This window comes from Pantoea sp. NSTU24, assembly GCF_050157905.1.
Taxonomy (GTDB): Bacteria; Pseudomonadota; Gammaproteobacteria; order Enterobacterales; family Enterobacteriaceae; genus Pantoea.
This window is the reverse complement of record NZ_JBKIWZ010000001.1, coordinates 451,211-564,509: the sequence shown is the minus strand read 5'-3', so window position 1 is coordinate 564,509 and position 113,299 is coordinate 451,211. Positions and strand designations below refer to the sequence as shown.

The 113,299-nt window shown below is 54.5% G+C and carries 114 protein-coding genes, 7 tRNA genes and 4 pseudogenes (2 of these 125 cut by a window edge); 54 read left to right on the top strand and 71 right to left on the bottom strand.

Features of this window, described 5'->3' with window-relative positions; all coding sequences use genetic code 11:
- The 3 genes from phrB to ACLHDD_RS02830 all read right to left on the bottom strand — a co-directional run.
- Positions 1-1,015, bottom strand: partial view of a deoxyribodipyrimidine photo-lyase gene (gene phrB / locus ACLHDD_RS02840; protein ID WP_427102850.1) — the 5' portion only. 410 nt of this gene lie to the left of the window's left edge; only the first 1,015 of its 1,425 coding nucleotides appear in the window; it begins with the start codon at positions 1,013-1,015; the stop codon falls past the left edge of the window.
- A gap of 12 nt (positions 1,016-1,027) precedes the next feature.
- Positions 1,028-1,984 carry a YbgA family protein gene (locus ACLHDD_RS02835; protein ID WP_427102849.1) on the bottom strand — a complete coding sequence of 319 codons (957 nt, stop codon included), beginning with the start codon at positions 1,982-1,984 and terminating at the stop codon, positions 1,028-1,030.
- Positions 1,985-2,144: 160 nt separating this feature from the next.
- The gene (locus ACLHDD_RS02830) at positions 2,145-2,345 is read right to left on the bottom strand and encodes a YbfA family protein (protein ID WP_427102848.1); all 201 of its coding nucleotides are present in this window, start codon (positions 2,343-2,345) and stop codon (positions 2,145-2,147) included.
- A gap of 257 nt (positions 2,346-2,602) precedes the next feature.
- Here ACLHDD_RS02830 and kdpE point away from each other — a divergent pair, with 257 nt between their 5' ends.
- Entirely contained in the window at positions 2,603-3,277 is a 675-nt protein-coding gene (gene kdpE / locus ACLHDD_RS02825) for a two-component system response regulator KdpE (protein ID WP_427102847.1), read from the top strand.
- Positions 3,278-3,314: 37 nt separating this feature from the next.
- Here the strand turns inward: kdpE and pgm are convergent, their stop codons facing one another.
- Together pgm and seqA are read right to left on the bottom strand one after the other, a co-directional pair.
- Positions 3,315-4,955 (bottom strand): phosphoglucomutase (alpha-D-glucose-1,6-bisphosphate-dependent), encoded by a 1,641-nt coding sequence (gene pgm / locus ACLHDD_RS02820; protein WP_128085777.1) that lies wholly within the window; start codon positions 4,953-4,955, stop codon positions 3,315-3,317.
- 27 nt (positions 4,956-4,982) lie between these two features.
- Complete coding sequence (gene seqA, locus ACLHDD_RS02815) at positions 4,983-5,531, bottom strand: replication initiation negative regulator SeqA (protein WP_427102846.1); 549 nt, start codon at positions 5,529-5,531, stop codon at positions 4,983-4,985.
- 250 nt (positions 5,532-5,781) lie between these two features.
- Between seqA and ybfF the strand changes: the two genes are divergently transcribed.
- From ybfF to fur, 4 genes are all read left to right on the top strand, one after another.
- The gene (gene ybfF, locus ACLHDD_RS02810; protein ID WP_427102845.1) at positions 5,782-6,546 is read left to right on the top strand and encodes an esterase; all 765 of its coding nucleotides are present in this window, start codon (positions 5,782-5,784) and stop codon (positions 6,544-6,546) included.
- A gap of 168 nt (positions 6,547-6,714) precedes the next feature.
- Positions 6,715-6,990: a LexA regulated protein gene (ybfE, locus tag ACLHDD_RS02805; RefSeq protein WP_003852811.1), complete on the top strand. Its 276-nt coding sequence runs from the start codon at positions 6,715-6,717 to the stop codon at positions 6,988-6,990.
- A gap of 132 nt (positions 6,991-7,122) precedes the next feature.
- The gene (fldA, locus tag ACLHDD_RS02800; RefSeq protein WP_111141029.1) at positions 7,123-7,653 is read left to right on the top strand and encodes a flavodoxin FldA; all 531 of its coding nucleotides are present in this window, start codon (positions 7,123-7,125) and stop codon (positions 7,651-7,653) included.
- A 346-nt stretch (positions 7,654-7,999) separates the two neighbouring features.
- Entirely contained in the window at positions 8,000-8,443 is a 444-nt protein-coding gene (gene fur, locus ACLHDD_RS02795) for a ferric iron uptake transcriptional regulator (RefSeq protein WP_128085774.1), read from the top strand.
- Positions 8,444-8,517: 74 nt separating this feature from the next.
- Here fur and ACLHDD_RS02790 read toward each other — a convergent pair whose 3' ends face one another.
- The 3 genes from ACLHDD_RS02790 to nagE all read right to left on the bottom strand — a co-directional run bounded on the left by ACLHDD_RS02790 (position 8,518) and on the right by nagE (position 12,996).
- On the bottom strand, positions 8,518-8,913 hold the full coding sequence (locus ACLHDD_RS02790) for a hypothetical protein (protein ID WP_427102844.1): 396 nt from the start codon (positions 8,911-8,913) through the stop codon (positions 8,518-8,520).
- Positions 8,914-9,148: 235 nt separating this feature from the next.
- A complete protein-coding gene (glnS, locus tag ACLHDD_RS02785) occupies positions 9,149-10,816 on the bottom strand; it encodes a glutamine--tRNA ligase (RefSeq protein WP_427102843.1) in 1,668 nt (555 codons plus the stop codon).
- A 152-nt stretch (positions 10,817-10,968) separates the two neighbouring features.
- Positions 10,969-12,996: an N-acetylglucosamine-specific PTS transporter subunit IIBC gene (gene nagE / locus ACLHDD_RS02780; protein WP_427102842.1), complete on the bottom strand. Its 2,028-nt coding sequence runs from the start codon at positions 12,994-12,996 to the stop codon at positions 10,969-10,971.
- Between the two features lie 327 nt (positions 12,997-13,323).
- Here nagE and nagB point away from each other — a divergent pair, with 327 nt between their 5' ends.
- The 12 genes from nagB to ACLHDD_RS02720 all read left to right on the top strand — a co-directional run bounded on the left by nagB (position 13,324) and on the right by ACLHDD_RS02720 (position 20,209).
- Positions 13,324-14,124 (top strand): glucosamine-6-phosphate deaminase, encoded by an 801-nt coding sequence (gene nagB / locus ACLHDD_RS02775; protein ID WP_427102841.1) that lies wholly within the window; start codon positions 13,324-13,326, stop codon positions 14,122-14,124.
- 62 nt (positions 14,125-14,186) lie between these two features.
- Positions 14,187-15,335 carry an N-acetylglucosamine-6-phosphate deacetylase gene (nagA, locus tag ACLHDD_RS02770; protein ID WP_427102840.1) on the top strand — a complete coding sequence of 383 codons (1,149 nt, stop codon included), beginning with the start codon at positions 14,187-14,189 and terminating at the stop codon, positions 15,333-15,335.
- A gap of 7 nt (positions 15,336-15,342) precedes the next feature.
- Positions 15,343-16,563: a DNA-binding transcriptional regulator NagC gene (gene nagC / locus ACLHDD_RS02765; protein ID WP_427102839.1), complete on the top strand. Its 1,221-nt coding sequence runs from the start codon at positions 15,343-15,345 to the stop codon at positions 16,561-16,563.
- 39 nt (positions 16,564-16,602) lie between these two features.
- On the top strand, positions 16,603-17,355 hold the full coding sequence (locus ACLHDD_RS02760) for an HAD-IIA family hydrolase (protein ID WP_111141045.1): 753 nt from the start codon (positions 16,603-16,605) through the stop codon (positions 17,353-17,355).
- 307 nt (positions 17,356-17,662) lie between these two features.
- Entirely contained in the window at positions 17,663-19,330 is a 1,668-nt protein-coding gene (gene asnB / locus ACLHDD_RS02755) for an asparagine synthase B (protein ID WP_313654599.1), read from the top strand.
- 219 nt (positions 19,331-19,549) lie between these two features.
- Positions 19,550-19,626 (top strand) — tRNA-Met (locus ACLHDD_RS02750).
- Positions 19,627-19,636: 10 nt separating this feature from the next.
- Positions 19,637-19,721 (top strand) — tRNA-Leu (locus ACLHDD_RS02745).
- Positions 19,722-19,743: 22 nt separating this feature from the next.
- Positions 19,744-19,818 (top strand) — tRNA-Gln (locus ACLHDD_RS02740).
- Between the two features lie 34 nt (positions 19,819-19,852).
- Positions 19,853-19,927: transfer RNA gene (locus tag ACLHDD_RS02735), tRNA-Gln, on the top strand.
- Positions 19,928-19,949: 22 nt separating this feature from the next.
- A tRNA-Met gene (locus ACLHDD_RS02730) sits at positions 19,950-20,026 on the top strand.
- Positions 20,027-20,032: 6 nt separating this feature from the next.
- Positions 20,033-20,107: transfer RNA gene (locus tag ACLHDD_RS02725), tRNA-Gln, on the top strand.
- Positions 20,108-20,134: 27 nt separating this feature from the next.
- Positions 20,135-20,209, top strand: a tRNA-Gln gene (locus ACLHDD_RS02720).
- Positions 20,210-20,314: 105 nt separating this feature from the next.
- Here the strand turns inward: ACLHDD_RS02720 and ubiF are convergent.
- Positions 20,315-21,487 (bottom strand): 3-demethoxyubiquinol 3-hydroxylase, encoded by a 1,173-nt coding sequence (gene ubiF / locus ACLHDD_RS02715; protein ID WP_427102838.1) that lies wholly within the window; start codon positions 21,485-21,487, stop codon positions 20,315-20,317.
- Positions 21,488-21,659: 172 nt separating this feature from the next.
- Between ubiF and miaB the strand changes: the two genes are divergently transcribed.
- The 10 genes from miaB (at position 21,660) to ACLHDD_RS02665 (ending at position 31,300) form a co-directional block, all read left to right on the top strand.
- A complete protein-coding gene (gene miaB, locus ACLHDD_RS02710; RefSeq protein ID WP_427102837.1) occupies positions 21,660-23,084 on the top strand; it encodes a tRNA (N6-isopentenyl adenosine(37)-C2)-methylthiotransferase MiaB in 1,425 nt (474 codons plus the stop codon).
- A gap of 209 nt (positions 23,085-23,293) precedes the next feature.
- Positions 23,294-24,355 (top strand): PhoH family protein, encoded by a 1,062-nt coding sequence (locus ACLHDD_RS02705; protein ID WP_427102836.1) that lies wholly within the window; start codon positions 23,294-23,296, stop codon positions 24,353-24,355.
- Positions 24,352-24,825 (top strand): rRNA maturation RNase YbeY, encoded by a 474-nt coding sequence (gene ybeY / locus ACLHDD_RS02700; RefSeq protein WP_427102835.1) that lies wholly within the window; start codon positions 24,352-24,354, stop codon positions 24,823-24,825. Before ACLHDD_RS02705 ends, ybeY begins: the two co-directional genes overlap by 4 nt.
- Positions 24,826-24,907: 82 nt before the next feature.
- Positions 24,908-25,789 (top strand): CNNM family magnesium/cobalt transport protein CorC, encoded by an 882-nt coding sequence (corC, locus tag ACLHDD_RS02695; protein WP_427102834.1) that lies wholly within the window; start codon positions 24,908-24,910, stop codon positions 25,787-25,789.
- A 4-nt stretch (positions 25,790-25,793) separates the two neighbouring features.
- Positions 25,794-27,317, top strand: coding sequence for an apolipoprotein N-acyltransferase (gene lnt / locus ACLHDD_RS02690; RefSeq protein WP_427102833.1), 1,524 nt, complete (start codon positions 25,794-25,796; stop codon positions 27,315-27,317).
- A gap of 361 nt (positions 27,318-27,678) precedes the next feature.
- Positions 27,679-27,906 (top strand): hypothetical protein, encoded by a 228-nt coding sequence (locus ACLHDD_RS02685; RefSeq protein ID WP_427102832.1) that lies wholly within the window; start codon positions 27,679-27,681, stop codon positions 27,904-27,906.
- Positions 27,907-27,988: 82 nt separating this feature from the next.
- A complete protein-coding gene (locus tag ACLHDD_RS02680) occupies positions 27,989-28,885 on the top strand; it encodes an amino acid ABC transporter substrate-binding protein (protein WP_427102831.1) in 897 nt (298 codons plus the stop codon).
- A 271-nt stretch (positions 28,886-29,156) separates the two neighbouring features.
- Positions 29,157-29,897, top strand: a complete 741-nt coding sequence (locus tag ACLHDD_RS02675; protein ID WP_427102830.1) for an amino acid ABC transporter permease — start codon at positions 29,157-29,159, stop codon at positions 29,895-29,897.
- Positions 29,897-30,574, top strand: coding sequence for a glutamate/aspartate ABC transporter permease GltK (gene gltK / locus ACLHDD_RS02670; protein ID WP_313654589.1), 678 nt, complete (start codon positions 29,897-29,899; stop codon positions 30,572-30,574). The genes ACLHDD_RS02675 and gltK overlap by 1 nt, the downstream gene beginning before the upstream one ends.
- On the top strand, positions 30,575-31,300 hold the full coding sequence (locus ACLHDD_RS02665) for an amino acid ABC transporter ATP-binding protein (protein WP_427102829.1): 726 nt from the start codon (positions 30,575-30,577) through the stop codon (positions 31,298-31,300).
- A gap of 59 nt (positions 31,301-31,359) precedes the next feature.
- Here ACLHDD_RS02665 and ACLHDD_RS02660 read toward each other — a convergent pair whose 3' ends face one another.
- Positions 31,360-31,842: a zinc ribbon-containing protein gene (locus ACLHDD_RS02660; protein WP_427102828.1), complete on the bottom strand. Its 483-nt coding sequence runs from the start codon at positions 31,840-31,842 to the stop codon at positions 31,360-31,362.
- Positions 31,843-32,064: 222 nt separating this feature from the next.
- On the opposite strand from ACLHDD_RS02660, the gene leuS reads away from it, so the two are divergent.
- From leuS to lipA, 13 genes are all read left to right on the top strand, one after another.
- Entirely contained in the window at positions 32,065-34,647 is a 2,583-nt protein-coding gene (gene leuS / locus ACLHDD_RS02655; RefSeq protein WP_427102827.1) for a leucine--tRNA ligase, read from the top strand.
- 14 nt (positions 34,648-34,661) lie between these two features.
- Positions 34,662-35,261: an LPS assembly lipoprotein LptE gene (lptE, locus tag ACLHDD_RS02650; RefSeq protein WP_427102826.1), complete on the top strand. Its 600-nt coding sequence runs from the start codon at positions 34,662-34,664 to the stop codon at positions 35,259-35,261.
- Complete coding sequence (gene holA, locus ACLHDD_RS02645; protein WP_427102825.1) at positions 35,258-36,289, top strand: DNA polymerase III subunit delta; 1,032 nt, start codon at positions 35,258-35,260, stop codon at positions 36,287-36,289. Before lptE ends, holA begins: the two co-directional genes overlap by 4 nt.
- The gene (gene nadD, locus ACLHDD_RS02640; protein ID WP_427102824.1) at positions 36,282-36,926 is read left to right on the top strand and encodes a nicotinate-nucleotide adenylyltransferase; all 645 of its coding nucleotides are present in this window, start codon (positions 36,282-36,284) and stop codon (positions 36,924-36,926) included. Before holA ends, nadD begins: the two co-directional genes overlap by 8 nt.
- 92 nt (positions 36,927-37,018) lie before the next feature.
- Positions 37,019-37,336 (top strand): ribosome silencing factor, encoded by a 318-nt coding sequence (gene rsfS / locus ACLHDD_RS02635; protein WP_111139027.1) that lies wholly within the window; start codon positions 37,019-37,021, stop codon positions 37,334-37,336.
- Between the two features lie 3 nt (positions 37,337-37,339).
- A complete protein-coding gene (gene rlmH, locus ACLHDD_RS02630; RefSeq protein ID WP_427102823.1) occupies positions 37,340-37,810 on the top strand; it encodes a 23S rRNA (pseudouridine(1915)-N(3))-methyltransferase RlmH in 471 nt (156 codons plus the stop codon).
- Between the two features lie 34 nt (positions 37,811-37,844).
- Positions 37,845-39,749, top strand: a complete 1,905-nt coding sequence (gene mrdA, locus ACLHDD_RS02625) for a peptidoglycan DD-transpeptidase MrdA (protein ID WP_427102822.1) — start codon at positions 37,845-37,847, stop codon at positions 39,747-39,749.
- A gap of 8 nt (positions 39,750-39,757) precedes the next feature.
- The gene (mrdB, locus tag ACLHDD_RS02620) at positions 39,758-40,870 is read left to right on the top strand and encodes a peptidoglycan glycosyltransferase MrdB (RefSeq protein WP_033736585.1); all 1,113 of its coding nucleotides are present in this window, start codon (positions 39,758-39,760) and stop codon (positions 40,868-40,870) included.
- Positions 40,871-40,880: 10 nt separating this feature from the next.
- Positions 40,881-41,975, top strand: a complete 1,095-nt coding sequence (rlpA, locus tag ACLHDD_RS02615) for an endolytic peptidoglycan transglycosylase RlpA (RefSeq protein WP_427102821.1) — start codon at positions 40,881-40,883, stop codon at positions 41,973-41,975.
- Positions 41,976-42,106: 131 nt separating this feature from the next.
- Positions 42,107-43,318 (top strand): D-alanyl-D-alanine carboxypeptidase DacA, encoded by a 1,212-nt coding sequence (gene dacA / locus ACLHDD_RS02610; protein ID WP_427102820.1) that lies wholly within the window; start codon positions 42,107-42,109, stop codon positions 43,316-43,318.
- 101 nt (positions 43,319-43,419) lie between these two features.
- A complete protein-coding gene (gene ybeD / locus ACLHDD_RS02605; protein ID WP_427102819.1) occupies positions 43,420-43,683 on the top strand; it encodes a DUF493 family protein YbeD in 264 nt (87 codons plus the stop codon).
- A gap of 79 nt (positions 43,684-43,762) precedes the next feature.
- On the top strand, positions 43,763-44,422 hold the full coding sequence (gene lipB / locus ACLHDD_RS02600) for a lipoyl(octanoyl) transferase LipB (protein ID WP_427102818.1): 660 nt from the start codon (positions 43,763-43,765) through the stop codon (positions 44,420-44,422).
- 169 nt (positions 44,423-44,591) lie between these two features.
- The gene (gene lipA / locus ACLHDD_RS02595; RefSeq protein ID WP_427102817.1) at positions 44,592-45,557 is read left to right on the top strand and encodes a lipoyl synthase; all 966 of its coding nucleotides are present in this window, start codon (positions 44,592-44,594) and stop codon (positions 45,555-45,557) included.
- Between the two features lie 104 nt (positions 45,558-45,661).
- Here lipA and tatE read toward each other — a convergent pair whose 3' ends face one another.
- From tatE to ACLHDD_RS02570, 5 genes are all read right to left on the bottom strand, one after another.
- Complete coding sequence (gene tatE / locus ACLHDD_RS02590; protein WP_003854033.1) at positions 45,662-45,865, bottom strand: twin-arginine translocase subunit TatE; 204 nt, start codon at positions 45,863-45,865, stop codon at positions 45,662-45,664.
- Between the two features lie 212 nt (positions 45,866-46,077).
- Positions 46,078-46,875 carry a deaminated glutathione amidase gene (locus ACLHDD_RS02585; RefSeq protein ID WP_427102816.1) on the bottom strand — a complete coding sequence of 266 codons (798 nt, stop codon included), beginning with the start codon at positions 46,873-46,875 and terminating at the stop codon, positions 46,078-46,080.
- Between the two features lie 342 nt (positions 46,876-47,217).
- Positions 47,218-47,643 (bottom strand): N-acetyltransferase family protein, encoded by a 426-nt coding sequence (locus tag ACLHDD_RS02580; protein ID WP_427102815.1) that lies wholly within the window; start codon positions 47,641-47,643, stop codon positions 47,218-47,220.
- A 234-nt stretch (positions 47,644-47,877) separates the two neighbouring features.
- Positions 47,878-48,087 (bottom strand): transcription antiterminator/RNA stability regulator CspE, encoded by a 210-nt coding sequence (cspE, locus tag ACLHDD_RS02575; protein ID WP_006118399.1) that lies wholly within the window; start codon positions 48,085-48,087, stop codon positions 47,878-47,880.
- A 29-nt stretch (positions 48,088-48,116) separates the two neighbouring features.
- A complete protein-coding gene (locus tag ACLHDD_RS02570; RefSeq protein WP_427102814.1) occupies positions 48,117-48,620 on the bottom strand; it encodes a hypothetical protein in 504 nt (167 codons plus the stop codon).
- A gap of 759 nt (positions 48,621-49,379) precedes the next feature.
- Between ACLHDD_RS02570 and ACLHDD_RS02565 the strand changes: the two genes are divergently transcribed.
- Positions 49,380-49,625 (top strand): hypothetical protein, encoded by a 246-nt coding sequence (locus ACLHDD_RS02565; RefSeq protein WP_128084117.1) that lies wholly within the window; start codon positions 49,380-49,382, stop codon positions 49,623-49,625.
- Between the two features lie 123 nt (positions 49,626-49,748).
- Here the strand turns inward: ACLHDD_RS02565 and gntT are convergent, their stop codons facing one another.
- On the bottom strand, positions 49,749-51,065 hold the full coding sequence (gene gntT, locus ACLHDD_RS02560) for a gluconate transporter (RefSeq protein ID WP_111139015.1): 1,317 nt from the start codon (positions 51,063-51,065) through the stop codon (positions 49,749-49,751).
- Between the two features lie 290 nt (positions 51,066-51,355).
- Between gntT and ACLHDD_RS02555 the strand changes: the two genes are divergently transcribed.
- Positions 51,356-52,504, top strand: a complete 1,149-nt coding sequence (locus tag ACLHDD_RS02555) for an iron-containing alcohol dehydrogenase (RefSeq protein WP_427102813.1) — start codon at positions 51,356-51,358, stop codon at positions 52,502-52,504.
- 43 nt (positions 52,505-52,547) lie between these two features.
- Here the strand turns inward: ACLHDD_RS02555 and ACLHDD_RS02550 are convergent, their stop codons facing one another.
- The 4 genes from ACLHDD_RS02550 to ACLHDD_RS02535 all read right to left on the bottom strand — a co-directional run bounded on the left by ACLHDD_RS02550 (position 52,548) and on the right by ACLHDD_RS02535 (position 56,783).
- Positions 52,548-53,384 carry a Cof-type HAD-IIB family hydrolase gene (locus tag ACLHDD_RS02550; protein WP_427102812.1) on the bottom strand — a complete coding sequence of 279 codons (837 nt, stop codon included), beginning with the start codon at positions 53,382-53,384 and terminating at the stop codon, positions 52,548-52,550.
- Positions 53,385-53,486: 102 nt separating this feature from the next.
- Positions 53,487-53,960 (bottom strand): RcnB family protein, encoded by a 474-nt coding sequence (locus ACLHDD_RS02545; protein WP_427102811.1) that lies wholly within the window; start codon positions 53,958-53,960, stop codon positions 53,487-53,489.
- A 237-nt stretch (positions 53,961-54,197) separates the two neighbouring features.
- Positions 54,198-55,295: an ABC transporter substrate-binding protein gene (locus ACLHDD_RS02540; protein ID WP_427102810.1), complete on the bottom strand. Its 1,098-nt coding sequence runs from the start codon at positions 55,293-55,295 to the stop codon at positions 54,198-54,200.
- Between the two features lie 201 nt (positions 55,296-55,496).
- Positions 55,497-56,783, bottom strand: coding sequence for an HAAAP family serine/threonine permease (locus tag ACLHDD_RS02535; protein WP_427102809.1), 1,287 nt, complete (start codon positions 56,781-56,783; stop codon positions 55,497-55,499).
- A gap of 359 nt (positions 56,784-57,142) precedes the next feature.
- Here ACLHDD_RS02535 and ACLHDD_RS02530 point away from each other — a divergent pair, with 359 nt between their 5' ends.
- Both ACLHDD_RS02530 and ACLHDD_RS02525 read left to right on the top strand, forming a co-directional pair.
- The gene (locus ACLHDD_RS02530) at positions 57,143-57,733 is read left to right on the top strand and encodes a hypothetical protein (RefSeq protein ID WP_427102808.1); all 591 of its coding nucleotides are present in this window, start codon (positions 57,143-57,145) and stop codon (positions 57,731-57,733) included.
- Between the two features lie 149 nt (positions 57,734-57,882).
- Positions 57,883-59,076 carry a zinc-dependent alcohol dehydrogenase gene (locus tag ACLHDD_RS02525; RefSeq protein WP_427102807.1) on the top strand — a complete coding sequence of 398 codons (1,194 nt, stop codon included), beginning with the start codon at positions 57,883-57,885 and terminating at the stop codon, positions 59,074-59,076.
- Positions 59,077-59,144: 68 nt separating this feature from the next.
- On the opposite strand, the gene ACLHDD_RS02520 is transcribed toward ACLHDD_RS02525, so the two are convergent.
- Positions 59,145-59,351, bottom strand: coding sequence for a hypothetical protein (locus ACLHDD_RS02520; RefSeq protein WP_427102806.1), 207 nt, complete (start codon positions 59,349-59,351; stop codon positions 59,145-59,147).
- A 187-nt stretch (positions 59,352-59,538) separates the two neighbouring features.
- Here ACLHDD_RS02520 and ACLHDD_RS02515 point away from each other — a divergent pair, with 187 nt between their 5' ends.
- Positions 59,539-60,258 carry a GNAT family N-acetyltransferase gene (locus ACLHDD_RS02515; protein WP_427102805.1) on the top strand — a complete coding sequence of 240 codons (720 nt, stop codon included), beginning with the start codon at positions 59,539-59,541 and terminating at the stop codon, positions 60,256-60,258.
- A gap of 19 nt (positions 60,259-60,277) precedes the next feature.
- Here ACLHDD_RS02515 and ACLHDD_RS02510 read toward each other — a convergent pair whose 3' ends face one another.
- Positions 60,278-60,970 (bottom strand): YetF domain-containing protein, encoded by a 693-nt coding sequence (locus ACLHDD_RS02510; RefSeq protein ID WP_427102804.1) that lies wholly within the window; start codon positions 60,968-60,970, stop codon positions 60,278-60,280.
- A gap of 566 nt (positions 60,971-61,536) precedes the next feature.
- Here ACLHDD_RS02510 and ACLHDD_RS02505 point away from each other — a divergent pair.
- Positions 61,537-65,298: an NAD(P)-binding protein gene (locus tag ACLHDD_RS02505; protein WP_427102803.1), complete on the top strand. Its 3,762-nt coding sequence runs from the start codon at positions 61,537-61,539 to the stop codon at positions 65,296-65,298.
- 14 nt (positions 65,299-65,312) lie between these two features.
- Here the strand turns inward: ACLHDD_RS02505 and ACLHDD_RS02500 are convergent, their stop codons facing one another.
- Positions 65,313-65,639, bottom strand: a complete 327-nt coding sequence (locus ACLHDD_RS02500; protein ID WP_427102802.1) for a hypothetical protein — start codon at positions 65,637-65,639, stop codon at positions 65,313-65,315.
- A 246-nt stretch (positions 65,640-65,885) separates the two neighbouring features.
- Positions 65,886-66,014 carry a hypothetical protein gene (locus tag ACLHDD_RS02495; RefSeq protein WP_427102801.1) on the bottom strand — a complete coding sequence of 43 codons (129 nt, stop codon included), beginning with the start codon at positions 66,012-66,014 and terminating at the stop codon, positions 65,886-65,888.
- On the opposite strand from ACLHDD_RS02495, the gene ACLHDD_RS02490 reads away from it, so the two are divergent.
- Positions 65,992-67,230, top strand: coding sequence for an AI-2E family transporter (locus ACLHDD_RS02490; RefSeq protein WP_427102800.1), 1,239 nt, complete (start codon positions 65,992-65,994; stop codon positions 67,228-67,230). The genes ACLHDD_RS02495 and ACLHDD_RS02490 overlap by 23 nt on opposite strands.
- Positions 67,231-67,293: 63 nt before the next feature.
- On the opposite strand, the gene ACLHDD_RS02485 is transcribed toward ACLHDD_RS02490, so the two are convergent.
- From ACLHDD_RS02485 to ACLHDD_RS02450, 8 genes are all read right to left on the bottom strand, one after another.
- Positions 67,294-67,611 carry a hypothetical protein gene (locus ACLHDD_RS02485; protein ID WP_427102799.1) on the bottom strand — a complete coding sequence of 106 codons (318 nt, stop codon included), beginning with the start codon at positions 67,609-67,611 and terminating at the stop codon, positions 67,294-67,296.
- 147 nt (positions 67,612-67,758) lie between these two features.
- On the bottom strand, positions 67,759-68,184 hold the full coding sequence (locus tag ACLHDD_RS02480; protein ID WP_427102798.1) for a DUF4186 domain-containing protein: 426 nt from the start codon (positions 68,182-68,184) through the stop codon (positions 67,759-67,761).
- Positions 68,185-68,196: 12 nt separating this feature from the next.
- Entirely contained in the window at positions 68,197-68,469 is a 273-nt protein-coding gene (locus ACLHDD_RS02475) for a cupin domain-containing protein (protein WP_427102797.1), read from the bottom strand.
- A 349-nt stretch (positions 68,470-68,818) separates the two neighbouring features.
- Positions 68,819-69,061, bottom strand: coding sequence for a hypothetical protein (locus ACLHDD_RS02470; RefSeq protein ID WP_427102796.1), 243 nt, complete (start codon positions 69,059-69,061; stop codon positions 68,819-68,821).
- 171 nt (positions 69,062-69,232) lie between these two features.
- Positions 69,233-69,640, bottom strand: a complete 408-nt coding sequence (locus ACLHDD_RS02465) for a DUF421 domain-containing protein (protein ID WP_427102795.1) — start codon at positions 69,638-69,640, stop codon at positions 69,233-69,235.
- Between the two features lie 48 nt (positions 69,641-69,688).
- Positions 69,689-70,171 (bottom strand): hypothetical protein, encoded by a 483-nt coding sequence (locus tag ACLHDD_RS02460; protein ID WP_427102794.1) that lies wholly within the window; start codon positions 70,169-70,171, stop codon positions 69,689-69,691.
- Between the two features lie 340 nt (positions 70,172-70,511).
- Positions 70,512-71,477: a magnesium and cobalt transport protein CorA gene (locus tag ACLHDD_RS02455; protein ID WP_427105158.1), complete on the bottom strand. Its 966-nt coding sequence runs from the start codon at positions 71,475-71,477 to the stop codon at positions 70,512-70,514.
- 107 nt (positions 71,478-71,584) lie between these two features.
- Positions 71,585-72,178 carry a DUF1349 domain-containing protein gene (locus tag ACLHDD_RS02450; RefSeq protein ID WP_427102793.1) on the bottom strand — a complete coding sequence of 198 codons (594 nt, stop codon included), beginning with the start codon at positions 72,176-72,178 and terminating at the stop codon, positions 71,585-71,587.
- 343 nt (positions 72,179-72,521) lie between these two features.
- Between ACLHDD_RS02450 and ACLHDD_RS02445 the strand changes: the two genes are divergently transcribed.
- On the top strand, positions 72,522-72,758 hold the full coding sequence (locus ACLHDD_RS02445) for a DUF2171 domain-containing protein (RefSeq protein WP_003854080.1): 237 nt from the start codon (positions 72,522-72,524) through the stop codon (positions 72,756-72,758).
- 143 nt (positions 72,759-72,901) lie between these two features.
- Here ACLHDD_RS02445 and ddpX read toward each other — a convergent pair whose 3' ends face one another.
- Positions 72,902-73,483: a D-alanyl-D-alanine dipeptidase gene (gene ddpX / locus ACLHDD_RS02440; protein ID WP_427102792.1), complete on the bottom strand. Its 582-nt coding sequence runs from the start codon at positions 73,481-73,483 to the stop codon at positions 72,902-72,904.
- Between the two features lie 127 nt (positions 73,484-73,610).
- Positions 73,611-73,850, bottom strand: a pseudogene (locus ACLHDD_RS02435) (hemagglutinin repeat-containing protein); the annotation flags it as partial.
- Here ACLHDD_RS02435 and ACLHDD_RS02430 point away from each other — a divergent pair.
- A pseudogene (locus tag ACLHDD_RS02430) lies at positions 73,840-73,956 on the top strand (SymE family type I addiction module toxin); the annotation flags it as partial. The pseudogenes ACLHDD_RS02435 and ACLHDD_RS02430 overlap by 11 nt on opposite strands.
- Before the next feature lie 151 nt (positions 73,957-74,107).
- Here the strand turns inward: ACLHDD_RS02430 and ACLHDD_RS02425 are convergent.
- The 7 genes and pseudogenes from ACLHDD_RS02425 to ACLHDD_RS02395 all read right to left on the bottom strand — a co-directional run.
- Positions 74,108-74,335: a hypothetical protein gene (locus ACLHDD_RS02425; protein ID WP_427102791.1), complete on the bottom strand. Its 228-nt coding sequence runs from the start codon at positions 74,333-74,335 to the stop codon at positions 74,108-74,110.
- Entirely contained in the window at positions 74,335-74,505 is a 171-nt protein-coding gene (locus ACLHDD_RS02420; RefSeq protein WP_427102790.1) for a DNA/RNA non-specific endonuclease, read from the bottom strand. The genes ACLHDD_RS02425 and ACLHDD_RS02420 overlap by 1 nt, the downstream gene beginning before the upstream one ends.
- A 287-nt stretch (positions 74,506-74,792) precedes the next feature.
- The gene (locus tag ACLHDD_RS02415; RefSeq protein WP_427102789.1) at positions 74,793-75,326 is read right to left on the bottom strand and encodes a DUF4258 domain-containing protein; all 534 of its coding nucleotides are present in this window, start codon (positions 75,324-75,326) and stop codon (positions 74,793-74,795) included.
- A 137-nt stretch (positions 75,327-75,463) separates the two neighbouring features.
- On the bottom strand, positions 75,464-75,682 hold the full coding sequence (locus tag ACLHDD_RS02410) for a hypothetical protein (RefSeq protein ID WP_427102788.1): 219 nt from the start codon (positions 75,680-75,682) through the stop codon (positions 75,464-75,466).
- On the bottom strand, positions 75,679-76,056 hold the full coding sequence (locus tag ACLHDD_RS02405) for an adhesin (protein WP_427102787.1): 378 nt from the start codon (positions 76,054-76,056) through the stop codon (positions 75,679-75,681). The genes ACLHDD_RS02410 and ACLHDD_RS02405 overlap by 4 nt, the downstream gene beginning before the upstream one ends.
- Positions 76,057-76,163: 107 nt before the next feature.
- Positions 76,164-76,382 carry a hypothetical protein gene (locus tag ACLHDD_RS02400; protein WP_427102786.1) on the bottom strand — a complete coding sequence of 73 codons (219 nt, stop codon included), beginning with the start codon at positions 76,380-76,382 and terminating at the stop codon, positions 76,164-76,166.
- Positions 76,383-77,287: 905 nt separating this feature from the next.
- Positions 77,288-77,500 (bottom strand): annotated as a pseudogene (locus ACLHDD_RS02395) (VENN motif pre-toxin domain-containing protein); the annotation flags it as partial.
- Positions 77,501-77,529: 29 nt separating this feature from the next.
- Here ACLHDD_RS02395 and ACLHDD_RS02390 point away from each other — a divergent pair.
- Positions 77,530-77,733 (top strand): SymE family type I addiction module toxin, encoded by a 204-nt coding sequence (locus ACLHDD_RS02390; protein WP_427102785.1) that lies wholly within the window; start codon positions 77,530-77,532, stop codon positions 77,731-77,733.
- Positions 77,734-77,781: 48 nt separating this feature from the next.
- On the opposite strand, the gene ACLHDD_RS02385 is transcribed toward ACLHDD_RS02390, so the two are convergent.
- The 9 genes and pseudogenes from ACLHDD_RS02385 to ACLHDD_RS02345 form a co-directional block, all read right to left on the bottom strand.
- Complete coding sequence (locus ACLHDD_RS02385) at positions 77,782-78,129, bottom strand: immunity 8 family protein (RefSeq protein ID WP_427102784.1); 348 nt, start codon at positions 78,127-78,129, stop codon at positions 77,782-77,784.
- Positions 78,130-78,983: 854 nt separating this feature from the next.
- Positions 78,984-79,803 (bottom strand): annotated as a pseudogene (locus tag ACLHDD_RS02380) (VENN motif pre-toxin domain-containing protein); the annotation flags it as partial.
- Between the two features lie 120 nt (positions 79,804-79,923).
- Entirely contained in the window at positions 79,924-80,172 is a 249-nt protein-coding gene (locus ACLHDD_RS02375; RefSeq protein ID WP_427102783.1) for a hypothetical protein, read from the bottom strand.
- Positions 80,159-89,719: a hemagglutinin repeat-containing protein gene (locus ACLHDD_RS02370; protein WP_427102782.1), complete on the bottom strand. Its 9,561-nt coding sequence runs from the start codon at positions 89,717-89,719 to the stop codon at positions 80,159-80,161. Before ACLHDD_RS02370 ends, ACLHDD_RS02375 begins: the two co-directional genes overlap by 14 nt.
- A 12-nt stretch (positions 89,720-89,731) precedes the next feature.
- Entirely contained in the window at positions 89,732-90,259 is a 528-nt protein-coding gene (locus tag ACLHDD_RS02365) for a toxin-activating lysine-acyltransferase (protein ID WP_427102781.1), read from the bottom strand.
- A 2-nt stretch (positions 90,260-90,261) separates the two neighbouring features.
- Positions 90,262-91,956, bottom strand: coding sequence for a ShlB/FhaC/HecB family hemolysin secretion/activation protein (locus ACLHDD_RS02360; protein WP_427102780.1), 1,695 nt, complete (start codon positions 91,954-91,956; stop codon positions 90,262-90,264).
- 630 nt (positions 91,957-92,586) lie between these two features.
- Entirely contained in the window at positions 92,587-93,114 is a 528-nt protein-coding gene (locus tag ACLHDD_RS02355) for a hypothetical protein (protein ID WP_427102779.1), read from the bottom strand.
- 657 nt (positions 93,115-93,771) lie between these two features.
- Positions 93,772-94,095: a phage repressor protein gene (locus ACLHDD_RS02350; protein ID WP_427102778.1), complete on the bottom strand. Its 324-nt coding sequence runs from the start codon at positions 94,093-94,095 to the stop codon at positions 93,772-93,774.
- 2 nt (positions 94,096-94,097) lie between these two features.
- Positions 94,098-94,337, bottom strand: a complete 240-nt coding sequence (locus tag ACLHDD_RS02345; RefSeq protein ID WP_427102777.1) for a hypothetical protein — start codon at positions 94,335-94,337, stop codon at positions 94,098-94,100.
- Between the two features lie 302 nt (positions 94,338-94,639).
- Here ACLHDD_RS02345 and ACLHDD_RS02340 point away from each other — a divergent pair, with 302 nt between their 5' ends.
- Genes ACLHDD_RS02340 through ACLHDD_RS02330 form a run of 3 tightly spaced genes read left to right on the top strand, consistent with a single transcriptional unit; the run spans position 94,640 to position 96,736 of the window.
- A complete protein-coding gene (locus ACLHDD_RS02340) occupies positions 94,640-95,008 on the top strand; it encodes a GtrA family protein (RefSeq protein ID WP_427102776.1) in 369 nt (122 codons plus the stop codon).
- Between the two features lie 46 nt (positions 95,009-95,054).
- Positions 95,055-95,498 carry a hypothetical protein gene (locus ACLHDD_RS02335; RefSeq protein WP_427102775.1) on the top strand — a complete coding sequence of 148 codons (444 nt, stop codon included), beginning with the start codon at positions 95,055-95,057 and terminating at the stop codon, positions 95,496-95,498.
- Between the two features lie 11 nt (positions 95,499-95,509).
- Positions 95,510-96,736, top strand: coding sequence for a hypothetical protein (locus ACLHDD_RS02330; RefSeq protein ID WP_427102774.1), 1,227 nt, complete (start codon positions 95,510-95,512; stop codon positions 96,734-96,736).
- 35 nt (positions 96,737-96,771) lie between these two features.
- On the opposite strand, the gene ACLHDD_RS02325 is transcribed toward ACLHDD_RS02330, so the two are convergent.
- From ACLHDD_RS02325 to ACLHDD_RS02305, 5 genes are read right to left on the bottom strand one after another with little or no spacing between them, the layout of a single operon-like run.
- Positions 96,772-97,200 (bottom strand): tail fiber assembly protein, encoded by a 429-nt coding sequence (locus tag ACLHDD_RS02325; RefSeq protein ID WP_427102773.1) that lies wholly within the window; start codon positions 97,198-97,200, stop codon positions 96,772-96,774.
- Positions 97,200-98,528 carry a hypothetical protein gene (locus ACLHDD_RS02320; RefSeq protein WP_427102772.1) on the bottom strand — a complete coding sequence of 443 codons (1,329 nt, stop codon included), beginning with the start codon at positions 98,526-98,528 and terminating at the stop codon, positions 97,200-97,202. The genes ACLHDD_RS02325 and ACLHDD_RS02320 overlap by 1 nt, the downstream gene beginning before the upstream one ends.
- Positions 98,506-99,192, bottom strand: a complete 687-nt coding sequence (locus tag ACLHDD_RS02315; protein WP_427102771.1) for a DUF2612 domain-containing protein — start codon at positions 99,190-99,192, stop codon at positions 98,506-98,508. Before ACLHDD_RS02315 ends, ACLHDD_RS02320 begins: the two co-directional genes overlap by 23 nt.
- Positions 99,189-100,427, bottom strand: coding sequence for a baseplate J/gp47 family protein (locus ACLHDD_RS02310; RefSeq protein WP_427102770.1), 1,239 nt, complete (start codon positions 100,425-100,427; stop codon positions 99,189-99,191). The genes ACLHDD_RS02315 and ACLHDD_RS02310 overlap by 4 nt, the downstream gene beginning before the upstream one ends.
- Positions 100,428-100,434: 7 nt before the next feature.
- On the bottom strand, positions 100,435-100,794 hold the full coding sequence (locus ACLHDD_RS02305) for a hypothetical protein (RefSeq protein ID WP_427102769.1): 360 nt from the start codon (positions 100,792-100,794) through the stop codon (positions 100,435-100,437).
- A gap of 79 nt (positions 100,795-100,873) precedes the next feature.
- Between ACLHDD_RS02305 and ACLHDD_RS02300 the strand changes: the two genes are divergently transcribed.
- Positions 100,874-101,368, top strand: coding sequence for a hypothetical protein (locus ACLHDD_RS02300; RefSeq protein ID WP_427102768.1), 495 nt, complete (start codon positions 100,874-100,876; stop codon positions 101,366-101,368).
- Here the strand turns inward: ACLHDD_RS02300 and ACLHDD_RS02295 are convergent.
- The 16 genes from ACLHDD_RS02295 to ACLHDD_RS02220 form a co-directional block, all read right to left on the bottom strand.
- Positions 101,358-102,062, bottom strand: a complete 705-nt coding sequence (locus ACLHDD_RS02295; protein ID WP_427102767.1) for a Gp138 family membrane-puncturing spike protein — start codon at positions 102,060-102,062, stop codon at positions 101,358-101,360. The two genes, ACLHDD_RS02300 and ACLHDD_RS02295, sit on opposite strands and share 11 nt — an antisense overlap.
- A 1-nt stretch (position 102,063) precedes the next feature.
- Positions 102,064-102,921 (bottom strand): hypothetical protein, encoded by an 858-nt coding sequence (locus tag ACLHDD_RS02290; protein WP_427102766.1) that lies wholly within the window; start codon positions 102,919-102,921, stop codon positions 102,064-102,066.
- On the bottom strand, positions 102,918-103,229 hold the full coding sequence (locus ACLHDD_RS02285) for a phage baseplate plug family protein (protein ID WP_427102765.1): 312 nt from the start codon (positions 103,227-103,229) through the stop codon (positions 102,918-102,920). The genes ACLHDD_RS02290 and ACLHDD_RS02285 overlap by 4 nt, the downstream gene beginning before the upstream one ends.
- The gene (locus ACLHDD_RS02280) at positions 103,229-104,035 is read right to left on the bottom strand and encodes a hypothetical protein (protein WP_427102764.1); all 807 of its coding nucleotides are present in this window, start codon (positions 104,033-104,035) and stop codon (positions 103,229-103,231) included. Before ACLHDD_RS02280 ends, ACLHDD_RS02285 begins: the two co-directional genes overlap by 1 nt.
- 2 nt (positions 104,036-104,037) lie before the next feature.
- Positions 104,038-105,915, bottom strand: a complete 1,878-nt coding sequence (locus tag ACLHDD_RS02275; RefSeq protein ID WP_427102763.1) for a lytic transglycosylase domain-containing protein — start codon at positions 105,913-105,915, stop codon at positions 104,038-104,040.
- 211 nt (positions 105,916-106,126) lie between these two features.
- Positions 106,127-106,528: a hypothetical protein gene (locus ACLHDD_RS02270; RefSeq protein WP_427102762.1), complete on the bottom strand. Its 402-nt coding sequence runs from the start codon at positions 106,526-106,528 to the stop codon at positions 106,127-106,129.
- Between the two features lie 8 nt (positions 106,529-106,536).
- Positions 106,537-106,977, bottom strand: a complete 441-nt coding sequence (locus ACLHDD_RS02265; protein ID WP_427102761.1) for a phage tail fiber protein — start codon at positions 106,975-106,977, stop codon at positions 106,537-106,539.
- An 11-nt stretch (positions 106,978-106,988) separates the two neighbouring features.
- On the bottom strand, positions 106,989-108,467 hold the full coding sequence (locus tag ACLHDD_RS02260; protein WP_427102760.1) for a DUF3383 domain-containing protein: 1,479 nt from the start codon (positions 108,465-108,467) through the stop codon (positions 106,989-106,991).
- A complete protein-coding gene (locus ACLHDD_RS02255) occupies positions 108,468-109,007 on the bottom strand; it encodes a phage neck terminator protein (protein ID WP_427102759.1) in 540 nt (179 codons plus the stop codon).
- Positions 109,004-109,381: a hypothetical protein gene (locus ACLHDD_RS02250; RefSeq protein WP_427102758.1), complete on the bottom strand. Its 378-nt coding sequence runs from the start codon at positions 109,379-109,381 to the stop codon at positions 109,004-109,006. The genes ACLHDD_RS02255 and ACLHDD_RS02250 overlap by 4 nt, the downstream gene beginning before the upstream one ends.
- Positions 109,378-109,830, bottom strand: coding sequence for a hypothetical protein (locus tag ACLHDD_RS02245; protein WP_427102757.1), 453 nt, complete (start codon positions 109,828-109,830; stop codon positions 109,378-109,380). Before ACLHDD_RS02245 ends, ACLHDD_RS02250 begins: the two co-directional genes overlap by 4 nt.
- A gap of 2 nt (positions 109,831-109,832) precedes the next feature.
- Entirely contained in the window at positions 109,833-110,276 is a 444-nt protein-coding gene (locus ACLHDD_RS02240) for a DUF4054 domain-containing protein (RefSeq protein WP_427102756.1), read from the bottom strand.
- Between the two features lie 2 nt (positions 110,277-110,278).
- A complete protein-coding gene (locus ACLHDD_RS02235) occupies positions 110,279-110,608 on the bottom strand; it encodes a hypothetical protein (RefSeq protein WP_427102755.1) in 330 nt (109 codons plus the stop codon).
- Between the two features lie 3 nt (positions 110,609-110,611).
- Positions 110,612-111,646: a DUF2184 domain-containing protein gene (locus ACLHDD_RS02230; protein WP_427102754.1), complete on the bottom strand. Its 1,035-nt coding sequence runs from the start codon at positions 111,644-111,646 to the stop codon at positions 110,612-110,614.
- Entirely contained in the window at positions 111,646-112,128 is a 483-nt protein-coding gene (locus ACLHDD_RS02225; RefSeq protein ID WP_427102753.1) for a structural cement protein Gp24, read from the bottom strand. The genes ACLHDD_RS02230 and ACLHDD_RS02225 overlap by 1 nt, the downstream gene beginning before the upstream one ends.
- 1 nt (position 112,129) lies before the next feature.
- Positions 112,130-113,299, bottom strand: the 3' portion of a protein-coding gene (locus tag ACLHDD_RS02220) for a DUF2213 domain-containing protein (protein ID WP_427102752.1). The gene runs 147 nt beyond the window's last position; the window shows 1,170 of its 1,317 coding nt (coding positions 148-1,317); the start codon falls outside the window, past its right edge; its stop codon occupies positions 112,130-112,132.

The window sequence follows — 113,299 nt, the reverse complement described above, 5'->3', positions numbered from 1 at the left end:
GCTGGTTCATCTGACGCATAGCCGCATCCACAATTGGAAAACCGGTTTTACCTGCTTTCCAGGCGTCAAAGTGAGCCTTGTTTTTCTGCCACTCAACATGGCGTGTCCAGTCAACAAACGGCTGATGGCGGCAGAGCGATGGATAGGCGACCAGCAGATGGCGGTAAAACTCACGCCAGATCAGCTCGTTCAGCCAGGTAAACGCTTTGCCGTTCTCCAGTGCATCAGGATGCTCGTGCAGGACACGATGCAGACACTGACGAGGTGACAGTACGCCTGTCGACAGATAAACAGAGAGACGGCTGGTCGCGTCCAGCGCGGGCTGATCGCGCTTTGCCGGATAGTCGATCACCGGCTTGCCCGCGAAATGGCGCAGCTTTTTCAGTGCGGCCTCTTCGCCAGGCGGAAACAGTTTTTCATCGAATGCTTCACTGGGGCACTTAAAGGCCGGAATCCGGGTGGTTTTCAGCGGCGCGCCCTCGCGCGCTTTCGGTGCAGGCACGCACTCCGGCAATCCCTGCTGCAGACGGCGGACGAAAGCTTTGCTGAACGGCGTAAAGACTTTGTACATCGAGCGATCGCCGCTCTGCACACTGCCTGGCGGCAGCAGCAGGCTGTCGTCGAAGCCCTGACAGGTGACACCGGCCTCATTGAGCCGCTTTTCGGCCTCCGCGTCGCGCTCACGCTCGTTTACTTCATACTGATAGTTGTAAAAGAGCTGGTCGACCTTGTGCTGGTCACAAAACTTTAACAGCGCATCGACGCTGTCGCTAAAGGCTTTGCACGCCCTGTAATGCAGTTCAATGCCGCGTTCGGCCAGAGCGCCCTGCACCGCCGTCAGGCTGGCATGAATAAATGCCGCCTGCTTTGGCGACATGTCATGCTGCTGCCACTGCTCAGGGGTCGCAAGGAAAAGCGCAATCACTGTTGCCTTGCTGTCACGGCAGGCGGCATGCAGCGCAAGGTTATCATTAATGCGTAAATCATTACGCAGCCAGACCAGATGGGTGGTCATACGCCTCCTGAATTACTGTCCATAGCGTAAGCGCAAGGCTTCGGGATAAGGGTCAAAGTAGCGTTGCTGAGCCAGCCAGGGATGCGGAAACTCGGCCATGTAGTGCTTGAGAATCGTGATCGGCACAAGCAGAGGCTGCGTCCCCTGACGATAGCGGTCAATCAGCGTCGCCAGCTCCTGACGCTGGGGTGAACTGAGCTGACGGCGGAAGTAGCCCTGCACATGCATCAGCACGTTAGTATGGTTACGACGTGAAGCCGGTCGCGACATCAGTGCCATCATGCGGTTGCGATATTCAAAGGCGAAAGCATCCAGTGATTCCCACTGGCTCATTGAGGCGACAAATGGCCCCAGCTCACGATATTTTTCCTGGGAGTGGGCCAGCATCATCAGCTTATAGCGGCTGTGGAAGGCAATCAGTTTGTGACGGGTCAGGCCGCTTTCCCACATCTCGTTGAACTCATGCAGCGCGCAGATGCGACCAATAAAGTTTTCGCGCAGTGCGGGATCATGCAGACGGCCATCCTCTTCCAGCGGCAGCCAGGGCATCTCACGCTGAAGGAATTCGGCAAAAATGCCCATGCCGACTTTACGATTATTGTTGTTGTCAGGCTCATAAACCCGTACCCGCTCCATGCCACAGCTGGGGGATTTGGCGCACAGGATATAGCCTGAGAGATGATGCAGCGATTTCACCCGTTCGGCAGACCAGGCACGCATCTCTTTCGTTACTTCTTCACCGCCATCTTTGCTGAAACAGAGATGCAGTTCGTCATCATCCTGTTTTACCAGACGTAACGCCGGGCGCGGTGTAGGCAAACCGATCGCCATTTCCGGGCAGATCGGTTCAAAGCGGACAAATGGGGTAAGATCCTGAGTCGCAAAAGTAAGACGTTTATGACCGCCATCAAACCTGACGCTGTCGCCAAGCAGACACGCACTGATTCCAACGGGGATTTTTTTGCCCATACTTGTACAACCTCCAAAATCTTGTAGAGGTTTAAGTGTAGCGCAAAAGTGACAGGAATAAAGCCCGATTGCGCAGATCCGTATCGCTTATTCTCAGGAAAAACGCAAAAAAAAACCCGGTCAGCAGACCAGGCTTTTCTCGCACTTGCAGACAGGCAGATTACCAGAACGCGCCACCGCCAGCTTCAGATTGTGCCAGCCAGACCGGTTTGGCACTGGTTTTGCACCAGATGCGGTGCAGATAACTGTAAAAACGTGCTCTGTCCTGACGAAATATCATCACAGGCAGAGCGGATACGCCAAAAAGAATGACCAGCGTACGCCGTGCGATAATTTTATAGCGTGGATAGGCCTGATACATGGTTTCTCCTCCCGGCAATACTAAGTCTGTGAATGTGATCTGTGTCTGATTTTACGCCAGACTGTGCAATTCTTCTACACCTCTGACCACTTCTTTTAAGCGCTTTTTGCCTGTCAGTACTGCGCATCGTGTTAAACAAGAAATAAGTTATTGACGGGTTACAGCCGGGTTTAAAAACGTCGGCTGCTAAGCACGCGGACGACAGCCTGAAATATTGGTAGAGTAACGCTTCGCTCCCCACCTAAGGCAGGTAATGCGTGGCTACGGTTTTAATCGTTGAAGATGAGAAAGAGATCCGCCGCTTTGTCCGGCTGGCACTGGAAAATGAAGATCTGAGAGTGGCAGATGCCGACACGCTGCAGCGCGGGCTGATCGAAGCGGCGACCCGTAAGCCCGATTTAGTGATCCTCGATCTTGGCCTGCCGGATGGCGATGGAACCGATTTTATTCGCGACCTGCGCCAGTGGAGCGCGATACCTGTCATCGTACTGTCGGCGCGCACTGACGAGCAGGACAAAATCGCTGCGCTGGATGCGGGAGCAGATGACTATCTGACCAAACCTTTTGGCATTGGTGAACTGCTGGCGCGTGTCCGGGTCGCGCTACGCCGCCACAGCCGCCCGCAGCCGGATGCCAGAATCCATTTTGCTGACGTCAGCGTCGATCTCGCAGCACGCCGGGTACAGCGCGGCGACAGCGAGATCCATCTCACGCCAATCGAATTTCGTTTGTTGAGCATTCTGCTTAACAACGCCGGCAAGGTGCTGACACAACGGCAGCTGCTGAGCCAGGTCTGGGGACCCAATGCGGTGGAACATAGCCACTATCTGCGGATTTATATGGGACATCTGCGGCAGAAGCTGGAAGCAAACCCCACCCAGCCCGCCCATCTGCTGACTGAAACCGGCATTGGCTATCGCTTTATGCCATAAAAAAAGGCGCCAGCGGCGCCTTTTTCTGCCTGATCGATCAGGCGTTTTTCAGCACTTCGCTGACAATTTCTACCGCTTCTTTCTCGATCTGCGCGCGATGTTCCGCGCCAAGGAAACTTTCACAGTAGATCTTATAAGCGTCTTCGGTACCTGACGGACGGGCAGCAAACCAGCCATTTTCCGTCATCACTTTCAGGCCGCCAATCGATGCACCATTACCCGGTGCCGCAGTCAGACGCGCGGTGATAGGATCGCCCGCCAGGGTATCCGCGCTCACCATCTCCGGAGACAGCTTCGACAGCGCGGCTTTCTGCGCAGAGGTGGCTGACGCCTGCAGACGATTGTAGCTCGGTGCGCCAAAGCGTGCGGCCAGTTCGTCGTAATGCTCCTGCGGATTCTTACCCGTAACCGCCGTAATTTCCGCCGCCAGCAGACACATGATGATGCCATCTTTGTCAGTTGACCATGGCGTGCCGTCGAAGCGCAGGAAGGAAGCGCCTGCACTCTCTTCGCCACCGAAACCGAAGCTGCCGTCATACAGACCATCAACGAACCACTTGAAGCCAACCGGGACTTCGACCAGCTTGCGGCCGATGTCGTTGACCACACGGTCAATCATGGCGCTGGACACCAGCGTTTTGCCGACAGCAACATCCTGGCCCCACTGTGGACGGTGCTGGAACAGGTAGTTGATCGCTACAGCCAGATAGTGGTTTGGATTCATCAGACCCGCCGGGGTCACAATGCCGTGGCGGTCATAATCGGGATCGTTACCGAACGCCAGATCGAACTTGTCACGGTATGCCAGCAGGCCGGCCATGGCGCTCTCGGAGGAGCAGTCCATGCGCACGACGCCATCTTTATCCAGGTGCATAAAGCGGAAGGTCTGATCGACCGCATCATTCACCAGCGTCAGATCCAGCTTGTAGTGCTCAGCAATACGCTGCCAGTAAGCAATACCCGAACCACCGAGGGGATCAACGCCCAGCTTCAGACCAGCTTTCTGAATCGCCGGGAAGTCGATGATCTCCGCCAGACCTTCAACATAAGGCTGGATCAGATCTTTCTCGACCACATGACCGCTGGCCAGCGCCTGCTCCAGAGGCAGACGTTTCACCTCCTGCAGGCCCGCTTTCATCAGCTGATTCGCACGATCTTCTACAACTTTCGTGACGTTGGTATCAGCCGGGCCGCCGTTCGGTGGGTTGTACTTGATGCCGCCATCTTCCGGTGGGTTGTGTGACGGCGTAATGACGATACCGTCAGCCAGCGCGCCACCCGCTTTATTGTGCTCAAGAATCGCATTTGAGATCGCAGGGGTTGGCGTGTAGCCGTTGTCCTGCTGCACAATCACATCGACGCCGTTTGCCGCCAGCACTTCCAGCACCGACAGCATCGCCGGTTCTGACAGTGCATGGGTGTCTTTACCGACGTAGCAGGGTCCGGTAATGCCGTTCTTTTTGCGCTCTTCGGCAATAGCCTGCGCGATCGCCAGAATGTGCATCTCATTGAAGCTCTGACGCCCTGCGCTGCCGCGATGGCCAGAGGTGCCAAACTTCACCGCATGTTCCGGGTTCGCCACATCGGGCTTCAGGACATAATATTGTGACGTTAACTGTGCAACATTAATCAAATCGCTCTGCTGGGCGGGTTGCCCGGCACGTGGGTGATTGGCCATTGGCGCTGCTCCCTGACGCTTATGTTTTTAGAGGGTGCCGCAAACTTTCTCGGTCAGTTCCGCAGGGAACTGCATCGAGAGCATGATGTGTTCGATCATGCTGCATTTACGACCCGTGTTGGTATTGGTGATGACCCAGTACGGTGTGCCGGGCACATGCTTCGGCTTAGTATGGGTGCCATTCTGTAACAGCGTATGCTCGTCACCGGCAAAGTAGACGCGGGTGCGGCCCTGCAGAGAGGCAGTGGCTTCAGCAAAGGCTGTGGTGTCGAGACGATAGAGCGTTGACAGGACAAGCATAAAGCGATTCACCGCCCGCTTCTGCTCCGCATATTCATCGGAGAGCAGCAGCTCACGCATCGCGCGAACACGATCCTGCGGGCGCGAACCCACAGACACAGGCTGAGACTCTTTCGCTGCCTCTTTTGAAACGGCCTGCGCAGGCGATGCACTGACCGTCTGACCGGCTGTAAACTTCAGCATGCGGCGCAGAATGTCGGATGCGCTTTCACCAATATGCTGCGTGTGGCTGGCGATATACCGGTAGAGCTCTTCGTCAACTTCGATCGTTTTCATCTTATTCCGTACGGTTCTTTCTCATGACAGAACCACCTGTTTCCTGAAAAGCCCTGAGTATAGCCAGGCGATTCAAAGGATGTGTGGGTTCTAACATCAGGATTATAAAGTTAAATTCAGGCGGGTTGTTAGTAATCAAACGGTTTACGGGCAAAAGTCAGAATATGTCCTAATGCCGCCGGAACCGGCGCGCCTGAAAAGGTGAAACCATGATAACCTAAGCTCAGGTCTCAAACTTAAGAACTTTGCTATGATTTTGAACGCCCGTCTGCAAACTGAACAATCTTCTGCTGATTCCCTGCCAATCCTGCTTATTCACGGTCTGTTTGGCAGTCTGGATAACCTTGGCGTGCTGGCGCGCGGGCTGAAAGATGCCGGCCCGCTGCTGCAGGCAGATGTCCGTAACCATGGCCTTTCCCTCCGTTCCGACGAGATGAACTACGCTGTAATGGCACAGGATATGGTTGACACACTGGATGCTCATGGCATTGACCGCGTCGCCGTCATCGGTCACTCAATGGGTGGCAAAATCGCCATGACCATGAGCGCATTAATACCAGACCGCATCGAGCGACTTGTGATGATTGACATCGCACCGGTGGATTATCAGACCCGCCGCCACGACGACATCTTTGCTGCTATTCGTGCTGTGACGGCTGCGGGCGTCACACTGCGCAGCGAGGCGGCGCGGATCATGCGTACGCTGATTGACGAAGAGGGCATCATCCAGTTCCTGCTGAAGTCGTTTCACGAGGGCGAATGGCGCTTTAACGTGCCGGTACTGTGGGACAACTACGCCACGATTTCTGGCTGGCAGCCGGTGCCCGCCTGGCCGCATCCGGCGCTGTTCATTCGCGGCGGAGACTCCAGCTATCTGGACAATCGCTATCGCGATGCCCTGCTTCAGCAGTTTCCGGCTGCGCAGGCGCACGTCATCGGTGGCGCTGGCCACTGGGTTCATGCGGAAAAACCTGATGCTGTTCTGCGCACGGTTCGCCGATTTTTTGCGCTTTAAAAGCAAATAGATGGCGGTAAAGGTTTAGGATTGGCGTCGGGCGTAAGCGTGAAGTATGATGTCGCGCTAAAATTTTGCCGCAGGTCAGTTTTTCTGCGGCAGCGGCCAATAATTTATAATCTGCGCGGTGAGTATCTGACACCCGCACCCATTCAGTTTTACTAAGCCATGGCAAAAGAACAGACTGACCGTACGACGCTCGATCTCTTTGCTGATGAGCGTCGCCCGGGTCGACCCAAAACCAGTCCGCTTTCGCGTGATGAACAGTTGCGCATCAACAAGCGTAATCAGCTGAAACGCGATAAAGGGCGCGGGCTTCGTCGTGTCGAGCTGAAAATGAACAGTGAAGCCGTCGATGCACTCAATACGCTGGCAGAACAGCGCAACCTCAGCCGCAGCGAACTGATCGAACAGATGCTGCTGGCCCAGCTCAAACTGGATTAACGCGGGCGAATCGCACGCAGGAGCAAATGTCGAGGCTTTAACCGTTCCGCGGGTTTGTCTCGTCTGCTATTATTTGCTGAATTGTGCTGCGGCACACATCTCATCATCAGGATTTAAGAGGTTATTTTACTCATGGCACTCGTAGGCATCTTCTTTGGCAGCGATACCGGCAACACCGAAAACATTGCAAAAATGATCCAGAAACAGCTGGGTAAAGACGTTGCAGAAGTGCATGACATCGCGAAAAGTACAAAAGAAGATCTGGAAGCGTTTGATATCCTGCTGCTGGGTATTCCGACCTGGTATTACGGTGAAGCACAGTGTGACTGGGACGACTTCTTCCCGACGCTGGAAGAGATTGATTTCAATGGTAAACTGGTTGCGCTGTTCGGCTGCGGCGACCAGGAAGATTATGCAGAGTATTTCTGTGACGCGATGGGCACCATCCGCGACATCATCGAGCCTCATGGTGCGGTAATTGTTGGCCACTGGCCGACCGAAGGCTACCATTTTGAAGCATCAAAAGGTCTGGCTGATGATAAACACTTCCTGGGACTGGCCATCGACGAAGATCGCCAGCCGGAACTGACCAGCCAGCGCGTTGAGCAGTGGGTTAAGCAGATTTTTGATGAACTGCAGCTGAAAGAGATTCTGGAAGCCTGATCCTGCATGCCTCAATGTGAGCGCCAGCTCACATTGAGGCAATGGAAATTCCTATAGAAATAATAGCCACATTTTTTTAACTTTCTCCGTTTAATCTGTAGAATACCCGCATCGATCTTCCGCGTATTTTATCAGGCGTGATGATGAAGCGATGGTCAAACAGACTCTGCCAGAATCCTCCCCGGCCCGGTGACGAATCCCCTTTAGCCCATGACGATTCAGGCACGCCCTCTGGTTTTCATTTCATCGCTTCAGCTCTATAATGAGACGCAAATGAGAATAAGCACAGATCGACATTCAAGGCGACACGCCACAAAAGTGATATTAGTAACAGGACAAAATCCGCATGACTGACAACAACACCGCATTAAAGAAGGCTGGCCTGAAAGTGACACTGCCCAGACTAAAAATTCTGGAAGTGCTTCAGGAACCTGAGTGCCATCACGTCAGTGCGGAAGATTTGTACAAACGCCTGATCGACATCGGTGAAGAAATTGGCCTGGCTACCGTTTACCGCGTTCTGAATCAGTTCGATGATGCAGGTATTGTCACGCGCCATAACTTTGAAGGTGGCAAATCTGTCTTTGAACTGACGCAGCAGCATCACCATGATCACCTGATCTGCCTGGATTGCGGCAAAGTTATCGAGTTCAGCGATGAATCAATCGAAACGCGTCAGCGCGAAATTGCGACCCGTCATGGCATCAAGCTGACCAACCACAGCCTCTATCTTTATGGCCACTGCACCGTGGGCGACTGCCGGGAAAACGAAAATCTGCACGACCAGTAATTCCTGGGTGATGTGAAATATAAAAACCGGTGAATGCACCGGTTTTTTTTTCGTACGTCCGTTCTGCTGCGATATCAGGCGACCAGTGTCTCCTGCAGATAACGCCAGCGCGGGATCGTACTGCTGCAGTCCAGAATGGCCAGAGCGATACGGCTCTGATTATTGCCGTTCAGCATCTGCATCTCGCGATACTGCACGGTAATCTCTTTTTCATGATGCGAAAGGATCACGTGTTCGCAGGTGGCGATGCGCATCCCTTCCCGCTGGCCCTGTAGCTGTCGGAAAAGATCCTCAACGTCGTTGAGGTTATACTCTTTTCCCTTTGGCGTCACCATGCGAAATTCGGGATGGAAATAGGACATCAGCAGCTCAAAACTGTCATCCGATCCGGCTGCCTGATTAAAAATACGTTCAATGAGCTGATGTAAAACGACCACACTGTGTCTGGCTTCCTGAGCGAGAGCGTTCATTTTTTTTCCTTCTTTAACCCGCTTTGCGGCCTCTGAAAGCGCATAGCCTACCTGAAAGCCACTAATTCACACCCTGAAATTGATTAATTTTTTTAAACTCGGATAACTCTCACGGCGGGTGCTGATGCAATTTTCTTCAGCAAAGAATAAACGTCGGTTATGTTGAAAATCGGAGACATAAAAAAGGGCGATAAATCGCCCTTTTACCATTTTATGGGGTCGGTTCCGGAACGTTTTATTCGCCGGTTTTCGCCCAGGTATCGCGAAGACCTACGGTGCGGTTAAACACCAGCTGCGACGGTTTTGAATAAACACTGTCGGCGCAGAAATACCCTTCGCGTTCAAACTGGTACGGCGCGTCAGGTTCTGCATTGCGCAGCCCCGGTTCGACGAAGCCATTTTTGATAGTCAGCGATTCAGGGTTAATGACCGCCAGGAAGTCCTCTGCCGCGCCCGGGTTTGGCACGCTAAACAGCCGATCATACAGACGGAATTCCGCAGGCTGCGCATGATCCGCAGACACCCAATGAATGACCCCTTTCACCTTGCGACCATCAGCCGGATCTTTACTCAGCGTATCAACATCGCTGGTGCAGTAGATGCAGGTAATATTACCCGCTTCATCTTTGGCAACACGCTCAGCACGAATCACATAGGCGTTGCGCAGTCGGACCTCTTTGCCCAGCACCAGACGCTTGTACTGCTTGTTCGCCTCTTCACGGAAATCTGCCCGATCAATCCAGATTTCACGGCTGAACGGTACCTCACGCGTGCCCATCTCCGGCTTACCGGGGTGATTTGGCATGGTGATGTTTTCGTTGTAACCCGCTGGCAGATTCTCAATGACGATTTTAAGCGGATCCAGCACGGCCATAGCACGGGGTGCATTCTCATTGAGATCGTCGCGGATGCATGACTCCAGCGACGCCATCTCCACGATGTTATCCTGTTTAGTCACGCCAATACGACGGCAGAACTCACGGATGGAGGCTGCGGTGTAACCCCGGCGACGCAGACCTGAGACGGTCAGCATACGCGGGTCATCCCAGCCTTCAACATGCTTCTCGGTCACCAGCTGAGTAAGTTTGCGTTTCGACATCACCGCATACTCAAGATTCAGGCGTGAGAACTCATACTGACGCGGATGGACCGGAATAGTAATGTTATCCAGCACCCAGTCGTAGAGACGACGGTTGTCCTGAAACTCCAGCGTGCAGAGAGAATGAGTAATGCCTTCCAGCGCATCGGAGATGCAATGGGTAAAGTCATACATCGGGTAGATACACCACTTATTACCCGTCTGGTGGTGTTCCGCGAATTTGATACGGTAGAGCACCGGATCGCGCATCACAATGAAGTTTGAAGCCATATCAATTCTGGCGCGCAGGCAGGCAGTGCCTTCAGCGAACTCACCGTTACGCATCTTTTCGAACAGCGCCAGATTCTCTTCCACGCTGCGATCGCGATAAGGGCTGTTTTTGCCAGGCTCTTTCAGGGTGCCACGATATTCACGGATCTGGTCCGGACTCAGTTCATCGACGTAAGCGAGCCCTTTGGAAATCAGCTCAACCGCGTAGTGATAAAGCTGATCAAAATAGTCTGATGAGTAACGGACTTCACCACTCCACTCAAAACCCAGCCACTGGACGTCACGCTTAATGGATTCAACGAACTCGATATCCTCTTTGACCGGATTGGTATCGTCAAAACGCAGGTTGCATTGCCCCTGATAATCCTGGGCAATGCCAAAATTCAGACAGATTGATTTCGCATGACCAATATGCAGATAGCCATTGGGCTCTGGCGGAAAACGGGTATGCACGCTGTTGTGCTTACCGCTCGCCAAATCTTCGTCGATGATCTGACGAATAAAGTTAGTTGGGCGGGCTTCAGCCTCACTCATCTCAAAAATCCTCAATACGAATAACGGGTGATTTGTACCACGAAGTAACGGAGTATGATCCACAAAGCGTCTGAGGGAAACAACCGTTTGTTAAGCCTTTAAAACAAAAAAGGCAGGAATCGCTTCCTGCCTGTGGCGTTCTGTTGCGGGGATTAGCGTTTCACTTCGTAGAGCGGGGTGACGCCCGCCACCACCTGCCCCTGAGCCAGCAGCGTCAGACCGGCAAAATCATCGCTGTTACTGACCACAACCGGACTCACCATCGAGCGGGCGTTAGCGTTGAGGAAATCAAGATCCATCTCCAGCACAGGCTGACCGGCGACCACACTGGCCCCCTCTTCCACCAGACGGGTAAAGCCTTTGCCGTCCAGCGCCACGGTATCCAGCCCCATGTGCACCACAATCTCCACGCCACTGTCCGTTTCCAGGCAGAAAGCGTGATTGGTGTTGAAGATTTTCACTACCGTGCCCGCAATCGGTGCCACCACCCGCTTGTCGCTGGGTTTGATCGCCAGACCCTCACCGACCGCTTTGCTGGCAAAGGCTTCATCCGGCACGGACTCCAGCGCCACGACTTCGCCGGAGACCGGCGCCAGCAGGGTGGCGATAACCCGCTTCTCTCTGTCCGGTACCGCCTGATGTTTAACGTCTGGCTCGGCTGGCGCACTGCCGGCCGCAGCAGCCGCAACCGGCCCTTTAGTCAGGACTTTTTTCATGGCAGACGCAATGCTTTCTGCCTGGGTGCCGACGATGATCTGCACGTTCTGTTTATTAAGACGGATTACGCCAGATGCCCCGAGGCGCTTCGCTACACCCTCATTCACCTGGGCGGAATCGTTCACGTTGAGACGCAGACGGGTAATACAGGCGTCGATACCGGTTAAATTCGTCGAGCCCCCCACCGCACCAATGTAGCGGCGCGCCAGCGATTCGGTCGCCGTCTCATCGTTACCGGTTTTGTCCACGTTGACATCATAGCCATCACTTTCATCACCTGCGACCGCCAGCTCACGGCCCGGCGTCATCAGGTTGAATTTTTTGATGGTGAAGCGGAAAACCAGATAGTAGATGGCGAAGAAGACCAGACCCTGCGGGATCAGCATGTACCAGTGGGTCGCCAGCGGGTTACGGGTCGACAGCACCATATCCACCAGCCCGGCGCTGAAACCAAATCCGGCGATCCAGTGCATGCTGGCGGCGATGAAGACGGAGATTCCGGTCAGCACCGCATGGATCAGATAAAGCACCGGCGCCACAAACATAAAGGAGAATTCCAGCGGTTCGGTGATACCGGTAAAGAAAGCGGCAAAGGCCGCGGCCAGCATGATACTGCCCACTTTGACGCGGTTCTCAGGACGTGCGCAGTGGTAAATCGCCAGCGCGGCGCCTGGCAGGCCAAACATCATAATCGGGAAGAAGCCCGCCTGATAACGGCCGGTGATGCCGACTGTTGCCGAGCCGTTAGCCAGTGACTGCGCACCGCCCAGGAATTTAGGGATGTCATTAATTCCCGCCACATCAAACCAGAACACCGAGTTCAGGGCGTGATGCAAACCCACCGGAATCAGCAGACGGTTAAAGAAGGCGTAGATACCTGCCCCGGCAGAGCCGAGCTTCTGGATATGTTCGCCAAAGCCGACCAGGCCATTAAAGATAACGGGCCAGATGTACATCAGGATAAAAGCGACCAGGATCATCAAAAACGAGACCAGGATCGGCACCAGCCGGCGTCCGCTGAAGAAAGAAAGCGCTTTTGGCAGTTCGACATGGCTGAAGCGGTTATAAACCTCTGCTGACAAAATCCCGACCAGAATGCCGACAAACTGGTTATCGATTTTGTTGAAGGCAGCGGGAACCTGATCTAAAGGCATTTTCTGGATCATCGACACCGCTGCGGGTGAGCAGAGTGTAGTGACAACCAGAAAGCCCACAAAGCCAGTCAGTGCAGCGGCACCATCTTTGTCTTTCGACATGCCATAGGCAATACCGATCGCAAACAGTACTGACATGTGGTCAATAATTGCCGAACCGGATTTGATCAGCAACGCGGCCAGTGCATTACCTGCACCCCAGCTGTCAGGGTCAATCCAGTAACCGACCCCCATTAAAATTGCTGCTGCTGGCAGGGTTGCCACCGGCACCATCAGTGCCCGCCCCACCTTCTGTAGATAACCTAGCATAACCCCTTCCCCCTATGGACCTGACTTGTCGCTTTGCGCCGCTTAATGTTGTTATGTCAGCTGCAAAGATCGTTTATGCACTTCATATCACGCTGCGAAGTGTAATGATAAATTAATTCGCCTCGCAAATTAAAACCCCGGTAAATGTGATTTTTATCACTAAAAAACATTACACAGCACGGCAACCTGTGGCTATGTTCCCGAACTTATTTTATCATTCGAAATATTGAATTCTGCGCGAGCCGTCGCGAGAATAAGCCTCAGGTTCAGGCTGATGAATAACGCAACGGCTTTGCACTCCCCTTTCTGTTTTCAATGAGGTGAAACATGAGACTGATTCCTTTAGCGACCCCGACTCAGGTAGGCAAATGGGCTGCCCGACACATTGTTAACCGCATCAACGCGTTTAACCCGACGGCGGACAGGCCGTTCGTCCTGGGACTGCCGACCGGCGGTACGCCCCTGGAGGCGTACAGGCACCTGATCGATATGCACAAAGCGGGCCAGGTCAGTTTTAAACATGTCGTCACGTTCAATATGGATGAGTACGTTGGCTTGCCAAAAGAGCATCCTGAAAGTTATCACAGCTTTATGTATCGAAACTTCTTCGATCATGTTGATATTCAACCAGAAAACATCAACCTCCTGAATGGTAATGCACCCGATATTGACGCAGAATGTCGCCAGTACGAAGAGAAAATTCGTGCGCTGGGTAAAATTCATCTGTTTATGGGCGGTGTCGGCAATGACGGCCATATCGCCTTTAACGAACCAGCGTCGTCACTGGCTTCCCGTACCCGTATTAAAACGCTGACCCATGACACGCGCGTGGCGAACTCTCGCTTCTTTAACGGCGACGTTGATCAGGTGCCTAAATATGCACTGACGGTCGGCGTCGGCACGCTGCTGGATGCCGAAGAGGTAATGATTCTGGTGACCGGCCATGTGAAAGCGCAGGCCCTGCAGGCGGCGGTTGAAGGCAACGTCAACCACATGTGGACGATCAGCTGCCTGCAGCTGCACGCGAAATCGGTGGTGGTATGTGATGAACCCGCCACTATGGAACTGAAAGTAAAAACCGTAAAATATTTCCGCGAAATGGAAGCGGAAAATATGAAAGGCGTGTAACAGAACATTGTCATGCCCTGCTGTTACGCTGAGTGACAGCAGGCCAGGACGGGAGAAAAGAGATGTACGCATTAGTAAACGGCCGAATCTATAGTGGCCACGAGGTTCTGGATAATCATGCGGTCGTCATTGCTGACGGAAAGATTGCGCGCGTCTGTCCGCGTGATGCACTCCCGGCCACGATTGAGCAGCGGGACATGGCGGGCGCGATAATTGCACCCGGCTTTATCGATCTCCAGCTTAATGGCTGCGGCGGTGTGCAGTTCAATGACAGCCTTGAGGCGCTGAGCGTGGAAACGCTGGAAACAATGCAGCGCGCGAATGAGAAGTCCGGCTGCACCAGCTTTTTGCCAACGCTCATCACCAGCAGCGACGCCCTGATGAAACGGGCAATTGAAACCATGCGGGTCTATCTGCAAAAACATCAGCATCAGGCGCTGGGCCTGCATCTGGAAGGTCCCTGGCTCAGCAAGGTGAAAAAAGGCACCCACGATCCGGCGCTGATTCGCCTGCCCGACGCAGAGATGGTGGATTATCTCTGTGCCAATGCGGACGTCATTACCAAAGTGACCCTTGCCCCCGAGAATGCCGGCAGCGACGTGATTCGTCAGCTGACAGACGCCGGGATCATCGTCTCAGCCGGTCACTCAAATGCAACTTATGAAGAGGCGAAAGCGGGTTTTTCTGCGGGGATTCGGTTTGCCACGCATCTCTACAATGCCATGCCCGCCTTTGCCGGACGCGAACCGGGCCTAATCGGTGCGCTGTTTGATGCGCCTGATGTATACTGCGGCATCATTGCAGATGGTTTACATGTACATTACGCTAACGTGCGCAATGCAAAACGCATTAAGGGTGACAAACTGGTGCTGGTAACCGATGCCACCGCACCGGCAGGCGCCGCCATCAGCGAGTTTATTTTTGCAGGCAAAACAATCTACTATCGTGACGGGCTCTGTGTTGACGAAAACGGCACACTGAGCGGTTCTGCCCTGACGATGATTGAAGCTGTACAGAATAGTGTTGAGCATGTGGGTATCGCACTGGACGAAGCGTTACGCATGGCAACACTCTATCCGGCACGGGCGATGGGCGTGGAAAGGCAGTTGGGCTCGATCGAAGCAGGAAAAATCGCGAACCTGACTGTGTTTACGCGCGACTTTAAAATCATTAAGACGTTTGTCAACGGAGACGACGTCCTGAGCGAGTAAGCACTGAATGACCACTGGCGGCCAGTCACAAATAGGAAATGTCGATCTTGTTAAGCAACTTAATAGCGCAGCGGTTTATCGGCTGATTGACCAGCAGGGGCCGATATCGCGCATTCAGATTGCCGAATTCAGCCAGCTCGCGCCCGCCAGCGTCACCAAAATTACCCGTCAGTTAATCGAGCGCGGCCTGATCAAAGAGGTAGACCAGCAGGCATCTACCGGCGGTCGCCGCGCCATCTCAATCATTACTGAAACCCGCCATTTTCATACCATCGGCGTCCGGCTCGGACGCTACGATGCGACCCTGACCCTGTTCGATCTGAGCGGTAAATCGCTGGCGCAGGAAGATTATGCCCTGCCGGAACGTACCCAGGAGACGCTGGAACATGCGTTGTTCAACGCCATCGCCAGCTTTACTGAGCAGCACCAGCGGAAAATCCGTGAATTAATCGCGATTTCGGTCATTCTGCCCGGCCTGGTCGATCCGGTGAATGGCGTGATCCGCTACATGCCGCATATTTCTGTCAGCCACTGGCCGCTCGTCGCCAGTCTGCAGAAACGGTTTAACGTTACCAGCTTTGTCGGCCATGATATCCGCAGCCTGGCGCTGGCCGAGCACTACTTCGGTGCAAGCCGCGACTGTGCGGACTCGATTCTGGTGCGCTTACACCGCGGCACCGGCGCAGGCATTATTGCCAATGGCCATATTTTTCTCGGTAGCAACGGTAACGTGGGCGAGATCGGCCATATTCAGGTCGATCCCCTTGGCGAGCGTTGTCACTGTGGCAATTTTGGCTGTCTTGAAACGATTGCGGCGAATGGTGCCATTGAAAATCGGGTACGACATCTGCTGAATCAGGGCTATCCCAGCGTGCTGACGCTGGAGGCGTGCCAGATGGCCCACATCTGCAAAGCGGCCAATCAGGGCGATGCACTGGCCTGCGAAGTGGTTGAGCAGGTTGGCCGCTATCTTGGTAAAGCGATTGCAATCGCCATCAATCTGTTCAATCCGCAAAAAGTGGTGCTGGCCGGTGAGATCACCGAGGCTGAAAAAGTGCTGCTGCCCGCCATTGAGGGCTGCATCAACACCCAGGCTCTGGCGGCGTTCCGAAAGAATCTGCCCGTCGTGCGTTCCACCCTGGATCATCGCTCGGCGATTGGCGCGTTTGCGCTGGCTAAACGTGCCATGCTTAACGGCATTCTGCTGCAACATCTTCTGGAAGACTAAGCTAACCCGCTGCTGTGGCGGGCCACATCGGATCTGACTATGACCATTAAAAGCGTAATTTGTGATATCGATGGCGTGCTGATGCACGACAATACGGCCGTTCCCGGCGCACAGGAATTTTTACAGCGTATTCTGGCCAAAGAGATGCCGCTGGTGGTGCTGACGAACTACCCCTCGCAAACCGAGCAGGATTTAGCGAATCGCTTTGCCTCGGCGGGTGTCGAAGTGCCGGAGTCCGTTTTCTACACCTCCGCCATGGCTACTGCCGACTTCCTGCGCCGTCAGGAGGGCAAAAAGGCGTATGTGATTGGTGAAGGCGCGTTGATCCATGAACTCTACAAAGCCGGCTTTACCATTACCGATGTGAATCCCGACTTTGTGATTGTCGGCGAAACGCGTTCGTTCAACTGGGACATGATGCATAAAGCGGCCTTTTTTGTGGCCAGCGGTGCGCGCTTTATCGCTACCAATCCGGACACCCATGCGCGTGGGTTTATCCCCGCCTGTGGCGCGCTCTGTGCGGGTATCGAAAAAATATCGGGCCGCAGCCCGTTCGTGGTTGGCAAACCCAGCCCCTACATCATGCGCGCTGCACTGAACAAAATGCAGGCCCATTCCGAAGAGACAGTCATCGTCGGGGACAATCTGCGCACGGATATTCTCGCCGGGTTCCAGGCCGGTCTGGAGACGGTGCTGGTGCTGTCAGGCGTCTCAACGCTAAGCGATATTGACGCCATGCCGTTCCGGCCGGACTGGATCTACCCTTCTGTCGCCGATATTGACCTGTTCTGATTCCTTTTACTTATGGCGCATCCGGTTATGTTGTGATGCGTCTCCCTTTTCCGCTTTTCTGAACCCACCTCCCCGCCTGTTTTTTGCGCAAAAATGCCATCACACTACCGATCCGATAATAAAAAAGGCATTTAATTGTCATTTATTCAATTTTATCGCCATGTGAACAATATTTTTATCAGTAAATCACGATTCCTCTTGCATTGATCACACCAAATAGCGCATTTTCTTATATATCACGCAGCGTCAGGCTGCCGGACAAACGGTAAAAGATAACATCGCCGTAAGGTGAGATCAGGAGTCAGTTATGTGTTCAATTTTTGGTGTGCTGGATCTGAAAAGCGATCCTGTTGAGCTGCGCAAGAAAGCGCTGGAATGTTCACGCTTAATGCGTCATCGCGGCCCGGACTGGTCAGGCGTTTACGCTGATGACCATGCTATTCTGGCGCATGAACGTCTCTCAATTGTTGACGTTAACAACGGCGCACAGCCGCTCTATAACGCTGACCACACCCACGTACTGGCGGTTAACGGTGAGATCTATAACCATCAGGCACTGCGCGCAGAACTCAGCGATCGCTACGCGTTCCAGACCGGTTCTGACTGTGAAGTGATCCTGGCGCTTTATCAGGAAAAAGGTGTCGATTTCCTCGACGAACTGGAAGGGATGTTCGCCTTTATCCTCTATGACAGCGTGAAACAGACCTATCTGATTGGTCGCGACCATATCGGCATCATTCCGCTCTATATGGGCAACGATGAGCACGGCAACCTTTATGTCGCGTCAGAGATGAAAGCGCTGGTGCCGGTCTGCCGTTCCATCAAAGAGTTCCCGCCGGGAAGCTACCTCTCCAGCACCGATGGCGAGATCCGTCGTTACTGGCAGCGTGACTGGATGGAGTACAAAAACGTTGAGCACAACACCACCGACGCCGCTGGTCTGAAACATGCGCTGGAAGAGTCGGTGAAGAGCCACCTGATGTCCGACGTACCTTACGGCGTGCTGCTGTCGGGCGGTCTGGACTCCTCGATCATTTCCGCTGTGACCAAGCGTTTCGCCGCTAAGCGCGTTGAAGATCAGGATAAAAGTGATGCGTGGTGGCCTCAGCTGCACTCTTTCGCGGTCGGACTGGAAGGTTCACCCGATCTGAAAGCGGCGAAATCTGTGGCGGAACATCTGGGCACCGTTCACCATGAAATTCATTTCACCGTTCAGGAAGGTCTGGATGCGATTCGCGATGTGATTTATCACATCGAAACCTATGACGTTACCACCATCCGTGCATCGACACCGATGTACCTGATGTCGCGCAAGATCAAGGCAATGGGCATCAAGATGGTGCTGTCGGGCGAAGGCGCAGACGAAGTGTTCGGCGGCTACCTCTACTTCCATAAAGCCCCGAATGCCAAAGAGTTCCACGAAGAAAACGTGCGCAAACTGCAGGCGCTGCACATGTTCGACTGCGCCCGTGCTAACAAGGCCATGTCCGCCTGGGGCGTGGAAGCGCGTGTGCCGTTCCTGGATAAAAAATTCCTGGATGTGGCGATGCGTATCAACCCGGCCGATAAGATGTGCGGCAGCAACGGCAAAATGGAGAAGCACATCCTGCGTGAATGTTTCTCTTCTTACCTGCCAGAGAGCGTAGCGTGGCGTCAGAAAGAGCAGTTCTCAGATGGCGTGGGCTACAGCTGGATCGACTCACTGAAAGAAGTGGCCGCGAAGCAAATCAGCGACCAGCAGCTGGCAACCGCCCATTTCCGTTTCCCGTTCAACACGCCGGGTTCGAAAGAAGCGTATCTCTACCGTGAGATCTTCGAAGAGCTGTTCCCGTTAGCCAGTGCGGCAGAGTGTGTACCGGGCGGTCCATCGGTGGCCTGTTCGTCTGCGAAAGCGATTGAATGGGACGAAGCGTTTAAAAACATGGATGACCCATCAGGCCGTGCGGTCGGTGTGCATCAGTCCGCCTATAAATAAGCAAACAGAAAGGCGTCAGAATGGGCCCGCTGCGGCCCATTTTTTTGACGATCGGCGTTGTATTCACTGAAAAATTGCCGAATAAATACCCAGGCTGGTTATAAGCCAGTCAAACAGCAATTATCTGGCAAAATTCGGTAAAAAAATGGTTGACGCTGTCAGGTCAACTCCGCATAATGCGCCCCGCAACGCCGATGAAGGTAACGCGAAAAAAAAGATGGCTACGTAGCTCAGCTGGTTAGAGCACAGCACTCATAATGCTGGGGTCACAGGTTCGATTCCCGTCGTAGCCACCATCTTTTTTTTGCGGGAGTGGCGAAATTGGTAGACGCACCAGATTTAGGTTCTGGCGCCGCAAGGTGTGCGAGTTCAAGTCTCGCCTCCCGCACCATTTCATTATTCGGCAGCGTGGATGGGATATCGCCAAGCGGTAAGGCACCGGTTTTTGATACCGGCATTCCCTGGTTCGAATCCAGGTATCCCAGCCAATTTTGATGATTCTCGATGCTGAGAACGGACAAATGGGATATCGCCAAGCGGTAAGGCACCGGTTTTTGATACCGGCATTCCCTGGTTCGAATCCAGGTATCCCAGCCATCATTAAAATGCAGTACAATTTGGCTACGTAGCTCAGCTGGTTAGAGCACAGCACTCATAATGCTGGGGTCACAGGTTCGATTCCCGTCGTAGCCACCATATAATTGGGGTGTCGCCAAGCGGTAAGGCACTGGTTTCTGATACCAGCATTCCGGGGTTCGAATCCCTGCACCCCAGCCATACAAAGACAATTTGATTAACACCTATTGGGGTGTCGCCAAGCGGTAAGGCACTGGTTTCTGATACCAGCATTCCGGGGTTCGAATCCCTGCACCCCAGCCAAATTGCACAACATAGCCCGCTTTTGCGGGCTTTGTTGTTTTTGTCTCTTTGCTGACATATTTCTGACCCAGACCCGCCCTTCGGCGAGCCTGAGCCTGTATGTGACTAAAGTCCCAGTGCGTAACGCAACACCTGTCGCTTCAGCACGCCGGAATGTTCTGCCGCAATCAGCCCGAGGTTACGCGCAAACCGCAGCGGCGCAAGCTGATTACTGAAAGCAAAGTAAAACAGATCCATTCCTCCCTGCATCAGCATATTGTCTTTACGTCGCTGGCGGTGATAGCGCTGCAGCACCCGCTCGGCTGCCCAATCCTCCGCCCCACTGCGTGCGCTGACCAGCACATCAATCAGGGCATCAACGTCACGGTAGCCCAGATTCACGCCCTGTCCGGCCAGCGGGTTGATCGTATGGGCTGCATCCCCGACCAGCGCCAGGCCTGGCAGAACATACTGCGAAGCATGGCGCCGTACCAGTGGAAAGCCCCCCGCCGCATGCGCTTTGAAGCGCCCCAGCCGCGCCGGGAAGTGACTGGCAATCTCTTTTTCCAGCTGGGCCAGCGGTATCGCCTGCAGCTGACGGACTTTGGCAGGCGCGTCATACCAGACCAGCGAGGCCCGGTTGTCATACAGCGGTAAAAAGGCGCGCGGCCCCTGAGGCGTAAAGTGCTGCCAGGTGGCGTCGCCCGCCGGGTGTTCGCAGGTCACACTGATCAGCAAGCAGGACTGCGCGTAGCTCCAGCCATGAATACCGATGCCGGCCATCTGGCGCACCTGGGAGTTTGCTCCATCGGCGCCCACCACCAGCCGGGTATGCAGAACCACGTTATCGCTGAGGTTCAGCCGCCAGCCGCCATTTTCGGGCTGCAGGTTTTCCAGCGTAGTCGGGCAATAGCAGGTTACGCCCAGCGACTGCATTTCTTCCCATAGCGCCCGCTGGAGCACACTGTTCTCGACCATAAAGCCCAGCTCGGGCAATCCCAGCGAGGCTGCATCAAAACTCACCTGCGCCGTCTGCCACTCCCAGGTCTCCAGTTTGCGATAGGGCGCACTGCGCATCGCCTCAACCCGGGACCAGATGTTGAGTTGCTTCAGCAACGCCACCGAAGCCGTTCCAATCGCCGAAATCCGCAGATCGGGATCGCTATCCGGATCGAAAGGGGTGGGTTCGGCCCGTTCAACCACCGCCACGCGAAAATGTTGCTGTGTCAGCCCACAGGCCAGCGCGGCACCGACCATGCCACCACCAACAATCACCACATCAAACTGATTATCCTGCATTGCTAATGTCCCTCTCTTAAGCCCGACTGCCAGCGCAGCACGGGTCTGAATAAAGCAAAGTGTACCGGAAAACCCGATTGCTGGCAGAAAAGCCCTCGGGCTGGTCACCACAGCATCAAAGCATTACAATGTGCGCCCCGCACTTCACTGCACTGAATCAATGGCTAGCGCGATGACAAAAAAACTGCATATCAAAACCTGGGGATGTCAGATGAATGAATATGATTCATCCAAGATGTCTGATCTGCTGAACAGTACGCACGGCTATACGCTGACCGAGGTCCCTGAAGAGGCGGATATTCTGCTGCTCAACACGTGCTCTATTCGCGAGAAAGCGCAGGAAAAAGTGTTCCACCTGCTGGGACGCTGGCGAAAACTGAAAGAGCGTAACCCGGATGTGATTATCGGCGTGGGCGGCTGCGTTGCCTCACAGGAGGGCGACCATATTCGTCAGCGTGCGCCCTGCGTGGATATTGTATTTGGCCCGCAGACTCTCCACCGCCTGCCGGAAATGATCAACACCGTCCGTGGCAGCAAAAGTCCGGTGGTGGATATCAGCTTCCCGGAAATCGAAAAATTTGACCGTCTGCCGGAACCGCGGGCAGAAGGTCCGACCGCCTTTGTGTCAATCATGGAAGGCTGCAACAAATATTGTACGTTCTGCGTGGTGCCCTACACCCGTGGCGAAGAGGTGAGCCGTCCCAGCGACGACATTCTGCTGGAGATTGCACAGCTGGCGGCACAGGGTGTACGCGAAGTTAACCTGTTAGGCCAGAACGTCAACGCGTATCGCGGTGCCACCTTTGATGGTGAAATCTGTACCTTCGCTGAACTGCTGCGTCTGGTTGCCGCCATTGACGGTATCGACCGTATTCGTTTCACCACCAGCCACCCGATTGAGTTCACCGATGACATTATCGATGTTTATCGTGATACGCCGGAGCTGGTAAGCTTCCTGCATCTGCCGGTGCAAAGTGGTTCAGACCGCATTCTGACGCTGATGAAACGTGCACATACCGCGCTGGAGTACAAGGCGATTATCCGCAAGCTGCGCGCGGCGCGTCCGGATATTGAGATCAGCTCCGACTTCATCATTGGCTTCCCGGGTGAAACCCAGCAGGATTTTGAGCAGACCATGAAGCTCATCGGCGAGATTCATTTTGACGTCAGCTTCAGCTTTGTTTACTCGGCCCGTCCCGGCACGCCAGCCGCTGACCTGCCGGATGATGTCAGCGAAGAAGAGAAAAAGCAGCGTCTGTGGATCCTGCAGGAACGGATCAATCAGCAGGCGCAGGCGATCAGTCGCCGCATGCTCGGCACCGTGCAGCGTATTCTGGTGGAAGGCATCTCCCGCAAGAACGTCATGGAAGTCTCCGGTCGCACCGAAAACAACCGCGTAGTCAACTTCGAAGGCTCGCCAGAGATGATCGGTCGCTTCGTGGATGTAGAGATTGTCGATGTCTACACCAACTCGCTGCGCGGCAGACTGGTCAGAACCGAAGAAGAGATGGGACTGCGCATGGCACAGAGTCCTGCCTCGGTGATTGCCCGTACCCGCAAAGAAAACGACATCGGTGTTGCCCTCTTCCAGCCGTGATGTCGGCTTTACTGTGCGGCAGCGCGCATCGCGTTGCCGCCAGTTTCACTCTGCACCACTTGGTTTCCGGACGAATTGCCCAAATATCTCTCCTTAGGCTTGCGCCCCGGCGTTACGGCATAAATAATTTCGTTATGGTGCATCCGGTTAAGTTCTGCGATGCGTCAGACACATCCCCTAACTGGCCCTGAGGGACCCAAAGGATTCGTTTGAATATCGAAACTCGTGAAATCGCCCTTGAACCGGCTGATAACCGTCGTCTGATGAGCCTGTGTGGGCCGTTTGACGATAATGTGAAACAGCTTGAGCGTCGGCTGGGTATTGAGATCAATCGTCGCGACAACGTCTTTAAGCTGGTGGGACGTGTGCTCAGCGTCAATGCCGCAGCCGATATTCTGAAAACTCTGTATGTCGACACCGCCCCTGTGCGGGGTGAGATCCCGGATATCGAGCCTGATCAGATCCATCTGGCGATCAAAGAGAGTCGTGTGCTGGAGCAGACCGCCGAGAGCGTGCCGGAGTACGGTAAAGCGGTCAATATCAAGACCAAGCGCGGCGTGATCAAACCCCGTACGCCGAATCAGGCGCAGTACATCGCAAATGTGCTCGACCACGACATCACCTTCGGCGTTGGCCCGGCGGGGACCGGTAAAACCTATCTGGCCGTTGCAGCGGCCGTGGATGCGCTGGAACGCCAGGAGATCCGTCGTATTCTGCTGACCCGTCCTGCGGTAGAAGCGGGCGAAAAGCTCGGCTTCCTGCCGGGCGATCTGAGTCAGAAGGTCGACCCCTATCTGCGTCCACTCTACGATGCGCTGTTCGAAATGCTGGGCTTCGAGCGGGTCGAGAAGCTGATGGAGCGCAACGTTATTGAGGTTGCACCGCTGGCCTATATGCGTGGCCGCACGCTGAACGACGCGTTCATCATTCTCGATGAGAGCCAGAACACCACCATCGAACAGATGAAGATGTTCCTGACGCGTATTGGCTTTAATTCCAAAGCAGTTATTACTGGCGACGTCACCCAGATTGACCTGCCGCGTCACGTTAAATCGGGGCTGCGTCACGCCATTGAGGTGCTGGCAGACGTGGAAGAGATCAGCTTCAACTTCTTCCACAGTGAAGATGTGGTGCGTCACCCGGTGGTTGCCCGCATAGTCAACGCCTATGAAGCCTGGGAAGCGGCCGATCAGACCCGCCGTGACCATCAGGCCGAAGAACGTAAACGCGAAGCGCTGGCGGCACAGAGCGCCCCGCAGGAGAGCAAATGAGCGAGGTCATTCTCGACCTGCAGGTCGCCTGTGAAAACAGCGCTGGCCTGCCAGATGAAAGCCAGTTTCACCGCTGGCTGACCGCAGCTGTCACCCCTTTTCAGCCCGACAGTGAAGTGACCGTGCGTCTGGTCGATGAAGCGGAGAGTCATGAACTGAACCTGACTTACCGTGGCAAAGATAAACCGACCAACGTCCTCTCTTTCCCGTTTGAAGCACCGCCCGGGATAGAGCTGCCCCTGCTGGGCGATCTGATCATCTGCCGGCAGGTGGTTGAGCAGGAGGCTGCCGAGCAGGGTAAGGGCATCGAAGCCCACTGGGCGCACATGGTGGTCCACGGCACCCTGCACCTGCTGGGTTACGACCATATCGACGACGACGAAGCCGACGAGATGGAAGGCCTGGAGACCGAGATAATGCTTGCTCTCGGTTATCCTGATCCGTACATTTCGGAGAAAGACGACACCTGAGTGCTGAACCCAGGCTATCCGGCTGTCGGTCCCGGTGACTGACAGCCCCCTTTCCTCACCAGAGAGATCTTTAAAAACCGCCATGAGCGACGACCATTCTCAAAACAGCGATGCACCCAGTAGTAAAAAGGGATTTTTTTCCCTGTTAATCAACCAGCTTTTTCACGGTGAACCCAAAAACCGTGATGAGCTACTGGAGCTGATCCGCGACTCAAATCATAAAGAGCTGATTGACCAGGACACCCGCGACATGCTCGAAGGGGTACTGGATATTGCGGAGCAGCGTGTGCGTGACATCATGATCCCGCGCTCGCAGATGATTACCCTGAAACGCAATCAGAATCTCGAAGAGTGCCTGGATGTCATTATCGACTCCGCCCACTCCCGCTTCCCGGTGATCAGCGAAGATAAAGATCATGTGGAAGGCATTCTGATGGCGAAAGATCTGCTGCCGTTTATGAGCAGCGAGTCTGAACCTTTCAGCATCGAAAAAGTCCTGCGTCCTGCCGTCGTGGTGCCGGAAAGTAAGCGTGTTGATCGGATGCTGAAAGAGTTTCGTTCACAGCGTTACCACATGGCGATCGTAATCGATGAGTTTGGCGGTGTCTCCGGTCTGGTAACGATTGAAGATATTCTGGAGCTGATTGTTGGCGAGATCGAAGATGAGTATGACGATGAAGAAGATCGCGATATCCGCCAGCTCAACCGCCATACCTTCACAGTGCGCGCCCTGACCGCCATTGAAGATTTCAATGAGGTGTTCGGCACGCAGTTCAGTGATGATGAGGTCGACACCATTGGTGGTCTGGTTATGCAGGGCTTCGGCCATCTGCCCGCTCGCGGTGAAAACATCGAGATTGCGGGTTACCAGTTCAAGGTGGCGATGGCGGACAGCCGCCGTATCATCCAGGTGCACGTGACTATTCCGGAAAATTCGCCACAACCTCAACTGGAAGACGAATAAGTCTATGGCTCTAGCCTCACTTTACCCGCGCCAGCGGGTTCGCCTGCTGCTGGCTTTATTAACGGGTGCCGCAGGCACCCTTGCCTTCTCTCCCTATGATTTCTGGCCCGCCGCCCTGCTTTCGCTGTGCGGGTTGCAGCTGCTGACCCTGAACCGATCCAGCCCGCAGGCCACCGCCATTGGCTTTTTCTGGGGCGTGGGATTGTTCGGCACCGGCATCAACTGGGTCTATGTCAGTGTTGCCACCTTTGGCGGCATGCCCGGGCCGGTCAACGTCTTTATCGTGGCGCTGCTGGCAGCCTATCTGGCCCTCTACCCGGCGCTGTTTGCTGGCATCCTGAACCGCCTGTGGCCGCGCACGACGCTGTGGCGTCTGGCGCTGGCAGCACCGGCCCTGTGGCAAATCACCGAGTTCCTGCGCGGCTGGGTGCTGACCGGCTTTCCGTGGCTGCAGTTTGGTTACAGTCAGATCGATGGTCCGTTAAAAGGCCTCGCGCCGCTGGCCGGTGTTGAAACCCTGACGTTTCTGCTGATGGTGATCGCGGGCCTGCTGGCGTACTCCCTGCAGCAGCGCAACCTCAGAAGTCTGGTCGCCGCGCTGCTGCTGCTGGCGCTGCCGTGGCCGTTACGCTACATCCAGTGGGTTAAGCCGATACCCGGGCGTGCCGTCGAGGTGGCACTGGTGCAGGGCAACATCCCGCAATCGATGAAGTGGGATCCGCAGCAACTGCTTAATACTCTGCGGATTTATACGGGTCTGAGCCAGCCACTGATTGGCAAAGCGCCAATGATCATCTGGCCAGAATCGGCGATTACCGATCTGGAAAGCAATCAGCAGCCGTTTCTGCGTTCGCTGGATGACGAACTGCGCGCGGGCGGCAGTTCGCTGGTCACGGGTATTGTCGATTCCCGGCTGGAGCAGAACCGTTATCATGATTACAACACCGTTATCGTGCTGGGCGGTAAGACGCCTTATAACTACTTCAGCGACAACCGTTACCAGAAGAACCATCTGGTGCCGTTTGGCGAATTTGTGCCGCTGAGCGATCTGCTGCGTCCGCTGGCCCCGTTCTTTGATTTGCCGATGTCGGCCTTCAGCCGGGGTAACTACCTTCAGCCACAGCTTCGCGTCGCAGGCTATAACCTGACCAGCGCCATCTGTTATGAGATCGTACTGGGTGAACAGGTCCGGGCTAACTTCCGGCCTGACACCAGCTTCCTGCTGACCGTCTCAAACGATGCCTGGTTTGGCCATTCGATCGGTCCCTGGCAGCACTACCAGATGGCGAGAATGCGGGCGCTGGAACTGGGTCGCCCGCTGTTGCGCAGCACCAACAACGGCGTAACGGCGGTTGCGAACGCACAGGGCGATACCGAGGCGATGCTGCCCCAGTTCACCCGTGGTGTGCTGACCCACAAGGTCACGCCAACCGAGGGCGTAACCCCTTATTCGCGCGCAGGCCTCTGGCCGGTATGGTCACTGACGCTGCTGGCGGCGCTGGTTGCCCTGCTGCGCAGGCGTCGCTAACGGGTCAGATTCGAAGCCGGCTGTACGATGCAGCCGGCTAAGCCCGTTTCCTCAGCGTTGAAGAAGGCAAAAACGGCTATTGCTGGCCTGCTCGTCCCGCATGATAACGCGCCTTGCCCCAGAGGTGCGCCCGCTATCGGGCCAGTGCAGTGCATCGTTCAAAGAGCTCTCTGCGTTTTTGTTCATAGCGCGGAACGCCTTCCCCCTCCCCCCTGCGCGTTTACCCGCGGCGCTGCAGCCAGATTCAACCCGTACCGGCCTTACCTGTTTGTGAGGCACCGCTTTTTTACTTCCCGATATATCCTGCTTTTCCAGCCGCAGACTCTGCTGTCTTTTCCGGTCTGCACCGCTTTCTGGCACGATGATTGCTAAATATTTCTCTGTTTTTCGCTATACGGCGGATGGCAGGCGCTCACGCCTGACCGGTTGCACCAATAAAGTTATATCTGCTGCACCTTTAGCGGGCAGTAAGAAAAAAATGCCTTTTTTTGGTGCGTATGACCTCGCAAAAAAGAAACTTTTTTGTTTCATTGCGTTAACAATCCGTTATGTTAATACCTCATCTGCGGCGATTAAAACCGCACTATGAGCAGAAGCGCAGCAAAACAGACACAACATCATAATCAGCGCAGGTTATAACCTGTGCCTTTTCCATACTAAGGAGTTGGAACATGCAACTACGCAAAGTGGCATTATCTCTTCTGCTGATCGGCGCAGCGGCGGGAGCGGCCCAGGCGGAAGATCTCAGCGGCACTCTGAAGAAGATCAATGACAATGGCGTCATTGTGGTCGGGCATCGCGAATCATCAGTTCCCTTCTCTTATTATGACAACCAGCAGAAAGTCGTCGGCTATTCGCAGGCTTACTCCAACGCGATCGTGGACGCCATCAAAGCGAAGCTGAATAAGCCTGACCTGCAGGTCAAAATGATCCCGATTACCTCGCAAAACCGTATTCCGCTGCTGCAAAACGGCACCTACGATTTCGAGTGCGGCTCAACCACCAATAACCTTGAGCGCCAGAAACAGGCCGCCTTCTCTGACACCATCTTTGTCATCGGCACCCGCCTGCTGGTGAAAAAAGGTGGCCCGATCAAAGATTTCGCCGACCTGAAGGGCAAAACCGTGGTCGTGACGTCCGGCACCACATCTGAAGTGTTGCTGCACAAACTGAACGATGAGCAGAAAATGGATATGCGCATTATCAGCGCAAAAGATCACGGTGACTCATTCCGTACGCTGGAAACCGGTCGTGCCGTGGCCTTTATGATGGATGATGCCCTGCTGGCCGGCGAACGCGCCAAAGCCAAAAAGCCGGACAACTGGGAGATTCTGGGTACGCCACAGTCGAAAGAAGCTTACGGCTGCATGTTGCGTAAAGACGATTCACAGTTCAAAACGCTGGTGGATGACACCATCGCTAAAGCGCAGACCTCCGGTCAGGCTGAAAAGTGGTTTGATACCTGGTTTAAGCAGCCGATTCCGCCTAAGAACCTGAACATGAACTTTGAACTGTCTGACGACATGAAAGCCCTGTTCAAGACGCCAAATGACAAGGCACTGAATTAACAAAAAAATACCCAGCGGATTTCAGACCGGCTTCAGGCAGGCGCATAAATCCCGACGCGTGACGCAGGTCAGCGCTGCGGATGAGTGAACCCGGCCAGACGCAGTCTGGAAGACAATGGGTATAACAAGGGTGGCCTGGCTGCCCTCTCGATTGCTGAAACCGCGGCATGGACAGACAGACTGATTCGGGTCGTTCCCCTGAATCAGGCAATAAAACGCCGTTCATCAATCTTCAGGGTAGCTTAGCTACCCTTTTTTTCCGGAGCTCGTTATGGGTATCGATTGGAACTGGGGCATTTTCCTCGAACAGGCCCCGTTCGGTAACACGACCTACCTTGGCTGGCTGTGGTCCGGTTTTCAGGTGACGATTGCGGTCTCCTGCTGCGCCTGGATTATTGCCTTCTGTGTAGGTTCATTTTTTGGCATTCTGCGCACGGTGCCGAATCGCCTGCTTTCCACCCTTGGCACCTGCTATGTGGAACTGTTTCGTAACATCCCGCTGATTGTCCAGTTCTTCTTCTGGTATCTGGTCGCGCCCGAACTGGTGGGCGAAAAGCTGGGCATGTGGTTTAAGTCTGAGCTGGACCCCAATATTCAGTTCTTCCTCTCCTCGATGATTTGTCTGGGTCTGTTTACCGCCGCCCGCGTCTGCGAGCAGGTGCGCGCAGCCATTCAGTCACTGCCTGCGGGTCAGAAGAATGCGGGTCTGGCGATGGGCTTAACCCTGCCACAGACCTATCGCTATGTGCTGCTGCCGAATGCCTATCGCGTGATTGTGCCGCCGATGACGTCGGAGATGCTCAACCTGGTAAAGAACTCCGCGATCGCTTCCACCATTGGTCTGGTCGATATGGCGGCGCAGGCGGGCAAACTGCTCGACTACTCTGCTCATGCTTATGAGTCCTTCACAGCCATAACCCTGGCCTATATCGCCATCAACCTGGTGATTATGTTCTTAATGAGTCTGGTCGAACGCAAAGTCCGGCTGCCTGGCAATGCGGGAGGCAAGTGATGTACGAATTTGACTGGAGTTCCATTGCACCCAGCATGCCCTATCTGCTCAACGGCCTGGTGATCACGTTTAAAATTACCCTGACTGCCGTGGTATTTGGCATCCTGTGGGGCACCCTGCTGGCGGTGATGCGTCTGTCGAGCATCAAGCCCGTCAGCTGGTTCGCCAAAATTTATGTCAACCTGTTCCGCTCGGTGCCGCTGGTGATGGTGCTGCTGTGGTTCTATCTGGTGGTGCCGAGCTTTCTGCAGCAGGTACTGGGCCTGTCGCCAAAAACCGATATCCGCCTGATTTCCGCGATGGTCGCTTTCTCGCTGTTTGAAGCCGCCTACTACTCGGAAATTATCCGTGCGGGCATCATCAGTATTTCGCGTGGACAGGGTAACGCGGCGCTGGCGCTGGGCATGACGCCATGGCAGTCGATGCGGCTGATCATTCTGCCGCAGGCGTTCCGCGCCATGGTTCCGCTGTTACTGACTCAGGGTATCGTGCTGTTCCAGGATACCTCACTGGTCTATGTCTTAAGCCTGGCCGACTTCTTCCGCACCGCGTCGACGATCGGTGAGCGCGACGGAACCCAGGTTGAAATGGTTCTGTTTGCCGGTCTGGTCTACTTCGTTATCAGCCTGAGTGCCTCGTTGCTGGTCAGCTATCTTAAAAGAAAAAGGACGGTTTAAATGATTAGCCTGAAAAACGTTTCTAAGTGGTATGGTCACTTTCAGGTGCTGACCGACTGCTCAACCGATGTCAAAACCGGTGAAGTGGTGGTGGTGTGCGGACCGTCTGGTTCCGGTAAGTCAACGCTGATTAAGACGGTGAACGGCCTTGAGCCGATCCAGCAGGGTGTGATTGCCGTTAACGGTATCGAAGTGAACAACAAAAAAACCAATCTGGCGCAGCTTCGCAGTCAGGTTGGGATGGTGTTCCAGCACTTCGAGCTGTTCCCGCATCTGAGCATTATCAATAATCTGGTGCTGGCACAGGTAAAAGTGCTGAAGCGCGATAAAGCGGCTGCGCGTGACAAAGGGCTGAAATTGCTGAAGCGCGTGGGCCTGGCAGCGCATGCAGAGAAGTTTCCAGGCCAACTTTCAGGCGGCCAGCAGCAGCGTGTGGCGATTGCACGTGCGCTCTGTATGGATCCCATTGCGATGCTGTTCGATGAGCCGACGTCTGCACTGGATCCGGAGATGATCAATGAAGTGCTGGATGTGATGGTTGAGCTGGCACAGGAAGGCATGACAATGATGGTGGTGACGCATGAGATGGGCTTCGCCCGCAAAGTGGCTAACCGCGTCATTTTCATGGATGAGGGGAAAATTATCGAAGACACCAACAAGGATGACTTCTTTAATAACCCACAGTCTGATCGCGCGAAAGATTTCCTCGCTAAAATCCTGCATTAATCATGTGTTACAGGCGGGTCACACAGCGTGACTCGCCTCCTTTCGTTCACACATTTCTGTCAGGGTTCAAACGGCTGACGCTGGAACTGGTCATGCCCGCACTCCGGACAGCGTGTCAGGGTTTCTGGCGTGTAGATAGCCCGGGTAAACTGGCATTTTTCGCAGACCAGATTGCCCAGCCCGACCACCTCGCCACTCTGATAAACGCCGTGGTGATGCAAATCCTGAAAAACCTCACGCCACTCCAGCTGACTTTTATCGGTGATATCTGCCAGCTCTTTCCAGACGCTCTCGCGGATGATACGCATAAAAAGCGAATCCGCCAGCGGCTCTTCGGCATGGGTATAACTGCGTGCAAACTCCCCCAGGTCACGGCGTACGGAATGCAGCGCCTGATCAATCTCCTCTTCCGTCAGCGTTTCGCGCGCCAGCAGCTGGCGTCGCCGTTCGGCAATCAGCTCATCAAGGTTACGATTGCCCTCACGAAGACGTTCGGTCAATACGGCCAACGACTCGCGATATTCCTGAGCCACGTTATTCATTTTATTCTCCTTTATGCGGACCCTCGCTGAAGTAAGTTTAGTCGCAATGTGGCGCTTGCCGTGTCGTCTGTACAGTGAATTACAAAAGAGTGAGAGCGCTGACGCTTTCCGCAGAAATCGTCTCAGCCAAAGTGGGAAGTGTTGTTGAGATGCGGCCTTATGGGTATGCTATGCGGATCTTAGAGCCAGAAAAATGTTATTCACAAAGGACCACAGGCAGCCATGCAAGAGCAATACCGCCCGGAAGAAATTGAATCCCGTGTGCAGCAGCACTGGGATGAAAACGAAACGTTTAAAGTGACTGAGCAGGAAGGGAAAGAGAAGTATTACTGCCTCTCCATGCTGCCCTATCCTTCTGGCCGCCTGCACATGGGTCACGTTCGTAACTACACCATCGGCGACGTAATCGCGCGTTACCAGCGCATGCTCGGCAAAAACGTACTTCAGCCTATTGGCTGGGATGCTTTCGGCCTGCCTGCAGAGGGCGCGGCGGTTAAAAACAACACTGCGCCGGCACCGTGGACTTATGACAACATCGCTTACATGAAAAACCAGCTCAAGTTGCTGGGTTTTGGCTATGACTGGAGCCGTGAACTGGCCACCTGTCAGCCAGAATATTACCGCTGGGAGCAGTGGTTCTTTGCACGATTGTATGAAAAAGGCCTGGTTTATAAAAAGACCTCTGCCGTGAACTGGTGCCCGAACGATCAGACGGTGCTGGCGAACGAACAGGTTATCGATGGCTGCTGCTGGCGCTGTGACAGCAAAGTTGAACGCAAAGAGATCCCGCAGTGGTTTATTAAAATCACCGATTATGCGGAAGAGCTGCTGAACGACCTGGATACGCTGGAAGAGTGGCCTGAACAGGTTAAAACCATGCAGCGTAACTGGATCGGCCGCTCTGAAGGCGTCGAGATCACCTTTGACGTGGCCAACAGTGAAGAGCAGGTCACCGTCTACACCACCCGTCCGGACACCTTTATCGGAGCGACCTATGTGGCCGTCGCTGCCGGTCACCCGCTGGCGACCCAGGCGTCGGTGAACAATCCTGCGCTGGCTGATTTCATCGCTGAATGCCGTAACACCAAAGTGGCCGAAGCGGATATGGCCACCATGGAGAAGAAAGGCATGGCGACCGGCATGGCGGTAACGCACCCGCTGACCGGCGAACAGCTCCCGGTCTGGGTGGCCAACTTTGTGCTGATGGAGTATGGCACCGGTGCCGTGATGGCCGTTCCGGCACATGACCAGCGCGACTGGGAATTTGCCACCAAATATGACCTGCCGATTAAGCCAGTTATCCTTAATCTCGATGGCTCCATTCCTGACGTCAGCACCGCGGCGATGACCGACAAAGGTGCCCTGTTCAACTCAGGTGAGTTCAACGGACTGGACCACGCGGCAGGTTTCAACGCTATCGCCGATTGTCTGGCCGCTAAAGGCGTGGGCGTGCGCAAAGTTAACTATCGCCTGCGCGACTGGGGCGTCTCCCGTCAGCGTTACTGGGGTGCGCCTATCCCGATGGTGACGCTGGAAGATGGCACCGTGATGCCAGCGCCGGACGATCAGCTGCCGGTGATCCTGCCGGAAGATGTGGTGATGGATGGCATTACCAGCCCGATTAAAGCCGATCCGGAGTGGGCGAAGACCACGGTCAACGGTCAGCCTGCCCTGCGTGAAACCGACACCTTCGACACCTTTATGGAGTCCTCCTGGTATTATGCGCGCTATACCTGCGCCAGCTACAAGGAGGGCATGCTGGATCCGGCTGCGGCCAACTACTGGCTGCCAGTCGATCAGTATGTCGGTGGAATCGAACACGCCATCATGCACCTGATGTACTTCCGCTTCTTCCACAAACTGCTGCGTGATGCAGGCCTGGTGAACTCTGACGAGCCAGCTAAGCGCCTGCTGTGTCAGGGCATGGTACTGGCTGATGCCTTCTACTACGCTGGCGCTAACGGCGAACGCAACTGGGTTTCACCGGTTGACGTGGAGGTTGAGCGTGACGAGAAAGGCCGTATTGTAAAAGCGACGGACAACCAGGGCCGCGAAGTGATTTACGCAGGCATGAGCAAAATGTCGAAGTCGAAAAACAACGGCATCGACCCGCAGCTGATGGTTGAGCGTTACGGCGCAGACACTGTGCGTCTGTTTATGATGTTTGCGTCACCGGCAGATATGACGCTGGAGTGGCAGGAGTCGGGGGTTGAAGGGGCTAACCGCTTCCTGAAACGTGTGTGGAAGCTGATTTACGAACACACCCAGCAGGGTGCGACCGTGGCGCTGGATATCAGCAGCCTGAACGACGAGCAGAAATCGCTGCGTCGCGATCTGCACAAAACCATCGCTAAAGTTGCGGATGACATTGGCCGTCGTCAGACCTTCAACACCGCGATTGCGGCGATTATGGAGCTGATGAACAAGCTGACCCGTGCCCCGCAGGAGAGCGAGCAGGATCGCGCCCTGATGCAGGAAGCGCTGCTGGCCGTCGTGCGTCTGCTCTATCCGTTTACCCCGCATGCCAGCTATGTGCTGTGGCAGACGCTGGGCGGTGAAGGCACCATCGACGACGCGAGCTGGCCGGTTGCGGATGAAGCCGCTATGGTTGAAGATTCACTGCTGGTCGTGGTGCAGGTTAACGGTAAAGTGCGCGGCAAGATTACCGTACCGGCCGATGCCACTCAGGAACAGGTTCAGGCACGCGCTGCGCAGGAGCATCTGGTGGCGAAGTATCTGGACGGCGTGACTATCCGTAAAGTCATTTATGTACCGGGCAAACTGCTTAACCTTGTCGTAGGTTAAGTTCAGGAGGAACTGTGCGACATCCGATTATCAGGCTGTTTGTCATGCTGGCGGTGGTGATCACCGCTGGCTGTGGTTTTCATCCGCGCGGCACCACGCAGGTGCCCAGCGAACTGAAAACGCTGATTGTTTCATCCGGCGATCCCTATGGCCCGCTGGCGCGCACGGTGCGTCAGCAGCTGCGTATCAACAATGTCACCATTGTTGAGGACAGTAAGCAGAATCGCATCGATATTCCGACGCTGCGTCTGGGCCCTGAAGCGCAGGGGCGTAACACGGCCTCGGTCTTTATCAGCGGCACCTCTGCTGAATATCAGATGGTTATGACGCTGACGGCGCAGGTTCTGCTGCCGGGTAAAGGCCTCTACCCTATCAGCACTACGGTCTATCGTTCATTCTTCGATAACCCGAATGCGGCACTGGCAAAAGATGCCGAGCAGGAGCTGATTACGCAGGAGATGCGTCAGCGCGCTGCTGAGCAGCTGGTGCGTAAGCTTCTGACCGTGCATGCTGCGCAGATGAACAGCAAAGCGACCTTACCGGCAACCGTGATTCCGGTGCCCGGTCAGCGCTCGCAGGAAGCGTCTTCGTCCTCAGCTACCAGCCTGCAATGATCAGGATTTATCCTGAGCAACTCAGCGCGCAGCTCCGTGAGGGGCTGCGCGCCTGTTATTTGTTAGCGGGCAATGAACCGCTGCTGTTGCAGGAAAGTTCAGATGCCATCCGCAGCGCCGCTACCGCGCAGGGATTCGAAGAGCATTTCAGCTTTACTCTGGACGCCCAGACCGACTGGGAGAGCCTGTTCGTCAGCTGCCAGTCGCTGAGTCTGTTTGCCCAGCGCCAGACCCTGACGCTGCAGTTTCCCGATAATGGCCCCAGCGCCGCGATGGCAGAGCAACTGGTTAAACTCGCTCAGTTGCTGCACGCCGATATCCTGCTTATCTGCCGGATGCCGAAACTCACCAAAGCGCAGGAGAACAGCGCCTGGTTTAAAGCGTTATCTGCCTCCGCTGTGCTGGTGCCCTGCCAGACACCGGAACAGGCGCAGCTACCTCGCTGGGTCGCTCATCGGGCTAAGGCGCAGAAACTCTCGGTCGATGACGCGGCTATTCAGCTGCTGTGTTACTGCTATGAAGGTAATCTGCTGGCCCTGGCCCAGGCGCTGGAGCGCCTCTCGCTGCAATGGCCCGATGGCAAACTGACCCTCCCCCGGGTTGAAGAGGCGGTCAGCGATGCGGCACACTTCACACCGTTTCACTGGGTTGATGCGTTGCTGGCCGGCAAAAGTCGTCGCGCGCTGCATATCCTGCATCAGCTGGAGAAAGAGGAAAGCGAAGTGGTCATTCTGCTGCGCACGCTGCAGCGCGATCTGCTGACGCTGCTGCATCTGCAACGGCATCGGCATGAGCAGCCGCTGCGAACGCTGATGGATCAGCAGCGTATCTGGCAGAACCGCCGCACACTGTTTACGGAAGCCCTGCAACGCCTGGATAGTGCGCGTCTGCAACGGGCTATCCACCTGCTGAGTCAGATTGAAATTACCCTGAAGCAGGATTACGGTCAGTCGGTGTGGCCGCAGCTCCAGACGCTGACGCTACTGCTCAGCAGCCGGGCTTTTCCGACGAGCTTTGCCCATGTCTGAGTTACACGCGCTGTTTGGCGGCACCTTCGATCCCATCCATTTTGGTCATCTGCGCCCGGTCGAGGCGCTGGCTCAGCAGACCGGCTTGCAGCATGTGACGCTACTGCCCAACAATGTGCCGCCGCATCGTCCGCAGCCGGAAGCGACAGCGGCTCAGCGAGTGGCAATGCTGCGCTGCGCTATCCGCGATTTACCCCTGTTTGACGTCGACACCCGTGAGCTGCAACGCGACACGCCCTCCTGGACGGTGACAACGTTGGAGAGCTGGCGCGCGGAGCGCGGTGCCCTGCAGCCATTAGCGTTTATCATCGGTCAGGATTCACTGCTGAGCCTGGCCAAATGGCATCGCTGGCAGGATCTGCTGTCGCTCTGCCATCTGCTCGTCTGCCAGCGTCCCGGCTACCCGACCCGGTTCGACACGCCTGAAATGCAGCACTGGCTCGAACGCCATGTCACCCAGGATATCCGGCAGCTGCATCAGCACCCTGCTGGTCACATCTGGCTGGCAGAGACGCCCCTCTATAACATTTCGGCGACCGAAATTCGCCGTCGCCGTCATCAGAACCAGCCCTGCGGCGATCTACTGCCAGCATCGGTTATCGATTATATCGACCGCGAAGGCTTATATCGCGACTGATCCAGGCATGCTATACTGCGCCGCTTAATTTTTTGGCTGCACTCTCCGGGCTTACAGCCGGCTCGTTACTACCAGATTTCAAGGGGAACCTTTTGCAAGGTAAAGCACTCCAAGAGTTCGTTATTGATAAGATTGATGATCTCAAAGGCCAGGACATTGTCACCATCGACGTTCAGGGCAAATCCAGCATCACCGACTTCATGATCATCTGCACCGGGACCTCAACGCGTCACGTGACCTCTATCGCAGAACACGTTGAACAGGAATCCCGTTTAGCGGGCCTGATGCCACTGGGCATCGAAGGCAAAAGCGCAGCAGACTGGGTCGTGGTTGATCTCGGTGATGTGATCGTGCATGTGATGCAGGAAGAGAGTCGCCAGCTGTATGAGCTGGAAAAACTCTGGAGCTAATCGGTGAAACTCCAACTTGTTGCCGTCGGCACTAAAATGCCTGACTGGGTGCAGACTGGTTTCATGGAGTATCTGCGCCGCTTCCCGAAAGATATGCCGCTTGAGCTGACCGAAGTGACCGCAGGTAAACGCGGCAAAAATGCCGACATCAGACGCATTCTGGAAAAAGAAGGCGATGCGATGTTAGCGGCGGTCGGCAAAGGCAATCGCATCGTGACGCTGGATATTCCCGGACAGCCGTGGGAAACCCCGCAGCTGGCGCAGCAGCTTGAACGCTGGAAACTGGACGGTCGCGATGTCAGTCTGCTGATTGGCGGGCCTGAAGGCCTGGCCCCTGCCTGTAAAGCAGCAGCAGAACAGAGCTGGTCACTGTCAGCATTGACGTTGCCCCATCCGCTGGTGCGCGTGCTGGTAGCGGAAAGTCTCTATCGCGCCTGGAGTGTCACGACAAATCATCCTTATCATCGTGAATGACCGATCAGCCCACTTCAGACATGACAAGTAGCGGATGAAATTACAAAGCAACGCCTTTCGCGATTACAGTGCCGAACAGAAACTCTTTGTCCGTCGGGCATTTATCGCCTTCGTCGGCATCTTACTGCTCTCATCAATCCTGGTTGTTAACCTCTACCATCTGCAGATCCTTCGCTTTGAGGATTACAGCACCCGTTCCAATCAGAACCGTATCAAACTGGTGCCAGTCGCCCCCAGTCGCGGCATTATTTTCGATCGTACCGGCACGCCGCTGGCGCTGAACCGCACCATTTATCGGGCCGAGCTGGTGCCGCAGAAAGTCGATAATCTGCAGGAGACGCTGGAAAAGCTGCGGCCGATTCTGGAGCTGACAGATGAAGACCTTGAGAATTTCCAGAAAGAGCGCAAGCGTGCGCCCCGCTTTACGTCAATTCCGATAAAGTCGGGACTGAATGAGGTTCAGGTGGCGCGCTTTGCGGTCAATCAGTACCGTTTTCCCGGCGTGGAAGTCAGAGGCTATCAACGTCGCTACTACCCTTACGGCGCGACGCTGACCCACGTGGTGGGCTACGTCTCCAAGATCAACGATCGCGATGTGGCCCGCCTCGACAAAGAGGGCAAGTTAGCCAACTATGCCGACACCCATGACATCGGCAAGCTCGGGATTGAAGCCTATTACGAGGATTTGCTGCACGGCAAAACTGGTTTTGAAGAGGTAGAGGTTAATAACCGTGGGCGCGTGATTCGTCAGCTGCATGAAGAGTCGCCGCAGGCCGGCCGCGACATCTATCTGACGATCGACCTGAAACTGCAGCAATATATCGAAACGCTGCTCGCTGGCAGTCGCGCGGCCGTGGTTGTCAGCGATCCGCGCACCGGTGAAATCCTCGCGATGGTTTCCACGCCCAGCTACGATGCTAATTTATTTGTTGATGGCATCTCCAGTAAGGATTACCGCGGCCTGCTGGAAGATGAAAATCGCCCGCTCTATAACCGCGCAATTCAGGCCGCCTATCCACCCGCCTCGACGGTAAAACCCTATGTCGCCGTCTCCGCCATGAGCGCAGGCGTCATTAACCGTAATACCAGTCTGTTCGATCCCGGCTGGTGGCAGTTGCCGGGGTCCGAAAAACGGTTCCGCGACTGGAAAAAATGGGGCCACGGCCGTCTGAACGTGACCAAGGCACTCGAAGAGTCTGCTGATACCTTCTTTTATCAGGTCGCCTATGACATGGGCATCGACCGTCTGTCGGAGTGGATGAATAAATTCGGTTACGGCAGCCGGACCGGCATCGATTTGCCACAGGAGAGCGCCGGTAACATGCCGACACGCGACTGGAAGATGAGACGTTTCAAAAAACCCTGGTACCAGGGTGACACCATTCCGGTGGGCATCGGCCAGGGTTACTGGACCGCCACACCGCTGCAGATGAACAAAGCGATGATGATCCTGATCAACGACGGCGTGGTCAAAGTGCCGCACATGCTGCGGGCGACCCGCGAAGGCCGCACCCTGGTGCCCTATCGCCAGCCGCCTGAAGCCCCAATCGGCGACATCCACTCCGGCTTCTGGGAAATCGCCAAAGATGGCATGTATGGCGTGGCAAACCGGCCCAACGGAACCGCGCATAAAAGTTTTGCGGACGCACCCTATAAAATCGCCGCTAAATCCGGTACGGCGCAGGTCTTTGGCCTGAAAGAGAACGAAACTTATAACGCGCACAGGATTGCTGAACGATTACGCGACCATAAACTGATGACCGCGTTTGCGCCTTTTGATAAACCTCGGGTCGCAGTGACCATTATCCTGGAAAACGGGGGCGCCGGTCCGGCCGTCGGCACCGTGATGCGCCAGATTCTGGATCACATCATGCTGGGTGATAACAATACAGTCCTGCCGGACGCCGCACCCGTGCCGCCCGGTTATGAAGGTGAATAAACATGTCGATGCAAGATAGTCCGCAGAAACGATCGATCTGGATGCGTATCCACATCGATCCGCTGTTTATGCTGATCATTCTCGGCCTGCTGACCTACAGCGCCGTGGTGATCTGGAGTGCCAGTGGCCAGGATCCTGGCATGATGGAGCGCAAGCTGGGTCAGATCGCGATGGGTCTGGTGATTATGATTGTGCTGGCGCAGGTGCCACCGCGCGTTTATGAAGGCTGGGCACCCTATCTTTATATTGTCTGCGTTATTCTGCTGGTGGCGGTCGATGCCTTTGGGCAGATCAGTAAAGGCGCACAGCGCTGGCTCGATCTCGGCTTTGTCCGTTTCCAGCCTTCGGAGATTGCCAAAATTGCCGTGCCGCTGATGGTGGCGCGCTTTATCAACCGTGATGTCTGTCCGCCGACCCTGAAAAACACCGGTATTGCCCTGGTGCTGATCTTTGTCCCTACCCTGCTGGTGGCGGCGCAACCCGATCTCGGCACGTCGATACTGATTGCTGCTTCAGGCCTTTTTGTCCTGTTTCTCTCCGGCATGAGCTGGAAACTGATTGGCGTGGCGGTTCTGCTTGTGGCGGCCTTTATTCCGATTCTGTGGTTCTTCCTGATGCACGATTATCAGCGTGACCGTGTGATGATGCTGCTCGATCCGGAAACGGACCCGCTGGGAGCCGGTTACCACATTATTCAGTCAAAAATTGCCATCGGCTCAGGGGGGCTGCGCGGCAAAGGCTGGCTGCAGGGCACCCAGTCTCAGCTGGAGTTCTTACCGGAACGTCACACCGACTTTATCTTTGCGGTTCTGGCCGAGGAGTTAGGGCTGGTGGGTGTCCTGCTACTGCTGACCCTTTATCTGCTGCTGATTATGCGCGGATTAGTGGTGGCTGCCCGGGCGCAGACCACCTTTGGCCGGGTCATGGCAGGCGGTTTGATGCTGATTTTATTCGTTTATGTTTTCGTTAACATTGGCATGGTTAGTGGTATCTTACCGGTGGTTGGCGTACCGCTGCCGCTGGTCAGTTATGGCGGCTCCGCGCTGATCGTGCTTATGGCAGGATTTGGCATTGTGATGTCGATCCACACTCACCGAAAAATGTTATCTAAAAGTGTCTAAGAGGTTGCAGATGCGTAAGGAATGGCTTGGCGTTGCACTGGCATCACTGGTTCTGGCGGCCTGTACCACGCCAGAACCCCAAAATACGGCACCGCCGCAACCGGCTTATAATGGACCGGTGGTGGAGATTCCAGGCGTTGAGCCACGCTATGAACCGGTTAATCCGGCGACCAGCCAGGATTACAGCGTTAACGGCAAAAATTATCGCATCATTAAAGATCCCTCGAACTATAGCGAAATCGGCATCGCGGCCTGGTATGGCGAAGAGGCGCAGGGCAACCGCACCGCCACCGGTGAAAGCTACGATCCCGATGCGCTGACTGCCGCTCACCCTACGCTGCCGCTGCCGAGCTATGTGCGGGTGACGAACATGGCAAATGGCCGTCAGATTGTGGTACGCGTAAACGATCGCGGGCCCTATACGCCTGGCCGCATTATCGACCTGTCGCGGGCGGCGGGTGACCGCCTGAACATTTCCAACAATTCCCGGGTCCGGGTCGACTATATTAAGGTCGCGCCTGACGGCACGCTCTCCGGCCCTGGCACCATTGGCACCGTGGTTGCTAAGCAGAGCTACGCGCTGCCGTCTCGTCCGGATCTGAGCGGGGGTAACGTGATGAACGGCGGCAGCGCGGCCAACGCTGAGCCGCCTGCCCAGAATGTCGATGCCATCAGCAACAGCACACTGCAGAGCAGCGACAACATGGGGGCGCCGGTTCAGAGCAGCGGCTTCCTTGGCGCGCCTCAGCCCTTAGCGAATGGCGTACTGGAAGGCAGCGAGCCCCCTGCGGCGTCCCCAGCCGCTGTGGCTGCCCCCGCGGCAGTTGCGGCCCCTGCGGCGGTGGCGGCCCCCGCTGCCAGCAGCGGTGAAGCTGCAGGCTATGTGGTACAGGTGGGTGCGCTGAACGATCCCGCACGTGCGCGTCAGATGATGAAAAGCCTGAGCCAGCGTTACGGTGTGCCAGGCAAAGTTGAAGCGGCTGGCAACAATGTCTATCGCGTTCAGCTTGGCGGCTATGCCTCCCGCGCGGAAGCGGCTGCGCTGCAACAGCGTCTGAGCAGTGAGGGGCAGACCGCCTCATTTATTACGAATACGCGTCGCTGAGTCGTTAATCAGACCGCTGCACGTTACATCTGCTAACGACCCAATCATCACGCCCGGTGTCAGATGATCTGGCATTGGGTATGATGAGTGACATTTTTAACCTTAAACTCACGGATGTTGTAGTCCTACACATGAACACGCTGAAATCATCTCGTTTGCTGAAACGCCTGACAGTGGGATCACTGATCGCCTTCTCTCTCAGCCATGCTGCTATTGCTGATGACGTCAATCTCAAGACCATGATTCCGGGCGTACCGGATATTGATGCCGAAGCGTATGTCCTTATCGACTACAACTCGGGCAAAGTGCTGGCTGAGAAAAACGCCGATGCACGCCGCGATCCTGCCAGTCTGACCAAAATGATGACCAGCTATGTCATTGGTCAGGCCGTAAAAGCGGGAAAAATTCATCAGGACGATATGGTCACCATAGGCCCGGATGCCTGGGCGACCGGCAACCCGGTGTTTAAAGGCTCTTCACTGATGTTCCTGAAGCCAGGCGACCGTGTGCCGGTTTCTCAGCTGACGCGTGGGATCGTGCTGCAGTCCGGTAACGATGCCTGTGTTGCCATGGCTGACTATGTCGCCGGCAGTCAGGATGCGTTCGTTAACCTGATGAACAATTACGTCAAAGCAATTGGCCTGCAGAATACGCACTTCGGCACCGTACATGGTCTGGATGCTGAAGGTCAGTACAGCTCCGCGCGCGACATGGCGCTGATTGGTCAGGCGCTAATCCGCGACGTGCCGGATGAGTACGCCATCTATAAAGAGAAAGAATTTACCTTTAACAACATCCGTCAGATGAACCGTAATGGTCTGCTGTGGGACACCAGCCTGAACGTGGATGGCATTAAGACCGGTCATACTAACTCTGCGGGGTTTAACCTGGTAGCATCTGCGACCGAAGGCCAGATGCGCCTGATTTCTGCCGTCATGGGCGGCCATACCTTTAAAGGCCGTGAAACCGAGAGTAAGAAACTGCTTACCTGGGGCTTCCGTTTCTTCGAAACCGTCGCGCCACTGAAAGCAGGCAAAGAGTTTGCCTCTGAGCCGGTCTGGTTTGGCGATAGCGACCGTGTACAGCTGGGTGTGGAAAAAGATGCATACCTGACCATTCCCCGTGGCCGGATGAAAGATCTGAAAGCCAGCTATGTGCTGACCAATACAGAACTGCATGCACCGCTGAAGAAAAACCAGGTTGTTGGCAGCATCAACTTCCAGCTGGATGGCAAGACTATCGAGCAGCGTCCGCTGGTGGTGCTGAACGAAGTTTCAGAAGGCGGTTTCTTTGGCCGTATCGTGGATTACATCAAACTGATGTTCCATCACTGGTTCGGTTAAGCGTGGCGGGTGATTGAAAAATCACCCCTTCGCCCCCATTACCAGCTATTATGATGCTCCCGCTCAGGCGGGAGCCTGTTTTTTTATGCACCGGAGTAAATATGAAAACCAAACTGAATGAACTGCTCGAATTTCCTACCCCTTTTACCTATAAAGTGATGGGTCTGGCGCAACCGGAGCTGGTTGATCAAGTGGTTGAAGTGGTGCAACGTCATGCGCCCGGCGACTACAGTCCTGAAGTCAAGCCGAGCAGCAAAGGCAACTATCACTCCGTCAACATTACTATCACGGCTACTCATATCGAACAGGTTGAACGCCTGTATGAAGACCTGGGCAAAATTGATATCGTGCGGATGGTTCTGTAAATGACGGGTCGGCAGGACGCCTCTTCCTGACGGTTTGCCGACATTCTTCTTAGCGTATTCCTTTTAACGGACGCCTGTTTTGTTATCTGAAACTCTTCTTGTCCGCCAGTCAGGTCTGTGCGACTGGCAATCTGCCTCCGACGCCATGCACCACTACACTGACCAGCGCGACGACCAGAGTCGTGATGAAATCTGGCTGGTCGAACATCCCCCGGTCTTTACCCAGGGTCAGGCAGGAAAAGCAGAGCATCTGCTGATGCCGGGCGACATTCCGGTGGTGCAGAGTGACCGCGGCGGACAGGTCACCTATCACGGCCCTGGCCAGCAGGTCATGTACGTATTGATCGACGTCAAACGCCGTAAGCTCGGTGTGCGCCAGCTGGTCACTATTCTGGAAGAGACGGTCATTGCTACGCTGGCGGATTTTGGCGTCAGCGCCCGGGCGCGGGCCGACGCACCCGGCGTCTATGTCGGTGAAGAGAAGATCTGCTCTCTGGGCTTGCGCATTCGCAAAGGCTGTTCGTTTCACGGACTGGCGCTGAATGTGGCGATGGATCTCTCGCCCTTCCTGCGCATTAATCCCTGCGGCTATGCCGGAATGAGCATGACCCAGCTGAAACATTTTCAGCCTGACGTGACCACAGCTCAGGTACAGACACCGCTGGTCAGCGCGTTTGCACGACTGGCAGGTTATGAAACTGTTGAATGGGTGGCTGGCGATCTGCCTGTTAAGGCTTAACGCAGCGTGCGGATTTACAAATATGTAACTTATCTGCGCTGAGGGTGGCTGCTTCGCAGACGATGAGATGATATAATTTTTGCACTTTTCTCAAATAAAGTTGAAAGCCTCCTTCCCGGTTTGAGTGGGAAAGCTTTCAAATCGCAATCCGACCGGAACCCGCTGATTTATGAGTAAACCAATTCAGATGGAACGCGGCGTCAAATATCGTGACGCAGACAAAATGGCGCTGATCCCGGTGAAAACCGTGGCTGTTGAACGGCAGGAGATGTTGCGTAAGCCGGAATGGATGAAAATCAAGCTGCCCGCTGACTCCAGTCGTATTCAGGGCATCAAAGCCGCAATGCGTAAAAACGGGCTGCACTCAGTTTGTGAAGAGGCATCCTGCCCTAACCTCGCAGAATGCTTCAACCATGGCACCGCAACGTTTATGATCCTTGGCGCAATCTGTACCCGCCGCTGCCCGTTCTGCGATGTAGCGCACGGTCGTCCTAACGCGCCGGATGCCAATGAACCTATTAAGCTGGCGCAGACCATCGCTGATATGGGCCTGCGTTACGTAGTGATTACCTCTGTTGACCGCGACGATCTGCGAGACGGGGGTGCACAGCACTTTGCCGACTGCATCAGCGCAATCCGCGAAAAGAACCCCACCATTAAAATCGAAACGCTGGTACCGGACTTCCGTGGCCGCATGGATCGTGCACTGGAAATCCTCACTGCCACCCCACCGGATGTGTTTAACCACAATCTGGAAAACGTTCCGCGCGTTTATCGTCAGGTGCGTCCAGGTGCAAACTATGAGTGGTCACTGAAGCTGCTCGAGCGTTTTAAAGAAGCGCATCCGGATGTTCCGACTAAATCGGGTCTGATGGTGGGTCTGGGCGAAACGAACGCCGAAATTATCGAGGTAATGCGAGATCTGCGTCGTCACGGCGTCACCATGCTGACGCTGGGACAGTATCTGCAGCCCAGCCGTCATCACCTGCCGGTTCAGCGCTATGTCAGCCCGGCAGAGTTCGATGAGATGAAAGAAGAGGCGATGGCAATGGGCTTTACCCATGCCGCATGCGGTCCGTTTGTCCGCTCCTCCTATCATGCAGACATGCAGGCGAAAGGCGAAGAAGTAAAATAATTCCGCCCTTCATGACGCCCAAAAACAAAAAACCAGACTTTGCGGTCTGGTTTTTTTTATGTACCCGACATAAAAAGTAACAGTTATCAGCTGTAACTAACTGCTTAATCTTTGTGAACAACGCGCTCTGCCGGCACGTCTTCAGCTGTTGTGCGGGTCGCACTGGTATCTTCATCTTTCATAGCTTTCTTAAAGCCTTTGATGGCAGAGCCCAGATCGCCACCCAGTGAGCGCAGCTTGTTGGTACCAAAAAGCAGTACGATAAGCGCACCGATAATCAGCAGCTTGGCAATACTGATACCTTCCATATTTAACCTTTCAACTCTATCGAATCACGGTACCTGTTATTTATGCGCAGTTTGTCTGTGGAGACAACTGCAATCTGTAACAGAGTAAGATCGCCGTCACCAGGCCAGGCATCACTCAACCGACGGAAGCAATGTCCCCCCGCCCGTCAGGCGACCGCATGGGTGGCATCAGGCGCAAAGAGTGTATCATCTGTTTCCGCGCCTGACAGGCTTTATAACGATCCGTTGAGTTCAGGACGCGCAAAGCGCCGGTTCTCCAGCACTGGCAGAACCCGACGCGCATAGGCAACGCGCTCCGGGTCGATTTCAGCAAACAACAGCGCAGGCGCTTCCGCAGCATTTGCCACTGCTACGCCCAGCGGATCGACGACCAGACTACTGCCGATATTGCGTGGGCCACATTCTCCCACCGCCACCATGTAGCAGGTATTTTCCAGTGCCCGGGCGCGGGTCAGCAACGCCCAGTGCATCTCTTTCAGTGGCCCTCTGACCCAGGCGGCGGGCAGCACCAGCACGTCTGCGCCATCCAGAGCCAGCCGCCGCGCCAGTTCCGGGAAGCGCACGTCATAGCAGGTCATCAGACCGACCTTCATTCCTGCAACCTCAATCAGTGGCGGAACGGCATGGCCCGGATTAACGCGCTGAGACTCCTGCATTGCGAAGGCGTCGTAGAGATGAAGCTTTTCATAGGCGGCAATGATTTTTCCGCTGCGGATAGCCACCAGTACATTAAGCACTTTCTGCTGCCCGGCAGGCACATGCACACTCATGATCGTGGTCAGCGCGTTTTGCTGGCTGGCGACGAGTAACTGGTTCAGAAAAGGCCCGTCCAGAGGCTGTGCTGCCTGGAGCACAAAATCGGGATCGCTGTTATCACGCGCAAGCACGGCTTCAGGCAGCACCAGCATGTCGGCATCGCCTTTTGCCGCACGCTGCATTAAATCCAGGCAAATCGCGGCATTCTCTTGCCACTCGCGGCTTACCGCAAACTGCCCCAGTGCGACTTTCATTATTCTTTTCTCCCGTTGCGCCAGTCTGATGAATGAGAGTGGCTTACCGCAGCCAGCACTCCGACTGTACCATGCTGTTTCTGACTGCGGTAAGCCCGCTCGCTCATGGTCGCGCGGCGGCCGCTATGCCCTGTAAGGGAGCCGATGCGCCTGTGGCAGCCCGGACAGCGTGCAGGGATAGAACATGCCGCAGAGCGCCGCTGATGATTTCTGCTGGCTGAACGTCATCCGGAGAGCATAAACGGCTGAGATACGGCTCAGCACAACAGTGAGCATCAGCCTCAGCTCCCGGTTGTCCGGGCAGTCAGAGAGAACCGGGCCATTCTTCTGCGGCCTTTCAGCTTACTGCAGTGCTTTGACCAGATAACAGGGCGATTCACTGTAGCCTTCACGGGCGTAAAACTGATTGGCCTTGAGACGTGACTGATGACAATGGACTTCCATACGATCGCAGCCGCGCTGCGCCGCCAGCGTTTCGGCATGCTGAATCAGCTGCTGGCCCACGCCTTTACTGCGTTCCCCTTCTGCGATACAGAAATAGCTGATGCGGGCGAAGTCCCCTGCCAGCGCTAGCTGAGGAATAAAATGCAGCGACAGAAAACCGAGTACCTGGCTGCCATGCTCCGCGACCAGCAACGCTTCACTGGGATCGCTGCACAATTGCGCCAGGCGCTGTTCGATAAAGCTTTCGGTTCCCTCATAGCCTAACTCGCTTAACAAGGCGCTCAGCGCAAAACTGTCTTTCAACTCAGCCTGTCGTATCTTCATCCTGCCTCCTCATACCGGGTTCTGTCGCACAGTTATATAGCGTTGTCCGCAAAAAAGCTGCATCTCAGATTGTTATAAAGATGTTACGAGGATTTATTGTGAGGCGTCGCGCAGTTTGTGCGGCGGCTGACCGCTAAAGGGGTCGGGGTCGGGGTCGAGGCGTGAAAGCGCGGGCGGACTGGAGACATAAAAAAACCCGCCATAAGGCGGGTTTTTAGAATTCTGACTGTTAACTTACAGACTGATAACGTTAGCAGCAGATGGGCCTTTCGCGCCGTCGGTGATTTCAAACTCAACGCGCTGACCTTCAGCCAGAGTTTTGAAGCCGTTGCTCTGGATTGCAGAGAAGTGTACGAATACATCTTTGCTGCCATCTTCAGGAGTAATGAAACCGAATCCTTTAGATTCATTAAACCACTTAACGTTACCTTTGATCTTAGACATCTATATTACCTTTACATGAAAAATGGACACTAAACTGTGTCGTGCTCTAGTACAGCAATTGCGGAGGGATTTGTCCAGTCCGATTTGATGAAAAAGTGATAAATATCGACTTTCTGTGCACACATCACACTTTCCTGCTTTTCGGCTTGCGTATCGGTACAGAAGAGAAAGCGGATAGCTAAGCGGGCCTTGTGGCTAACCCGCTGGAAAAACAACGCTTTTTCGTTTTGATAGTTACGCAGCATTACTGATAAAAAGAAAATTCTTATTAAGGAGAATTGCCGCTGTCTGTGTCCCTGCCCTATGAATTTCATCGTCAGCCAGGGCATTTGTCGCCGCACACAGGTCTGTTTTTTTAGCCTGCCCCACCGGCCATAGCACGAAAGAGCAAAAAACATGCACCTCCCTCCGATTTTTCTTATCAGAGACTCACGCTTTTCAGACCAGAAATGAACCAGTTGTGTCATTAATTCCAGTAACGACGCGCTATTGGCGGACATTTTAGCCATCAGCAGGTAAGTGTTGATCAGCATCAGGGAAATGTCTTTTAGCGGTCAGATTCGCATTTGGCAACAAACATTGCGGGCCGTAAAAAATTACGTTTCTCGTCGCAGCACAAAATAATATTGTGCGGCAATAGATAACGTCCGCTTAACCAGTCTGGAGGGGACATCAGGACATGTACTTAAACAGGGAGGGAAGGAAACAGAATGGTAATGAAGATACGCTGTACGCAGTGTGGAAGCGCCCGGTTTATTTTCACGCATTTCAATAAGAACAGGCATAACTTCCATGGCGCCTGTTGTGCGTGCTGTCAGAAGCCACTGGGTCTGCAGGATCTGCTGCCTGATACGCGAATGGATCCTGTCAGCCAGTGTCTGCTGGACAGCTATAAAACATTGCGGGCACCTGATTAGGTGCCCGCTGCAGAGACTGTCTCAGCCCTCTGTCATCAGAAAATCAGTTTGAACACCCCAGTCAGGGTCAGCAAGCCTACGATAAAGATGATCGCAATTATCCACAGAATAATTTTCATTTCCTTTTCCCCGCATCGATTAAACACTTTTCCTGTAAGCAGTATAGACAGAAAAATATGTTATACCGCTTCACTTAAGGCTCAACTGTTCATAAGTTCAGCAACTTTCGCTTTTATTCCTGTTATGAGATTAGGATCGCAACACTATCTTTTAGTGGCACGACTTTTTCGTTTATCAGGCAATGCCTGGCTAAAATTTAGGCGGCAAGGCAGCCCTCAACAGTAATGAGACTGAAATGAGTCGCGAGGAGATCTTATGAGCACGATTAATACCAGCATGGGCCGCTATAGCCTTAAGGCAAAAAACAGCGGTAATCACATCAAAGGTTCATTCGCCATTAACGATGAAGGCGGCACTCAGCTCACGATGCAGGAGTTTGACGAGCATTACCTTGATGATGTGGTGAATAATGTTATCTATCCGGTCACCGGTGGCAACCGCGAGATAGCGCGGGCACTGCGCGAAGAGATGGTGAAAGCCGGTTTTGGACCGTCTCACTAAAATGACGGATTGAGAACGTTGATGATGCCGGGCCGCACGTTGCGGCCCGATTTCAATGCCTTCCCGGTAAACCTTATCGGGCCATCCCTCCCCCGACCGGACGCTTCAGTCTCCCGTCCGTAATTAAATCATCCAGGAAAGCAGCAGGCAGCCCACCAGTCCGCATACCGAGATAATGGTTTCCAGCGCTGACCAGGAGCGGATGGTTTCGCCAATCGTCAGGTTGAAATACTCTTTAAACAGCCAGAAGCCCGGGTCATTGACGTGAGAGAAGATCACGCTGCCAGACCCCACCGCGATGACCATCAGTTCCGGACTGGCACCGCTGGTAACAATCAGCGGTGCCACAATCCCACCGGCGGTGATCGCCGCGACCGTTGCCGAGCCGAGTGCAATACGCAGCACCGCAGCAATAGACCACGCCATGAAAATCGGCGAAAGCTGGGTTGAGTGCATCATGCTGGCGATATATTTATCCACGCCGCTGTCCACCAGAACCTGTTTAAAGGCCCCGCCACCGCCAATAATCAACAGCATCATGGCAATGATTTTGATGGAGTCGGTCAGGGTATCCATAACCTGTTCCATCGTGCGGCCGCGGTTGAGGCCGAAAGTGAAGATCGCAATCAGCACGGCAATCAGTGTAGCCATCACCGGGTCACCAAAGAACTCGGCGTAAGGCAGCAGTGCATGGCCCTTAGGTAACAGCATCTCCGCCACTGCACGCAGCGCCATCAGCACCACCGGAACCAGCGCCGTCCAGACGCTGACACCAAACCCGGGCATTTCCGCTTCGGTAAAGGTTTTCGGATTATAGAGACCCTGAGGAATAGGTTTGTCGATGTTTTTCAGGAAACGGGCGTAGACCGGTCCGGCCAGAATCACCGTTGGAATCCCCAGCAGGGTGCCGAACAGCAGCGTTTTACCCATGTCGGCGTTAAAGAGCGTAGCAATGGCGGTCGGACCCGGATGCGGCGGCAGGAAGCCGTGCGTTACGGAGAGGGCAGCCGCCATGGGCACCCCGACGTAGAGCAACGGCACGCGCGCCGAGGCCGCCACGCTGAACACCAGCGGCAGCATCAGCACAAAACCGACCTCATAGAACAGTGCGAATCCGACAATAAAACCGGTCAGCACCAGCGCCCACTGAATATGTTTCGTGCCGAATTTTTCAATCAGGGTAGTCGCAATACGCTGCGCACCGCCGCAGTCGGCCAGCAGTTTACCGAGCATGGCGCCGAATCCCATAATCAGCGCCAGGCTGCCCAGCGTGCCGCCGACGCCCGCTTTAATGGAAGTAATCACTTTATTTACCGGCATGCCCTGCATCACACCGACCGCCAGCGCCACCAGAATCAGCGCGATAAATCCATTGAGCTTAAAGCGAATCATCAGCAGCAGCAGTAACGCGACGCCGATCGCCACATAGAGTAATGGCATAGCTTTTCTCCACCTTGCGCACCGAACAGCATTCGGTGTCGATTATTATCATGAGCCCCGGAAGGCGACAAAACAGAGCATCTGTAAAATGTTTACACATCCCGACAAACGCTGTTACCGATAACATGTTAAGGGTAACATCCGCATGAAAGCACCCTCCCGCAGGGGTGAATTTCTGTTTTGCGAAGGTGATCAACTTTTTGCCGGTGCGTTATCAGAAAGTTTGCCAATGCCAGCCCGGCGCTTTTCGTTACACTCAGATTTTAGCGAAACAGATAAAGGATGCGCTGGTGAGTGAGAACCTGAGTGAGCTGTACAGTAATCAACGAACCCTCTTTGGCCGCGGGAGCCTGGATAAACTGCTGCCGCTGCTGGCCGCCCGTCCGCAGCCTACGCTGCTGTTTTGCGGGCACTCTTTTCTGCAGGGCCCGGCCTACGCCAGGCTGAAAGACGGACTCAATGACCACATTATTGGTTATGAAATCGTCAGCCATGAAGCCTCCCCCGCCGAGATTGATGGCTGGGTGGCGCGCTGGCGCGGTCATGTCGATCGGGTGGTCGCCATTGGCGGAGGGAGCGTACTGGATGCGGCGAAAGCGTTCAGCGCGATGGTGCAGCATCCGTTACCTGTCGCCCGTTATCTGGAAAAAACAGGTGACACGGCGGTTCAGCCCATTACGTTGCCGCTAATCGCCATTCCTACCACGGCCGGAACCGGCAGCGAAGTCACCCAGAATGCGGTAGTCACCGATCAGCACGAGATTCAGATCAAAGCATCACTGCGTCATCCGGTCTTTGTGCCGCAGGTCGCAATCCTCGATTCTGACCTGCTGAAAGGCGCACCGGATCGGGTGCTGGCGACCTGCGGTATCGATGCCTTTACCCACCTGTTTGAAGCTTATCTCTCCAGCAAAGGGAATCTTTTCACGCGCCAGCTGGCGCTGACCGGCCTGCGTCAGTTTATCGAGGCCTGGCCGGGTCTGAATCAGGAGGATGCCGCGGGCGATCGGGCCCGGGACGCAATGATGATGGCGTCATGGCTGGGCGGAGTCAGCCTCAGCAGCGCCGGGCTGGGAGTGATCCACGGTATTGCCGGTGAGCTGGGCGCGATCAAGCCCTTCCATCATGGTGAAGTGTGCGGCCGTCTGTTGTTCCCGTTCCTGGATCTGCTGGCGGACAGCGAGCATCCGTTGCAGCGCCAGTTGATGGCAGAGCTGCATGCGCAGCTCTTCACCGAACATACAGACTCTCCGGCCCGGTTTCTTAAGCAGTGGCTGCAGCAGCAGGCGATCGTGCCTTTCTGGCAGGATGGGCCATCGCTGAGCCATACAGAGACGGAGTGGATTCTGGCGCGTGCCAACAGCAAAAATTCACTGGTCGATTACCGTCGCGAGCAGATGCAGAGAATGATCGTCAGTGCCTGGTCCGTGACAGCGTAGCTCGCGCGGTCTCATCCGGCGCGCGGCAGGCGGTGCCGCTCAGCTAAGCCGATGCGGTGCTGAAGGGCCCGCTGCCTGCCAGCATCTGCTCAATTACCTGCAGCACGCCCTGCTCGTTGTTGGAGGGGGCCATATAGCGCGCCGCCTGCTTCACCCGCTCTGGCGCATTAGCCATAGCAAAACTGAAACCGGACTGTCTGAGCATTTCCAGATCGTTGCCGCCATCGCCAAAGGCCAGCACCTGGTCATGTGAAATCCCCCAGCGGCCGGCCAGCAGATCCAGACCATGTGCCTTATGGTTTCCGGGTACGATCAGATCAACTGAACCGTGGCCGCTGGATGTTGCGGCTACGCGGCCCTGGTGCAGCCGCTCAATATCTGCCATCAGGGGCTCAATATAGTCATCAGAGAGGTTCAGCGCGAACTTGAACAGGCGGTCATCCTGCACCTCATCCAGCCGGTTAATCGGCTTCAGCCGGTGGCAGTAATGCCGCATCTTCTTCAGCCACGTTTCGTCCATGCCCTCAAAGTAGTAAGCGCTTTCCCGGCCGCACAGCAGATAGCGCAGGCCTGGATAGTCACCGTTTTGCAGCGTGGCGATCACGGCCTCCACATCGCGGCGTTCAAAAGCTCCGCAAAACAGCTCTTCATCACGGTCAATAATCCAGGCGCCGTTCTCTGCGACAAAGGCGATCTCGCCGGCAATCTCCGGGAAAAATGATTTGAGCTGGTAATACTGGTTGCCACTGGCCACCACAAACCTGATGTCACGGGTGATGAGTTGCTGATAGCAGGCGAGAAAGCGGGATCGGTTGTACTGCTTGCTATCGTCCAGAAAGGTGCCGTCCATATCTACCGCCACCATCTTAACCGTCGTCATCATGACTCCTTACACAGGGAATGTTCAGCATGGAATCTCAGGATAGACGCTGGGACAACAAAACGGAAAGAAAGCGGGATGGCCGACGCCATCCCGGGAGGATCAGTTCATGGCGCTGTTCAGTACCAGAGCGGTAATGACACCGGTTGCAGCCGCAATCAGCACATAGTTGCCGTCGATGTCTGCCCAGTGATAACCACGCGGCGGTTCACGCAGACCGCGTTCATGCCAGTCGGCTACACGGTAATGATCGCCGCGATATTCCGGCGGGACCGGATGACCGCGACGGAAGTCGTGGCCCTGCCAGGCGAAATGGTCGCGCGCATCGTCACTGTCACGACGGCTGCGATCTTCATGATGATCCCGACCCAGATCATGCGGATTTCTGTCGCTATGACCCGGATTATCGCGGCCACGATTAGGCGTGTGATCGCGGTTGTCTGGCCCACGATCACTGTTCTGATGCGGCACCGGCATACGGTGTCCCTGATCGTGATCATCCGCCCGTACGGCCTGAGAGAAGAGTGTGCTGCATGTCAGAATTGAAGCGATAAGCGTTAACGTTGTTTTTTTCATGGTCTTGCCTCCAGATAACGGCGATTCAGATACCGTTTAGTGGCATCATGGCAATCGCGACGGCAGGAAGCATCGGAAATAGTCTTAAAAACCATTAACTTACACAAAATTACGCTTACTTATCGCTTTCTTAACATTGGCCACGCGCATTGCCGGGAGGGTCAGGGCTGGCCGGACAGAGAGGCCTCTGCCCGACCGGGCACGCTGAAACCGATCAGGTCACTGCGCGCGTTTCGCTCAGGGGGTACTGAGGATTACTGGCGCATCCGGTAATCCCGTAAAGCGAGTCACGATGTGATGATAATCGGCGGCAGGATCGAGATCCCGGAAGCTCTCGGGATAGAGGTCTTTTGCCAGAATTTCCATGCCGATGATGTTGTAAGGGTGATTGTAGAAATGGTGATAAACGCCATAGACCCGTTTCTGTTTCACCGGTTCGATCTGCGCGACTCCAGTGCGGCTCTGCAGGCGGTTAAAGGTGGCAGTCACATCGGTCTGACTCGCGCCATAACCAAACGGCAGCACGTTGCTGTTCGGGCGTTTAGAACCGGTCATGATGTAGACGTCCGGCTTCATGGCGATAATCTTCTCCAGCGACACAAAGCCTGAGCTGCCGGGCAGCAGCGAAGAGCCGATATTTTTTCCGCCGACCGCTTCCACCAGCGCGCCCCAGCCATTATGACCGTGAGTGAAGCAGCAGCTATCGCTGTTGCCGGCAATGGGTTCAATAAAGACCGTTGGCTTGTGTGATATGCCAGCAATCTTCTGCTGAAGCATATCCCAGCGCTGCTGATAAAAATCGGCGTACGCTTTCGCCTCTGCTTCGCGGTTCAGCACGGTGCCCAGCACCTTCACGCTCTTCAGCGTGTTCTCTTTCGGATGAAGCTCGTCATCCAGGAACAGCACCGGAATGTGGAGATTTTTCAGGGTGGCAAGCACGCCTGACTGCGCCAGCGCCGGTTTCGCACGCAGCTGCGCAATCATCAGATCCGGCTGCTTCGCCAGCACACTCTCCAGATTAACCTGCCCCTGATCGTTAAAGCCCATATCCACAATCGATGTCGCCTGCGGCCAGCGCTGCTTCAGCAGATCCCAGGTCTGGGTATCCTGCTTCTTCGGCAGATTGTTCCAGGCCACGACCCGCTGAAACGGATTCTGTCGATCCAGTAATGCCAGCGTCATCACGTCACGGCCATCCTGCAAAATCACATGCTGTGGCTCTTTCTGCAGTGTAATTTTCTGACCGTCCATGTCGGTCACCGTGACCGGATAGGTGGTTGCGGCACAGGTGGCAGAGAGTAAAAGTGTGGTGGCAGCAGCAATCCCGAGTTTCATGTGTCTCCTGTCCTTCAAAGAAATAATAATTATTCGCGTTTACTTTACCATGTGAATGGATAAGAAATGTAACGATTGCTGACCAGATGCGTCTGAAAGGCGTGCTCTGGCAGACCTGCGGCCGGTCAGCCAGGGTAAATGAGAAGTCAGGGAAAAGGCGGCAGGCACATCCCGGCGTGATGAGAGGTGCCTGCTGGCGGGTTACTTCACCAATGAATAGAAGATGGCGGAAATCGCAATCAGTCCAGTCAGCACCACAAACAGGTTGCTGATTCTGCCGCTGTACTGACGCATTGCCGGGACTTTCTGAATCGCATACATCGGCATCAGGAACAGAATCATGGCGATGACCGGTCCGCCCAGCGTTTCAATCATGCCGAGAATATTCGGGTCCAGCGTCGCGACCAGCCAGGTGGTCAGCAGCATAAAGAGCGTGGTCAGGCGATTCAGTCGGGCAGGTGCAAGGCTTCTGCCCCGGCTGCGCAGCGCTTTGTTCACTATGCCGTTAAACCCTTCACGCGCGCCCAGATAGTGACCCAGGAACGATTTGGTGATGGCCACAATAGCAATCAGCGGTCCAAGCCAGGCAATCATCGGCACCTGAAAATGGTTGGCCAGATAGGAGAGGATGGTGATGTTCTGTGCTTTGGCCGCCTGCAGATCTGCCGGTGACAGGCTTAGCACGCAGCTGAACACAAAGAACATCACCGTGACCACCATCATCAGATGTGAGCAGGCCAGAATCCGTGAACATTTTTTCTCTGCCGCATCGCCATACTCTTCACGCTTTGCCAGCGCAAAGGAGGAGATGATAGGTGAATGGTTAAATGAAAAGACCATCACCGGAATTGCCAGCCACAGCGTCATCCACAGGCTGCTGCCCGCAGGCTGAATGCTGAGTGCAGAGAATGCTGCGCCGTGCCAGTGCGGGATCAGATAGCAGGCCATCAGCATCAGTACCGCGACAAAAGGGTAAACCAGCACGCTCATTGCTTTGACGATCATCTTTTCGCCAAACCGCACGATGGTCATCAATCCGACAATCAGCAGCAGCGATAGCAGCGCGCGAGGCGGCGGCACCAGACCGAGCTGGTTGACCATCAGGCTCTCTACCGTGTTAGTAATCGCCACACTGTACATCAGCAGGATTGGGTAAATAGCGAAGAAATAGAGCAGCGTAATCACTTTGCCCGCGCCGACGCCAAAATGCTCCTCGACGACTTCCGTGATGTCACCAGCGGGATTGTTACCAGAGAGGACAAACCGTGTCAGGGCGCGATGCGCGTAAAAGGTCAGCGGAAACGCCAGTATCGCCATAATCATCAACGGAATCAGCCCGCCGACGCCGGCATTGATGGGCAGAAACAGCACCCCTGCGCCGATCGCGGTGCCATACAGGCCCAGCATCCACATGGTGTCGGTTTTACGCCATCCCGTATCGACGCCCCTTTCAAGCGCACCCAGTGTGCCAGTTTGCGTGGTTTTCATCAGATATTCCGTGTTAAAAGCCGCCAGTAACCTGAGGCGTCAGACAGATCATCTCTCCGCTCTGCGCCTCAGCTGCCACCAAAGAAATCAGCCGTCACGCTGACCCTCTGTGCATAGGTAATCGTTTGCGTGCGCCATTTTTTACACTACCTGACGATAAAAGTTCAAGCCATGCAGATAAACATGCATAAATTGCCGAAAAAATCGTCAGGTTGTGCAGCGCAGCTGCGCGGCGATCATGCCATCTTTCCCCGTCAATTTCCGCCCTGAAAAAGTGATCCCTGTAACGGATTAGCGCAACGGTCTACGCTTTAACCAAGGGTGTTGCGATAACGCCTGCCGGTGCTCAGGAGAAAAGAATGAAAATTGCCTGCCTTGGATGGGGATCGTTAATCTGGAAAACCGGCGCACTGCCGGTAGCCAGCCAGTGGCACCATGATGGTCCTGCTGTACCGATTGAATTCGTGCGCATCGCAGATGGTGGCGAACTCTCGACAGCCATCTGCCTCAATGCCCGTCCGGTGCCGGTGCTCTGGGCGTGGCTGAACACCGCCTCCCTGGAGAGCGCCTGCCGCGCCCTGCGCATTCGTGAGGCGATTCCGGACAGCCGCGTCGACGGCATTGGCATGATGACCGTGACCGAAACCGCCACAGGGCCGCTGGCGGCATGGGCGCAGTCGAAGGGGATTGAAGGTCTGATCTGGACCGGCCTGCCTGCACGGATGGCGGGCATTGAAGGCCAGATCCCGACGCTGGATGATGCCCGTCGCTATCTGCAACAGCTCACAGGGGAAACGCGGACGCACGCGTTCCACTACATCGAACAGGTGCCGGCTCAGATCGACACGGACTACCGGCGGGCGCTGGCCGACCTGACGCGCTGGCAGCCCGACGCCCCTGCGGTGACGGCGGCCTCCGCTCATCTGCATCCGCCCTGCCAGCCCGGCTGAAACGGTCCGGACTGCTGTACCGCTCTGCTTACTTCTCAAAGGGTTACTACACTTCAGGCAGGTTTCGATTTCAGATTGCCTGAGTTTTCCCCGTCAGCGGTCAGCCCTCTGGTATGACCGCCGTTTCCCTGCCAGCAGGAGATGAACAGATGAAAGCATTAACCTATCACGGCCCGCATAAAGTCAGCGTGGATAACGTACCGGATCCGGGACTGGAGGCTGCAGATGATATTATTCTGCGCGTGACCGCCACCGCGATTTGCGGTTCCGATCTGCACCTTTACCGCGGCAAGATTCCCGGCACCGGACATGGTGATATCTTTGGTCATGAGTTTATGGGTGAAGTGGTTGAAGCCGGCAGCGCCGTGACCGCCGTCGCCAAAGGCGATCGGGTGGTGATCCCATTCGTTATCGCCTGTGGTGACTGCTTTTTCTGCCTGCTGAACCAGTATGCCGCCTGCGAAAATACCAACAGCGGCCGGGGCGCTATCCTGAACCGCAAAAACATCACGCCCCCTGCGGCGCTGTTTGGCTACAGTAAGCTCTATGGTGGCGTCCCCGGTGGTCAGGCAGAGTATGTCCGGGTGCCAAAGGCTAATACCGGCCCGTTTAAGGTGCCGTCCGTGCTGTCAGATGAGAAGGTGCTGTTCCTGTCAGACATCCTGCCTACAGCCTGGCAGGCGGTAAAAAATGCGGAAGTGAAACCGGGCTCCAGCCTGGCGATTTTTGGGGCGGGGCCAGTCGGCTTGTTAAGTGCGGCCTGCGCCCGGCAGCAGGGTGCCGAACAGATTTTCATGATTGATCACAATAACTACCGTCTGAACTTTGCCCGCGAGCGTTACGGCGTTATCCCCATTAACTTCGACGATATTGACGATCCGGCGGGCTGGATCATCGAGCACAGCACCGGTAACCGGGGTGTGGATGCGGTGATCGACGCTATCGGGTTCGAGGCAAAAGGCAGCCTGACGGAGACGGTGCTCACCAACCTCAAACTGGAGGGCAGCAGCGGCAAGGCGTTGCGTCAGTGTATTGCCGCAGTACGTCGTGGCGGTATCGTCAGCGTGCCGGGTGTTTATGCCGGATTTATTCACGGCTTCCTGTTTGGTGACGCCTTCGACAAGGGGCTGACCTTTAAGATGGGACAGACGCATGTTCACGCCTATCTGCCTGACCTGCTGACGCTGATCGAGCAGGGGCATCTGACGCCGGAGGAGATTGTCACCCACCATCTGCCGCTGGAAGACGCTGCGCGTGGCTATGATATTTTCGCCAGACGCGAAGAGGAGTGCCGCAAGGTCATTCTGGTTCCCGGCATGGCCGCAACCCAGGCGACGATATAATGTCACCGGATCAGGCGCGCTAAGCCTGCCCTGGCGTTCCCGGCAGAACCCTCTGCCGGGAACCCGGTTTATGACGGCCTGCGTTGCAGGCTGCTTCGCCACTCCCGTCTTTCCAGCAGATGTTCATCCGGCGAGTCCGCCGTATCCACCTGACTCCCCTGCTCCAGCCATCTCGCACTGCGTGAATGCGGATGGCTTTCACCGATCACCTGTTGTGCAAATGCGCCACAGGAAAGAGATAAAAACAGTAATGCACTGGCCAGCCTCACTTTCATAAGCACACCTCAGCAGAAACGGTGCGGTTATGCTGCCCGAAAGGTTTTCTTTTTCTGTCAGTAACAGGCAAAGTTATGTGGTGAGCAGCAACAGACTGCGACGGATTTAACGGCGGTTCAGAATAGCCCGTCAGGTCACCTGCAGACGCTTCGCGACTGATGGTCCGCTTTCTTTAAGGAGGTGCTGTTGAACATCAATCAATTTGATCAGCGGGTGGGTGAAGCGCTGCCCGACTGGCAGCCGGTTGCCAGACCGTCCTGCGCATTACTTATCGGCCAGCACTGCCTTCTCATGCCGCTAAGCGTTGATCATGCAGAAGCGATATTGCAGGCATTTATGCTGGCACCCGACGATCGCGACTGGACCTGGCTGGGTGCGGAGCGGCCCACCACCCTGGCGCAGATGCAGAGCTGGATTGCAGAAAAAGTGATGAATGCGGCCCTGGTATCATTTGCCGTCTGCACACTGGCGGAGCAGCCCTGTGGTGTGGTCTGCTTCGCCAGTATTGAGCCAGAACATGGCACTATTGAAATCGGTCACGTGACCTGGTCGCCACTTATGCAGCGCAGTGCTAAGGGCAGTGAAGCCATTTTTCTCTTGCTGAAACAGGCCTTTGAACCCGGCTATCGCCGGGTCGCCTGGCGATGTGATTCAACGAATATCGCATCGCGAGCGGCAGCAGAACGGCTTGGGTTTCGTTTTGAAGGTCGCTTACGTCAGGTGATGATTCGTAAAAAGCGCAATCGCGATAGCGACTGGCTGTCCATTATCGATTGTGAATGGCCCGCTATTCAGCGCGCCCTGAGCAACTGGCTGAACGCGGACAACTTCACCGGTTCAGGTCAGCAAAAATGTCCTCTCAGCACCTGCTTTGCTGCTATTAATGAGGACGATTTCAGACGTTAACGCTGAACGGAAGCCTGCCTCAATGCAGACGGCGCACGCTCAGTGCCGCAGACCAGCGCTGTCGCTGACAGCGTGGACAGACGGCCTGCTGCTGCGCCTCAATCCTCTGCGTCTTACCACAACGGGTGCAGGCGTAGAGTGCGCTGAGCGGCACGCGGCTGTAATCCTGCCGATGCGCAGGGGGCAGCACACTTAATCCGGCGCGCATGTCGTCATCGTCATAAAAATAGAGGCTGAGCTGACCATCAACCTCGACCAGCGCCAGCCGGATCTGGCCCAGATGCTCAACGCCACTCTGTCGCAGTTCCATATAAAACTCATCTTCGGAAATATTGAGCTGGTCCAGACTCTCCAGCACATACACGCCCTCCTGAATCAGCGTAATAACGTCGCCCTGAATAAGCCGGGAAAAGCGCGGGCTGTGTGCCGTCAGCCAGGTGGTCAGCCGATACAGTGCCAGCAGCACCACAAAGACCATAATGACCGGCAGCACCGGTACATCGTCGTAAAACGTCACGTCACCGGATGCCGACCCCAGCGTCAGAATCACGACCAGTTCAAACAGCGACAGCTGACGTACACCGCGCCGGCCGGACACTTTCAGAAAGGTAAAGACCACCAGATAGGCGATCAGGACCCGCGCCATGACCTCAAATAAAAAGGTGGCCGGTTGGTCGTTGAGTAAAAATCGATGCCAGTCGAATGAGAACATAGTCTGCTAAACGTCCTGTAATAAACGCCTCTTCACAGGCTTGCTGACAAGCCGGCGATTCAGGCCAGTGATAAATCAATTCTGGCGTCAGCCGGGTAAAAGGCAAGCGAAGCAGCGGCGCTGAAGACAGCAAGTCTGAGCAGGTCACATGTAGAGGAAAAGATTAATAAAGCAGATAACAGACGCTGGCCGTTTCACGCTGCACTTATTCCGCTTTCTGGAAAAAAATAGTACGGATTCGCCTGATTTTAGCTGGATTATTTTTGCCGCTTCGCTTTTTTTCTTTTTACTTCAATATCTTGCCATGCAACTTTATCAACCTATACTTTCCGGTAAGGCTTCCGTAAAACCGGTCAACAGCCCGGAAAATCAGCCTTTTCCTGCCGATAGCATGGCCATTTAACCTCTGCTATCTCATTCGTGCATTTCCACAGGACTCACTGTGGCTTATGGCAAGGATCGCCCGTCCGTTCAGAGCGGCCAGTCTGCTTTGCATACTCAACTCCCTGACCCGTTCTGCAACGGCTTGTCAGCGGGGATCCTGTTGGCTTTTTTCGGGAGATGCCATGACGCCCTTTTCCAGTTTCTGGCAGGCCGGTTACGAAGGCGCCGATCACATCAATCCCGCGGGTCTTGCGCTTTCCATGAACGAACTGAATCAGCATCAGGCGCGAGCAGCAGAGGACTATGCCGCACTGGCTCCCTTTTCACTTCGCACTGTGCGCGAAAGCGTGGGCTGGCGGTTGTGTGAGCGCGACGGCAATTACGATTTCTCCTCCGTCGCCGCCCGCATGCAGGCCGCAGAGCAGCAGGGCATACAGCTGAGCTGGACGATCTGCCACTACGGCTGGCCCACGGGCCTCAGCCTGTTTGATCGCGATTTTGTCAGCCGTTTTGCCGCGTTCTGCGGCGCACTGGCCCGCTTTCTGGCCCCCTTGTATCGACAGCCACCGGTCTATTCGCCGATGAATGAGATCTCGTTTGTCAGCTGGGGTATCTCGGTCGGACTGTTCGCCTGTGACGACGTTCCGGAGACGAATCCGGCGGATGCCGCTAAACAGCAGCTGATACGCGCAACGCTGGCCGCCTGTGATGCGATCTGGCTGGCGGATCCGCGTGCGCGTCTGCTGCACTGCGACCCGCTGATTCATATTGCACCCGATCCCGCCGATCCTGTCGGATCCGATGTGGCGCGCGCGCTGTGCAATACCCAGTATCAGGCGTGGGACATGCTGAGCGGCCGACGCAATCCGGAACTGGGCGGTGCCCCCCGCTATCTCGACCTGGTCGGCGTTAATTACTACCACGACAACCAGTGGGAGCAGGGCTCAAACCGGCGGCTCTACTGGCATCTGGGCGACGCTCGCCGCCAGCCGCTGCATCTGATGCTGCAGCAGGTCTGGCAGCGTTACCAGCGCCCGCTGCTGCTGGCAGAAACGAGCCACGTCGGCAGCGGGCGCGGTGCCTGGATTAATGACATCGCAGCAGAGGTTGCGCAGGCCCAGCTGGCAGGCGTTGAGCTTCTCGGCATCTGCCTCTATCCGATACTCGATCGCCCGTTATGGGAAGACACGACCTTCTGGACCCGCAGCGGGTTATGGGATCTCGATCGGCTGGGGCCCGATCCTTATGCCCGCCAGTTGCAGCAGCCCTATGCTGAGGCACTCCGTCAGTCGCAACGCTTTTTACAGCATATCCACGCCCAACACCCTCAACGTCAGGAGCACACCATGAAGCCACCTGTTCTGCTTGTATTCAGCCATTTGCGCTGGGGATTTGTTTTCCAGCGGCCGCAGCAGTTACTGACACGCCTGGCGCAGCACTACCGCGTGATATTTATCGAAGAGCCGGTCTGGCAGGCGGGGCCACCGGGCCTGCATCAGAGTTCACCTGCTGCCAATATCACGGTGATCCAGCCGCATACGGACAGTGACGCACCGGGTTTTCATGACAGCCAGATAGCCCCGCTTCTGCTGCTGCTGACGCCACTGATGGAGGAAGATGAACAGCCGTTAATCTGGTTCTATACGCCAATGGCGCTGCCGCTGCTCACGCCGTTTGATCCGGCACTGGTGATTTATGACTGTATGGATGAGCTTTCCGCCTTCCGGAATGCGCCCCGTCAGCTCCAGCAGCGTGAATCGGCGCTGATGACACGCGCCAGCCTGGTCTTTACTGGCGGCACCAGTCTCTATGAAGCTAAACGCGATAAACATCCGCAGGTTTACTGCTTCCCCAGCAGCGTAGATGCTGTCCATTTTGAGCAGGCACGCGATCGCAGTAACCATCATCCGCTGCAGGATGCGATTCCGGCACAGCGTCTGGGGTATTACGGTGTGCTGGATGAGCGTATCGACCTGTCGCTGATTGCAGCGCTGGCAGACAGCCATCCGGAATGGCAGATTGTGATGGTCGGACCGGTAGTGAAAATCGATCCCGCCAGTCTGCCACAGCGCGATAATATCCACTGGCTCGGCCAGCAATCCTACCAGGCACTGCCGCAGTTTCTGGCGGGCTGGGATGTCTGCCTGATGCCATTTGCCATTAATGCCTCGACCCGCTATATCTCGCCCACCAAGGTGCTGGAATATATGGCGGCGCAACTGCCGATTGTCAGTACCGCCATTGTCGATGTGGCACGCCACTATGCAGAGGAGGTGGCGGTGGCGGAAACTCACGCTGACTTTATCACCGCCTGTGAACAGGCGATGGCGATGAGCGCTGCAGAACGGCTGGCACTGGCAGGCCGGATGCAGGAGAAGGTGGATGCCACCTCGTGGGATCGCACCGCAGAGCAGATCCATACGCTGATTCAGCAGGCGCTGACGCAGCGTCAGCCAGTTGCCGATGCATCGGAGCTGGCAGAGCAGCAGGCGAACGTTACGCTGCTGACGCCCGCCATGCTGGAAAGTAAAGCGGTGCCCTGTCTGATTGTTGGCGCGGGGCCCACCGGACTGAGTGCCGGTTATCACTATGGCGAAGGCGCAGTGCTGCTGGAGAAAAATGGCACCCCCGGCGGCTGGTGCCGATCCATTGACGATCGGGGATTCACTTTCGATTATGCCGGTCACATCATGTTCTCGCAGGACCCGTATGTACTGGCGCTTTATGAGATGCTGCTGGGCGATAACCTGCACTGGCAGGATCGTGAAGCCTGGGTTTATAGCGACGGTATCTATACCCGTTACCCTTTCCAGTCCGCCCTGCATGGCTTGCCCCTCGGGGTCGTCAAAGAGTGCGTGCTGGGCGCTATTGAGGCGCGTTACGGTGAAACAACGTCCATCGCTACACCGCTGGACCGGACCCGGACGCGGCGGGATTGTTGCGCTGATGGCGCGATTCCCGATGAGGGCAGCAGCACGGGCGAGGTGGCTGACGATGAAGATTTCCAGCACTTTATTATGCGTACCTGGGGCAAAGGCATCGCGCGTCACTTCGCCCTGCCCTACAACCAGAAACTGTGGAAAGTGCCGCTGACTAACATGGAAACGTCATGGCTGGGCGGACGCGTTCCCCTGCCTGACCTGGCGCAAATCATTGACGGGGCGCTGCAACCGCTGGCGAAACCCGTGGGCCCGAACGCGCGTTTTGGCTATCCGCTCCGCGGCGGCTTTCAGGCCCTGATGTCCGGCTTTTTACCCCATCTGAAATGTACGCTGGAAACGGATGCCAGCCTGACCCGTCTCTATCCCCAGGCGCATGTTGCGCTGCTGGCGGATGGACGACACTATCGCTATGAACAGCTGATCAGCACCATGCCGCTCCCGGAGCTGATTAAACGGATGGGCGATGAGGTGCCGGAAAATGTGCAACAGGCAGCACAGCAGCTTCAGTTTGTCTCCGTGCGCTGCGTAAATCTGGGGATTGGCCGCGCAGACCTGACGGAAAAACACTGGATTTACTATCCTGGCGATACGATCTTTCATCGCATTTTTGTGCAGGGCAATGCCAGCCCGCACTGCAATCCCCCGGGTGGTTTTGGTTTAACCTGTGAAATTACCTACAACGCCGCCCATCCGCTGCCAGTGACAGGCGATGCCCTGATCGAGCGCTGCCGTCAGGATTGCATCCGGGTCGGCATGATTACTGCTGAAGATCCCGTGCTCTGTGCTTCCGAGGTTGATATGCCCTACGCTTACGTGGTTTACGACCATGCGCGCAGCGATAACGTCGCGCTGATTCGCCAGTGGCTCCTGACAAAGGATATTCATCTGTCAGGCCGCTACAGTGAATGGGAATACTACAATTCCGACCACGCTTTCCTGGCCGGCAAACGCGCCGCAGAGAACGTCCGGCAACAGCATCTCAGCAAACAGATGCCAGGCTGACCTGGCGCAGTCTGCTATGAAAGCCGCTGGCTGCATTTTGCGGCTTTCAGCGACTGCAGCTGGGTCAGCCGCCGCTCTGCTTTCTGGCTGGCACTGTATTTCGCGATACCATTGCCCAGCCCGAAATCACCGACAAAGCCGAGCACGGTCAGCGCATCAAACTGACCGGTCTGCTCAATATCACGCTGTACGCTGTGTGCTCTCGCCAGCTCCTGATCCAGCGCGCTGCAATTCAGCATCGCGGACTCCTCCGGCGTGACCGCCGCCGACTGCGGATAGTGCTTAGTCGCACAGCCGGTGACGACCAGCGCCAGCAGCAGGATGACTCGTGGTGTGTTCATGTTTAGTTGCCTGTTTTTTGTCCGATTAACCGGATTATCGGCAGCACCCACCGAGATCATGAGGCTCTGAACTACCAATAATGGTCGAAACCGCTACGCTAATGTAGGATTCAGCGCGCGGCCGTCTGCTGCGGCCTGTTACCCGCCGGGCGTCATGCAGCGAACGCGCACGTTGCGTTCACGCTTTCTGCTTGTTATTTCAACCTGTTAGTCAGCACGACGCTGCCACTGGCTGCGTGTTTACGGTTAAGCCTGGACGCCAATCCGTGATGAGGCCGTGGCGTAAGCCCGGTCAGACAGTGACCAGTCGCGCATCAGGTTTACCAGAGCATGTTTCAGATGAGGTTTTTCAATGCGTTTTAAAGGATTGAACATCGGGTTTTTCCTTTTGATTCTGGCGATCGCCACCGTCGCTTTCTTTGATGTGCTTTCGCCCTATTTCTCGCCGATCCTGTGGGCGGCGATTCTGGCGGTCATTTTCCATCCGCTGAAAACGATCCTGCGGACCCGCATGGGCGATCGTAATGGCCTGGCCGCGCTGATCACGCTGCTCTGTATCTGCCTGATCGTGTTTACGCCGCTGGCGATTATCGCCTCGTCGCTGGTGGTTGAAACCAACGCGGTCTATCACAAGCTTCAGACCAACTCCGCCCAGTTCCCGGCGGTCTTCGCCGATCTGCTGCAGCACCTGCCTCGCTGGGCGAAACATTATCTGGCTGAGAATAATCTGGATAGTGCCGCAGAGATTCAGCAGAAGCTCTCCTCGTTTGCCCTGAAAGGCGGTCAGTATGTCGCGGGCAGCGCCTTTGTCATTGGTAAAGGGACCTTCAGCTTTACTATCGGCTTTGGCGTAATGCTGTATCTGCTGTTCTTCCTGCTGAAAGATGGCTCTTATCTGGTGCATCTGATTCTGGAAGCGCTGCCGCTTTCGACCTACGTCAAACACCACCTGCTGGTGAAGTTTGCCGCTGTTGCCCGTGCGACAGTGAAAGGCACAGTCGTAGTCGGTATTGTTCAGGGGATTCTCGGCGGGCTGGCCTTCTGGTTCACCGGCATTGACGGCAGTCTGCTGTGGGGTGCCCTGATGGCGTTCCTCTCACTGATTCCGGCAGTCGGTTCAGCCATTATCTGGGTGCCTGCGGCGATCTTCTTCTTCGCCACCGGTGCCGTCTGGAAAGGGCTGTTCCTGGTCGGTTTCTTTGTGGTGATTGTGGGCCTGGTCGATAACATTCTGCGTCCGCTGCTGGTCGGCAAAGACACGAAAATGCCTGACTATATGATCCTGATCGCCACCCTGGGCGGCATGGAGATCTACGGCATCAACGGTTTTGTGATTGGTCCGGTCATTGCGGCCCTGTTCATCGCCTGCTGGAATCTGCTTTCCGGTCGCGATAACCGCGAAAACATTGAAGTCATCGACGAAGAAGTGATCGAAGAAGGCAAGAAGCAGTCTGAAACGGCCGCAGAAGCGGCGGCTGAAGCGGCGTCCGCTGCGGCAGAAGCCGCCGCTGAGGCAGAAATCAAAGTCTCTGCGCTCGCGGCAGCCGAAAGAGAAGCGGCGGAGAGAAAGGCGGCGGAAAACAAAGCCTGATCCGCCTCGGCCATAAAAAAACCCACCATTTGGTGGGTTTTTTTTACCTGAAACGGTCGCGAATTAGTTGGTCGCTTTGTTTTTCAGATCTTCAGCACCCTGCTTGGTTTTATCCCAGCCTTTCTCAGTGCCTTCTTTGGTTTTGTTCCAGCCTTTCTGAGCGCCTTCGGTGATTTTGCTTCCGGTCGTGTGGCTTTTGCCCTCAGCGGCGTGCTCAGATTTCAGCTTCATCTCCTGGCCTTCATGCTGCGCCTTGTGGAGTTTTTCTTTTGCGGTATCTGCACCTTTATGTGCTTCCGCAACGGTGTTGTCTGTGGTGGTCGCAGCAAAAACCGGTGAAGCCAGTAAAATAGCAGACAGTGCAATAATTGATTTCTTCATAATTCCCTCTGTATTCATCGTTGCCGTGGTTGCCGTGTAGGTTTTAATCCTGGCATAGCGTTTCCAGGAAAGATTTAAGAATAAACCAGGAATGAAAAAGGGCCAGTTTTCACCAGAAAAAGCCGCTGACTGTAGCTTTTTTGTCCATCACCACAGGGTGAGCTGCGCATCGTCGTCCCGCTTCGGTTTGGTGCGACTGACGCGCGCGCGCGGCGCCGGTTGCTGTAGCTGCTGATGAATCCACTGCAGCAATACCGCGACCACATAAGCCTGCTGTTCCGCGCTGAGCGGCTGATGCTGGTCAATGTGGTGCCATTTACTCAGACAGCCGCGACAGCAGGTCGCCGTCGCGTGCTGTGCGATAAACACCGGGTGACCGCGCATCGGCGTCTGCCTGCCATCGTTTTCCGGTTCAGCAGGCGCCAGGCGCTGGGCCACAAATTCGGCAGCATGCTGGCGTAAGGCTGCCTCATCTTTGCCGGACGCATAGTCAAATTCAGTCCGTCCCAGACGAAAACGCTGGCGAAACGGCGAACGCGCCAGTCGGGTAAAAAGGTCATCGACATCTCTCATGCTGAAAGCCAGTTACTCATATTTACGGCCTGCCAGATAGCGTACACCCTGCGGGCCAAACGCCTCACGGTGCAGCTCGTTTGGCTGCAGGTGAAAAGTCTCACCCGGATGATAGGTGCTCTCACCCTGTTCAGTGCTGATGGTGATATCGCCACTCAGAATCAGCGCCAGCGCTTCAAAGGGATGAACGTGATTGTCCAGCGTGGTTGAGGCTGCGCGCTCCACCAGCCGCGGCGGGTCAAAGCCCTGTTCAGCTAATAAATTTCTGAATTCGTGTTCTGTCATCGCGTCGCCTTAACGTGGATTACTCTTTTAGCAGTGTAGACGACGGGGGGAGCTGTCGAGGTCAGGTAACAGGAGGGCGGACCTTCAGCACCGTACTCCCTGCCCCATTTGCCTTTTCGTTAACCGGTCCGGACAGCAGCATGGCCCAAAAATGTGCTGCGTCCACGGAGAAGGTGCGGCATCGGTTCGGCAGACACTGAACAGCCTCCGTCTGCGGCAACGGCGGAACGGTGTAGAACATAATGATTAAAGCCCGCTGAAGCAGCAGACTCAACGATGCCGCGCCGCACACAGGGCACAGAGCGCACGTTCGCATGGCGGTGAGGCATCGGACGTTCTGCCCCGGCCGTTATTGCCTGGTGTCGTGATGGGTGTCATTTTCTGCAGAGGCAATCTGTTCAGAGAGATGGCTGACCAGTGCTCTGGCCATCTCAAGAGTCAGGCCAAAAAAGCGTGACTCCTGCTGCGACTGCACATCTGGTGCGTCTGGATCGACATAGCCAAACTTCAGTACCAGCGCCTGATGATTGTTCAGAGGCCCGATGTGCCAGCCGGTGACGGGATAAAAGATAAAACGATTAAATTCATTCACATTAACCTGACTATGAAGCATAACCCTGATTGAGTGTCAGGCCAGCTCAGATAACGATGCGTGGGTGGTGTTTTAATCCTGGCGCACATTCGCAGAATCACCAGGAAAACTTACTCCGCCGCGAAGCGATCGCAGAAGATGGCAATCCGGGACAGGGTTCTGCAGTCGCGGCTACGCATCCGGGCCGGGAATACTCGGGATATGACCGTTGACCTCCAGCACCGCATATTTAATCTGGTCGAACCGCTCCAGCCCCGGACCAGAGCGCGCCGCTTCCAGCACATCGTCTGCACTGACACCTGTCATCTTCATGCGGTCGGTCAGCATATTGCCATGCTCCACCAGAATTACCGGGCCGCCATCAGGCATCTGCTCAACCACCGGAAAACGATTTTTTACTTTGCCTGACACAATGTCGATCGTCACCAGCGTGAGGATGGTCAGCGTCGCGCCGGTGACGGAGAAATCGTCGCCCAGCAGCGCCTGCCGGGACGCTTCACTGATGATGAGCAGCAGGATCAGGTCAAATGAGGTCATCTGCAGTAGCGTACGTCTGCCCGCAATGTTGAACACGACCATCAGCACCAGATAGATGGCTGCTGCCCGTAATACTGTAACGTGCCCCGGTCAGGGATAGATCCATTGTGTAAAACGAACCTGCGATGCGTTGCTGCCATGAATCGCTACGTGAATGCGGCCCGCACTGCGTGGCTGTAACCCGATCCAGATCGCGTGATCCGGTCCGGTGTCGGTGACAGAAAACGTCAGCCGCAGATCGCTGCCAATCGTCTCTGCGACCTGCGGCTGCGGCTGCGGCTGCAGCATCTGGATTTCCAGCTTCTCCAGTGCTCCGCCACCAGGCGTAACAGTAAAAAAATGGTCACCCACAGGTGCGTGATAGCGAATACGCATATCCATATTGCTTTCGGCGCGGCCAAACCGCTCATACGCCAGCCAGTCAGGCAGTAAATTGATGGCCACCGGGCCCACACCGCTGATCAGCGGAATCATACTCAGTCCATCCGGCAGACCACTCTGCGGTTGTGCGCCGATCACTATCCCACCGCACCAGCCCTGAATAAAGGTCGCCAGCGCAGAACCCCCGACCATAATGCGGTCCAGCCAGGGACGCAGCCGTCAGCTATCCGAAGATCGCCTGCCACAGAAAAGAGAGGTCTGATGCACGTGCAGAGTTTCAGCATCCTGATTAATTCGCCCGCGATGATTTTCTGAATAAAGCAACCCAGTCATCGCAGCGAACAAATAATCAAAGAGCCAGCAAAGCGAAAGCGGAAATAACAACTCATCCGAATCATTATTTGAAGAACGCAGCATAGTCCGGCAGAAGATATAATTATTTTTCTGGCCATAACCGCTGCGCTTAAATACGTAAAACATGCTTAAACGAGGCGGGAAATAAACTCAGCCTCGCGGGAATATATCGATTTGCTTACAGCCAGCCGGCGCGACGCAGCCTGGCCCAGAGTCCGCCACAGGCCACCAGCGTTAGTCCCACCGCCAGCGGATAGCCATACAGCGACTTCAGTTCCGGCATGTGCTCAAAGTTCATGCCATACATACTGAACACGACTGTCGGGATCACCAGAATAGCACCCCAGCCTGCCAGCTTTTTGACCACCTCATTCTGCTGCACCGTCACCAGCGCCAGATTGACCTGCATGGCGCTGGTCAGCATCTCACGCATATCCTCAGCATCCGTCACCACATGACGGGCGTGATCCTGCACGTCGCGGATATAGGCGCGCAGCGGACGCGGAATCAGATTTTCATGCAGGTGAATCAGCTGATTACAGATCTCCTCCAGCGGCTGCGCAGCATTGCGCAGCGTCAGCAGATGACGGCGCATGGTATAGACCTGCTGCACCGACTGGCGGTCGAATTCGCTGGTAAAGAGCTCATTCTCCATCTGTCCGACGCGCTCATTCAGCGAGGTGGAAAGCTCGGCATAACGATCAACGATAAAATCAAGCAGACAGTAGAGCGGCCAGGCAGGGCCATATTTCAGCAGCGCCGGATTTTCAGCGGCCTGTTTCCGTACCGGCGTATAACTTTCAGAAGCGCCGTGACGGATAGTAATCAGAAAGTTTTTTCCAACGAAGAAATGGGTTTCGCCCAGCGCACAGTTGTCATCTCTGGCACACACCGTCTTAACCACGATAAACAGAGACTCGCCATATTGTTCGATTTTGGGCCGCTGATGGGCATTCAGCGCGTCCTCAACCGCCAGTTCATGCAGGCCGAACTCCTCTTTTATCTTCGCCATAAACTCAGCGTCGGGTTGCCATAGTCCGAGCCAGACAAACGCCTCCGGCTCTTTGATCACTTCGCTGATATCGTCTACTCCGACCTCTTCGCCCGCGCATCCCGGACGATATACCCTGCTGCTCACGATCATCATCTGCATTCCCGTTCTGTGACTCTATGGAGCTTAGCCAATCGCGGGCCGGAAACCGGAGAAAAACCGTAAGCATTTGCTGCCAGACGGGCGATCAGCGGCCCACCTTATGACAGGTCGTGTAACGCTTTGCCGAGCGGCGGGCCCAGCGTGAAATCGCTGAAGCGAATCGCCAGTCCCTCGCGCTCAGGCGAGCAGCCCATCACGCCGACAAAACGTCGTGCCCCACCAGGCCATGAACAGAGTCGCAGCAGTGGCCAGATCACGCCATCCGTGGAGTACTGAATTCTCAGTGCCGCATTGACCAGCGTCGCGCGCAGCCAGAACTGGCGGGCATCGCCGGGAAACACGCCGGTAGACCAGTCGGAGTCGTCACGTGTCACGACACAGCCGATGGCTGGCTGCTCATCGTTAAACTCAATGCCCGCTTTCACCCAGTGCGTCTCATCGTCCTGAATAAACAGACCTGCCTGATCGTAGAGCTGGCTGAAATCCGCTTGCACCCGGACCTGAACGGTAAAATCGCTTTCGACCCAAAAGCCAAAGGCGTGGCCGCTGTGCCGTTCGAAACCGTACCAGGTGCGCTGCCAGAAATCGCTGTTCAGCGCCGTTTCAAACTGCAGGACTTCACCATCCAGACGGTGAACGGGTGGCTGATTAATCCAGACACCGCCTTCAGAAATGATTGAACTGACTGTCATTAGTCACTCTCCGTTAAATGAGTCAGCCCGGCGCAGAGTCAGACAGCACTGCCACGAAACGACTGACCTGATGATCATAGTGTTAATTGCGCAGAAGGCATGACAGCACCCTGCTGACGCAGGTGAGACTCTTGTACCAGAGTGTGATGTCGCAGGAAAACTACCTGTTTCAGATGTTGCTGACTTTTCACTGTTCTTTCTGAAAGAAATAAATCCAGGACAATCAGGTCCGGCCCACACAAATATTTCATTTTGTTAACCACCTGGCGAAAACCGCATTTAACAACCAGACTTGTTCTGTCTGAGAAATACAGCACTCATCAAATATAAGGATTAATTCACCATGGTAGATAAATCAGAGATTTTAGATCACGCTCAGGTTGTAGATGTGAATGGCGAACATGTCGGGATTGTTGACCATTTCGAAGGCGACGACAAAATTAAACTGGCAAAAAGCGATCCTGAAGCGGGCGGCAAACACCACATTATTCCATTCAGCTGGGTTAAAGAAGTGGACGACAATAAAGTCATCCTCTCTAAAGCCAAAGCGGATGTTGAGAGCGAGTGGCAGTCTGCCTGATCTGACAGCCGTGGCCTCTGCCACGGCTTATTCATTCCGCATTTATTTTTCTTAAGCCCACCTGAAACCGCTTAAATTCTCTTTTATTGATTAGTCCAGCCTGAACGGTTTCTGACATCGAATAATTGCGCTTCGTCCGACGTTCAGACGCTGATATTTTCCGCCTGCGATGAGGAATAGCAGCCAAAAACGCCATCGATCAGCGGATAGCTTTCTGCGCCGGGCAATTCAAAATGCCACCATTCTGTTGCAATGCCTGTAAAGCCGCCTCCCAGCATAATGGCATTCAGCATCAGCCGGTTGCGCTGTGCCTGAACCGCGACGGCAGGATGATAAGGGTGAGAGTGATCACTCATCTCATCAAATCCGGTCCCCATATCCACGATCGCGCCATACTCATCAATCAGCGTCACGTCGATTGCCGTACCCCGGCTGTGATTTGATCCACGTGACAGTGGCACGACATAGGCCGGGTCCGGGCAGGCTTCCCAGAGAACGGCCTGGGCGGACGGTGGCCGGTAAGCGTCCAGGACCAGCAGCCTGTAGCCTGCCACCTTTGCAATGCTGATACTTTTTTCGAGCGCGTCAGCCGCATCAGTGTGTAGCAGACAGCGCGGGTCGCAATAGATCGGCCGACCCGTAATGTTGTCAGCGGTGGCATATTTCAGATCGATGACCAGCTGCGGAAATGCCTCTGCAATATCAATCAGATTTTTACTTTCCATGACGCGTTATTCCCTGTTTATACGCTCTGTGCCGGACTGGCTGAAGCTGGGTGAATATCATAGCATCTGTGTGCAGAATTAAGAGCCGGTTTTCCAGCCTGCCAGCGCCATTGACTTTATCGGCGCTGTTGCTATGCATTTTGTCCCGGCTCAGGTTCACGTTTGCCGACCCGTTCATCGAGCCTGACGTGAAGCTACCGCCCGCGCTGGCGCTCTGCTGCTTCGGGTCGTAGCGGTCGCTGTCCTGTTCGCTCGCCAGCGTCAGGTTGCGCGCCACCTCTGCCTTCACCCGCTCCCCGCTGACCTGCGCGCCCCGGAGCGTGGTGTCGAGGCCGCTGACCATTGTCACCTGGCGGCCCGCGCTCACCATCAAGGGCCGTTAGCTGGAAGCGCTGGGCTTTACGACCGGGCAGAAGATCGAGGTGATCACCGGGCCGGGAAAATTGATCATCCGGCTGGCGACTGAAGGATAACTGGCTGATCTTTAAGATAAAACCCCAGCCACAAAGGCTGGGATTTCTTATCAGTCGTCGTACTGGAAGCTGATGTTTATTTTCTCTTCCGGTATATCAACGGTTATTTCACATTTTGACCAAATTGGTTTCCCATTGGTCATATTGTTTTCTAAAAAAAGGTCTTATACGCAACCAGGATATCGGTTAAATCTGCAACAGCCCGTCCATCAGGATCGAACCAATCCAGGTCACCATTCTCGTCAAAGTAATCGAACTCATATTTACCACCATCGCTTTCAGAGAAAACTTCAGCTCTGGTAATTATTTTTTGAGCGTTGGGAGGACCGCAATCATAAAGAATTTGCCCTATTTTTTGCTCGAAATCAGTCTGTAGCATTATTTCCCTCCTGGAAAGTTTTTAAAGTCAATATTCACGGGCCTACCGCCATCGATTGAATGTTTAACTATCACCCTATCAGGTCTGATGTTATTTCCAGAGTAAAATGCCTGGATATTCACTTCAACGTTTTCACCATCTTTCAAAGCGTTAGCCCAGAAGTTTTCCATACTTTTCCAGGCAATTGGAATCCTAAGTAACGAGCATGAATAATTTTTGGTAACTCCCCAGCAGCACGAGGCGGTTTAATTTCCAACTCAAACCATATTCGCTGATAATTGTCTCAATTGTGTTCATCCTCAAACAACTCGTTTAAATGATCCAAATCTTCAGCATAATTGACGAACCTTGCAAAATCAGTGACATCATTTAACGAACGGAGAGCATAACTACAAATAGCTTCCTTCTTATTTATCGCCATATTTAACCGCCACCACTTTTCCAGATTCATTCGTTACTACAGATACTTTACTTCCAGGGTCAACATGAACTGTTGTTCCGCCTCGACTGGGCGTTGACGTTCCATTTCAATTGCATTCTCCACTACAGAAGGCGTCATTCCTCGATCTTGCATTCTGTCTAAGGCATGCTCAGAATATTTTCTATTGCTAAACGTACCAGACTGATTTCTGATGGGCTGATAAGATGGATTACTCGGTTGATACATTGGATTACGCTTACTTCCAATAGGAAGTGTTGCATAAACTTCATCGCTGGCTCTATTAATCAGCTTCGACGCTTCAGCAACATCCTCTTTCTTCAGCGCCGTTTCTGCGGCCTTGATGACCTTCCCTGCCGCATCTCCCGCGCCGGGGATGATACCGATTGCAGCCGCAAGATAATCAAGAGCCGACTGCGCTTCCGCAAAGCTCTTGATGTCGCCATAAACAGGTATAAAGTCGCTGCCAAACTCTGCACCCGCTGACGCCATATCTTTCAGCGCTTCACGCCGCTCGTTGTACATCTTCACCGAGCAGGCTTCTGCGCTCATGCCGCCGCAGTTGGCCTTCTTACAGCGTTCGTTTTCGGTCTCAACGTACTCTCCGGCCTTCTGCTCAACAATTTTACCTTCAGCCGGTGCCTGTGCCTGTGCGATATCGGCGAGAGAGTTATTCTCAACAATAAATATTAAAAACCTTTAACCCCAAAATATCGAAGCAGAGCAATACCGACTCCCATTATACCACCTCCTCCTGCCCCAACTTTCAGGTAGTGCCATGCCGATGTTAGCTCAAAGTTAAAACTGCCAAGGATCACGTATTCAATGATAAGTAATAAAATATATGCAATTTCAGCTAAAAAAACCCCCGCCAAAATTGAAAATAAAGCGAAAAGAATATTGATCATTTTTTATCTCCATTACTGCTCGGAGATGAAATTTTTTCGATCTCCTTACCAGTTACTTCAGAGAAAACGGAACCACCTAAGTCACCAAAAGAACTTGGGATATTGCTTGGCTTCATTTCTTTTGAAATACCAAAATCGCCTTTAATTTCAGTATATTTTTGAAGCGTTGGATTGAATTTCGGATCCCAGCCACCTTTCCACCCGTTTGCCCCGGCATTAACTCCCCATGAGAGCCCTTTACCAATGCCATAGCCGATACCAGATCCAGCACCATTGATATGCGCACCAGATAGTGGATCTTTGTCATCAATCCAGTTACCCAGCGCACCACCTGCGGCGTTCCAGCCCGCGGTCCCCGCCAGGCCATTACCCATGCTGATAACATTCACCCAACCCGCTATCGCTGCGTTTGCCGGATCTAGCTTCGCTATCTCAAGCTATGGCTTTTCGTTAACGTACAGCCAGTTATTCTCAACAACAACTACTTACGAGAACGTCTTCTTCTTTGTAGATAAAATATCAGCCAAGTGCCAGCCCCTCCCCATAGCCCGACAATAGCACCAATTATCCCATATTTTACATATACATCTAAAGGAATTGGTTCTCGAGTGATAAGCCAAATGCTAATTACCATTCCCATTAAAAATGTAACTGCCAATATAATCATTAGCTTAACAAGCTCTAATAGAGTTTTTTTCATTTACCACCTTCACTTTTTTCCTTTTGAGTTGCACTGCTTGCACCTTCCGATATTAATGAGCCACCAAATCCGCCAATTGTGCCAATTGTGCCAATTGTGCCAGGTAATGGACTCATTTCACCACCATTAAGTAAACATCCAGGACCAAAAGAAGTTTCAGAATATTTTAAGGCATTTTTACTGGCATCCATTCCCAACTGATTTTTGATGTATTGCGATTCAAACTTTTTAGTAATTACTCCGCCAACACCATAGCCTAATGCAGTACCGGCCATACTTCCCAGCACGGCAACTTTACTATCCTGAGCAGTTATTTGACTTGTCATGTAGGCACTACCCGCCCCTATTAACTGACTTGCATAATATGATTTTCCGGCAGTTGCCGCTCCAGTCGGCCCAGACGCCAGAAATCCTACGTAATCAACTTTATCACCTGTATTACCGGACGTTATTTGTACGGCCCCATTCGCCCCAAAACTTAAGGAAGATCCAATCAATTTTTCATTATTTGTGGCCGCTGATGAGAAAAGCGATTTAATTCCTCCAACAAATCCCCAGTAATTCTTTGGCTCGCCAAAAAATGCTTTAGCCCGATCACTATTAGTGACATACTGATTTAGATATGTTAAATCAGTTGTATTATTTGCCAGCACATAGTCCTTAACACGGTGATTGTCCAAAGAACCATATAACCAGTCAGGTCTGCTTGCAGCAGCTAAACCACCATCTATATCCCATTTTGTTTGTCCGGCAAGGGCAGTTAACGGATCGCTGGCTACCAGTGCATGCATTTTTTCCCGATTAGATTTATTTATTGAATCGTAACGGTTGATAATATTAGAATAGTCACCACCTGATTTCTTACATGCCGAAAGCTCTTTGTCAAAAGCACGAGCTTCATCAAAGCTAAGGTTATTATTCTCAACCGCATTCTTCCCAGCCTGCGCACCCGCCGTGCTGTCGCCCGTCACGCCGCCCGCAAGCCCCGCCGCCAGCGTGCCCAGCGCGCTGATGGTCTGGCGCAGCTCTTCACTCAGGTCGTTACGGTCAACACCCGGATACATCTGCTGCGCAATGTACTCGCCCATCGCTGCGCCCGACGCCCCCGCCACCGCACTGTATTACGCTTAAAGGTGGCCGGCTGGAAGTGGCGGGGTTTGCAACCGGGACGCCGGTTAATGTGCGGGTGATGAACGGCTGTCTGGTGCTGACGGCGGAAGTACCGCCACCGGAGCTGGAGGTGATACAGACCCTGCGCCAGCTCTGCCCGAAGCTCTCGGCCCGTAAGCAGCGTGAGCTGATGGACGAGATGCAGGTGATGGCGAAACCGAAGAAGCGGGGCGCTGGCTGACTAAGTAATAAGCGAAAATCCCAGCCGGTAAGGGCTGGGATTTGTCATTTACGACTGGTAATCTTCATATTCCCAGGCAAAAACGCGGGAGAGCTTTTGTGCTATCTCCATCCAGTCTTCACCTTCGCACTGGTCGATATAATCGGTTATGGTTTTGATGATCTCATCTAAATCATATTTACGTACCAAAAGCGTGTGACGCATCAGTTCCGGCAACCACTGATGCTTACAGAGCCATTCGGGGGTGCAGACATGAAGATCGAAGTTATCGGCACCAACGCTATTTTCAGCTCCTATGCGTAGCAGTAACCGAATCGAGAAAGAGTTTTCATCTTCCGGGTAAAATTTACCCAGATCATGATCATCATTTGAAATATTTTTTAAAATAGCTTTCATGTTTATGTCCTAATTTATATCCAGATGACCGTTACCAATTTTCTTTTTATCCCCTGTTACAGGATTTATTTTATATGTTTCAAAATTAGCTTGGGTACCCGTTGTGGCATGTGAACTATTATCTTTTGACGCTGGGAATCGGTACACACGAGTTTTGTCTGCACTCATCAATCCACTACCATCACTTGTAAGTCTGGCACCATCGCCTACCCAGATTTTACCTAATCGGTCGGCTTCTGCTTTAGTACTGGAACCCACACCATAATTCGGTTTGCCATTGTCACCCTGAACTACTGCGGCCAGTCTTGGATCCTGCTTCGCAATATTATTCAGATTTTGCTGTACCAGGTCATCTTTCAGCTTCGGATAAGTCGCAGCATTTTCCGCGCCACTGGTCGCCTTACCTGCATTTACAGTTGTTGATTCAGCCTTACCAGCAACGTTTGCCGATGATCCTCCGGAAGGAAAAACCTTCGCTGAAACTAAAGCGCCTGATAATACTCCCGCAAAACTCTCCAGAGCCTTCTGATCGCCATTGGCCGCTTTGATGGTTGTGGATTTAATCCCCTCCCACGCATCGCCATTCATGATGGCAGTCAGTGTGGCTGCCGCTCCTGCATCTTTTTTCGCTAAATCACTTTGGGCCTGACCGCAGTAGCTGCCTCCAGTTGCACAGGTCGCCAGTGCTGCTGTCAAATCGAATGCGGTATCACCACCGAGCATCACGAAGTCACTGGTTTCACTGCTGGCATTAATCAAGCCATTGACGAGCTGGGACGCAATATTCTCCCCAAGCTTATTCCTGACCTGAGTTTTCCACCATTCTGCGCTTTGTTTAACTGACTCCCGCGCTTTGTCCCCGGCCAGCGAGTTATTCTCAACCGCATTCTTCCCAGCCTGCGCACCTGCCACCGCGCCCGCCGTGCTGTCGCCGGTCACCCCGCCCGCAAGCCCCGCCGCCAGCGTGCCCAGCGCGCTGATGGTCTGACGCTGCTCCTCACTCAGGTCGTTACGGTCAACGCCCGGATACATCTGCTGCGCAATGTATTCGCCCATCGCCGCGCCCGACGCCCCCGCCACCGCACTGTTGCCCGCCGCGTAGGCCGTCACCGCCCCCACCACCGCGTGCGCCATCAGGTTCGCCTGCACGTTCACCACGTCTTTACCGTTCGCATCCTTCGTGGTGGTCATGCTGTGGATGACCCCCGCCAGGTATGGTGCCGCCGCCCCGCTCGCCGCCTGCGCCAGGTTACCCCCCGCCAGACCCTGAATCGCCGCCGTGGCGGCCTGAATACCCCGCTGGATATCGCTGCCGGTGCCCCACTGCTGCTGTGCCGCTCTGTAGCTGCCGGTCGCGGCCAGCGCTTTGTTGTAGGCGGCCCACTCTTCCTCCGGTGCGCCTTTACCCGGCTCTTTAACGCCATTGCGGGCCAGCTCTTCCTTACCGGCTTTCGTCGCCGCTATCTGCCCCTCCGTCCGCGCGATATCCGCCGCCTGGTTCCCTATCTCACCTATCAGCTGCGCCTCCTGCAGCCGGTTCTGCTCCTTCTCTTTATCAAAGATGACATCCAGACCCGGATTCGCATTTTCCACGTCGCGGCTCAGCGTTGCAACGTCCTGCGCCTGTTTTTCCTTATCGCGGATAACGATGGTGCCTTCACTCACCGCCGACTTGTGATTCGGCCAGTGGCTGAGTGACAGGTAAAAATCCCGGCTCGGAGGATCACACCTTACTAAGCTGGACATCCAGCTTTTGGGGTGCGTTTTATGATGGCTGGGATTTTTTCATTTAGTCTATTCTTTGTTGATCTGCCGTTCTCTTAACTTGCCTTTGAGCCAAATACCGATACCAAGTATTGTTCCTCCGACACAGCCTTTTTTAAAAGTATCAGGCAGAACGAATCCCCAGTCGATATTGAATATACCCACTTTAAAATAGATTATCGTAGGCGCTATTAAATATCCAAGCATTACAGCGCAACAAAGAATGCATATACAGTAAAAAATCAATATAAATAGATCCTTGATATTAATTTTTTCCATTCTTGCCACCTGCATTATTCAGAGCATCTTGTACATTTTTTCCTGTAATCTCGCTCACAGTTCCACCTGTAACGGTCCCTATAATTTCGGCACTTCCTTCTTTGATCACAGGTTTCAACTGTTCTGTAGCAACCTTTCCGGCCACTCCGCCAAATATGGAGCCAGCCCCAGCAGCAATGGCTGAACCTGTAGGATCTTCCCCTTTTATCGCGCTCCCAACCACTGCGCCGCCCATATTGATAGGGGTTGAAACTATAATGCCCTTCCCGGTTGTCGCAGCTGCTGTGACTCCCGCCATAATGACATCCACATAACTGAACGGATCTTTTCCGGCAAGTTGAACGCCAGCATTAACTCCCACACCGATTGCTGCATTAGCCGCCATACCTTTCACAGTCACTCCCAGCACGCTGCCGCTAAACATCAGAGGCGCATCACCGATACTCGCATTTGATTTATGGTAGCCCCAGGTATTCATAATGCTCTGTGCCTTGCTCATCGCTTCAGAGTCAGGGTTCCGTTTCACATAGTCCTGACCCGACAGCAACCCTTTCACCAGTTCCTGCGACACTGCCGGACCATATTCTTTCTCCATTTCACTTGCATAAACGCGCAGATAACCCGACAGTTCAGCGCGTTCTGTGCTGCTCATCTGTGAAGGGTCTTTAGTGAACTTGCTGACCAGCGCATCACTGCGTTTGTCGGCATTGTCCAGCTTTATCAGCTCATTAGCCGCCGCCAGTGATTTATCTCCCTGTTTGATTTTCTCAACAGCTTTGCCGAGCTTGTCGGAAGAAGTCGCGCCCAGGAAGTTATTCTCAACCGCATTCTTCCCAGCCTGCGCACCCGCCACCGCGCCCGCCGTGCTGTCGCCCGTCACCCCGCCCGCAAGCCCCGCCGCCAGCGTGCCCAGCGCGCTGATGGTCTGACGCTGCTCTTCACTCAGGTCGTTACGGTCAACGCCCGGATACATCTGCTGCGCGATGTATTCGCCCATCGCCGCGCCCGACGCCCCCGCCACCGCACTGTTGCCCGCCGCGTAGGCCGTCACCGCCCCCACCACCGCGTGCGCCATCAGGTTCGCCTGCACGTTCACCACGTCTTTACCGTTCGCATCCTTCGTGGTGGTCATGCTGTGGATGACCCCCGCCAGGTACGGTGCCGCCGCCCCGCTCGCCGCCTGCGCCAGGTTACCCCCCGCCAGACCCTGAATCGCCGCCGTGGCGGCCTGAATACCCCGCTGGATATCGCTGCCGGTGCCCCACTGCTGCTGTGCCGCTCTGTAGCTGCCGGTCGCGGCCAGCGCTTTGTTGTAGGCGGCCCACTCTTCCTCCGGTGCGCCTTTACCCGGCTCTTTAACGCCATTGCGGGCCAGCTCTTCCTTACCGGCTTTCGTCGCCGCTATCTGCCCCTCCGTCCGCGCGATATCCGCCGCCTGGTTCCCTATCTCACCTATCAGCTGCGCCTCCTGCAGCCGGTTCTGCTCTTTCTCCTTGTCGAATATCGGCGACAGCGTCTGGTTCGCGTGCGCCGCGTCGCGGCTCAGCCCGCTCACGTCCTGCGCCTGACTGTCCGGGTTGCGGATAACCAGCGCGCCCTCGCTCACCGCCGCCTTCGTCACCGAGCTGTCGCTGCCGCTGCGGTTCGCCCCCGTCAGCAGACCGTTCGCCATGTTCCCGGCGAACTGGCCGCCGATGCTGCCCCCGGTGCTCATCCCCGCGCTCTGGTGCTCCACCTGATAGTCCGCGTGGTTTTCCATGTCATTCCAGCCCAGCGTGCCGGTTTCCAGCCGGTTCCTGTCCGCCGTCGCGGTCGAACCGATGACCGCCCCGTCCAGCTGCGTGTGTTCGCCCACGCTGACGTCAAAGCCTCCCTTGCCGGCAAAAATCCCGGTCTGCTCCTCCACGCTCTGCCAGGTACTGTGCATTTTGTCCCGGCTCAGGTTCACGTTTGCCGACCCGGTCATCGAGCCGAACGTGAAGCTGCCGCCCGCGCTGGCGCTCTGCTGCTTCGAGTCGTACCGGTCGCTGTCCTGCTCGCTCGCCAGCGTCAGGTTGCGCGCCACCTCCGCCTTCACCTGCTCCCCGCTGACCTGCGCGCCCCGGAGCGTGGTGTCGCGGCCGCTGATCATTGTCACCTGGCGGCCCGCGCTCACCTGCGTTTCCGTATGGGTGACGCCGCTGCCCTGCTCGCTGCCCTTCGCCTTATTGACGCTGGCGGACACGCTGATGCCCCAGCCCCCCTGGCCCGCGCCGATGCCCACGCCGGCCGTACCGCCGTGGCTCTCATTTTTCCCCTCCAGCGACGAGGTATTGGTGGCCGACAGCAGGTTCAGGTCCCGGTTCGCCGACAGCAGCAGGTCTTTACCCGCCTGCAGCTGGCTGCCCTGCACCGTCAGATCACCGTCCTCTCCTTTCACGCCGCTGCCACGTGCCACCACGCTCAGGTTGTCGCCCGCCGTCAGGCTGCTGCCCTGCGCGGTGCGCTGTTCGCTGCGCTGCGTGGAGGTAGAGGACTGGCTGCCGTAAGAGAGGCTGACGCCGATGGTGTTGTTGTTATCAGGGCTGTCGCCCTGCGCCGCCGAGAGGCGCGCGGCCTGGGTCGCCTGCACGCCATTGAGCGCCGCTTTGGTGCCCTGCAGCGCCGCCAGCCGACCGCTGTCGGCGGACTTCGCCTCCTGCACCGTCTGCGTCGCCGTATTCAGCGCACTGCCCACCGTGCCGGAGAGCGCCAGCGTCAGCCCGGAAGTTTTCTGCTCCACTTTGTGCGTCTGGCTGCTCTGGTTCTCTGCTGCGGTGATGCTGACCTCGCGACCGTCCAGGGCCAGGTTTTTACCGGCAACGAGATCGGAGCCACTGATATCCAGCCGGTTGCCCGCCGTCAGCGACACGTTGCCGTTCACGCTGCCCACGGTGCTGCCCTGGTTCGTCAGTGTCTCTGTGGTGTCGGTGGTTTTCAGGCTCTGCGTGCCGTAACTGAAACCGATGCCGCCGGTACCGGACAGCCCGCTCTTTTTCTCCTGCGACAGATGCAGTTCGCTGTTCCGCTCGGTGGCGCCCGTGATGCTGAGATCGTTACCGGCCTGCAGGACGACATCATTCGTCCCGGCTATCTGGCTGCCCTGCACACGCAGGTCGTTGCCTGCCGCCACCGTGACGCTGTCGCCGCTCAGTGAGCTTCCCTGCGTGGTCTGCCGCGCAATCTGATCGCGCGTGGTCGTGGTACTCTTCGACAGCCAGCCGCTGCTGCCCGTCGTCTTTTGCCGCTCGTCCAGATCCTGGGTGTTTTCGCCACTGGTCACTGTGATGTCATGGCCGGCGGTCAGCGCCAGGGCGACATCTGCCGACAGCGTAGCCGCGCGTGTGTTAAGATCGTTGCCTGCCAGCAGTGAGACGTCGCCTTTGCCCACCACGTCGCTGCCGACCTCCTGGGTGTTACCCTGCTTCAGGCTGTTATTGCCATCCCAGACGAGATCGTCGCGGCTGGCCGTGGTGACGGTGTTGAGACTGAGGTCGCGGCCCGCATGCAACACCGTCTGGCTGTTTACGCCACTGTTCACCACCTGCGCCGCTGTCAGAGTGATATCGCGTCCGGCCTGCAATATCAGCCTGCCGTCGTCGCCCTGCACGTACAAGCCCGCTACGCTATCTACGTTAGTCCGCGAGAACCGGCTTTCACCGTTCTGGCGACTGACGCTGCGGGTCGTGCTGATGGCATTGATATCCCGTCCGGCGCGGGCCAGCAGCGAGTCCGTTGCCTGGATCACGCCGCCAGTATTGTTGATATCCGTGCGGGCGTTAAGATCGACACTGGCGCCTTTGATGGTGCCCGTCAGGTTGGTGATGTTGTCGGCGCTGAGTTTCACGACTTCGCGCCCGGCCAGTGTGCCGCTGTTGAACAGACCACCACCCAGATTCAGATTGAGGTTACGGCCCGCAATCAGCGCACCGCTGCCGTCGACATCGCCCGGCTGCACGCGCGCATAAACCTGCGGCACCAGCACCGTCTGACTGGAGCCATCCGGCAGTCTGACCTGCGCGTTGACCAGCCAGACAATATCTTTTGTCAGCAGCGCCATCTGCTCTGGCGTCAGCGCCAGGCCAGGCGTCAGATGATACTGCTGGCTGAAGGCGATAGCGTTGTTCATCAGCGCCTTATACTGATCTTCGTCGTTACTGAACCCGTCGAGATAACGCTGGCCCGTCAGGTTAATGACCTGCTCCCGGATCAGGCGCTGCTCATAATAGCCGTCGCCAAGGCGCTTCAGCACATAATCGCTGTTCTGTGTCAGAGCGTCCTGCATGTAGTCGCTGCTCAGCCACTGCTTCTCCTGCGTAAAGCGCGCATCGGTTTCTATCAGGTATTTGCCACCCGGCGACGGATTTGTTCTGAACAGGCTGTTGTCCGGCAGCCGCGTGTCTGGCCCGACTATACGGACCACGCTCGCGCTCTCACCCTGACTGCTGGGGACTTCAAAACGCTGCCCCGGTTTGAGTACAGCGGCAATGTCAGGCAGTGAACCACGGCCTGGATCCTGCATCGCGGGTATCAGGTTACTGCCTGTGATATGCGCATCCACGCCGCCCACGCGGCCAATTGTGGCATCAGTTCCCGCTGTGCTCTGTGGGGCAAGGGAAATGGGATTGCCACTCAGTTCACCATGGTCGACAAGCTGTCCGGGCTTCAGGGCAATCGTCGCAATCACATCCGGCGGTGTGTAGTCCGATTTGTTGTCACCCTGCTCGTCGCCGCCTTTATGCCGGATGCGTTTGTAATGTATAACCTTACCGACGTCGGTGGTGATATGCTGACCCGCCACATCGGCGTTATTAAGTTCACCCGCATTTATCGTCAGCGTGTTGCCCGCGACAATCTGACTTTTGTCGTTCAGCACGCGGTCAGCATTTATCGTCATATCGCCACCCGCGATAATCTTTGCCGGATCGCTTTCGGTGATCTGCGTCTCCTGCACCGTACGGGTGTAGTCATACTGATAGAAATTGTCGTTATTGCTGCCAGTGTTGCCTGGCGTGTTGAGGTTAAGCAGGGAGTCGGCGGAGTTGTTATCGACAAAGACACCGGGCTCACCAGCTTTCCAGCGAACCGTGTCGCCCGAGTGCTGATACTCGGTGATCGCCTCCGTAGAGACAGTCACCAAGGCGGTGCTGAAATGGTCGTTAACGTTATTGATCTCACCGGCAGCCATCTGCATGTTGCCCGCTGACTCGATGGTGGAACTGTGGTTGTTGAGGATGCCCGCGCTGCCGGTCGCAATGCCGTCGGCATCCAGGCTGCCGCCCAGCGCCATATCTCCTGCGCTGTAGATCAGGCCGTGGTCGCGATTATTCAGCGTCTGCACACCGATATCGACCCGCTCGCGACCCGCCAGCGTAGCCGCAGTGCCATTTTCTGCCAGGTCATTAAAGGTACCGGCCTGCACGCCAACACTGTCGCCATAGATCCGGCCTGTGCCGATATTGGTCAGGGTTGCCGCTTTCAGCAGCGTCTGCTTACCGTCAATGAGGCCGTAGTTGGTCAGCTCTCCACTGAGGTTCAGCCAGTCCTGTCCGGCATTGATTTCACCGGTGGCGCCGTTCAGCAGATTACTGGCGCGCAGGTCGAGCTTACCGCCTGCCAGCAGTTTACCGCTGTTGTCGACGTCGCCTGCGGTCGTGAAGTTGAAATTGCCGTTGGCAATCATTTCACCGCTGTTATTCAGGCTCTGCTGACTGACCAGTGTGATATCACCCAGGGAGAGGATCTGCCCGTCGCCCGCTGCGCGATCGGCGCGGATCGTCAGCGATCGGCCCGCTTTCAGGAGGCCCGCGCTATTTTCCAGCGTCAGACTATCGCCCTGAGGCTGCGCTGCTCTGAAGCTGCGCAGGCGACTGAAGGAGGTTTGGGGATGACTCTGCAGCAGCAGATCTTCTCCCGCCGAGATCATTCCCTGCTGGTTATTGATCACTCCACCACTGTTGATGGTCAGTTGCCGGTCTGCCAGTAATGCACCGCGCTGATTGAACACATCGTCGCTGTTAATCTGCAGGCTGGCCGCTTCAATACCCCGCTGGTTATCCCGGGTGTCCTGATTATTCAGCTGCAGTGCGTTCAGCACGGCATTCGCGCCACTGCGGATGAGACCGCCCGCATTGTCAATCATGCTCTGCGCTGTCACCAGCAGATCGCCGATGCTCTGGATCTCTCCGCCACGGTTGTCCAGGTGCGTCGTCTGCAGCGAAGCCGTCTGCTCGCTGACGAGGCGTCCGCCGCTGCGGTTATCCACGCCGGCACTTTGCAGTGAGAGATCGCCTTTCGCGCCCACGGTTCCAGTCTGATTGTCGATATCACCGCTTTGCAGATTGAAATCGCCGAGGCTGTAGAGGGTGCCACGCTGATTGTCGATTTTCTGACCGTGGCTGTCGATAAGCACGCTACCGCCCTGCAGCAGACCTGCCCGGTTATTAAGTACGGATTGCGTGTCGAGACTGAGCTGATTTTGTGCCACCAGCGTGCCAGCGGCATTATTCAGGCTGCCCACCGTCAGTTGCAAGGCTTTCCCACTCAGCATCAGACCCTGCGCATTGTCTGCGTGTCCGGCGCGGATAAGCATATCCCCCTGGCTGGTGAGTCCGCCTTTCTCGCCGCTGTTCTGATTAAGCAGGGTCTCAGCGCCAATATCAAGCTGCGCACCGCTCTGGATAAGGCCGCCGTCACGGTTATCCACTGTATCGCCGCGCAGCGTCAGTGCCTGCTGCGCCGTCAGCTGGCCGCTCCGGTTGTCCAGTGAGCCGACATCCAGCCGCCCCGTGTCGCCACTGAGCAGCCTGCCCTGGTTGTTCAGCAGCGCAGCCGCCGTAATGCGCTGCGTTTTACCCGCCTCGATGACGCCGTGCTGGTTGTCCAGCTGCTGCGTCACATTCATCGTTAACCCCTGGCCTGTCTGAATTGCGCCACTGAGGTTGCTGACCCCTTCTGCTTCGGCAGCCATCGAGGCTTGTGAAGCCAGCGTGCCCTGCTGATTGTTCAGCTGTGTGCCCCGCAGGCTGAAATCGCCGCCACTGGCGATAAAGCCCTGCTGGTTGTCAATCCTGCCCGTGTCCAGCGTCAGCGTACCCAGACTGCTGATGCCGCCGTCGCTGCCGCTGTCACGATTAGTGAGCGCGTAGCCGTTTGTAGTGATGCTGGCATCCCCACCCGACGCTATCTGCCCGCTGTCGTTATTCAGCGCACCGAGCGTGGTGATTTGCAGGCGTTGTTTACCGATTAGCTGACCGTCCTGGTTATCGAAAGCCTGCGTCGTCAGCCCGGCGTCGCCGCCACTCGCCAGCATGCCCTGGCGGTTATCAAATCCGCCGCTGCGCACTGTCAGCGTTCCCGAACTGAGAATGCCTCCGGTGTCCCCGCTGTGCTGATTACTGATGCGCTCGCCGTGCGTGTCGAGTTGCAGGTCGCTTCCAGCCTGCAACAGCCCGCCATCATTATTCAGCGCGCCGCTGTCACTGCGCAGTGCGCCGGAAGCCGCAATCACACCGTCCTGATTAGCCAGCGTCCCCTGGTTCAGTGACAGCGTAAGATTGCTGCCAGAAAGCTGCCCCTGCAGGTTATTCAGCCCGGCCGCCTCCAGCACCATATCGCCACGGGTAGCCACATACCCCTTCTCATTATCGAAAAGATCGCGGGTGTGCAGGCGCATTTCGCCGCTGCCCCCCTGAACAAGCGAGCCCTGCCGGTTAGATAAACGTTCCGCATCAATATCAATCTGCTGTGCCGAGGTGGTGCCGCCATCAAGATCAATATTGCCACCGCGCAGCGTGAGCTGACCGTTTGAGCGCAGTGAACCCGCGTTGCCGCGCAGATCGCCGGTCGTGATCGCCAGCGTGTTACGACCGGCATGGGTGATGTCACCAGACGGGTTATCGATCACAGCCGCGTTGAGCGTCAGGTTGTCGCTGTTCGTCGCGATATGACCGCCCTGATTATTCAGGCTGCCCGCGAAACTGAGCGTGAGATCGTCACTGCCAGTCTGGATTATCTGGCCCTGCTGACTGGAGAGATCATGGGCCTGCAGATTGAGCTGACTGGCGGACAGCGTGCCGCCATCGTTGTTCAGCATTTTGCCGGTGCGGGCGCTGAGCTGCTGCTGCGCGGCCAGCGTGCCGCTGCGCGTCACGATATCGCCTTCACGGGCGTCGAGCGTCAGGTTTTTCCCCTGAGTGCGGCTGCTGCTGAGATCAATACTCTGTCCGCTTGCGGTCAGGCTCCCGCCAGCCACGTTTTGCCCCTGTGCAGTTAACTGGCCCGTTGTCGTCAGGGTCAGGTCACCTGACTCTCCCGGTCTGCCATCGTCCTGAATACCAGCCGCAAGGATGCCTGAAGAACTACTGCTGAGGCTGCCAGCCTGCAGCGTAACGTTGTTGCGTGCGGCAACAGAGCCGCTGTTCTGCACCTCTGCCGCACGGGTGACCGACGCATTGCCGCCAGCAAAGATCGTGCCGCTGTTGCTGACGCCGCCAGAAGTGGCGATCTGCACATCATCACGGCTCTGAATCACGCCGCTGTTCTCAATGCGGCCATCCGCGGTGATGACCACCGAGCCCGCCTGCGCGCCGATATTGCCCGCACTGCGCACACCGACGCCCGTCTCAGTGCCGATCAGCCGGATTTTACCGGCGTACATTCCTCCCAGACTGGATACATCAAGCGCCATCTGCGGTTGTGTGGCAGGATCGTCGCCCTGCTTCGTGACCTGCTGGTGTGCGGCATCGACCTGGTTTCGCCCGGTGGTAACCCTGAGATCATTCGCCCAGACGCTGGCGTTAACCTTCACCGAGCGGGCAATAATGTCGGTGTAGTCCTGGCGTGAGCTGTCCATACCCGCGCCCTCAACCACTACCTCACCACGCTCAACGTTAAAGCCGGTCAGGTTGCCATTGTTCAGCTGCGCCTGACCGGTGGTCAGCGTGCCGCGATTAGCATTGATAAATCCGCAGCCGTTGCAGGTAATACCGGATGGGTTAGCAATGACAACCTGAGCTTTCTGACCCGCAACTTCAACAAAACCGTTGAGGCGGCTGGGATCGCGTGAGTTCACCTCATTCAGGATGACTCTGGCTTCACCCCGGGCGAGCCAGGGGTTGCCGCTGACCATGCCGCCGAGTTCAGTCTGAACGTTTTTGTGGGAGTTATTGAGAATCGCTCCCTGCTGACCGACATCGAACTGACTATAGGTATTACGGGAAACGCCACCTGCGGAAGGCGTCTGGATATTAATCTGCGGCGTTCCGTTAGCACTGTTTATAATCGTCGGCTGCTGCCCCCCCGGTGCCTGCGCGTCCGCCACAATGGCGGCACTGGCAGGCTGTATCACCCCCATCGCCAGCCAGAGACTGAAGCTTAACGCCCCGACCCGGCCAATCATCCTGCTGAGCGTGCGCCCGACACCTGAAGCACGCGCGCTACCGGCCCGGCCTGATTTTGCAATATCGGGCACCACCATCAGCATGCCGCGGGCTTTGTTGAAAATGATGCGATAGAGGTTGCTGTTCATCTAATGTCCTTATCAGATTTGGGGTAACGCCACGGCGACCGGATGCTGCTGCCGCCACTGTTTTGCCGCCTCATGACTGACACGGCTGCCATGAAAGTTGAATACGCGCTTGCCGCGCTGTTCACCACGATGATCTAACGCCCGCCAGCAGGCATGAGGAAAGAGATCGCGACGGATAAGACGACTCATCGCCACGGTATGGCCAAACGGCGCAATCCAGTCACAGCACCACATGCGCTCGCCGCTGTTCCACGCGTCAGGCGGGAAATGGATAGAAGGCTGCGTAAGATAGATCGCTTCGGTCTGCTCGTTCAGCCAGGCCCAGCTGAAGAAGAAAACCGGCGTATCCGCTTCAGCGACCAGTACATATTGCTGCTCTTTGATGATCGGCAGCAAAAGCGCAGGCAGCGTATGCAACGGGGCATCACGATGCAGCGGCGAGTGCATCCAGAGCCACACCGCGGCACCCAGCACTTCTGATTCGCTCTCTTCACCTCCCAGAATCAGGGGAGATTTAATCTCATATTTTCCCGCGCGCATCTTCAGTAGCTCCAGTTAAGGTTGAAGCCGAGCGTGACGCTGCTGGTGCGTAAGCCCTCTGGTTTCGACAGCGGCGTGCCGATAAACAGGTCATAACCGGTATTAAAAGCCTGACCACGCAGCCCTGCGACACCGCCTGCCAGATGCTGCCCCGTCAGCAGTTCACTGCCTGCTCCGCCCACTTCGCCATAGTCCGCGCCAAGGTAGAACTCCTGCGCAGGCAGCGGCGTACGCCAGGCAATGTCATTGCGGACAAACCAGCCACGGCTGGCATTAAGCGTGCGCTCACCGTCAAAGCCGCGCACGGTCCAGCGGTTACCAATAGAGAATTGTTCCTGTGGCGTGAGCGGCGTATTGCTCATCTGGCGCAGGTACTGAACGTTGTATCGAAAATGCTGGTCACCGAGGCTGAATGGCAGATTAAACTGCGCGTTAAGCTGAACGATTTTGCTCAGCGCCGTTGCTTCGCCAAAGTACTCCTCGGGTGCGGGCTGCGCACCGAACCAGCGCGTCCCCCGCTGATAGCTGATGCCTGCATCCAGCGTTGCCTGACGGATATAGTGGCGGTGTTGCAGACCGATACGCCACGCAGCGGTCTGACGATGCTGGACCTGAACTTCAGTGTCATTGATATAGTTATGGGTTTCGCGCGTCAGGACATCATAGGTCAGTGAGGTTTTCTGTGAGCCATTGCGATGCAGGACACGGCTGAGCTGCAGATCCAGGCTTTTACTTTTGCCGCTATACCGGTAGTCCTGATTGGTTCCCGCCACCGTCTGGTGATAGTCATAGTCGCTGCCTGTCGCAGAGAACATCCAGTAACCAAACGGCACGGAGTAGTGGCCGGTAAGGTTTTTGCTGCCTTTACCGCCCCCGCTCTGCAGATCGTGCGTGGCTGATACATAAAAAAGGTCGCTCAGCGCAAAAGGGTTATCGAGCGACAGGGTCACTCCACCGGAGTAACGTCCGGTGCTGCGGGTCCCGGAGTCATCAAGCGAGACACCGACACGCCACATCTTCTTTTGCTTCCAGCGCACCTGAATATCGCTCTCACCCGGCTGTTCACCAGGCACTATCGACATATCAGCGTCCACCGTAGGCAGCCGTTGCAGGTTTTCCAGCCCCTGTTCGATATCCCGCAAATCCAGCAGGTTGCCATCGTGCGCAGGAAAAGCGCTGTACAGCCAGAGATGACGGTCGCTATCCGGCGTCAGTTTTGCCTCGCGGACATAGCCGGGCAGGATCACCAGACGCAGCACGCCACTGTTGAGATCCTGTGACGGTGCCAGCACGCGCGTGGTGACATAGCCATGATCCACCAGCCGGTTTTGCAGCGTACTCATCAGCAGGTTAATGCCCCGCGCGCCCAGACATTTTCCCCGGGCCTGGCTGGCAATATGGTTAAGCGGCAACCAGTGAGGCAGAGCCTGCTGCCCTTCCAGCATGATGCGGGCGACAGGAAAACAGGGTTTTTCATCAGGAAACCGGATACGACCAAAGCCGGATGCGGGCGGTGAAAGCCGCACATCGGGCGCTTTCGGCGCAATTTGCTGCTCCAGCGCCTGCTGGCGCTGTTGCTGCTGCCGGATCTGATCATCTGCATCAGGTAACGCGTCTGCTGCAAAAGCTTTAGTGGCGATAAAAGCGCCAGCCATCAGAGAAAAGCAAAGCGAAATTGATGTGTTTTTCAAAGCCATAAGACAGTCCCTGTCGCGTAAACTAATCGTAAAAATTGTTAATTTGAGTAAATATAGCTGTGTATTATCCATAAAACCGAATTAACAACAATATTCGCCAGGCATTTTCAGACTGCCAGTTAAGATAATTTAATCATTAAAACTGCTGTATGCTCCCAGAGAAAAAACCGGTCACAAGATGAAAAAGTACGCAAGTGCAGAGCCATGATTTAGTAAAGCACCGGTTCACAGGAAAAGCGGGCGGCGGGACAAAAAATATTTTACGCGATTGGGGTAGCGAAACGTCTGCAGCATGCGGATATGAGGGTGTGAACGTAACAGAAGCGTGACTGTGTATGGCAGCCAGGGGTCACTCAGAGGCGCAAGCTGGATAAGGGTCGTTTATGGCCAACCCGCCTCACGATGGAGAAGTCAGCTTCGCACTTTTGCTATGCCAGCCTGCTAAAGCACCTCTCCTGCACGGCACTTTCTTCGGACGGGGGTCAGGTAAAACGCTTGTCTCCTGTGCCGGTTCCGGGCAAGCATCCGGAACGGCGCATCCCGCGATGAACACTCTGGCAGTGTTCATCCCGATCATTCGCTGATGACGGGCGATAAAAAACCCGCCGGGGCGGGTTTGAATTGACTGCCTTACTTAATAAAGTGCGACGACGCAAACTGCGCTTTCTGGCTTTTAACAAAATCAGCGGTTGCGGCCTTCAGGGTTTCCAGCATCTTCGCATTCGCTGGCACATCCACATTCTTTTTCGTCAGCGTCAGCGTAAATGAAGGTTGGTATTCAGAGCGATATTTAACTGATGACGTAAACACCAGTGTTGCGGGAACCTTAATGGATAAGTTCTCTGCTGTTATTTTTTTCGCCTCATCCTTCTGATTAAAATTAACCTGTTTTGCAAGCTCAATCATCTTTTCCTGCAGACGCGCGTTCGCTTCCTGAGGCCCTGCATTTTCGAATAATACCTGATCCTGATTATCATCACTGAATACCAGTCTGGCTGAAACCAGATCATCTTCGCTGTAGACGTTACCCAGTTTTACACCACCATCGACGACCGGCAGCACGTTTTCGTTTTTCAGTGGGATCGCGCCTGAAACGATTGCCGCGGATAAGATTAAAGAGCCGCCAATGACCAGGCTGGCTATCAGATTATGCTTCATAATATTCCCTTATCAATTTGCGTTAATAGCCCCACCATCTTCGGCAGGCCGCGAGAAAACTTTAACGCTTATTTCTGAAGGAAAATCTCCACTGTCCGGCACTCTTCCTGACAGCATGGATTGCTGAACATTTTATCGCCTGACAGACTACTTTCTGACCCATCGTGTCCCGGAAATGCTAAAAAACGTTTGCCTGTTACCTGAAGCACACAGTCAGAACAGAGGATGAAAACCTGTCATTGTCTCTCTGCGAAAGTTGATTAATGTTTAAAGAAATGTGTTACCGGCTGGGAAAAGAGTATTTCCCCGTATCAATTAAACAGCTCTGAATCGCACCAGGATCGTTTTCAAATACGCCGGAACAGGAAGCTCTGCAGAATTTTCGGGAGGTTAGCTGATAGACGCTGGCTGGATTTGTATGGCTTACAAGATGATGACTGAAGTGCCGCATAAGAAAGACACCCGCTGGCGTCTTTTAACAGGAATCTGGCACGCCCTACAGGATTCGAACCTGTGACCTACGGCTTAGAAGTTCCTAGAATTACCTTTTAACACAGTTATTTACCGCATCCTGCCGCGCTCACACGTCCCATGATGCGAAAACATGCAAAGGCCTGAAAAGAGATTCAAACCTTTGCGTGTCTCAAATCTGTCCCATCAGATTATCGGCCTGCTGGGTTCATGCACGGACAAGACTTCCGCTGTCACCTTCCCCAGCACGATAATCCCCTCCAGCCCTTCTCCGTCGATCGTCTCACCGTCCAGGGTAATGATGCTCGTCCGGAACAGCCTGCCCAACTGCGGGAACTCGCCCGCCTGAAATGCCACCTTATCGCCCGGCTTTGGCTTTACTGATTTATCGGCCAGCACGAACCCTTCCGGCGTCTCAATCAATATCATGTTGTTCCGGTGCGGCATCAGTATGTCGTTAAGGTCGATGCGCTTCTCAATATAGTCGCTTGCAGGTGATGGAAAGCCCATAGTTACCTCACATATCCCATGTTGCGAAGCGCCCAGGTCTTATTCTCGCTTTCCTCTGTAATCAGCTCGAAGAAGAAGTTCTGATAGTACCGAATCCACCGGTTGCACTCCGCCAGCGTCCACACATGGTTAACATCATCCAGCTGCTTCTGGAACGCCGCTGTGGTGACAATCTGCCGTCCTCTGCTGTCTTTCTTTATCGCAGCCATGAATGCTCCGCGTATGTCACTCTCTCTCGCCATGCTAAATCCTCCTCTGATAAATACTGTATGGATAAACAGTAATATCGATCAGTGGATTTGATCAAGGCGAAGCGGCTCCCAAAATTGTAAAGCTGCTGATGTCGATGGCTTTTTACACTGGCTTCCTAAGTTGAGCGTAACTAACCTCTAATCACCCACCCCGCAGCCTGCTCAGAGAGGCGCGGCTGAGTCATTGCCCGGTCGCCGGGCTTTTTTAATTGATAACATTTCTTGACGAATTCTTGCCTTGCTGTCCATCAGGTGACATGATCCGGGGCAATATGCAACAGGGGTAACTCTTAATGATGAATGTTTTTGCAAGATATGCCTCAGTCGGAGTGATTAACACAATGATTCATTGGGTTATTTTTGCTGCTTTATACACTAGCGGGCAGACGCAATCTTTTTCCAACTTTGCCGCATTTTTCATTGCGGTAACCTTCTCTTTTTACGCCAACGAGAAATGGACCTTTAGCTCTGAGGCCGCAACAATCAGCTACCTTGTCTATTTATTTTTTATGGGTGGCATCGCCACTGCAGTAGGCATAGATGGAGATCATTCTGGCATTAGTCCTGTGGTTACTCTCATTGTTTTTTCCAGTATAAGTATGTTGTTTGGGTTTTCTTATTCTAAATTTATAGCTTTTAGGCATAAAGCCAACCCAGTATAAAAATAAAGGCCTTAAATAAATATATTCACTTGATGGATCTTTGAAAATGTTATTTATTAAAATCAGAAACCCAAACATAATATTTATTATTTTTTCTCTCTCTTGCATGTTTTTTGTCTTCTTATCTTTTAAATCATGGAATTACGCAAAGCCATTTACCTCAAAGTTTGATACTTACAAAGGATCATCTCTAAAATATAGCATTGACATGTGTTCAAAACAGAAAAGCTCATACCAAATTAGAGGTTGGTTTTTTGCGGATGACTTCCCTAAAAAAATCAAAACCGTAGTAACCATTGATACTGGAAAGAAAGAGTTTGTTATCCCTTCTTTAACTTATGTTAGAGATGATGTTAACCAAGTTTTCTCAAGGAATAATGATTTTGAAAATTCAGGGTTCAACGCATCTCTTTACCTGCCAATTAGCAATGAAATAAGTAATTATCATTATAACTTTTATATCATGGATAAGCATGGTGATTCTGACTAAGGTTTTCAGCTATGAATGCAAATAATAAATCATTGTCAAAATGGCTTTTCTTTTCGGTTCTTATTATCACCTTTGCAATTCTTGCAAGCAAGCTCAAGCTTATGGATTACGCTGATGATGTGACATTCTCAAATGCCTTGAATAACTCATCAATATGGGGATTCCTGATTGAAAGATATGAGACATGGAGTGGACGAGTTTTTATTGAAGCAATTATGGCACTCACAATTACCATAAGTTCATTCTGGAAGATAATGATTCCTCTGTGCCTATTATCCTCATCTTACTTTATATGGTCAATATCCCTTAGAGGAAGGGTGTCATTGATGCATGGATTGCCATTAGTGCTGGCATTTATGCTTGCAATAAATTTGTCGATATCGGGAGATTCTCAATGGTGGATTACAGGATTCTATAACTACCTGCTCCCAGCAACATGCGCACTATTTGCTGTTAGCACACTACTTAGTCATTCAACGAGTAAAATTAGAGTGCTTCTGGCTATTACGCTATCTCTAGTGGCAACTTCATCAGAACAGCTTGCGATATTGCTGATTATTTTAATCCCATTTCTATATCTGAAATCCGAAAACGACCGGGCCAAAAACGCCACAATACATATCGCATATTTAGTTGTCTTACTAGGAGCTGCCCTTACTTTGTTAAGCCCAGGATCTTATAATAGATTTCAGGCTGAAGCTTTCCGGTATATGCCGCAGATTTTCGACATGAATATATTTCAGAAGTCCATAATAGGTGTCGACAGACTAGTAGAAAATATTGCCACAGGAAGAAATTACTGCTTCATATCTGGCTGCCTATCACTTATATTTTTTATAGTCAGAAAGGGAAAAGTAAACACATTGAGTCGTTTGTGTTTAACTGTTTCCATCGCCGCGATCCTGCTTTGCTTTACATCTGACTCTATGTACATGAGAGAGATTAAATATCTTACATACGAGGGTAGGTTTTACTATGTTGACTTCTCTAACATTAAAGTTTACTGCTGTTACTTATTCTATTTGATGACATTGATATGCATGGCTGCCGGTTCTATAGAGGATATTGGCGAAGAAAGGGATTACAGCGCATTCATTACGCTAATGGCGGGTATGCTGGTAACAGTTGCGATTGGTTTGTCGCCAACAGCTTATGCATCTGGGGGTAGGGTTTTGTATGTTTTTAATTTATGTTTGATTGTTTATACGTTATTCAATATCAGAAGAATAGTTAAGTAATTGGAGGCCTAGCTGGCCTCCATATAGTCTACCATCTAAAATGATGGCTTATCCGGCCATTGAATTTCGCCCGCTATATTTGCATCTATCCGGCTCAAAAGTAAACGGTACTTCTTCCAAAGAGGAAGTGCTGTTGTTTCCTCATCCGTGGCTTCATCCATATCCACCGCATCCTGAAGGATGTCACGTCTCTGGGTTGCCTCCGAAACTAGAAATTCTTTGAGTGAAAGGTTGTCGGAGATCTGCCTGCTTTCGATTTCCGCTTTTTGCTCCTCAGTAAGCGGTGGTGCGGAGAGCTTGCCTTTTGAATAAAGGTAGCCAATATCAACCGCAGTTCCTTCTGCTACTTCAACCGCCTCAACGCCAGAGCTTTTTCCGTAGTCAAAGTCAGGCTGATCTTCGTTATCCCAGAGAATAGTGTTGATTACTACCCCATCTTTAACCAGCGCATAGGTTTTAATCATTATGCATACTCCCAAACGATAACAATGCCAGTCCCACCAGCTCCGCCGGGTTGAGCAGCAGTACTTGCAGCCACTGCTGCACCCGCTCCTCCTGACCCATATCCGACTGCTTGAGTATATCCCCCGCCTGATACTGATCCTGGATTTCCACCTCCGCCAAACCTGCTTGAGCCGCCATTTCCAGATACTCCGGCGCCTGTCTGAGTAAAGATGCCGGCCCCACCGGGGGAACCGCCACCATTATCAATATTTCCTGTTGTAGGTAGAGAGCGAACGCTACCCGGCTGGATTACGTAAGCTGAAGAAGCAGCGGAGCCAACTCCTCCACCAAAACCTCCAGAGGCAGTCATATAAGGGCCAAACATAGACGCACCGCCACCAGACCCGCCTGATCCGGCAACGCCTGATCCTCCAATTCCAACGGTAACCGTCACAGGTAAAGAGAGGCTGGATATTTGCAACTGGCTTTTGACGTACTGCCCCGATGAGCCCCCAGAGGCAACAGAGTTCTGTGAAGATGAGGTAGCAGGTGTCCCGCCACCAGCACCACCACCAGCCTGCACTTCCACAATGATTTTTTTTGTTCCCGCGGTCGGTGTATACGAACCACTGCCAGTGAAAACCTGGGCATTGATAAGGCTGCCAGGGCTTGCTGCCTGATTGATGTTAGTGCCATCGCCATACACAAAGGCACTAATCCCAGCAGCAACAGAAACACCGCTGCCGTTTGGAGTTTTAACTGTAACGCTGAATGAACCTGTGCAGTTATTAACGATTTCCCACCGTTTGACCCACGCCGGGACTATGAGGTTAATGTTAGATGTCAGAGTTCCTGCCAGCGTAATTCGATCACGCCCGGCCTGCAGCGTTGTTAGCGTTACACTTGAGCCAGACAGACCCGTAATGGCCGTGGTTCCATAGAATCCAGATGGCACCCACCCGGTCAATGCAGATGTCGTGTTTTCTGGATTGGTACTGTTGCTGTCAGTGGTATTAAGCCAGAAACCGTCGAGTGTTGAGTTCGGGATTCTGGCGCCCTTTGGATATCCGCCAATGGCCGTGTTAAATGCCGTGTTGAAGGGATATCCGGCGCCTGCCTGTGACCAGCGCACGGCCGCTGTAACGTCATTGAGCACGCCATTAAAGTCAGTGCCAAACGGTGGCACACCGCCAGCCGCAAGAGGCGTTCTTGTCAGCGGAGGAAAGCCATCGGTATATGAGGCACGGCCTGCTGTAACGCCGATCTGCGAATCGTTAGGGATGTCCTGTTTAGAACCGGCATCTGCGAATGGAACCGGCAATAGCTTAGGCTGCGAGCTGTTCTGCATTTTGTATTCCTGAGTCAGGGAAGAAGGTGCCGCTTTCGAATGGCTGCATTTCAGCCTCGGCAAATCCAAAGGTATTGTTGAAATCGAGTGACATGATGCTGACGCTGACGCCTGCAGGTTTGGCTACCGCATTTGAGTTGAGCAGGATGGCCCACTCTACCGGTGTCAGGTTGAATCCAAAGACGTAACTCATGGACATCACGCCAGTTATGGCTACAAACGTGTCCCCTTGATCGCCAAACAGGTAATAAAGGGCTTTGTTCAGGTATGGGATGGAGCAATCGGTGATGTTAGCCATCGCCTTAGCCATGATGAGTTTTCGGTAACCGTCATCAGCTAGCCTGACCGTAGATGTCAGCTGCACGCCCTCAAAGAAAGGCGCTTCATCGAAAGGTTTTGGCGTGTCGTCACTGGCGCTGATAAACGCTTCATCAAAGCCGAAATACGTCGCAGACTCCCTGACGTTGAGCAGCCGTGACACGCCTACTATTTTTCCCCACACATCCAGACCGTAACCAGTCGCTGTCGAAACGTCCCAGATAGCCGTCAGGAATTCTTCGGTGAACTCCGACATATCCATTGAGGTGTTGAAGGTTTCAATCAGGTTTCGGAGGTTGGGGCTGGCGGCGTACTGCGTGAGGATCGTGTCTTTTACGTTCTTCATACGAGGATCACAGAGATGTCACTGGCATCGAGAGAAGGTATCTGGTCAACGCCGTACTCAACTGATGAGGCGTAGTTAATGCCGTCCAGGCTGACGGTCACCGAAAGAACGTTTACGGATTCTGTGTCGATGTTGTTAAGCACTGAGTAATAGCCACCAGCAAAGACTTTGGAGGCGATGCGCGCTTTCGGTACCAGATTGCTATTGCCATTGAAGGCGTTAATGATTGCCGACTTACCCTGATCCACTATGTCAGATGGAAGCGATTGCGAATTCTCCAGCTGAACCATGAAGCGGGTTCTTGCCTGCGTCGGAGTGTTCCACGTCATCGCGTACCTAGGGTTAACGTTAGTGCCGCGCGATGTGTCGGTTACTACCGCGGATGTATTGCCAACCATTCCGCAGCCAGCCTGATTCTTCAGGTAAATGGCCTGAGCGATGTCCTGCGCATCGCCGCCATACGCTGCGATGTAAACGCTGTGAGCTGGTACCGGGTAGCTGGTCGAGCCGATGTTGACCGTTGCGCCGGAGTGATTCGACCATACATACGCGTCAACCACGCCATCCACATCAAGCACGGCGGCATAAATTGATTCCGGCGTTCCCTTTGCATTGAGTGCAACAGATTGCTTGCGACGGTACTCAAAGTTAGCGCGCGTTTCGACATCGTTACCCGGTACGCCTGCAGCGGCATTGGTAATACCTGACCAGCCGGTCACCGCTCTATAGATGGTGTTAAGGGAGCCTGCCGGGCATGCAATGGCGCCACTCGTCTGGTTGTGGAATACGATGTCGATCGCACCCGTAGCAGGGATCGTGGCGTCAGCCAGTGATGAGTAAATGTATCCCGCCTCGTCCTGGGCTGTACTACCTGCAGGAATAACTGTGCCGACCAGCCCGGTAGCTGTGGCGGTTACAGTCGTTCCCTGCGCTGCTATGCGGTCGATAAAGTAGATGCGACCGATAGCGTCCTGAAAGCGGCCGGCAGCATAGTCCGGGTTGATTCCATTCACTATAGAAAGTAGCTGGTCATTTTTGTCCGCGATGATGGCGGTATCACTCATTGCGATCTGACCTTGCGGAGTGGTCAGGCTTTTACTCATCCCGCCGCCCAGCGCACTGTCTAAATCACTCAGGCGCCCGTCTAAAATATCCTTCTCATCCGGCACTGACAGGCCGATGTCGGAAAACGTGGCTGCCGGCACCGATGTGGTAACGATTACTGTGTCTGCCATTTTGGCCTCAGAAATTGATGGTGCTCTGGTCGTAGTTGGTGTCGGTGATAGTCATGACGCCGGATGCGATGCGATTCTGCTTGCCGATTACGGTCGTGCAGGTTGCAGTCTGGACGTAATCGAGCTTGAGCGCCTCCGACTGCATCTTGGTGTTGATGAGCTGAGTTCCCGGCCAGTGCCCCAAAATGCGCTGGTAATAAGGGATGCCGAGCGACGTGTCATACCAGGCCTCACCGAGGAACGTCTTACACGCGCAAGCTACATCCTGTGCAACCGCGTAGGGGTTTGGCGTGGAAGCAAGGTTGCCGGAGCCATCAAGAGTCAGGTCCCAGGCGTCGGTGTTAAGCAGGAGAGATTTGGTTATCATGCTTTCTCCGGGCGTAAAAAAGCCCGCCGGAGCGGGTCATATTATTAATTGCATGCTATTGCGACAGGTTGCAGATAGCATGTCTTATCAACTTGATCGTGAGGTTAATATGAAGCGAATTTTTATAATGGCCATTTCATTTGCTATCAGTGCATGCGCTACGCCGGTAACTAAGGAAGTTAAAAAACCGTCACAATACGAATTAGATCGCGCGCGCACGGCTAAGATTGAGAAATCTATGCAAGAGATCCGGAGAAAAGCTAATGATGAATACACAGCAAAGGCTGAAAGCTCAGGATGCAACGCTCATGCGCTGGAGGCATCAAAGAAATTCTTTGAAATGGCCTTAAAGTATTACGGAACGAACCCGGAGTCGGTCACAGAGAAACCAGAAGACTGGGCGAACATTGCAGCGCAATCATGCGTTTCGGGATATGAAGCAGGATTAAGTGGTCAGCCTCAATCACTTCTTGATAATAACCTTTTCGAAATTCGATATAATTTCACTAATCCCTTCCAGTACAAGGCAGTTGCTGAATCAATGTACTGGGGTTACGAAAGGGCTAGGCGTTAGGGGTGCCTGAATTTGAGGAGCCACTCTGCACGCCTTTGTGAGTATGCGTGGAAAGATTAATTCCTTTCCCAGTAACCTCACCAAGCGCCGTAATGTTGCCATTAAATGTGAAATCACCAGCATAGCTTCCGGCACCCTGCGATACCGGCCCGTTAAGGATGATATTTTCAGAGTTTAATGACACGGATGTATCAGCGTTAATCTCAACCACTGGGGATGTTATGGTGACTGCCAGAGGCGAAACTATATCAATGCCGTCATCCCTAAACCTCACATATTGGCTAGGCTCAGAATTGAGCACCCCCCCGAGATATAGTGCGTCTGCATAATTATGAACCCGATTAGATCCGGGCAATGATGGCTCTTTAGTGGCCTTTACGCCGCTAATATCCCGGTCACATATGGCGAGCATTCCGATATCACCTGCAACCGGCGGCATAATTAATGCGCTAGCGCCACGCTGTAACCGCCAAACAGGTACACCATATATTTCAGTTTTGGGGATTATCTCTCCAGCGCCGGTAAATCCCTCGACCAATGGCCTTACTGTTACAATCTCTCCGCTTTCCGATACATCAGTTACCAATGCCAGAGTAATGAAAGCATTACTCATCAGCATTCGGTGGAAAAGGAATTCCTGTACGTTAGCATCGGATGTTGCGTCTTGGGGAGTGCTCGTGAACACATTCTGCATATCACTGCCTTACGTCTGTTAATTGCGCGAGAGCTCCGCGGCCAATTGTTGTCCACAGCCCCCCCTCCATCCACGTAGAAAGGTGATGCGTTGCGGCTACTAGCGTGTACGTCCCACTTGCGTTTGGCAGTGAGGTTTCCAGCTGAAAGCGGCGACCTAAAATTAGCAAATCACTATAAGTGCACTGAAAGGACACCCCATAGTTGCTGAATACCGGATAGCCAAGCAGTCCGGTTTCAGGGGAAACAAAAGGCTTAATGTCATCAACAGAACCGGTTTGAGGCCATATAAAAATAACTCCCAACCGTGGGTCGAAATTAATTCCAGCGGCTTTAGCGGCCTTCCTCATTTGCTCAATGGGATTGCCATCAAAGTAGGGATTAGACAATTTATAGCTAACCCCATTGTTGACCACTGTGAAACTAATACTCTTAGCGATAGAGGTTATGATGTCTGCCACATCAACGCTCCCACTTGCGCTGAAAGGTGGCGCAGCAATTGATTGCTCAAATCCCGTAGCGTTTCCACTAATGATTAAGGGTGCGTCAGGCATTTGATTGAAGTCAGCGAAGCAGTTTGTGATCGTGCCGAAGAAAACAATCTTGTCATCAGCCCAGACCTTCAGCAGGTTCTGCTTAGCCCCGTTAAGCTGAATGCCCTTATAACTTAACTTTGCCATCAAATCGATGCTCAGCCCGAATATACGCCCTTCGAGTGTAGAGCCCGAGACGCCACCATAAGCACCTATTTCAACCTCAGCTTTTATGTCGCTGATCGTCAGCGTGTCATTACCTTTCTCGTCAAACTTTCCCTCTTTCAGTTTGAATTCGAATTTAAGACTGCGTTTTTTGTAAGTCATGCTGCGGTGCTCATCTCTTCAGGTGTGGCATAAAAAAGAACGAACCGTTCCCCGAGACCTTCATAACTCGGGTCATCCCTGCCTTTTGTGTCAGCAAAGAACAGTTCACCCTGAAAGCCCAGATACGGATAGCGCACCAGACGGTTTCCATTCAGGCAAATTAAACCCTGAGCAATCCACACATCACCCAAGCCGATATCCGCATACAGACCAGTAGAGCGTTGAGCGATGCGCAGGGTGACAGACTGCTCACCCAGCTTAACGGTAAGCTCCTGAGCCTTAATTGGCTGCAATGTAATGGTCTGCATCAGGTAAGCGCCTTAACCAGGTCTGTGACCGATGATGAGAGTTTATTTATGGCCGAGGTGGCCGCGCCGTTAATCGATGCCGTGGTGGTTTGCGTGAGATTATTAACGGTCGATGAGACTTTATCCGCTACCTTAGTGGCCGCGCTCGATACGGAGTTCTTCAGGCCGGTAAGCGCTGAAGATACGCCGCTCTGCGTTGCCTCTGTGGTGGATGAGTTAACCTTCTCAGTAACTGCGCTGGGCGCAAGGCTTGTTGCATTGGCGGTAGTAGTGCTTTGAGCCGTAGTGCTGGTCAGCGTGACCTCTGCCGACTCCAGAACAGACTGGAATATCGCCTCAACAGTCAGCAAGGTGACGTCACGGTCAGACGTGCGATAGTTGTAGCGTACCAGATCGTACTTCTCGTACGTGGTGTCCGGCGTTTCGATGTCATAGGTCATCGTGCCTTCCACCATCGCATCAAGCGCGGCCAGCATATCGGCACGACTGGTCAGGCTGAAGTTGGTGAGGTTAGGCAGCGAACCGGTTAGCCCAGACCAGCCCTCCAATACGAATAGCACCCTGATTACCGGTGGGCGCTTCACCTTGTTGTAGGAGTTGTATGAGCCTGACTCGATCGGTGCGGAGACAACAGAAGCATCAGCACCATACTCAACGCCGAGAAAGGACGAAGGCGATAGCGCCTTGCCTGTCCCGTTGTTGAAGTAGATGCCATAGCCGGGCCCGATGATGCTGTTAATTACAGAAAAGATGCCGCCACCCTGCACGGCATTGAGCAACGTTGTTTCATTCAGAGAGAAGTTCATAATCAGCCCTGCCCTGACATTGAAGGAACCAGCAGACTGTTACGGCTGACGTTGCGCTGCACATCCTGACCGAGAGCATTAACTGACGTGGCATTGCTCTGTACGCTCATCTCGCCAATGTGAATCTCGGTTTTTGGCACCGGCTGTTGCTGAGGGATCACTTGCCGCGAGGCCGCTGCCTGAGAGCCAACCTGAATGCCTGCAAGCACCTTGGGCACATATTTACGCGTTTCCAGAGGCGCTCTATCCAGCCCCTTGTTCTGGACATTGCCGATACCCCAGTTATAAGCGGCCAGAGCCTTAACCAAGTCCCCTCCTGATGCCCTCAAGAGTTGGGAAAGGTATTTAGCTGCAGCATTGGCAGACTTCTCAGGGTTGAATACATCCCCCCCCTTCAGCCCCAGATCACCCGCAGTGCCATCCATAAACTGGAAAAGCCCCTTCGCACCCGCACCAGAAACGGCGAACTGATTGCCGCCTGACTCCGTTGTAGCAATGCTTTTTAGCAGGCCGGCCGGTAATTTATATGCGTACTCAAGCTTGTCAAACAGCGGTCGCATCCATTCAAGCAAAGCCTTCCCTTGAGCGCCCGCTTGTGGTGGCTGAATTTGTTGCTCAGAGTTCATTAGCGGGAACTGTGAATTCCTTAGTGTTTCCTGAGTGGCTTGCTGTTGTGGTGACAGGTCAGAAGGGTCATTTGATTTTCCCAACCCCTTCCACCATTCCCATGCCTTACCGACCCAGCTATCTTTGTAATACTGCCCATTCTCACTGAGTTGCTGCTTAGGCCCGCTGTTTTTATCTATCCAGTCCGCATATTCATACGCACCAAAACCTAACGCACCTATAACGCCGCCGCGACCGATAGACGCTAGCGTAGAACCAAGTCCGCCAGCCGAAATTCCTACTCTTGATATAGCTGCAATCATTCCCAGCGCCCACTTGCCTGCCATGAAGCCCAGCAGTATCTCCAGCGCGTTCTGCCACCCTCCTACAGCGTCAACAATCTGGCTGATTTCACGGGATGTGTCGGAGAAGAATTTCTGAATCTCTGGGCCATGCTCTGTTATCCAGATACCGACCTTTTCAATCAGCGGGATGAGCTTTTCAACGTATGGAATCAGAGCCTCATAAAGGACCTGAGACGCTGCAGAGAAATTCTGCTTCATCTCCGCTAGGCGTCTGTTGAACTCCTGCGCCTTGCGCGTGGCGTCCTCGGTAGTGCGTGACATCTTCGCGAACCTGTCAGCATCTGTAACGAGATTGCCATTTGTCAGCGCCTGCTGAGTCTGATTGTCGAAGTTGAACATCCCTCCGAAGCGTCGCTGAGCGTCTTTACTCAGCTTGCCCCAGTTATCCGCAATTTTGCGCATAACCTCTTCAGAATTGTCATTCTGGTAATCGAAGTTGGCACCGGTCGCGCCAGCGAAAGAGGACAGAGCGGCGAACAGGGGGTTGTCCTGGCCGCCGCCCGTCCTGATTTGCGTCAGGACGCTCTGAAAGCCACTCAGGGTGCCGGTAATCTTTTCAGCGCTCGAACCGGCGGCCTCTGCTGCCCTCTGCCAGCCATCAAGAGACTTAGCCGACATATCCAGCGACTGCGAATTAACCGCCAGCTGCTGCAGGTTGTCGGTCATGCCGGTGATGAAGTTTCTGAATCCCTGCACCGACAGCGTGACGCCAACCAGAGCCAGCAGTTCAGTGCGGATTGAGCCAAAGAAAGAGGCCGCTCTTTTACCTGCAGCCTCCATATCTTTGGCTGTCTGCTCTGACTGCTTTCTGGTATCGTCCAGGCCGCCCTTTACGTCCTTTTGTCCTTTATTAAACCCGGTCGCATCGAGGCCCAGCGTGACAACCAGCGCGTCGATAATAGTTGCCATCAGTTTGACTCCTGCGATTTATTGACGACCATCCGGTTGTAGTTATCGACCGTAATGATTTCGAGCCACCACCATAAATCCTCAACGCCAAGCGTCGTGCTCAGCTCAGTAAGAGAGCACTTACCAGATGAGAGGACGGTAGCTATGGTCTTAGGGACGTTGACGTATTCAGCAAGCCCGTGGGCCTGCTCATGCATCATTGGGGGTATATCTATTGGGCGGCGGCCTGAAAAAAATCCACGTGCAGCTTGAACACCTCCGCACGAAGTTTCAGGCGCGTTGCGATCTCCTCGATATCGTCATCGATGAGGCGGCGCTTGATGTTCTGGTTTGACGCATCTGGCACGCACTGAACGCATTCCATCAGTTCATCCAGCAAGGGCTTGGCTTCTGCCGGAGGAATCTGTGAGACCATTTTCAGGCCCGTACCCGCCATTGCAGCAATACCCATATCTGCGAAGTTTTCCGGCAGGTCAACGCCGCTACGAGCCATCGCCATGCCTGCGCGGATAGCCCACCATTCCGCCTGAGTCGCTGACATCTCGCGGATGTAGAACACCTTGCCAGCATCACGCCCTTTGGTTTCTGTGTAGTAAATTTCTTTACGTGCCATGTTATGCCTTATGCGGTGTAGTTTTCGCCGGTCACTGATTCCCAGTTGATCTGGTAGGTCATCTGCTGCAGAACGCGGTTAGCATCCGGGATGGCCTTAACACGCTGCAAAATGCCATTTGTCAGCGTGAACTTGCGGCTGATGGCTGGAAGGATGATCGTCGCGTTGCAGCGGAAAATTGCTTTCGACGTGACCGATGTAATTTGCCATGTCTCGAACATCTCACGGCTCGGGCTGTCCGGCATGATGGTGATCGTCTGCAGATACTCGCCAAACACGAAACCGCCCGACAGCCTGCCGTCAGCTCCACGCACCGCAACAGCCATTTCGGTATCGCCCAGCGCAAACATCGCATCTGCTGCATAGCCTTCAAGCGTCTGTGCGGACGGGTACAGGTTGGTAACAGTGAGAGCGAAAATAGCGTCAGCACTGGTGATGGTATTAGCCATTTAGTCGCTCCTTACTGGACTTCAATTGAGGCGAGAGTGATTTTCTGCACACAGCCGCCATCGCAATACCATAGAGTCATGCTTGGGCTTGTACGGTCAACGCGCTGCGCTGATGTCGGATTGGCGATATACAGATACCAGCCTTTCGCCAGCAGAGATGCAGAGATATCAGTGCCGACAGCGTTAACGATTTCTGAGCGCTGAGCAGCAGAGAGATTCACGCCGGTCCGGATGCCGCCAAACGTAACTCCCTGGTTTATGGTGTCAGCAAAACCGGCTTCGATGATTGCCTTGCCGCGCGCGTTGTATGGGATGGAACGGTTAGACTTCAGCGTTACGATCGCATCCTGCATCAGATTTGCATTCAGCCAGAGCTGGAAGCAGAAGCTGTCAAACCACTTGAAATCGCCGCTGATAGAGCCGTCAGCCCAGTACTGTGTGGAGTAGCTGTTTGCCGTGTAGGCGCCATAGAAGTTGTAGCCGTTCGCAATCAGCGCGTCATAGTCACTGGATGAAGTGACATTGGCCACTAAGCCTGAGACAGAGCGGAACTTGAATGGTACCCGGCCTTCCTGACGATCGAAGTCCAGCGCAGCAGCGTAACCCAGAGCCGAAGCAGCGTGCACATTTGTGCCGTATACAGGCAGGACATTGGCATAGTTGTTCACGACCAAAAGCTGATACGCGATCGTCTCGGTGCTGCCACTGACCAGCGCTGACTCCTCATTGGTATGGGCCACATAGGCAAAGCGATAGTTCTGTGCGCTAGCCCAGCCAGCCAGAGCCAGATGCTCAGCATCAGTGCACTCAAAGGCGGTGGTGAATGTCGCCCAGTCCTGACTGCTGTTCAGTACGGCGATGAAGAAGTCAGTCGGGTTCTGCGCTACCGCACCCTGCGAGATAACCGCCCCGGTTGCTGCTGTGAGTTTGAGTCCCGTAGCGATATCACCTGAACCATAGGAAATTGTGCTACCAGCACCGGTAGTTGCAGAGGTGATTACAAAAGCTTTCTGCGTAGTGTCGAACGTGACAACAACTGAGTCACCAATTGCTGATTCAATCAGGTCAGCCGCTGCAGCAAAGCTCGTTGCGCCACTCAGGTTGATGTTAGTCGATGTCTCAGTTGTGCCATCTACGGTGATGGTAAGGACGCCACTCAACAGCTTTAACTGATCGAGCGTTGCAGCCGCCATCGAGCCAGAGCGCAACCATGCCGCAACTGGTGCATCGTTGTATTGTGCGAACAGTAGCTTGCCAGGGTTTTTCGTCGAGTTGTCATAGCCGCTGAAGTAGATAGCAGCCATTGCATACTCATCTGATGCGCTGCCAAAGTATTTGGCTACATCTTCTTTGGCAGAAAACGATGCGACGTTACCCACCGGCGCATAGGTACTCTGGGTAAGGATAAGACCATTCAGATCAACCGCGTTACCGCCGGCAGCGAGAACGCCAGGGTTAATCTGGACATCTTTAGTTAACGGAATTGCCATTTATAAATTCTCCGGTGGGAATTTTAAATCTGCGGCCACAATGCCGACTTGAATGCTGTCCATGAAGTCCAGAGGGGTGGCTATCACGGCGTTAAACTGAGCGATGAAGTCGAGCGTCCAGCGATTCTCATACTGCTGCTCGGCGTTAATCATCGTTGTCTGGTGCGGCTCTCCCGCGTATAACGGAGTAACCGGCATGTTGTTCTGGCGAAACCATTCTGAGGCGTATTCAGAGCGGATCATGGTGCCGACAACGGCCGCCATGTCCTGCGCTGAGTTGCCGTAGAAATCGATCTGGCACCGCCACTGGTTGCTGCGCTGCGTCTGCTCGCTACCCTGACCGACGCCGGGGTCGTTGTACGAAACGCGGTTAGTTGATAGCCCGGTGATAAACATTGGCGTCATGGTGACGAAATCACCTATCGGCATTGGTGAGTTATTCTCCTGAGAGAGAAACACCTCTGCGTCAACGAGAGACAATAAAAAACCGCGCAAGGCGGTTGTCAGGTCATCCTGTGTAATGCTTATGGTCGCGCTCATGTCGGCACCTGCAATCGGACGGCTATACGGCACCAGTCAGGCCATTGTTCAAGCACCTGTACTGTCAGCCACTCCTCTCCAGTGCTTTCAATGACAACTCTGTCTCCGCCTTTCTGCTTCAGCCTGTTCACCCCCTCAAAGCTGCCATTGAGGTGAATCGACTTCATGTACCCCTGCAGATTGAGGTTATCGATGTGCTTCAGGTCATCGGAGGTGATTGGCTGAACCTGCCCCATGACATCAACCGGGTCCGCGTAGGATGGGACACGCTTGCCGGATGGTGCTGTAGTTGTGCCAGTGCTGATGTAGATTGAGCACTTCACGTCAGGGTTAACTGTGTTTATGGCGCGGCGCACAATGCCATGCAGGTTCATACGCCGTCCTTAACGTCATAATCGACAGAGTTGAGCATGTGAGAGGTTTCGATAAGGGGCTTATCAAATCCCTTTTTCGATACCGTAGAGGGAGCCAGTGCCGGGTCTGTAAACTCACGGATTGAGCCCTGCAGCTGCTCTTTGATGCGCTCCCCCATGAGGGGAAAAAGCGTGGATGCATCGTATTTCACAGCCACTGCAATCTTGCCGATGTCATCACCCCACTGAGGCGATTTTTCTTCAATCATGCGGCGGAAAAATGGGCGCGGCGGCCGGTTCATGCCCGGATCGCCGAACTCATTCGCTGCGGCCACCATCGCGACAGATTCACCATCAGGATATGTCGCACCCTCAAGGAATCCGACGCGAAGGGTTTTAGCATCCCCGAGGCTTTTCGCTAGCTCTTGGAGGCGTTTTTGCAGTGCATCGCCACCTGAAAATGAACTCATCGCTACCTCCGGTAAGCTCCTCTGCGGTTGTAGTGATAGGGGTACATCGATGGTGACGCACCGGGCAGGTAACGAATCGTCCGGAATGGCAGCGTGGCCTGCCAGAATGCTGCACCGTATGGTGTTTGCAGATACCACCATGACGATGAGCTCGACGGCCCGGCGTCTACCGACACAGAAACCGAACCTTCCGAAGCGCTCGTTACCCGCCCAACTAACCCACTTGATGCCTGACCGCCCACGCCGCTATTCATTGCTGCGAGGTGAGCAACCAGCATATTCAGGAATACAGCCCGCTGATTCACATCAGTGACCGGGCTTGTATCGGTGTTATTCAGGTAGACCGTTGCCTCAACGAAGTACGCTTTCAGCAGGTCATCACTCACCGAGCTGAACTCGGGATAACGCGCCCTGAACGCGTCAATATCGAAGACAACGACCGCCATGATTATTTACCGTCTGATTTGGTGACGCCCGGGGCCGGGTTGTCCTGCGGCAGACCTTCAAGGCCCGACTTAACCGCGGCGTTATCTTTGGCCTTCGACTCAGCGCTGTTGGTCTTCGCCTGAGCGAAAACCAGTTCGTTTTTAACGTATGGCTGGTCTTTGTGCTGCTCCAGCCACTTATCAAACACCGCTTTGTCGACGTTCTCGGTCAGGCCATAGCCGCCGATGACGTTGGATGAGTTGGCGCCATTCAAAACGACAGGCTGCGCACCATCCACATCAATCACCAGGCCATTCGGCAGCTTGCATCCTACAGTTACGACTTCAGCCATTTCTTACACTCCCAGCATGGTGGCGATTGCCAGCGGTTGACGGATAATTGCACCCCAGGTGCCGCCAGATTTTTTCTGCTTCCATGATGACTCTTCGGTCACCACTGCATGAGCACGCATCTTCTCAGTGAAGGCTGCGTAAGCGGTGTCCTGCTCACCCAGGCGATCTGCAATCAACTGGACCATCTCGCCGGCCGGAGTTGAGTACTCAACTGCAGTCTTGATAGTCAGGTTCGGGAAGTTTTTCTTCAGCAGGTCGGAGACGTTGACGTTGTACATATTCGTCTTAGTCAGAGCCACTTCAGCAGTTGGCGACATTGCCAGCGTCATTGGAGAGTCGCGCTCAATCAGGCCTTTGGTTTGTGCAACCAATTGACCGTAGAGTTTCGCGATATCGTCATACACAGCCTGACCATCTTTGGTTGACCATGTAACGCCGCTACCGGTGCCGGTTGCGCCCGGGGTGATCGGGGCTGGCAGGGATGGGTCGTTCAGCAGGCCATAGTTCAGCAGGCCAGCGATGCCGTAGAAGTAGGATTTGTTCTGGAACTTATTCAACACCAGAGCAGAAGCCACGTTCAGTTCAGCTGCATAACCGATGCGCGCTGCGCCATACATATCCAGCTCGCGCTCGCCCCAGCGGGTGTGGGTCTGGTAGTGGTAAGACTGGCGCGGCACCCAGTTGACGTTAGCCGCGGTCATGCCGTTGTGGTTGTAGTCACCGTAGGAGCTGGTTTCACCTGCAGATTCCACGATCGGGAATTGCGCGGTCAGAGTGGTCCAGTCGCCTTTCTTCACTTCACCAATGATTTCAGCTGCTTTCATCGGGGTGACCAGAACGCGGATCAGCTCAGGGTCAACGTAGTTGGTGAAGTAAGCCGGGATGCCTGAGTTGCCAGTGGTAACCATGGTCGGCTGCGCATCCATCGCCAGCGCGTAGTTTTCCGCGAATTCTGGCTTCAGGTACTCTTTTGCGCCCGGCAGCACGATGCCGTACTTGCCGCTTGCTGCGGCGTAGTGCTGTTGAAACTTATTCATTAATTGCTCCAGGTGCTGATTTTGACCAGTTCGCCTGCTGCTGCGACGCTACCGGATTTGAATGGGGTTTCGACATAACCGTCAATGGTTGCGCCCGCAGCGCCGGTTTGAACCTGACCGGTCGTCAGTGATGCGAAGATTTTCTGACCACGGGTGGCGGCAGTAGATGTGCGCGCCCAGAAGTCTCCAGCAACCATCAGGGTTACTTCGCGGCCGGACTGGATGACGTTTGAATCGCTATCCAGCCATGTGGTGATGATTGCCTGCCCGTCACGATGCACGAAGCCAGAAGGTGCGCCGGTACCAGCGTTTGATGCGACGCCGTTAACGTCCCACGCAAAGCGACCGATAGTCAGGCCATCTTCACCTGCGACCAGTGCCGCTTCACCAGCCAGATAGGTTGCGTGCTCGTTGGTGCTGGCAAAGCCACCTTCGACGCCGGGGGCCGGGTATTGGTTAATTACACTCTGAAAACCTGCCATGTTAGAAACCTCGTTTCAGCTTGCCAGCGGTCGGGAAATCTTTCTCAAACTCACTGATTGATGCGGAGTCCTGAGCGATAACAGGACGTGAATTTTCTTTCTGCTGGATTGCCATGCGCACCAGTGAAGGGAATGCCGATGGGTGCACGCCGGTGATATCCACTTCAGCCTGCTCAAGCGCAGTGCGGTAGACGTCCTCAGCAGAGTCCATGGCGACCACATCGCCAATCAGCGGGCGTACAGCCTGCTCTGCTTCACGCACTTTGCGGAAGTTCTCAGCGGCGGCTTTGGTTGCGCTGTCTTGTGCCAGACGAATTGCGGAGTCCATAGCGGTTTTGGACACCTTGTCTTTTTCATCTTTCTTTTCGTCGTCTTTGTCTTCATCTTCAGCGACGGCAGGCGACAGAGCGGCGGCGATTTTGGCGATCACTTCTTCGGACACGCCGGCTTCACGCAGCAGGGAGATGATTGACTCGTTGTCGTCATCGCCAGCCACTTTCGGCTCTTCTTCCGGCTCAATGCCTTCTGCAGACGCTTCGATGATTTCAACCAGCTCTTCAGGTTCCAGCTCCATGTCGGCAGCCAGTTTGGTTTTGTACTTGGCAATAATGGCCTGAGCGATCGTCTTTGGTGATTTGTTCGCATTCAGGATGGCGGTGAGGTCTTTGGGTGCAGCATCCTGAGCCAGGCGCGGCTTCAGAAACGCTCCCAGCGCGGCACGTGCGGCAACGCCTTTGCGGTCTAACTTCATGTATTTAAGCTCCAGTGGGAGTGAATCAGCGACCAGTACGTCGCTACCTGCGCGGCCGGTTTCGACCAGTGCAACGTGGTTCCCGACGATGTCACGCATGACGCCATCATATGCTTCGCCGTCTGGTGTTTCGCCGGGACTCATGTCAGCGACGTACTGATACGACGATGACAGTTCTTTCTGCTCTTCAGTCTCGATACCCGCGATGGCTGAGTTATCCCAGACGGACAGGCCGTTACAGAGATAGGTGCCATCGAAATCACAGCCAGAGTGCGTCGTACCTACGCGGTATTCGCGAGGCGGGTCGCCGGGGAAGTCAGGGGTATGGATGCAGAGAACAGGGATGTTGTTGAATGTTGGTGCGGCTTTCTTCAGTTCGTCAGGGTGGCGCCATAGCCGGTAAATCTTGTCCGGCTCTAA

Coding starts and splice junctions, on each gene's coding strand:
- ACLHDD_RS02835 (WP_427102849.1), bottom strand. CDS start 1,984: ATGGGCAAAAAAATCCCCGTTGGAATCAGTGCGTGTCTGCTTGGCGAC.
- ACLHDD_RS02830 (WP_427102848.1), bottom strand. CDS start 2,345: ATGTATCAGGCCTATCCACGCTATAAAATTATCGCACGGCGTACGCTG.
- pgm (WP_128085777.1), bottom strand. CDS start 4,955: ATGGCCAATCACCCACGTGCCGGGCAACCCGCCCAGCAGAGCGATTTG.
- seqA (WP_427102846.1), bottom strand. CDS start 5,531: ATGAAAACGATCGAAGTTGACGAAGAGCTCTACCGGTATATCGCCAGC.
- ybfF (WP_427102845.1), top strand. CDS start 5,782: ATGATTTTGAACGCCCGTCTGCAAACTGAACAATCTTCTGCTGATTCC.
- ybfE (WP_003852811.1), top strand. CDS start 6,715: ATGGCAAAAGAACAGACTGACCGTACGACGCTCGATCTCTTTGCTGAT.
- fldA (WP_111141029.1), top strand. CDS start 7,123: ATGGCACTCGTAGGCATCTTCTTTGGCAGCGATACCGGCAACACCGAA.
- fur (WP_128085774.1), top strand. CDS start 8,000: ATGACTGACAACAACACCGCATTAAAGAAGGCTGGCCTGAAAGTGACA.
- ACLHDD_RS02790 (WP_427102844.1), bottom strand. CDS start 8,913: ATGAACGCTCTCGCTCAGGAAGCCAGACACAGTGTGGTCGTTTTACAT.
- glnS (WP_427102843.1), bottom strand. CDS start 10,816: ATGAGTGAGGCTGAAGCCCGCCCAACTAACTTTATTCGTCAGATCATC.
- nagE (WP_427102842.1), bottom strand. CDS start 12,996: ATGCTAGGTTATCTACAGAAGGTGGGGCGGGCACTGATGGTGCCGGTG.
- nagB (WP_427102841.1), top strand. CDS start 13,324: ATGAGACTGATTCCTTTAGCGACCCCGACTCAGGTAGGCAAATGGGCT.
- nagA (WP_427102840.1), top strand. CDS start 14,187: ATGTACGCATTAGTAAACGGCCGAATCTATAGTGGCCACGAGGTTCTG.
- nagC (WP_427102839.1), top strand. CDS start 15,343: ATGACCACTGGCGGCCAGTCACAAATAGGAAATGTCGATCTTGTTAAG.
- ACLHDD_RS02760 (WP_111141045.1), top strand. CDS start 16,603: ATGACCATTAAAAGCGTAATTTGTGATATCGATGGCGTGCTGATGCAC.
- asnB (WP_313654599.1), top strand. CDS start 17,663: ATGTGTTCAATTTTTGGTGTGCTGGATCTGAAAAGCGATCCTGTTGAG.
- ubiF (WP_427102838.1), bottom strand. CDS start 21,487: ATGCAGGATAATCAGTTTGATGTGGTGATTGTTGGTGGTGGCATGGTC.
- miaB (WP_427102837.1), top strand. CDS start 21,660: ATGACAAAAAAACTGCATATCAAAACCTGGGGATGTCAGATGAATGAA.
- ybeY (WP_427102835.1), top strand. CDS start 24,352: ATGAGCGAGGTCATTCTCGACCTGCAGGTCGCCTGTGAAAACAGCGCT.
- corC (WP_427102834.1), top strand. CDS start 24,908: ATGAGCGACGACCATTCTCAAAACAGCGATGCACCCAGTAGTAAAAAG.
- lnt (WP_427102833.1), top strand. CDS start 25,794: ATGGCTCTAGCCTCACTTTACCCGCGCCAGCGGGTTCGCCTGCTGCTG.
- ACLHDD_RS02685 (WP_427102832.1), top strand. CDS start 27,679: ATGATTGCTAAATATTTCTCTGTTTTTCGCTATACGGCGGATGGCAGG.
- ACLHDD_RS02680 (WP_427102831.1), top strand. CDS start 27,989: ATGCAACTACGCAAAGTGGCATTATCTCTTCTGCTGATCGGCGCAGCG.
- ACLHDD_RS02675 (WP_427102830.1), top strand. CDS start 29,157: ATGGGTATCGATTGGAACTGGGGCATTTTCCTCGAACAGGCCCCGTTC.
- gltK (WP_313654589.1), top strand. CDS start 29,897: ATGTACGAATTTGACTGGAGTTCCATTGCACCCAGCATGCCCTATCTG.
- ACLHDD_RS02665 (WP_427102829.1), top strand. CDS start 30,575: ATGATTAGCCTGAAAAACGTTTCTAAGTGGTATGGTCACTTTCAGGTG.
- ACLHDD_RS02660 (WP_427102828.1), bottom strand. CDS start 31,842: ATGAATAACGTGGCTCAGGAATATCGCGAGTCGTTGGCCGTATTGACC.
- leuS (WP_427102827.1), top strand. CDS start 32,065: ATGCAAGAGCAATACCGCCCGGAAGAAATTGAATCCCGTGTGCAGCAG.
- holA (WP_427102825.1), top strand. CDS start 35,258: ATGATCAGGATTTATCCTGAGCAACTCAGCGCGCAGCTCCGTGAGGGG.
- nadD (WP_427102824.1), top strand. CDS start 36,282: ATGTCTGAGTTACACGCGCTGTTTGGCGGCACCTTCGATCCCATCCAT.
- mrdA (WP_427102822.1), top strand. CDS start 37,845: ATGAAATTACAAAGCAACGCCTTTCGCGATTACAGTGCCGAACAGAAA.
- mrdB (WP_033736585.1), top strand. CDS start 39,758: ATGCAAGATAGTCCGCAGAAACGATCGATCTGGATGCGTATCCACATC.
- rlpA (WP_427102821.1), top strand. CDS start 40,881: ATGCGTAAGGAATGGCTTGGCGTTGCACTGGCATCACTGGTTCTGGCG.
- dacA (WP_427102820.1), top strand. CDS start 42,107: ATGAACACGCTGAAATCATCTCGTTTGCTGAAACGCCTGACAGTGGGA.
- ybeD (WP_427102819.1), top strand. CDS start 43,420: ATGAAAACCAAACTGAATGAACTGCTCGAATTTCCTACCCCTTTTACC.
- lipA (WP_427102817.1), top strand. CDS start 44,592: ATGAGTAAACCAATTCAGATGGAACGCGGCGTCAAATATCGTGACGCA.
- tatE (WP_003854033.1), bottom strand. CDS start 45,865: ATGGAAGGTATCAGTATTGCCAAGCTGCTGATTATCGGTGCGCTTATC.
- ACLHDD_RS02585 (WP_427102816.1), bottom strand. CDS start 46,875: ATGAAAGTCGCACTGGGGCAGTTTGCGGTAAGCCGCGAGTGGCAAGAG.
- ACLHDD_RS02580 (WP_427102815.1), bottom strand. CDS start 47,643: ATGAAGATACGACAGGCTGAGTTGAAAGACAGTTTTGCGCTGAGCGCC.
- cspE (WP_006118399.1), bottom strand. CDS start 48,087: ATGTCTAAGATCAAAGGTAACGTTAAGTGGTTTAATGAATCTAAAGGA.
- ACLHDD_RS02570 (WP_427102814.1), bottom strand. CDS start 48,620: ATGCTGATCAACACTTACCTGCTGATGGCTAAAATGTCCGCCAATAGC.
- ACLHDD_RS02565 (WP_128084117.1), top strand. CDS start 49,380: ATGAGCACGATTAATACCAGCATGGGCCGCTATAGCCTTAAGGCAAAA.
- gntT (WP_111139015.1), bottom strand. CDS start 51,065: ATGCCATTACTCTATGTGGCGATCGGCGTCGCGTTACTGCTGCTGCTG.
- ACLHDD_RS02550 (WP_427102812.1), bottom strand. CDS start 53,384: ATGACGACGGTTAAGATGGTGGCGGTAGATATGGACGGCACCTTTCTG.
- ACLHDD_RS02545 (WP_427102811.1), bottom strand. CDS start 53,960: ATGAAAAAAACAACGTTAACGCTTATCGCTTCAATTCTGACATGCAGC.
- ACLHDD_RS02540 (WP_427102810.1), bottom strand. CDS start 55,295: ATGAAACTCGGGATTGCTGCTGCCACCACACTTTTACTCTCTGCCACC.
- ACLHDD_RS02535 (WP_427102809.1), bottom strand. CDS start 56,783: ATGAAAACCACGCAAACTGGCACACTGGGTGCGCTTGAAAGGGGCGTC.
- ACLHDD_RS02530 (WP_427102808.1), top strand. CDS start 57,143: ATGAAAATTGCCTGCCTTGGATGGGGATCGTTAATCTGGAAAACCGGC.
- ACLHDD_RS02525 (WP_427102807.1), top strand. CDS start 57,883: ATGAAAGCATTAACCTATCACGGCCCGCATAAAGTCAGCGTGGATAAC.
- ACLHDD_RS02520 (WP_427102806.1), bottom strand. CDS start 59,351: ATGAAAGTGAGGCTGGCCAGTGCATTACTGTTTTTATCTCTTTCCTGT.
- ACLHDD_RS02510 (WP_427102804.1), bottom strand. CDS start 60,970: ATGTTCTCATTCGACTGGCATCGATTTTTACTCAACGACCAACCGGCC.
- ACLHDD_RS02505 (WP_427102803.1), top strand. CDS start 61,537: ATGACGCCCTTTTCCAGTTTCTGGCAGGCCGGTTACGAAGGCGCCGAT.
- ACLHDD_RS02500 (WP_427102802.1), bottom strand. CDS start 65,639: ATGAACACACCACGAGTCATCCTGCTGCTGGCGCTGGTCGTCACCGGC.
- ACLHDD_RS02490 (WP_427102800.1), top strand. CDS start 65,992: ATGCGTTTTAAAGGATTGAACATCGGGTTTTTCCTTTTGATTCTGGCG.
- ACLHDD_RS02495 (WP_427102801.1), bottom strand. CDS start 66,014: ATGTTCAATCCTTTAAAACGCATTGAAAAACCTCATCTGAAACATGCT.
- ACLHDD_RS02485 (WP_427102799.1), bottom strand. CDS start 67,611: ATGAAGAAATCAATTATTGCACTGTCTGCTATTTTACTGGCTTCACCG.
- ACLHDD_RS02480 (WP_427102798.1), bottom strand. CDS start 68,184: ATGAGAGATGTCGATGACCTTTTTACCCGACTGGCGCGTTCGCCGTTT.
- ACLHDD_RS02475 (WP_427102797.1), bottom strand. CDS start 68,469: ATGACAGAACACGAATTCAGAAATTTATTAGCTGAACAGGGCTTTGAC.
- ACLHDD_RS02465 (WP_427102795.1), bottom strand. CDS start 69,640: ATGGTCGTGTTCAACATTGCGGGCAGACGTACGCTACTGCAGATGACC.
- ACLHDD_RS02460 (WP_427102794.1), bottom strand. CDS start 70,171: ATGGTCGGGGGTTCTGCGCTGGCGACCTTTATTCAGGGCTGGTGCGGT.
- ACLHDD_RS02455 (WP_427105158.1), bottom strand. CDS start 71,477: ATGATCGTGAGCAGCAGGGTATATCGTCCGGGATGCGCGGGCGAAGAG.
- ACLHDD_RS02450 (WP_427102793.1), bottom strand. CDS start 72,178: ATGACAGTCAGTTCAATCATTTCTGAAGGCGGTGTCTGGATTAATCAG.
- ACLHDD_RS02445 (WP_003854080.1), top strand. CDS start 72,522: ATGGTAGATAAATCAGAGATTTTAGATCACGCTCAGGTTGTAGATGTG.
- ddpX (WP_427102792.1), bottom strand. CDS start 73,483: ATGGAAAGTAAAAATCTGATTGATATTGCAGAGGCATTTCCGCAGCTG.
- ACLHDD_RS02425 (WP_427102791.1), bottom strand. CDS start 74,335: ATGCTACAGACTGATTTCGAGCAAAAAATAGGGCAAATTCTTTATGAT.
- ACLHDD_RS02420 (WP_427102790.1), bottom strand. CDS start 74,505: ATGGAAAACTTCTGGGCTAACGCTTTGAAAGATGGTGAAAACGTTGAA.
- ACLHDD_RS02415 (WP_427102789.1), bottom strand. CDS start 75,326: ATGAGCGCAGAAGCCTGCTCGGTGAAGATGTACAACGAGCGGCGTGAA.
- ACLHDD_RS02410 (WP_427102788.1), bottom strand. CDS start 75,682: ATGATCAATATTCTTTTCGCTTTATTTTCAATTTTGGCGGGGGTTTTT.
- ACLHDD_RS02405 (WP_427102787.1), bottom strand. CDS start 76,056: ATGGGTAATGGCCTGGCGGGGACCGCGGGCTGGAACGCCGCAGGTGGT.
- ACLHDD_RS02400 (WP_427102786.1), bottom strand. CDS start 76,382: ATGAAAAAAACTCTATTAGAGCTTGTTAAGCTAATGATTATATTGGCA.
- ACLHDD_RS02385 (WP_427102784.1), bottom strand. CDS start 78,129: ATGAAAGCTATTTTAAAAAATATTTCAAATGATGATCATGATCTGGGT.
- ACLHDD_RS02375 (WP_427102783.1), bottom strand. CDS start 80,172: ATGGAAAAAATTAATATCAAGGATCTATTTATATTGATTTTTTACTGT.
- ACLHDD_RS02370 (WP_427102782.1), bottom strand. CDS start 89,719: ATGAACAGCAACCTCTATCGCATCATTTTCAACAAAGCCCGCGGCATG.
- ACLHDD_RS02365 (WP_427102781.1), bottom strand. CDS start 90,259: ATGCGCGCGGGAAAATATGAGATTAAATCTCCCCTGATTCTGGGAGGT.
- ACLHDD_RS02360 (WP_427102780.1), bottom strand. CDS start 91,956: ATGGCTTTGAAAAACACATCAATTTCGCTTTGCTTTTCTCTGATGGCT.
- ACLHDD_RS02355 (WP_427102779.1), bottom strand. CDS start 93,114: ATGAAGCATAATCTGATAGCCAGCCTGGTCATTGGCGGCTCTTTAATC.
- ACLHDD_RS02350 (WP_427102778.1), bottom strand. CDS start 94,095: ATGGGCTTTCCATCACCTGCAAGCGACTATATTGAGAAGCGCATCGAC.
- ACLHDD_RS02345 (WP_427102777.1), bottom strand. CDS start 94,337: ATGGCGAGAGAGAGTGACATACGCGGAGCATTCATGGCTGCGATAAAG.
- ACLHDD_RS02340 (WP_427102776.1), top strand. CDS start 94,640: ATGATGAATGTTTTTGCAAGATATGCCTCAGTCGGAGTGATTAACACA.
- ACLHDD_RS02335 (WP_427102775.1), top strand. CDS start 95,055: ATGTTATTTATTAAAATCAGAAACCCAAACATAATATTTATTATTTTT.
- ACLHDD_RS02330 (WP_427102774.1), top strand. CDS start 95,510: ATGAATGCAAATAATAAATCATTGTCAAAATGGCTTTTCTTTTCGGTT.
- ACLHDD_RS02325 (WP_427102773.1), bottom strand. CDS start 97,200: ATGATTAAAACCTATGCGCTGGTTAAAGATGGGGTAGTAATCAACACT.
- ACLHDD_RS02320 (WP_427102772.1), bottom strand. CDS start 98,528: ATGCAGAACAGCTCGCAGCCTAAGCTATTGCCGGTTCCATTCGCAGAT.
- ACLHDD_RS02315 (WP_427102771.1), bottom strand. CDS start 99,192: ATGAAGAACGTAAAAGACACGATCCTCACGCAGTACGCCGCCAGCCCC.
- ACLHDD_RS02310 (WP_427102770.1), bottom strand. CDS start 100,427: ATGGCAGACACAGTAATCGTTACCACATCGGTGCCGGCAGCCACGTTT.
- ACLHDD_RS02305 (WP_427102769.1), bottom strand. CDS start 100,794: ATGATAACCAAATCTCTCCTGCTTAACACCGACGCCTGGGACCTGACT.
- ACLHDD_RS02300 (WP_427102768.1), top strand. CDS start 100,874: ATGTCTTATCAACTTGATCGTGAGGTTAATATGAAGCGAATTTTTATA.
- ACLHDD_RS02295 (WP_427102767.1), bottom strand. CDS start 102,062: ATGCAGAATGTGTTCACGAGCACTCCCCAAGACGCAACATCCGATGCT.
- ACLHDD_RS02290 (WP_427102766.1), bottom strand. CDS start 102,921: ATGACTTACAAAAAACGCAGTCTTAAATTCGAATTCAAACTGAAAGAG.
- ACLHDD_RS02285 (WP_427102765.1), bottom strand. CDS start 103,229: ATGCAGACCATTACATTGCAGCCAATTAAGGCTCAGGAGCTTACCGTT.
- ACLHDD_RS02280 (WP_427102764.1), bottom strand. CDS start 104,035: ATGAACTTCTCTCTGAATGAAACAACGTTGCTCAATGCCGTGCAGGGT.
- ACLHDD_RS02275 (WP_427102763.1), bottom strand. CDS start 105,915: ATGGCAACTATTATCGACGCGCTGGTTGTCACGCTGGGCCTCGATGCG.
- ACLHDD_RS02270 (WP_427102762.1), bottom strand. CDS start 106,528: ATGGCACGTAAAGAAATTTACTACACAGAAACCAAAGGGCGTGATGCT.
- ACLHDD_RS02265 (WP_427102761.1), bottom strand. CDS start 106,977: ATGGCTAATACCATCACCAGTGCTGACGCTATTTTCGCTCTCACTGTT.
- ACLHDD_RS02260 (WP_427102760.1), bottom strand. CDS start 108,467: ATGGCAATTCCGTTAACTAAAGATGTCCAGATTAACCCTGGCGTTCTC.
- ACLHDD_RS02255 (WP_427102759.1), bottom strand. CDS start 109,007: ATGAGCGCGACCATAAGCATTACACAGGATGACCTGACAACCGCCTTG.
- ACLHDD_RS02250 (WP_427102758.1), bottom strand. CDS start 109,381: ATGAACCTGCATGGCATTGTGCGCCGCGCCATAAACACAGTTAACCCT.
- ACLHDD_RS02245 (WP_427102757.1), bottom strand. CDS start 109,830: ATGAGTTCATTTTCAGGTGGCGATGCACTGCAAAAACGCCTCCAAGAG.
- ACLHDD_RS02240 (WP_427102756.1), bottom strand. CDS start 110,276: ATGGCGGTCGTTGTCTTCGATATTGACGCGTTCAGGGCGCGTTATCCC.
- ACLHDD_RS02235 (WP_427102755.1), bottom strand. CDS start 110,608: ATGGCTGAAGTCGTAACTGTAGGATGCAAGCTGCCGAATGGCCTGGTG.
- ACLHDD_RS02230 (WP_427102754.1), bottom strand. CDS start 111,646: ATGAATAAGTTTCAACAGCACTACGCCGCAGCAAGCGGCAAGTACGGC.
- ACLHDD_RS02225 (WP_427102753.1), bottom strand. CDS start 112,128: ATGGCAGGTTTTCAGAGTGTAATTAACCAATACCCGGCCCCCGGCGTC.